This window comes from Roseateles agri, assembly GCF_034043675.1.
Taxonomy (GTDB): Bacteria; Pseudomonadota; Gammaproteobacteria; order Burkholderiales; family Burkholderiaceae_C; genus KK5.
In genome coordinates, this window is sequence record NZ_JAXCLA010000005.1 from 280,202 (window position 1) to 395,544 (window position 115,343).

90 protein-coding genes, 6 tRNA genes and 1 riboswitch (2 of these 97 running past the window's edge) are annotated in these 115,343 nt (G+C 68.2%); of the genes, 46 read left to right on the forward strand and 50 right to left on the reverse strand.

Annotation, left to right across the window (positions count from 1 at the left end):
- From SNE35_RS16820 to coaBC, 3 genes are all read right to left on the reverse strand, one after another.
- A protein-coding gene (locus SNE35_RS16820) for a response regulator (RefSeq protein WP_320424082.1) crosses the window boundary here: on the reverse strand, positions 1-503 show its start. 655 nt of this gene lie to the left of the window's left edge; the window shows 503 of its 1,158 coding nt (coding positions 1-503); the start codon lies at positions 501-503; its stop codon lies off the left edge, out of view.
- A 104-nt stretch (positions 504-607) separates the two neighbouring features.
- Complete coding sequence (dut, locus tag SNE35_RS16825) at positions 608-1,063, reverse strand: dUTP diphosphatase (RefSeq protein WP_320424083.1); 456 nt, start codon at positions 1,061-1,063, stop codon at positions 608-610.
- The gene (coaBC, locus tag SNE35_RS16830; protein WP_320424084.1) at positions 1,060-2,265 is read right to left on the reverse strand and encodes a bifunctional phosphopantothenoylcysteine decarboxylase/phosphopantothenate--cysteine ligase CoaBC; all 1,206 of its coding nucleotides are present in this window, start codon (positions 2,263-2,265) and stop codon (positions 1,060-1,062) included. The genes dut and coaBC overlap by 4 nt, the downstream gene beginning before the upstream one ends.
- 249 nt (positions 2,266-2,514) lie before the next feature.
- Here coaBC and SNE35_RS16835 point away from each other — a divergent pair, with 249 nt between their 5' ends.
- Entirely contained in the window at positions 2,515-5,829 is a 3,315-nt protein-coding gene (locus tag SNE35_RS16835) for a YCF48-related protein (RefSeq protein WP_320424085.1), read from the forward strand.
- Positions 5,830-5,874: 45 nt separating this feature from the next.
- On the opposite strand, the gene trmB is transcribed toward SNE35_RS16835, so the two are convergent.
- From trmB to SNE35_RS16875, 8 genes are read right to left on the reverse strand one after another with little or no spacing between them, the layout of a single operon-like run.
- A complete protein-coding gene (gene trmB, locus SNE35_RS16840) occupies positions 5,875-6,567 on the reverse strand; it encodes a tRNA (guanosine(46)-N7)-methyltransferase TrmB (RefSeq protein ID WP_320424086.1) in 693 nt (230 codons plus the stop codon).
- Positions 6,568-6,571: 4 nt separating this feature from the next.
- Entirely contained in the window at positions 6,572-7,342 is a 771-nt protein-coding gene (gene deoC, locus SNE35_RS16845; protein ID WP_320424087.1) for a deoxyribose-phosphate aldolase, read from the reverse strand.
- The gene (locus SNE35_RS16850; RefSeq protein WP_320424088.1) at positions 7,339-8,184 is read right to left on the reverse strand and encodes a purine-nucleoside phosphorylase; all 846 of its coding nucleotides are present in this window, start codon (positions 8,182-8,184) and stop codon (positions 7,339-7,341) included. The genes deoC and SNE35_RS16850 overlap by 4 nt, the downstream gene beginning before the upstream one ends.
- Positions 8,181-8,624: a cytidine deaminase gene (gene cdd, locus SNE35_RS16855; RefSeq protein WP_320424089.1), complete on the reverse strand. Its 444-nt coding sequence runs from the start codon at positions 8,622-8,624 to the stop codon at positions 8,181-8,183. Before cdd ends, SNE35_RS16850 begins: the two co-directional genes overlap by 4 nt.
- Entirely contained in the window at positions 8,624-9,598 is a 975-nt protein-coding gene (locus tag SNE35_RS16860; RefSeq protein ID WP_320424090.1) for an ABC transporter permease, read from the reverse strand. Before SNE35_RS16860 ends, cdd begins: the two co-directional genes overlap by 1 nt.
- Complete coding sequence (locus tag SNE35_RS16865) at positions 9,591-10,694, reverse strand: ABC transporter permease (RefSeq protein WP_320424091.1); 1,104 nt, start codon at positions 10,692-10,694, stop codon at positions 9,591-9,593. The genes SNE35_RS16860 and SNE35_RS16865 overlap by 8 nt, the downstream gene beginning before the upstream one ends.
- The gene (locus SNE35_RS16870; RefSeq protein ID WP_320424092.1) at positions 10,691-12,232 is read right to left on the reverse strand and encodes an ABC transporter ATP-binding protein; all 1,542 of its coding nucleotides are present in this window, start codon (positions 12,230-12,232) and stop codon (positions 10,691-10,693) included. Before SNE35_RS16870 ends, SNE35_RS16865 begins: the two co-directional genes overlap by 4 nt.
- Positions 12,220-13,209 carry a BMP family lipoprotein gene (locus SNE35_RS16875; RefSeq protein ID WP_320424093.1) on the reverse strand — a complete coding sequence of 330 codons (990 nt, stop codon included), beginning with the start codon at positions 13,207-13,209 and terminating at the stop codon, positions 12,220-12,222. Before SNE35_RS16875 ends, SNE35_RS16870 begins: the two co-directional genes overlap by 13 nt.
- A 150-nt stretch (positions 13,210-13,359) precedes the next feature.
- On the opposite strand from SNE35_RS16875, the gene SNE35_RS16880 reads away from it, so the two are divergent.
- From SNE35_RS16880 to SNE35_RS32100, 7 genes are read left to right on the forward strand one after another with little or no spacing between them, the layout of a single operon-like run.
- The gene (locus tag SNE35_RS16880) at positions 13,360-13,611 is read left to right on the forward strand and encodes a FeoA family protein (RefSeq protein ID WP_320424094.1); all 252 of its coding nucleotides are present in this window, start codon (positions 13,360-13,362) and stop codon (positions 13,609-13,611) included.
- A complete protein-coding gene (feoB, locus tag SNE35_RS16885; RefSeq protein WP_320424095.1) occupies positions 13,608-15,488 on the forward strand; it encodes a ferrous iron transporter B in 1,881 nt (626 codons plus the stop codon). The genes SNE35_RS16880 and feoB overlap by 4 nt, the downstream gene beginning before the upstream one ends.
- 56 nt (positions 15,489-15,544) lie before the next feature.
- The gene (locus SNE35_RS16890; protein ID WP_320424096.1) at positions 15,545-16,549 is read left to right on the forward strand and encodes a sulfurtransferase; all 1,005 of its coding nucleotides are present in this window, start codon (positions 15,545-15,547) and stop codon (positions 16,547-16,549) included.
- Positions 16,550-16,556: 7 nt separating this feature from the next.
- Positions 16,557-17,483, forward strand: a complete 927-nt coding sequence (locus SNE35_RS16895) for a quinoprotein relay system zinc metallohydrolase 2 (protein ID WP_320424097.1) — start codon at positions 16,557-16,559, stop codon at positions 17,481-17,483.
- A 4-nt stretch (positions 17,484-17,487) separates the two neighbouring features.
- Positions 17,488-18,294 (forward strand): quinoprotein dehydrogenase-associated SoxYZ-like carrier, encoded by an 807-nt coding sequence (locus SNE35_RS16900; protein WP_320424098.1) that lies wholly within the window; start codon positions 17,488-17,490, stop codon positions 18,292-18,294.
- 36 nt (positions 18,295-18,330) lie between these two features.
- On the forward strand, positions 18,331-18,834 hold the full coding sequence (locus SNE35_RS16905; RefSeq protein ID WP_320424099.1) for a Dps family protein: 504 nt from the start codon (positions 18,331-18,333) through the stop codon (positions 18,832-18,834).
- Positions 18,835-18,872: 38 nt separating this feature from the next.
- A complete protein-coding gene (locus SNE35_RS32100) occupies positions 18,873-19,754 on the forward strand; it encodes a PEP-CTERM sorting domain-containing protein (protein WP_431312758.1) in 882 nt (293 codons plus the stop codon).
- Positions 19,755-19,799: 45 nt separating this feature from the next.
- Here the strand turns inward: SNE35_RS32100 and SNE35_RS16920 are convergent, their stop codons facing one another.
- Both SNE35_RS16920 and SNE35_RS16925 read right to left on the reverse strand, forming a co-directional pair.
- Complete coding sequence (locus tag SNE35_RS16920; protein WP_320424362.1) at positions 19,800-20,306, reverse strand: DUF1993 domain-containing protein; 507 nt, start codon at positions 20,304-20,306, stop codon at positions 19,800-19,802.
- Positions 20,307-20,311: 5 nt separating this feature from the next.
- Entirely contained in the window at positions 20,312-21,661 is a 1,350-nt protein-coding gene (locus tag SNE35_RS16925) for a DUF6445 family protein (protein WP_320424100.1), read from the reverse strand.
- Between the two features lie 84 nt (positions 21,662-21,745).
- Here SNE35_RS16925 and SNE35_RS16930 point away from each other — a divergent pair, with 84 nt between their 5' ends.
- From SNE35_RS16930 to SNE35_RS16995, 14 genes are all read left to right on the forward strand, one after another.
- A complete protein-coding gene (locus tag SNE35_RS16930) occupies positions 21,746-23,089 on the forward strand; it encodes a hypothetical protein (protein ID WP_320424101.1) in 1,344 nt (447 codons plus the stop codon).
- Between the two features lie 21 nt (positions 23,090-23,110).
- Entirely contained in the window at positions 23,111-26,260 is a 3,150-nt protein-coding gene (locus tag SNE35_RS16935; RefSeq protein WP_320424102.1) for a protein kinase domain-containing protein, read from the forward strand.
- A gap of 219 nt (positions 26,261-26,479) precedes the next feature.
- Complete coding sequence (locus SNE35_RS16940; RefSeq protein WP_320424103.1) at positions 26,480-27,616, forward strand: BMP family ABC transporter substrate-binding protein; 1,137 nt, start codon at positions 26,480-26,482, stop codon at positions 27,614-27,616.
- A gap of 7 nt (positions 27,617-27,623) precedes the next feature.
- Positions 27,624-28,763 carry an ABC transporter permease gene (locus tag SNE35_RS16945; RefSeq protein WP_320424104.1) on the forward strand — a complete coding sequence of 380 codons (1,140 nt, stop codon included), beginning with the start codon at positions 27,624-27,626 and terminating at the stop codon, positions 28,761-28,763.
- 12 nt (positions 28,764-28,775) lie between these two features.
- Positions 28,776-29,696: an ABC transporter permease gene (locus tag SNE35_RS16950; protein ID WP_320424105.1), complete on the forward strand. Its 921-nt coding sequence runs from the start codon at positions 28,776-28,778 to the stop codon at positions 29,694-29,696.
- Between the two features lie 13 nt (positions 29,697-29,709).
- Positions 29,710-30,405, forward strand: a complete 696-nt coding sequence (gene biuH / locus SNE35_RS16955) for a biuret amidohydrolase (protein WP_320424106.1) — start codon at positions 29,710-29,712, stop codon at positions 30,403-30,405.
- 14 nt (positions 30,406-30,419) lie between these two features.
- Positions 30,420-31,391: an ABC transporter substrate-binding protein gene (locus tag SNE35_RS16960; protein ID WP_320424107.1), complete on the forward strand. Its 972-nt coding sequence runs from the start codon at positions 30,420-30,422 to the stop codon at positions 31,389-31,391.
- Positions 31,388-32,152, forward strand: coding sequence for an ABC transporter permease (locus SNE35_RS16965; protein WP_320424108.1), 765 nt, complete (start codon positions 31,388-31,390; stop codon positions 32,150-32,152). The genes SNE35_RS16960 and SNE35_RS16965 overlap by 4 nt, the downstream gene beginning before the upstream one ends.
- Positions 32,149-32,979: an ABC transporter ATP-binding protein gene (locus SNE35_RS16970; protein ID WP_320424109.1), complete on the forward strand. Its 831-nt coding sequence runs from the start codon at positions 32,149-32,151 to the stop codon at positions 32,977-32,979. The genes SNE35_RS16965 and SNE35_RS16970 overlap by 4 nt, the downstream gene beginning before the upstream one ends.
- A 150-nt stretch (positions 32,980-33,129) precedes the next feature.
- The gene (locus SNE35_RS16975; protein ID WP_320424110.1) at positions 33,130-34,674 is read left to right on the forward strand and encodes an ABC transporter ATP-binding protein; all 1,545 of its coding nucleotides are present in this window, start codon (positions 33,130-33,132) and stop codon (positions 34,672-34,674) included.
- Complete coding sequence (locus tag SNE35_RS16980; RefSeq protein WP_320424111.1) at positions 34,671-35,339, forward strand: cysteine hydrolase family protein; 669 nt, start codon at positions 34,671-34,673, stop codon at positions 35,337-35,339. The genes SNE35_RS16975 and SNE35_RS16980 overlap by 4 nt, the downstream gene beginning before the upstream one ends.
- A gap of 90 nt (positions 35,340-35,429) precedes the next feature.
- Complete coding sequence (atzF, locus tag SNE35_RS16985; protein WP_320424112.1) at positions 35,430-37,235, forward strand: allophanate hydrolase; 1,806 nt, start codon at positions 35,430-35,432, stop codon at positions 37,233-37,235.
- Positions 37,232-37,618 carry an oxalurate catabolism protein HpxZ gene (hpxZ, locus tag SNE35_RS16990; protein WP_320424113.1) on the forward strand — a complete coding sequence of 129 codons (387 nt, stop codon included), beginning with the start codon at positions 37,232-37,234 and terminating at the stop codon, positions 37,616-37,618. Before atzF ends, hpxZ begins: the two co-directional genes overlap by 4 nt.
- Before the next feature lie 12 nt (positions 37,619-37,630).
- Positions 37,631-38,326, forward strand: coding sequence for a GntR family transcriptional regulator (locus SNE35_RS16995; protein ID WP_320424114.1), 696 nt, complete (start codon positions 37,631-37,633; stop codon positions 38,324-38,326).
- Positions 38,327-38,397: 71 nt separating this feature from the next.
- On the opposite strand, the gene SNE35_RS17000 is transcribed toward SNE35_RS16995, so the two are convergent.
- The gene (locus tag SNE35_RS17000) at positions 38,398-38,973 is read right to left on the reverse strand and encodes an FxDxF family PEP-CTERM protein (RefSeq protein WP_320424115.1); all 576 of its coding nucleotides are present in this window, start codon (positions 38,971-38,973) and stop codon (positions 38,398-38,400) included.
- Between the two features lie 330 nt (positions 38,974-39,303).
- Here SNE35_RS17000 and SNE35_RS17005 point away from each other — a divergent pair, with 330 nt between their 5' ends.
- Positions 39,304-40,566 (forward strand): M28 family metallopeptidase, encoded by a 1,263-nt coding sequence (locus SNE35_RS17005; RefSeq protein WP_320424116.1) that lies wholly within the window; start codon positions 39,304-39,306, stop codon positions 40,564-40,566.
- A gap of 613 nt (positions 40,567-41,179) precedes the next feature.
- Here SNE35_RS17005 and SNE35_RS17010 read toward each other — a convergent pair.
- The 4 genes from SNE35_RS17010 to SNE35_RS17025 form a co-directional block, all read right to left on the reverse strand.
- Complete coding sequence (locus SNE35_RS17010) at positions 41,180-43,081, reverse strand: M2 family metallopeptidase (RefSeq protein WP_320424117.1); 1,902 nt, start codon at positions 43,079-43,081, stop codon at positions 41,180-41,182.
- Between the two features lie 69 nt (positions 43,082-43,150).
- Positions 43,151-45,217 carry a sensor domain-containing diguanylate cyclase gene (locus tag SNE35_RS17015; RefSeq protein ID WP_320424118.1) on the reverse strand — a complete coding sequence of 689 codons (2,067 nt, stop codon included), beginning with the start codon at positions 45,215-45,217 and terminating at the stop codon, positions 43,151-43,153.
- 78 nt (positions 45,218-45,295) lie between these two features.
- A riboswitch (cyclic di-GMP riboswitch) is annotated at positions 45,296-45,393 on the reverse strand.
- A gap of 146 nt (positions 45,394-45,539) precedes the next feature.
- Complete coding sequence (locus SNE35_RS17020) at positions 45,540-48,890, reverse strand: S41 family peptidase (RefSeq protein ID WP_320424119.1); 3,351 nt, start codon at positions 48,888-48,890, stop codon at positions 45,540-45,542.
- Positions 48,891-48,922: 32 nt separating this feature from the next.
- The gene (locus SNE35_RS17025) at positions 48,923-49,588 is read right to left on the reverse strand and encodes a VTT domain-containing protein (protein WP_320424120.1); all 666 of its coding nucleotides are present in this window, start codon (positions 49,586-49,588) and stop codon (positions 48,923-48,925) included.
- 160 nt (positions 49,589-49,748) lie between these two features.
- Between SNE35_RS17025 and SNE35_RS17030 the strand changes: the two genes are divergently transcribed.
- From SNE35_RS17030 to SNE35_RS17060, 7 genes are all read left to right on the forward strand, one after another.
- Entirely contained in the window at positions 49,749-50,981 is a 1,233-nt protein-coding gene (locus SNE35_RS17030; protein WP_320424122.1) for a cystathionine gamma-synthase family protein, read from the forward strand.
- 7 nt (positions 50,982-50,988) lie between these two features.
- Positions 50,989-52,869, forward strand: coding sequence for a DNA mismatch repair endonuclease MutL (mutL, locus tag SNE35_RS17035; protein WP_320424123.1), 1,881 nt, complete (start codon positions 50,989-50,991; stop codon positions 52,867-52,869).
- 23 nt (positions 52,870-52,892) lie between these two features.
- Positions 52,893-54,257, forward strand: coding sequence for a pseudouridine synthase (locus SNE35_RS17040; protein WP_320424124.1), 1,365 nt, complete (start codon positions 52,893-52,895; stop codon positions 54,255-54,257).
- Complete coding sequence (gene miaA, locus SNE35_RS17045; RefSeq protein WP_320424125.1) at positions 54,224-55,177, forward strand: tRNA (adenosine(37)-N6)-dimethylallyltransferase MiaA; 954 nt, start codon at positions 54,224-54,226, stop codon at positions 55,175-55,177. Before SNE35_RS17040 ends, miaA begins: the two co-directional genes overlap by 34 nt.
- Positions 55,174-55,818 (forward strand): ABC transporter ATP-binding protein, encoded by a 645-nt coding sequence (locus SNE35_RS17050; RefSeq protein ID WP_320424126.1) that lies wholly within the window; start codon positions 55,174-55,176, stop codon positions 55,816-55,818. Before miaA ends, SNE35_RS17050 begins: the two co-directional genes overlap by 4 nt.
- A 76-nt stretch (positions 55,819-55,894) precedes the next feature.
- Positions 55,895-58,459 (forward strand): ABC transporter permease, encoded by a 2,565-nt coding sequence (locus SNE35_RS17055; protein ID WP_320424127.1) that lies wholly within the window; start codon positions 55,895-55,897, stop codon positions 58,457-58,459.
- Positions 58,459-59,514, forward strand: coding sequence for a lipocalin-like domain-containing protein (locus SNE35_RS17060; protein ID WP_320424129.1), 1,056 nt, complete (start codon positions 58,459-58,461; stop codon positions 59,512-59,514). The genes SNE35_RS17055 and SNE35_RS17060 overlap by 1 nt, the downstream gene beginning before the upstream one ends.
- Before the next feature lie 150 nt (positions 59,515-59,664).
- On the opposite strand, the gene SNE35_RS17065 is transcribed toward SNE35_RS17060, so the two are convergent.
- The 4 genes from SNE35_RS17065 to SNE35_RS17080 all read right to left on the reverse strand — a co-directional run bounded on the left by SNE35_RS17065 (position 59,665) and on the right by SNE35_RS17080 (position 64,579).
- Positions 59,665-61,242 carry a DHA2 family efflux MFS transporter permease subunit gene (locus SNE35_RS17065; RefSeq protein WP_320424130.1) on the reverse strand — a complete coding sequence of 526 codons (1,578 nt, stop codon included), beginning with the start codon at positions 61,240-61,242 and terminating at the stop codon, positions 59,665-59,667.
- 28 nt (positions 61,243-61,270) lie between these two features.
- Positions 61,271-62,569, reverse strand: coding sequence for an HlyD family secretion protein (locus tag SNE35_RS17070; RefSeq protein WP_320424131.1), 1,299 nt, complete (start codon positions 62,567-62,569; stop codon positions 61,271-61,273).
- Positions 62,570-62,630: 61 nt separating this feature from the next.
- The gene (locus SNE35_RS17075) at positions 62,631-64,064 is read right to left on the reverse strand and encodes an efflux transporter outer membrane subunit (RefSeq protein ID WP_320424132.1); all 1,434 of its coding nucleotides are present in this window, start codon (positions 64,062-64,064) and stop codon (positions 62,631-62,633) included.
- A 5-nt stretch (positions 64,065-64,069) separates the two neighbouring features.
- Complete coding sequence (locus tag SNE35_RS17080) at positions 64,070-64,579, reverse strand: MarR family winged helix-turn-helix transcriptional regulator (RefSeq protein ID WP_320424133.1); 510 nt, start codon at positions 64,577-64,579, stop codon at positions 64,070-64,072.
- Positions 64,580-64,686: 107 nt separating this feature from the next.
- Here SNE35_RS17080 and SNE35_RS17085 point away from each other — a divergent pair, with 107 nt between their 5' ends.
- Complete coding sequence (locus tag SNE35_RS17085; protein WP_320424134.1) at positions 64,687-66,492, forward strand: ABC transporter transmembrane domain-containing protein; 1,806 nt, start codon at positions 64,687-64,689, stop codon at positions 66,490-66,492.
- A gap of 13 nt (positions 66,493-66,505) precedes the next feature.
- Entirely contained in the window at positions 66,506-67,570 is a 1,065-nt protein-coding gene (locus tag SNE35_RS17090) for a tartrate dehydrogenase (RefSeq protein WP_431312759.1), read from the forward strand.
- Between the two features lie 4 nt (positions 67,571-67,574).
- Here the strand turns inward: SNE35_RS17090 and SNE35_RS17095 are convergent, their stop codons facing one another.
- Positions 67,575-68,480 (reverse strand): LysR family transcriptional regulator, encoded by a 906-nt coding sequence (locus SNE35_RS17095; RefSeq protein WP_320424136.1) that lies wholly within the window; start codon positions 68,478-68,480, stop codon positions 67,575-67,577.
- Positions 68,481-68,609: 129 nt separating this feature from the next.
- Between SNE35_RS17095 and SNE35_RS17100 the strand changes: the two genes are divergently transcribed.
- Genes SNE35_RS17100 through SNE35_RS17110 form a run of 3 tightly spaced genes read left to right on the forward strand, consistent with a single transcriptional unit; the run spans position 68,610 to position 70,737 of the window.
- The gene (locus tag SNE35_RS17100; RefSeq protein WP_320424137.1) at positions 68,610-69,350 is read left to right on the forward strand and encodes an SDR family oxidoreductase; all 741 of its coding nucleotides are present in this window, start codon (positions 68,610-68,612) and stop codon (positions 69,348-69,350) included.
- Between the two features lie 50 nt (positions 69,351-69,400).
- Entirely contained in the window at positions 69,401-70,300 is a 900-nt protein-coding gene (locus SNE35_RS17105) for an SDR family oxidoreductase (protein WP_320424138.1), read from the forward strand.
- Entirely contained in the window at positions 70,297-70,737 is a 441-nt protein-coding gene (locus SNE35_RS17110) for a DoxX family protein (RefSeq protein ID WP_320424139.1), read from the forward strand. Before SNE35_RS17105 ends, SNE35_RS17110 begins: the two co-directional genes overlap by 4 nt.
- Before the next feature lie 46 nt (positions 70,738-70,783).
- On the opposite strand, the gene SNE35_RS17115 is transcribed toward SNE35_RS17110, so the two are convergent.
- The 22 genes from SNE35_RS17115 to SNE35_RS17220 all read right to left on the reverse strand — a co-directional run bounded on the left by SNE35_RS17115 (position 70,784) and on the right by SNE35_RS17220 (position 90,186).
- Positions 70,784-70,860, reverse strand: a tRNA-Asp gene (locus tag SNE35_RS17115).
- 76 nt (positions 70,861-70,936) lie between these two features.
- Positions 70,937-71,012 (reverse strand) — tRNA-Glu (locus SNE35_RS17120).
- Positions 71,013-71,060: 48 nt separating this feature from the next.
- Positions 71,061-71,136: transfer RNA gene (locus SNE35_RS17125), tRNA-Ala, on the reverse strand.
- A gap of 120 nt (positions 71,137-71,256) precedes the next feature.
- Positions 71,257-71,333, reverse strand: a tRNA-Asp gene (locus SNE35_RS17130).
- A gap of 71 nt (positions 71,334-71,404) precedes the next feature.
- Positions 71,405-71,480 (reverse strand) — tRNA-Glu (locus SNE35_RS17135).
- A gap of 84 nt (positions 71,481-71,564) precedes the next feature.
- Positions 71,565-71,640, reverse strand: a tRNA-Ala gene (locus tag SNE35_RS17140).
- 50 nt (positions 71,641-71,690) lie between these two features.
- Positions 71,691-73,082 (reverse strand): glutamate--tRNA ligase, encoded by a 1,392-nt coding sequence (gene gltX / locus SNE35_RS17145; RefSeq protein WP_320424140.1) that lies wholly within the window; start codon positions 73,080-73,082, stop codon positions 71,691-71,693.
- Between the two features lie 19 nt (positions 73,083-73,101).
- On the reverse strand, positions 73,102-74,613 hold the full coding sequence (purF, locus tag SNE35_RS17150) for an amidophosphoribosyltransferase (RefSeq protein ID WP_320424141.1): 1,512 nt from the start codon (positions 74,611-74,613) through the stop codon (positions 73,102-73,104).
- A 42-nt stretch (positions 74,614-74,655) separates the two neighbouring features.
- The gene (locus SNE35_RS17155; protein ID WP_320424143.1) at positions 74,656-75,162 is read right to left on the reverse strand and encodes a CvpA family protein; all 507 of its coding nucleotides are present in this window, start codon (positions 75,160-75,162) and stop codon (positions 74,656-74,658) included.
- 4 nt (positions 75,163-75,166) lie between these two features.
- On the reverse strand, positions 75,167-75,916 hold the full coding sequence (locus tag SNE35_RS17160; protein ID WP_320424144.1) for an SPOR domain-containing protein: 750 nt from the start codon (positions 75,914-75,916) through the stop codon (positions 75,167-75,169).
- A gap of 93 nt (positions 75,917-76,009) precedes the next feature.
- Positions 76,010-77,326 carry a bifunctional tetrahydrofolate synthase/dihydrofolate synthase gene (gene folC / locus SNE35_RS17165; protein WP_320424146.1) on the reverse strand — a complete coding sequence of 439 codons (1,317 nt, stop codon included), beginning with the start codon at positions 77,324-77,326 and terminating at the stop codon, positions 76,010-76,012.
- Positions 77,327-77,387: 61 nt separating this feature from the next.
- Positions 77,388-78,260 (reverse strand): acetyl-CoA carboxylase, carboxyltransferase subunit beta, encoded by an 873-nt coding sequence (gene accD / locus SNE35_RS17170; protein ID WP_320424147.1) that lies wholly within the window; start codon positions 78,258-78,260, stop codon positions 77,388-77,390.
- A gap of 30 nt (positions 78,261-78,290) precedes the next feature.
- Positions 78,291-79,088, reverse strand: a complete 798-nt coding sequence (trpA, locus tag SNE35_RS17175) for a tryptophan synthase subunit alpha (protein WP_320424149.1) — start codon at positions 79,086-79,088, stop codon at positions 78,291-78,293.
- A complete protein-coding gene (trpB, locus tag SNE35_RS17180; protein ID WP_320424150.1) occupies positions 79,085-80,329 on the reverse strand; it encodes a tryptophan synthase subunit beta in 1,245 nt (414 codons plus the stop codon). Before trpB ends, trpA begins: the two co-directional genes overlap by 4 nt.
- Before the next feature lie 9 nt (positions 80,330-80,338).
- Entirely contained in the window at positions 80,339-80,980 is a 642-nt protein-coding gene (locus SNE35_RS17185) for a phosphoribosylanthranilate isomerase (protein ID WP_431312760.1), read from the reverse strand.
- The gene (gene truA / locus SNE35_RS17190) at positions 80,977-81,762 is read right to left on the reverse strand and encodes a tRNA pseudouridine(38-40) synthase TruA (protein ID WP_320424152.1); all 786 of its coding nucleotides are present in this window, start codon (positions 81,760-81,762) and stop codon (positions 80,977-80,979) included. Before truA ends, SNE35_RS17185 begins: the two co-directional genes overlap by 4 nt.
- An 86-nt stretch (positions 81,763-81,848) precedes the next feature.
- Positions 81,849-84,635 (reverse strand): motility hub landmark protein FimV, encoded by a 2,787-nt coding sequence (locus SNE35_RS17195; protein ID WP_320424153.1) that lies wholly within the window; start codon positions 84,633-84,635, stop codon positions 81,849-81,851.
- 254 nt (positions 84,636-84,889) lie between these two features.
- Positions 84,890-86,002 (reverse strand): aspartate-semialdehyde dehydrogenase, encoded by a 1,113-nt coding sequence (gene asd / locus SNE35_RS17200; RefSeq protein ID WP_320424154.1) that lies wholly within the window; start codon positions 86,000-86,002, stop codon positions 84,890-84,892.
- 96 nt (positions 86,003-86,098) lie between these two features.
- Positions 86,099-87,193, reverse strand: a complete 1,095-nt coding sequence (gene leuB, locus SNE35_RS17205) for a 3-isopropylmalate dehydrogenase (RefSeq protein WP_320424155.1) — start codon at positions 87,191-87,193, stop codon at positions 86,099-86,101.
- A 19-nt stretch (positions 87,194-87,212) separates the two neighbouring features.
- Positions 87,213-87,863 carry a 3-isopropylmalate dehydratase small subunit gene (gene leuD, locus SNE35_RS17210; RefSeq protein WP_320424156.1) on the reverse strand — a complete coding sequence of 217 codons (651 nt, stop codon included), beginning with the start codon at positions 87,861-87,863 and terminating at the stop codon, positions 87,213-87,215.
- 2 nt (positions 87,864-87,865) lie between these two features.
- Positions 87,866-89,281: a 3-isopropylmalate dehydratase large subunit gene (gene leuC / locus SNE35_RS17215; RefSeq protein WP_320424157.1), complete on the reverse strand. Its 1,416-nt coding sequence runs from the start codon at positions 89,279-89,281 to the stop codon at positions 87,866-87,868.
- Positions 89,278-90,186, reverse strand: a complete 909-nt coding sequence (locus tag SNE35_RS17220) for a LysR family transcriptional regulator (RefSeq protein ID WP_320424158.1) — start codon at positions 90,184-90,186, stop codon at positions 89,278-89,280. The genes leuC and SNE35_RS17220 overlap by 4 nt, the downstream gene beginning before the upstream one ends.
- A gap of 303 nt (positions 90,187-90,489) precedes the next feature.
- On the opposite strand from SNE35_RS17220, the gene SNE35_RS17225 reads away from it, so the two are divergent.
- From SNE35_RS17225 to SNE35_RS17275, 11 genes are all read left to right on the forward strand, one after another.
- Positions 90,490-91,182, forward strand: a complete 693-nt coding sequence (locus SNE35_RS17225; protein ID WP_320424160.1) for an NF038120 family PEP-CTERM protein — start codon at positions 90,490-90,492, stop codon at positions 91,180-91,182.
- Positions 91,183-91,212: 30 nt separating this feature from the next.
- The gene (locus SNE35_RS17230) at positions 91,213-94,257 is read left to right on the forward strand and encodes a S8 family serine peptidase (RefSeq protein WP_320424161.1); all 3,045 of its coding nucleotides are present in this window, start codon (positions 91,213-91,215) and stop codon (positions 94,255-94,257) included.
- 210 nt (positions 94,258-94,467) lie between these two features.
- Positions 94,468-95,463 (forward strand): LacI family DNA-binding transcriptional regulator, encoded by a 996-nt coding sequence (locus tag SNE35_RS17235; RefSeq protein WP_320424163.1) that lies wholly within the window; start codon positions 94,468-94,470, stop codon positions 95,461-95,463.
- 68 nt (positions 95,464-95,531) lie between these two features.
- Positions 95,532-98,501, forward strand: coding sequence for a TonB-dependent receptor (locus SNE35_RS17240; RefSeq protein WP_320424164.1), 2,970 nt, complete (start codon positions 95,532-95,534; stop codon positions 98,499-98,501).
- Between the two features lie 38 nt (positions 98,502-98,539).
- A complete protein-coding gene (locus SNE35_RS17245; RefSeq protein ID WP_320424165.1) occupies positions 98,540-99,955 on the forward strand; it encodes a glucoamylase family protein in 1,416 nt (471 codons plus the stop codon).
- Positions 99,952-101,202 (forward strand): sugar ABC transporter substrate-binding protein, encoded by a 1,251-nt coding sequence (locus SNE35_RS17250; RefSeq protein WP_320424166.1) that lies wholly within the window; start codon positions 99,952-99,954, stop codon positions 101,200-101,202. The genes SNE35_RS17245 and SNE35_RS17250 overlap by 4 nt, the downstream gene beginning before the upstream one ends.
- Positions 101,199-102,074, forward strand: a complete 876-nt coding sequence (locus tag SNE35_RS17255) for a carbohydrate ABC transporter permease (protein WP_320424167.1) — start codon at positions 101,199-101,201, stop codon at positions 102,072-102,074. The genes SNE35_RS17250 and SNE35_RS17255 overlap by 4 nt, the downstream gene beginning before the upstream one ends.
- Positions 102,071-102,883, forward strand: coding sequence for a carbohydrate ABC transporter permease (locus SNE35_RS17260; protein WP_320424168.1), 813 nt, complete (start codon positions 102,071-102,073; stop codon positions 102,881-102,883). Before SNE35_RS17255 ends, SNE35_RS17260 begins: the two co-directional genes overlap by 4 nt.
- The gene (locus SNE35_RS17265; protein WP_320424169.1) at positions 102,883-105,858 is read left to right on the forward strand and encodes a discoidin domain-containing protein; all 2,976 of its coding nucleotides are present in this window, start codon (positions 102,883-102,885) and stop codon (positions 105,856-105,858) included. The genes SNE35_RS17260 and SNE35_RS17265 overlap by 1 nt, the downstream gene beginning before the upstream one ends.
- Positions 105,859-105,878: 20 nt before the next feature.
- Positions 105,879-106,649 carry a carboxylesterase family protein gene (locus SNE35_RS17270; RefSeq protein WP_320424170.1) on the forward strand — a complete coding sequence of 257 codons (771 nt, stop codon included), beginning with the start codon at positions 105,879-105,881 and terminating at the stop codon, positions 106,647-106,649.
- A gap of 5 nt (positions 106,650-106,654) precedes the next feature.
- Positions 106,655-109,936, forward strand: a complete 3,282-nt coding sequence (locus SNE35_RS17275; protein WP_320424171.1) for a GH36-type glycosyl hydrolase domain-containing protein — start codon at positions 106,655-106,657, stop codon at positions 109,934-109,936.
- Between the two features lie 12 nt (positions 109,937-109,948).
- On the opposite strand, the gene SNE35_RS17280 is transcribed toward SNE35_RS17275, so the two are convergent.
- The 5 genes in view from SNE35_RS17280 to meaB are tightly spaced (at most 23 nt apart) and all read right to left on the reverse strand, a layout consistent with a single transcriptional unit that may run on beyond the window.
- A complete protein-coding gene (locus SNE35_RS17280; RefSeq protein ID WP_320424172.1) occupies positions 109,949-110,713 on the reverse strand; it encodes a substrate-binding periplasmic protein in 765 nt (254 codons plus the stop codon).
- 4 nt (positions 110,714-110,717) lie between these two features.
- Complete coding sequence (locus SNE35_RS17285) at positions 110,718-111,176, reverse strand: VOC family protein (protein WP_320424173.1); 459 nt, start codon at positions 111,174-111,176, stop codon at positions 110,718-110,720.
- Positions 111,173-113,218: an acetyl-CoA carboxylase biotin carboxylase subunit gene (accC, locus tag SNE35_RS17290; RefSeq protein ID WP_320424174.1), complete on the reverse strand. Its 2,046-nt coding sequence runs from the start codon at positions 113,216-113,218 to the stop codon at positions 111,173-111,175. The genes SNE35_RS17285 and accC overlap by 4 nt, the downstream gene beginning before the upstream one ends.
- A gap of 23 nt (positions 113,219-113,241) precedes the next feature.
- The gene (locus SNE35_RS17295; protein ID WP_320424175.1) at positions 113,242-114,774 is read right to left on the reverse strand and encodes an acyl-CoA carboxylase subunit beta; all 1,533 of its coding nucleotides are present in this window, start codon (positions 114,772-114,774) and stop codon (positions 113,242-113,244) included.
- Positions 114,767-115,343, reverse strand: partial view of a methylmalonyl Co-A mutase-associated GTPase MeaB gene (meaB, locus tag SNE35_RS17300; RefSeq protein WP_320424176.1) — the 3' portion only. 419 nt of this gene lie beyond the right edge of the window; only the last 577 of its 996 coding nucleotides appear in the window; its start codon lies off the right edge, out of view — the gene reads right to left on this strand; it ends in the stop codon at positions 114,767-114,769. Before meaB ends, SNE35_RS17295 begins: the two co-directional genes overlap by 8 nt.

Here is a 115,343-nt window from a genome sequence, read left to right on the forward strand (position 1 = left end):
GCCATCGCGAGGATCGTCACGTCCTGGATCGCCGCCAGCTCGCGCGTGCGGCGCGCCACCTCGGCCTCCAGGAAGGCGTTCTGGTCGCGCAGGAAGTCAGCCGCTTCCTTGAGCTTCAGGTGCGTCGCCACGCGCGCCAGCACGATCGGTGGATTGACCGGCTTGGTGATGAAGTCCACCGCGCCCAGTTCCAGGCCGGCCTTCTCGTCCTCGGTGGCGCTCATCGCGGTCAGGAAGATCACCGGAATGTCGCGCGTCAGCGGGTCGGCCTTGAGCCGTGCGCAGACCTCGGTGCCGGCCATGCCGGGCATCATGATGTCGAGGAGGATCAGGTCGGGGCGGTTCCCGGGGTCGCTGGCCAGGCGCAAGGCCTTCTCGCCGCCGTTGGCGATCCGCACGCGGTAGTGGTCCTTCAGCAGGCCCGCCACCAGCGCAAGATTGTCCGGCGTGTCGTCGACAACCAGCACTGTCTGCCGACGCCTGGTCTCCAGGTCCTCAGTCATGCCGCAGCTCCCCCGTTCGTCCAGCGTAACCCAATGGCGGGATGGCAGCAACAAACTTGGGGCTTGACCACAAGCCCCGATGGCAAACTAGAGATCGACGGGGGTCAGTGCTTGCCTGTCGAGCCGAAGCCGCCGGCACCGCGTGCCGAGGCGTCGAACTCCTCGACGCGCCGGAACGCTGCCTGCACCACCGGCACCAGCACCAGTTGCGCGATGCGCTCCATCGGCTGGATCGTGAAGGCCGTCTGGCCGCGATTCCAGCAGCTCACCATCAGTTGGCCCTGGTAGTCGCTGTCGATCAAGCCGACCAGGTTGCCCAGCACGATGCCGTGCTTGTGGCCGAGGCCCGAGCGCGGAAGGATGATCGCGGCCAGGCCCGGGTCGGCGATGTGGATCGCCAGGCCCGTCGGGATCAGCGTGGTCTGGCCGGGCTCCAGCACGATGGCTTCGTCCAGGCAGGCGCGCAGGTCCAGGCCGGCGCTGCCCGGGGTGGCGTAGGCGGGGAGTTGCTCGGCCATGCGGGCATCGAGCACTTTGAGGTCAACGGTCGTGGTCGTCATGGGGTAGCGAGGCGCGTGGCGATCTCCGCGATCAGCTCGCGCGCCAAGGTCAGTTTGTCGTTGCGGGGAAGTTCACGCTCGCCGGCGGCATCCACCAGCAGCAGCGCGTTGTCATCGCGGCCGAAGGTGGCTGCGCCGATATTGCCGACGATCAGGTCCACCTTCTTGCGTTCCAGCTTCTGGCGGGCGTGCCGGGCGAGATCCTGGCTCTCGGCCGCGAAGCCGACGCAGAAGGGCCGCGAGCCCAGCTTCGCGACGCCGGCCAGGATGTCCGGGTTCTCAGTCAGCGCGAAGCTCGGCGGGCCAGCGTCACCCGGCTGCTTCTTGATCTTGTGCTCGGCCAAGGTCGCCGGCCGCCAGTCGGCCACCGCGGCAGTGGCGACGAACACGTCCTGCTGCGCCGCGCGCGGCAGCACCGCGTCGAACATCTGCTGCGCGGTCTGCACGTCGATGCGGCGCACGCCGCGCGGCGTCGGCAGGTGCACCGGGCCGGCCACCAAGGTCACCTCGGCGCCCGCCTCGGCCGCCGCACGCGCGAGCGCGAAGCCCATCTTGCCGCTGGACAGATTGGTCAGGCCGCGCACCGGGTCGATCGGCTCGAAGGTCGGGCCGGCGGTGATCAGGAGCTTTTTGCCGGCCAGGCGCTTGGGCTGGAAGAAGGCGATCAGCTCGTCGCGGATCTCGGCGGCCTCGAGCATGCGGCCGTCGCCGGTCTCGCCGCAGGCCTGGTCGCCGTTGCCGACCGCCAGCACATGCGCGCCGTCGGCCGCGATCTGGCGCAGGTTGCGCTGCGTCGCGGGGTGCGCCCACATCTCGCGGTTCATCGCTGGCGCCACCAGCAGCGGGCAGCGCTCCATCGGCCGCGCCAGCGCGGTGAGGCTCAGCAGGTCGTCGGTGCGCCCCTGCGCCAGCTTGGCGATCAGGTCGGCGCTGGCCGGCGCGATCAGCATCGCATCGGCCTCGCGGCTCATGTTGATGTGAGCCATGTTGTTGAACTCGGCCGCATCCCACTGGCTCGTGCGCACCGGCCGGTTCGACAGCGCCTGCATCGTCACCGGCGTGATGAACTGCGTCGCCGCCTCGCTCATCACCACCTGCACCGTGGCACCATCCTTGATCAGCAGCCGCACCAGCTCCGCGGCCTTGTAGCAGGCGATGCCGCCGGAGAGGCCCAGGAGGATGTGTTTGCCTTGGAGTTGCATAGGACATGACTGTACCTGGGCCTGCGTCCCGACGCGCCGCAGGCTGACTCATACTCGCCTCGTTGTTGGTACTCCCTAAGGGCCGCTAGCGTCTGTGCAGCCGTCGATACGTTGGCTCGGGGAAGCCCCGATGGGATATGCAAGGCCGCCTCCTAGAATCCGCGCGACACAGCAGACAGCCAGCAGCAAGACTTCAAGATGCGAGATGAGCGCGCGCGGGGTCAGTACTGCGGCGCTAAGGGAGTCTCGTTGAAGCACTTGCACTTGCAATGGCAGGCAGCCCTGGCCATTGCCTCTCGTTCTGTAATGGTGGCCATCCTCTGCGCCGCCCTTTCCGCCTGCGGAGGCGGTGGGGGAGGAAGCAGCGCCACGGAGCCAAGTCTGGCGATAGCCTCTCAGCCAGCCGATGTGTCAGTGACGGTAGGCACCACTGCTACTTTTCGCATCGCGCTGACCGGCAGCGGCAACATTCAGTGGCAGACCTTCTCGAACAATACATGGGTCGACATTGGTGGCGCCAACGGGGTCGAACTGAATCTCAACAATCCTTCTGCAGCAGACGACGGCCGTCAGTTCAGGGCCACTATTCGGGCCACTGGAGCAAGCGCGTACAGCCTGACAAGTTCCATCGTGACCTTGAAAGTAAAGAGCACAGACGTCGCGCCGAGCATCACAGCACAACCTGCAGACCTGACGCTCCGCCAAGGACAGTCCGGTAGCATTTCGGTCACCGCTACCGGGACGTCACTTTCGTACGTTTGGCAAGTCAGTCGCGACGGGCTGACGTGGAATCAGTTGCCCGCCGCGATCGACGCAAATCTAGTCTTCAACTTGGCCTCAACGCGAGACAGCGGCCAGATCTTTCGCGTCGTAATTTCCAACGCACTCGGCAGCCAGATCAGCCGCAGCGTGACGTTGAGCGTCTTGCCTGCACTTCAAGCACCCTCTTTCACCTCGAGTCCGGTAGATCAGACCGTGACCACGGCACAGACTGCGGTCTTCACAGCCACCTGCTTCGGTGAACCGCTGCCCAATCTGCAATGGCAATCCAGCATCGATGGGCAGCAATGGATCGACCTTCCTTCAGAAACTCGCGCTACTCTGGTGCTGAACAACGTAGGAATTTCCGACAACGGACGCTACGTGCGCGCGGTAGCCAGCAACTCGGAGGGCACGACAATCAGCTCCGTTGCCCGCCTCGTTGTAAACGAGATTCCGGCAGCCCCCTATTTCCGGTCGGAGCCGGCTGACGCCATCTCTATCCTACCCAACGCCGTCGAGCTCGCCTCGAGCGTCAGTGGAGCGCCTGCACCAAACTATCAATGGCAAGTCAGCTCCGACCAAGGGGCCAGCTTTACCAACATCAACGGCGCGACAGCGGCAACATTGCGACTCGCATCGACATCTGCTGACGACGATGGCAAGCTATTCCGCCTAGTCGCGTCCAATGAACTGGGAACTGTGATCAGCAGAGCGGCCCACCTCTCCGTCCAATCTGTTCCGCAAATCCTGGTCCAACCCGCTGATGCAACGGGTGGCATGTTCAATCTCGCTCTAGGTAGCGAAGCGACAGTCGCTATCAGCGCCAGCGGTGGCAGCCTTCAGTACACCTGGCAGGTCAGTACCGATGGCGGAAGCACCTTTTCGGATTTCATCTCAGGAAACTCGCAACTGAGTTGGTACCCCAAGGAGGAATGCTGGGTCCGCGTACGTGTCAGCAACGCGGCGGGTGTCGTTTATAGCCAAATTGCCCACATCAAGAAAGCGAATTGGAAATTTCTCTCTCCTAGCTTCACGGGCCTGCCATTGTCCGACGTTGCATGGCTGGATGACAACGTGGTGGTGGCGGTGGGACGCGACGATCTCGCGATTCGAAGCACCGACGCCGGATTGACGTGGAATGTTGTCAAGCAATCATTGATCTATGCCGCGGGCCCTGCATTCGTCGTCGCGATTGACGATCACACCTTGATTGGGACCGGTCTCGGTGGTGTATCCCGGAGCACGGATGCGGGCCTGACTTGGTCCTACAAGCCCGTCCCGATGCGCGACCCCAGCAGCACGTTTGTGGGCAGGGCTTCTTTCCGAAACGCATCGATCGGCATGGCCGTGATAGACGGCGGCGGACTACTCCGGACCGTGGACGGCGGGGACAACTGGACCCTAGTGGACTTCCCGCTCGCCAATGGAGAGCGCCTGGTAGATATTGCCCTGCGCGGCCAATTGGGTGTGATGCTCAGTAACCAGCGTGCGTGGCGCAGCACAGATGGCGGAGCGACCTGGACAGCAACCGGAACCAACGCGCTGGGATCAGAAAATGCGCAAGTCACGTTTGTCGACGACTCGACCGTAATGGTGTCGGCCACCCTTGTACAACGCAGCATCGACGGCGGGCAGACTTGGTTCTCTGTCAACCTCGCGCCTGATGCGAGCTCAGACCTGAATCGATCCGCGGTGCACTTCCTTGTCAACGGCCGCGATGGTATTACGCAAGACGGCCGGTACCGAAGCACGGATGGTGGCCAGAGTTGGGTCGATCAGCATGTATCGGCAGTCGTGGCGTATGGCACAAAACTGAGTCCATCGGGCGTCGCCATTGCCGTGGGTTGGCGCGGTGAGATCACGCGCAGCGCGGATCTGGGGTTGAGTTGGACGATACAGGACCGCAGCATTCCTGTCCTCAGAGAGCCTAACTGGCAAGGTGTGGCGTTCACCTCCGATGGTATCGGCCTAATCTCCGGCTTCGCATATAACAGCGGCAATGGCCTGTCGCGAATGGTACGTAGCACTGACGGCGGCAACAGTTGGTTGAGTGTCGACGTCTCGAATCTTCCGAATACCGAACTCCGCAGCATTGCATTTGCCGATAGACAGGTGGCCGTTGTGGTGGGAGCCGGCCTGCTAGCAAGGTCATCTGACAGTGGCCAGCATTGGTCGGCGATTACCAACGTTCCCCTCTGGAGCGATCCGACCGCGATCGCATTTGCGGATTCGAATACAGGTTTTGTTCTATCCGAGCGATGCTTGTGGCGAAGCAATGATGGTGGCATTACTTGGACAGAAGCCCTGGCCTATCCAGTCATCGGGACCAACCCGATAGGCTATTTTGTCAGCCTTGCCGTCCGCGACAAGCTGGCGCTCGTAGCAGGTACCTTGGGCATACTCCGTAGCACGGACGGAGGTTTGACCTGGACTGTTGTGCCCGGTACGCCAGCGGGTTATGTCTCGGCCATTGCCTGGATCGACTCGCATTCCGCCCTGGCAACTATCTCCAATGTGGTCTATCGGAGCAACGATTCCGGCTTGACCTGGACTCGGCTGTTCGAGTTCGAACTTGGAGTTCCTATGCCCAGTAGCATCTCCTTCTCGAGCGACGGCAAGCTTGGATTCATCGCCACCATGATGACAATTTATCGAACATCAGACGGTGGTCTGACCTGGCAGCCCGATTGGAGCGAGCTTTGGTTTGGAGGAGGAGATTTTCGAACCATCACACCCATAACGGCAACCAGCGCCATCGTTGTCGGCGACGGAGGCCTGGTTGCGGTCGGCACAGGCTATTGAACACGAGAGAATGGCTCCTGCCTTGCGGACAGTTGCGGATCGGAGTCAACTCCTCCTGAACACCAAGTCCCAGACCCCGTGGCCCAGCTTGATGCCGCGGTTCTCGAACTTGGTCAGCGGCCGGTAGGCCGGCTTCTCGGCGTAACCCGCGGCGGTGTTCTCCAGCAGCGGCTCGGCGCTCAGCACTTCCAGCATCTGCTGGGCGTAGGGTTCCCAGTCGGTCGCGCAGTGCAGGTAGCCGCCGGGCTTGATGTGCTTCACCAGCTTGGCCACGAACTCGGGCTGGATCAGCCGGCGCTTGTTGTGCTTCTTCTTGTGCCAGGGATCGGGGAAGTAGATGTGGACGCCAGCCAGCGAGTCGGGCGCGATCATCTGCTCCAGCACCTCGACGGCGTCGTGCTGGAAGATGCGGATGTTGCCGATCTGCTGCTCGTCGATCAGCTTCAGGAGCGCGCCGACGCCGGGGCCGTGCACCTCGCAGCCGATGAAGTCGTGGTTCGACAGGGTCTTGGCGATCTGGGCGGTGGCGCCGCCCATGCCGAAACCGATCTCGAAAACAACCGGTGCCTCGCGGCCGAACACGGCGGCAGGGTCGAGCCGTTCGCCGGCCTTGAAGGGCAGCACGAAGCGCGGGCCCAGTTCGGCCAGCGCGCGGATCTGGCCCGTGCCCATGCGGCCGGCGCGGACGACAAAGCTCTTGATGCCGCGGCGCGGTGGTTCTACTTCTTTTTCACTCATGGGATCAATAACTGCCAGGTTCGACGGAGCCGGCGCCACCGCCGAGCACCGCCTCGATATCGTTCAACAGCCCGCTGGCGCCGATCCGCAGGCGGCGCGGGTTCAGCGCGGCCTCACCCAGCCACGCCTCGGCCAGTTGCAGGTATTCGCGCGCATCGGCCACCGTACGGATGCCGCCGGAGGCCTTGAAGCCGGCGTGGCGCATGCCGCTGGCTTCGATCGTCTTGAGCATGACGCCCGCCGCCTGCAGCGTGGCCGACACCGGCGTCTTGCCGGTACTGGTCTTGACGAAGTCGGCGCCGGCGGCCAATGCCATCCGCGTCGCCTCGGCCACCAGCTCGGCCGTCTTCAGCTCGCCGCTCTCGATGATGACCTTCAGCACCAGCGGCCGGCTGGCCTCGCGCACCTCGGACAGGAACTCGGCCACCTCGTCGCGGCGCCCTTCCATCAAGGCGCGATAAGGCAGCACGACGTCGACCTCGTCGCCGCCGCCCAGCGCGATCAGCTCGATGTCGGCGACCGCACGCGTCAGGTCCACCTCGCCCTCAGGGAAGTTGGCGACCGCCGCCACGCGGATGCCGGCCGGCAGCGCCGCCCTCGCCTGCGCGACGAAGCGCGGCCAGACGCAGACGGCGGCGACCGGGCCGTGCGCCGTTTGCGCGCGGCGGCACAGCGCCTCGATGTCGGCAGCGGTGTCGGCGTCGTTCAGGCTCGTCAGGTCCAGGCAGGCCAGGGCCAGCCGGGCGGCGTCATGCAAGGTCCTGTTGTTGTTCACTTCAGCGATTCGAGATCGGCCAGGCTCGCCACCACCGCACCCAGGAAGGACGCAGCGCGCTCGCTGGACGCTGCCGCCTGCTGCAAGGTCAGCGCATGGGTCAGCGCCTCGGCGGAGAGGCCGGCGGCCATATTGGTCATCAGCGCAATGCCCAGCACGCGCAGGCCGGCGTGGCGCGCCAGGATGGTGTCGGGCACCGTGCTCATGCCGACGGCGTCGGCGCCCCAGGCGGCGAACATGCGGATCTCGGCCGGCGTCTCGAATTGCGGGCCCAGCGCCCAGACGTAGACGCCCTCGGTCAGCACCATGTTCTGCGCGCGGGCGACCTGCATCGCCTGGCGGCGGAGTTCGGCGTCATAGGCCGCGCTCATGTCGACGAAGCGCTCGCTGCCGGGCTCGCCCACCAGCGGCGATCGCTGTGGTGCGTTGATGTGGTCGGAGATCAGCATCAGCGCGCCCGGCGGGTTGTGCGCGCGCAGCGAGCCGGAGGCATTCGTCTGCACCAGCGCCTTGACGCCCCAGCGCGCCAGCGTGCGCAGCGCGCCGGCCATGCCGGTGCAGTCGCCGGTCTCGTAGGTGTGGGCGCGGCCGCGCAGCATCACCACCGCTTGCGCGCCGATCGTGCCGACAACGAGCTCGCCGACGTGGCCTTCCACCCGTGGTTGCGGGAAGGCCGGCAGCTCGCTGTAGGCCAGATGCTTGGCGCCCTGCACCTGCGCGACGGCGCCGGCCCAGCCGGAGCCGAGCACCACGGCCACGGCCGGTGCGGTATCGCCGAACTGCGCACGCAGCTTGGCCAGGCTCAGTTCGATCTGCGCTTCGAGGGTCTTGTGGTCGATCATGTTGTTGTCGTCTTGTTGTTCAGGTGCAGGTTCAGATGATCCGGGCCGAAGCTGTGCGGCAGCAGTTCCTCCAGCGTCCATTCGCTGCGGATGCCGCCCGGGTCGCCGGCGATGACGCGCAGGCCGGGGCCGGCGAATTCGCGCAGCTTCTGGCGGCAGCCGCCGCAGGGGGTGATCAGGTCGGGGCCGGGGCCGGTGACCAGCACGGCCACGGCACGCTTGCCGCCGGCCATCACCATCGCACCGAGTGCGATGGCCTCGGCGCACAGACCCTGCGGGTAGGCAGCGTTCTCGATGTTGGCACCGGCGTGGATGCGGCCCTGCTCGTCGAGGATGGCCGCGCCCACGGCATAGCCCGAATAGGGCGAATGCGAGTGCTTGCGGGCCGCCAGCGATGCCTGCAGCAAGGCCTGGTCGGCGGGGTCCATCACCGCACCCATCACCGCTCCTTCACGTAGGGGCGGCCCAGCGCCTTGGGCGCATGCGCCCGGCCGATGAAGCCGGCCAGCAGCACGACGGTCAGCAGATAGGGCAAGGCCTGGATCAGTTGCACCGGTACTTCTCCCCCGCCAAGGGATGCGGGCAGCGAGACGCCCTGCAGGCGGATCGCCACCGCATCGAGAAAGCCGAACAGCAGACAGGCCAGCATCGTCGGCAGCGGCTTCCACTTGCCGAAGATCATCGCTGCCAGCGCGATGTAGCCGCGACCTGCCGTCATGTTCGGGCTGAAGTTGGCATTCTGCGCCAGCACCAGGTAGCTGCCGGCCAGGCCACAGAGAAGCCCGTTGATCAGCAGGGCCGCATAACGCAGCCGGCCGACGGACACGCCGGCCGCATCCACCATCGCCGGGTTCTCGCCAACGGCGCGCAGTCGCAGGCCCGGCCGCGTGCGCTCCAGCAGGAACCAGATGCCGGCCACCGCCGCGAAGGCGACGAAGACCAGGATGTTGTGGCTCAACAGGCCATGGCCCAGCACCGATTGGAGCCAGTGGCCCGCCTCGGGCTCGGCGAAGGCCGGCACCAGGCCCTCCAGGCGCACCGAGGCGTCGACCGGCGGCGTCTGCCCGCCCTGCGCGAACCAGGCGATGCCCAGCACCACGGTGAGGCCCGCGGCCACCATGTTCAGCGCGATGCCGGAGACGACCTGGTCGCCGCGGTGCGTGACGCAGGCGAAGCCATGGATCAACGAGAAGATGCAGGCCACCAGCACACCGGCCGCGAGGCCGATGCCGGCCGAATGGCCGAGGCTGGCAGCACTGCCGCAGGCGAAGGCGGCCGCGAGCATCTTGCCCTCCAGGCCTATGTCGATCACGCCCGAGCGCTCGCTCACGAGGCCCGCCAGCGCGCAGAACAGCAGCGGCGTCGTCACCCGCAGCGTCGAGGCCAGCACAGAGCCGATCAGGATCTCATCCACGTTTCACAGCTCCATACAGCTTCGCGAACATCGGCGCGCTGACCGTTGCCATCGCTCCGGCGAACAGCACGATCAGGCCCTGCGCCGTCACAACCATCTCGCGGCTGAAGCCCGGCATGTCGAAGGACACCTCGACGCCGCCCTGGTACAGCACGCCGAACAGCAACGAGGCCAGCACGATGCCGACCGGATGGTTGCGCCCCATCAACGCGACGGCGATGCCGGTGAAGCCGGCACCGGCCACGAAGTCCAAGGTCAGCTTGCCCTGCACGCCGGAGATCTCGTTGACGCCCACCAGGCCCGCCAGCGCGCCGGACAGGCCCATCGCCACCAGCACCTGCACGCGCGGATTCATGCCCGCGTAGTGCGCCGCCCGGGGCGCGCTGCCGACGGCCCGCAGCGCATAGCCCGCCCGGCTCTTCCACAGGAACCAGTGGACGAAGACGCAGGCGGCCAAGGCCAGCAGGAGGCTCAGGTTCAAGGGGGAAGACGGCAGCTCGACGCCGAACCACTTCAGCGCCAGCTCATGCAGCGCCGGCATCCGCGCCGAATCGGCGAAGGCCGCGCTCTCCACGGCCATGATGCCCTTGGGCCGCAGCCAGTTGACCAGCAGGTAGACGTTCAGCGTGGCGGAGAGGAAGTTGAACATGATCGTCGTGATCACGATGTGGCTGCCGCGCCAGGCCTGCAAGTAGGCCGGCACCGCCGCCCAGGCCATGCCGAACAGCGCTGCGGCCACGACCACCAGCGGCAGCATCAGCCAGGCCGGCAGGTGCGGCCCGAGCCACAGCCCGGCCAGCGCCACGCCGAGGCCACCGAAGGTCGCCTGCCCCTCTCCGCCGATATTGAACAGCCCGCCCTTGGCCGCCACCGCCACGGCCAGGCCGGTGAAGATGAAGGTGGTGGCGTAGTACAGCGTGTAGCCGATGCCGCGCAGGCTGCCTAAAGCGCCGGGCACCAGCACCGACAGCGCCTGCCACGGGCTCTGACCGATCGCCAGCACCACGAGCCCCGTCACGAACAACGCGACGAGCAGGTTCCACAACGGCAAGAGGCCGATGTCGATCCATTTTGGAAGTACCACAGGCTGGCTCATGCGGCCGCTTTCGTTTGTGCTGCCATCAGCAGTCCCAGCGACTTCTCGTCGCATTCCTCGATCGGCAGCTCGCCAGTAACCTGGCCGCCGCACATCACGATCACGCGGTCGGCCAGCGCCAGGATCTCGTCCAGCTCACTGCTGACGAGCAGCACCGCGCAGCCGGCATCGCGCAGCGCACGCAGTTGGCCGTGGATGAACTCGATCGCGCCGATGTCCACGCCGCGCGTCGGCTGGCCCACCAGCAGCACCGCCGGCTGCTGGCCGATCTCGCGCGCCAGGATCAGCTTCTGCTGGTTGCCACCGGAGAACTTGGACGAGCCGAGGTCGACGTTGCGCGGGCGCACGTCGAAGCGCTCCTGCATCGCTGCGGTCTGCTCGCGCATGACCGCATGGTTCATCGTCATGCCACGGCCGTAGGCCGGCTGGTCCTGGTAGCCGAGCGCGGCCGTCTCCCAGGCGGGGAAATCCAGCACCATCGCGCAGTGGTGGCGGTCTTCCGGCACGTGAGCCAGCTTCAGCTCGCGGGCGCGCTTCGGATCGAGCCAAGCGCCGGCGGCGAAGCTTGCCGCACCGAGGGTCAGCGTGCCGCCCTGCGGCACCGTCATGCCGGCCAGCACTTCGAGCAGCTCGCTCTGGCCGTTGCCGGAGACGCCGGCCACGCCGACGATCTCGCCAGCGCGCAGCGAGAGGCTCACGCCGCGCAGCAGCGGCAGCCCGGCGGCGCCGTGGAGGGTCAGGTCTTGCGCGACGAGCCGTTCCTCGCGTGCCTCGGCATGCTCGGTGGCCACGCGGCCGAGCCGCACCTTGCGGCCCACCATCGCCTCGGCCAGGTCTTCCGCGCTGGTCTCGCCGATCGGCGTGGACTGCACGACCTGGCCGGCGCGCATCACCGTCACCGCGTCGCACAGCGCCATCACTTCCTTCAGCTTGTGCGTGATCAGGATGATGGTCGTGCCCATCGCCTTGAGACGGCGCAGCGTCTCGAACAGCTGCGTCGTCTCCTGCGGCGTCAGCACCGCCGTAGGCTCGTCGAGGATCAGGATGCGCGCGCCGCGGTACAGCGCCTTCAGGATCTCCAGCCGCTGCAGCTCGCCCACCGGCAGCTCGCCGGCCAGCGAATCCAGGCGCACCTGCAGGCCGGTGTCGCGCATCAGCGCCTCGAGCTTCTCGCGCACCTGGCGGCCCGCGCCCTTCAGCAGGAAGCCGGGCTCGGCGCCGAGCATCACGTTGTCCAGGCAGGAGAGCGTGTCCACCAGCATGAAGTGCTGGTGGACCATGCCGACGCCTCGGGCGATCGCCTCGTGCGAGTTCGCGATCGCCGCAGGCTGGCCGTCGATCTCGATCGTTCCCGAATCGGCCTGGTAGTAGCCGTAGAGGATCGCCATCAGCGTGCTCTTGCCTGCACCGTTCTCGCCGATCAGGCCATGAACGGTGCCCGGCATCACATCGAGGCTGACCCCGCGATTGGCCTGGACCGCGCCGAAGCGCTTGGAAATGTCGCGCAGCCGGACGGCCGGTGCGGTCAGAACTTGCACGCGTTGTCGGCCATGTAGTCGGCAACCTTGATCTTGCCGGCGACGATCTCGGCCTTCAGCGCATCGGCCTTGGCCTTCACCGCGGGCGTGACCAGCTTGGCGTTGTTCTCGTCCATCGCGTAGTCGACGCCGTTCTCCTTCAGGCCCAGCACGTTGAGGCCGGGCTTCCATTCCTTCATCAGGTTGTAGACGGCCACGTCCACGCGCTTGACCATCGAGGTCAGCATCGTGCCGGGCTGCACGTGGTTCTGGTTGCTGTCCACGCCAATGGCCAGCTTGCCGGCATCCTTGGCCGCCTGGTAGACGCCCATGCCGGTGCCGCCAGCGGCGGCGAAGACCACGTCCACGCCCTTGGCGAACTGCGCACGCGTCAGCTCACCGCCGCGTGTCGGGTCGGCCCAGGCGGAAGAGGTCGTGCCGGTCATGTTGGACGTGACCTCGACCTTGGGGTTCGCCGCCTTGGCGCCCTGCTCATAGCCGCACTGGAACTTGCGGATCAGCGGGATGTCCATGCCGCCGACGAAGCCGACCTTGCCGGTCTTGCTGGTCAGCGCCGCCATCGCGCCGACGAGGTAGCTGCCCTCCTGCTCCTTGAACAGGATCGAGGCGACGTTCGGCTGGTTGACGACCGCGTCGACGATCGCGAAGTGCGCCTTCGGGAATTCCTTGGCCACCTGTTCCAGCGCCGACTGCTGCGAGAAGCCGATCGAGATGATCGGGCTGGCGCCGCGCTCGGCCATGCGGCGGATCGCCTGCACGCGCTGGGTCTCGTTGCTGATCTCGAACTGCAGGTAGTCCTTGCCGGTTTCCTTCTTCCAGCGCTCGGCGCCGTCATAGGCCGACTGGTTGAACGACTTGTCGAACTTGCCGCCCATGTCGAAGATGACGGCGGGCTGGGCCTGGGCGGCCAGCGCGGCGGCGGACAGGGCCGCGGCGGTCAACGCGGAACGAAGGATCGGCAAAGCAATCTGGGTCATGGCGGATGCAGGTTGGGTTAGTCGGGCTCGGGCCCGAAGACGGCGGCCAGGGCGGCGCATTGTAAGAAACCTGGGGCACGCAAGGGTCGTGCCCTCGCACTACAATGATGCGAATAATTCTCGATTGCAAAGCAAGCCTCGTCCTTCGCCATGCTCAGTCCCGTTCCCGCAAGTCTTGCGCAGGCCGCCATCGGCGACGCCCTCTTCGTACGCAGCGTCTCCGCTCCCGAATACGCCCCGGAATGGGCCGAGTGGCTGGAGGAACTGGGCTTCCTCGCCGGCGAGCCGGTCTGCGTGATGGCCAAGGGCCTACCGGGCGCCGACCCGCTGGTCGTGCGGATCGGGCAATCGACCTTCGCGCTGCGTCGCGCCGAAGCGGAGTGCGTGGCGGTTACGAAATGACGGAATCAGTCATCCACCTGCATCCCGCAGGCAAGCTGCTGGCCCTGGTCGGCAACCCGAACTGCGGCAAGACCGCCCTCTTCAACCGGCTCACCGGCTCCAACCAGAAGGTCGCCAACTACGCCGGCGTCACCGTCGAGCGCAAGGAAGGCCGCCTGAAGAGCGCCGCCGGCAAGACGCTGCGCCTGCTGGACCTGCCCGGCACCTACAGCCTGCACCCGCGCAGCCCGGACGAGCGCGTCACCTGCGATGTGCTCGCCGGCCGCGCCCGCGGCGAGAAGAAGCCGGACCTGGTCGTCTGCGTGCTCGATGCGACCAACCTGCGCCGCAACCTGCGCCTGGTGCTGGCCGTCAAGCGCCAGGGCCTGCCGGTCGTGATCGCGCTGAACATGGCCGACCTGGCCGCCAGCCGCGGCCTTTCGATCGACGTCGACGCGCTCTCGCGCGAACTCGGCGTGCCGGTCGTGCGCACGATCGCGACCAAGGGCGAAGGCATCGACGAGCTGAAGGCCCTGCTGGACCGGCCCGAAGTCTGGACCACCCGCGAAGGCGTCGTCACCGCCTCCAGCAGCAGCCAGGAAGCCGACCACGCCACCGTGCGCGACCTGCTGAAGCGCCTGGGCCTCGACCGCCACCTGCCCCACCTGCCCAGCGACCGCGTCGACCGCGTGCTGCTGCACCCGGTGGCGGGGCCGATCATCCTGATGGTCGTGCTGTTCCTGCTGTTCCAGGCGGTGTTCTCCTGGGCCGAGCCGCCGATGGACGCGATCAAGGCCGCCGTCGACTGGCTGGGGCAGACGATCTCGGGCTACCTGCCCGAAGGATTGCTGCGCAGCCTGCTGGTGGACGGCATCATCGCCGGCTGCGGCGCGGTGCTGGTGTTCCTGCCGCAGATCCTGATCCTGTTCTTCTTCATCCTGCTGCTCGAGGAATCCGGCTACCTGCCGCGCGCGGCCTTCCTGCTGGACCGGCTGATGGGCAGCGTGGGCCTCTCGGGCCGCAGCTTCATCCCGCTGCTGTCCAGCTTCGCCTGCGCCATCCCCGGCATCATGGCCACCCGCTCGATCGCCAACCCGCGCGACCGGCTGGTCACCATCATGATCGCGCCGATGATGACCTGCTCCGCCCGGCTGCCGGTCTACGCGCTGCTGATCGGCGCCTTCATCCCGCAGCGCGAGGTCTGGGGCGGGCTGGAGCTGCAGGGCCTGGTGCTGTTCGGCCTGTACCTCGTCGGCATCGTCGGCGCCTTCGCCGTGGCCTGGGTCCTCAAGCGTTTCACCAGCGCGGGCTCGCAGGTTCGGCCGCTGATGATGGAACTGCCGATCTACCACTGGCCCCATGCACGCAGCATCGCGATCGGCCTGTGGCAACGCACCGAGATCTTCGTAAAGCGCGTCGGCGGCGTGATCCTGACGATGACGATCGTGCTGTGGGCGCTGTCCAGCTTCCCGGGTGCCCCTCCGGGTGCCACCGGCGCGCCGATCGAGTACAGCATCGCCGGCTGGATCGGCCGCGGCCTGTCGCACCTGCTGGCGCCGATCGGCTTCAACTGGCAGATCAGCCTGGCCCTGGTGCCCGGCATGGCGGCGCGCGAAGTCGCGATCAGCTCGCTGGGCACCGTCTACGCGCTGTCGGCCGCCGGCGAGGACGCCGCGCAAGCCCTGACCCCGTTGATCGCTTCGAGCTGGAGCCTGCCGACGGCGCTGTCGCTGCTGGCCTGGTACGTGTTCGCGCCGCAGTGCCTGTCCACCCTGGCCGCCGTGCGGCGCGAGACCGGCGGCCTGAAGATGCCGGCGATCATGCTGGCCTACCTGTTCGGCCTGGCCTACCTGGCCTCGTTCATCACCTTCCGCGTCGCCACCTGGCTGCTCGGCTGAGCAGGCGCCCGGCCGGGCTCTTTGGTATCGTCGGTCTCAAAATTGGAGACCGAGCGATGAAGCCCATGTTCCCGGCCCTGCTGCTTGCCCTGGCCACCCTGCCCATCCATGCCGGCGCCACCGGCACCATCGTCGACACCGCCGAGGTGGAAGGCGCGCTCAAGCGCGGCGCGATCGTCTGGGACGTGCGCCCCACCGGCGCCTACCGCCAGGGCCACATCCCCGGCGCCGTCAACATCGACGACGTCACCGCCTCGCTGCGCAACGAGAACACCGAGGACTACCTGCCGCTGCCGCAGATCGAGCGCACGCTGGGCGCCGCCGGCATCGACCCGGCGCGCGAAGTGATCGTCTACGGCCCCAAGGGCAGCCCCAACGTCTACTTCGCGCTGGTGACCTTGCAGTACCTCGGCGGCCAGAGCGCCCGCATCTATCACGGCGGCATCGACGACTGGGCCGCAGCCGGCAAGCCGCTCAGCGCCGAGACCCCGGCGCCGCACCCCGTAACGCTGAAACTCGGCGTCAGGCCCGAACTGCTGGCCGACACGCGCGAGGTGGTCGCCAAGCTGCACGATCCGTCGGTGCAGATCCTCGACGTGCGGACGCCCGCCGAGTTCCGCGGCGAGGACATCCGCGCGATCCGCGGCGGCCACATCCCCGGCGCGATCCCGATCAACTACCTGGAGAACTGGGTCGACCCCGACGCCAGCGCCCGCTTCGAGAAGAAGCAGGTCGCCAACAAGGACGGCATGAACCTGAAGAGCGCGGACGAGTTGCGCGCGCTCTATTCCAAGCTCGATCCGGACAAGGAGACCATCGTCTACTGCCAGAGCGGCGTGCGCGCCTCCGAGACGGCCACGGTGCTGCAGGAGATCGGCTTCAAGAAGGTCAAGGTCTACGACTCCTCCTGGCTCGGCTACGGCAACACGCTGGCCGCGCCGGCCGAGGACGTCAGCTTCGTCAACGTCGGCATGCTGCAGGGCAAGCTCGGCGCGCTGCAGAAGCGGCTCGATGCGATGGAGAAGGAAATGGCGGCGCCGAAGACCGCGACCAAGCCCTGACGCCATCATGATGAAGCGGCTGCTGCCCGGCCTGCTGCTTTTCATCGCCAGCTTCGCGGCCGGCGCCGCGCCGCTGCCGTCGACCCAGATCGCCGCCGGCATCTACCTGCACTCCGGTGTCCAGGAAGACTGGCTGCCTGCCAACAACGGCGACATCGCCAATCTCGTCCTCATCACCGGCACGCGCTGCGCCGCGGTGGTGGACACCGGCGGCAGCCCGGCCGTCGGCCGCGGCTGGCGCGAGGCCGTCGCGCAGCGCACGAAGCTGCCCGTCTGCTACGTGATCCTGACCCACGCCCACGTGGACCACATGCTGGGCAATGCCGCCTTCGCCGGGCCGGACACCCGCTTCGTCGCCAGCGCCCGCTTCGCCGCCGCGCAGACGGCGCGCGAGGACTACATAGAGCACACCGTCGAACGCGATTTCGGCCAGCACCTGGCGGCGGCCGACTTCGTGACGCCCGCCCTCACCGCCACGCCGGACAAGCCGCTGCAGCTGGACCTCGGTGGCCGCACGCTGCGCATCGAAGCCTGGCCCACTGCTCATACCGACAACGACCTCAGCGTCTACGACGAGCAGACGAAGACGCTGATCCTCGGCGACCTGCTGTTCGCCGGCCACCTGCCGGTGCTGGACGGCAAGCTGCGCGGCTGGCTCGCCGTGATGGACACGCTGCACGCGCGCCGCGACGTGGCGCTGGCCGTGCCGGGCCACGGCCCGATCAGCCGCGACTGGCCCGCCGCACTCGATGCGCAGACGCGCTACCTGCAGGCGCTGCAACGCGATGTGCGCGCTGCGATCAAGGCGGGGCTTCCGCTGCAAAAGGCGGTTGACACGGTGCCCTGCGACGGCGCATCGTCCTGGCTTCTGGTGGATCAGTTCCACAAGCGCAACGTCACCGCTGCGTTCGCGGAGCTGGAATGGGAAGACTGAAACCATGATGAAGCTGACCCGACGCGCCATCCTGCTGAGCACCCTGCCGGCCTCGGCCCTCGCCCAGATCAAGACACCCGACGACGCCGACGCCAACGCCGTCTGGGACAAGATCCGCCCCAGCCTGTTCGGCAAACGCCCCATCGCCGCGGCCGATTCGGTGCTGGTGCTGGAAGCACCCGTGCGCGCCGAGGACGCCGCCGTCGTACCGCTGGCGATCCGCACGCAGGTCGAGCAGTCCGCGCAGAAGTACATCGACGCGGTCTACCTGATCATCGACAACAATCCCTCGCCGATCGCCGGCGTCTTCCACTTCACGCCCCGCAGCGGCCGCGCCGACATCGAGACCCGCGTGCGCATCAACGACTACGGCTACGTCCGCGCCGTGGCCGAGATGAACGACGGCAGCCTGCACATGGCCAGCCAGTGGGTCAAGGCTTCCGGCGGCTGCTCGGCGCCGGCCACCAAGGACCCGGCCGAGGCGCAGGCCACGCTCGGCCGCATGAAGTTCCTGCACGCCGGCGCGCTGGTGGACGGCCAGCCCAATCTCGTGCAGCTGATGATCAGCCACCCGAACAACAGCGGCCTCGCAATGGACCAGGCGACGCGCCAGTACGCGCCCTCGCACTACGTGCGCCGCATCAACGTCAGCTACGGCGGCCAGCGCGTGATGGACGCCGATCTCGACATCTCGATCAGCGAGAACCCGAACTTCCGCTTCTACGTCGTGCCGCAGGCCGGCGGCGGCGTGCTGAAGGCCGAGATCGAGGACTCGCACGACAAGCGCTTCGAGGCGACCCAGCGCCTTTGAGCCACACTTGCACTGAATTCACCCCCAAAGGACCTCATGGCCAAGAAGACCCCCGCCCCGAAGACCGCCGGCATCAACATCGGCATCAGCGACAAGGACCGCAGCGCGATCGCCCAGGGCCTGTCCCGGCTGCTTGCCGATACCTACACGCTCTACCTGACGACGCACAACTTCCACTGGAACGTCGTCGGCCCGATGTTCAACTCGCTGCACGCGATGTTCATGGCCCAGTACACCGAGCTGTGGAACGCCGTCGACCCGATCGCCGAGCGCATCCGCTCGCTGGGCCATGCCGCACCGGGCTCCTACGCGCAGTTCGCCTCGCTGAGCTCGCTGAAGGACGCGCCGTCCACCCCGCCGAAGGCGATGGACATGATCCGCATCCTCGTCGAAGGCCACGAGGGCGTGGCCCGCACCGCCCGCGAGCTGTTCCCCGCCGTCGACAAGGCCGACGACCAGCCCACCGCCGACCTGCTGACCCAGCGCCTGGCCATCCACGAGCAGACCGCCTGGATGCTGCGCAGCCTGCTGGAGGAATGAGCCAGGCCTAGGAGTCTGCGCGGCAGAACTACGCGTCTGTGGCCGGCGTCAACGAGTCGAACCGCCAGCTCGTTCCGACCGGGCGATTCGATCGCCGAAACACGCCGGCCAGCATCGGCAAGATCTTCACCGCCCGGCGGTGGAGCCAGACGACAAACGCCACGGTCGTTTCACGTCAACGTCTCTCAACCGTCAGAGGAGCAGTCTTCGTGATCGTCCCAAAGCCAAATCAAGCCGCCGCTGCCACATTGCTCAGCCTGGTCTGCAGCCTTGCGTCCGCAACCATTTACTACAACCCGTTCACGACTGCCAGTTGCTGCCTGGGTACTGCACCCTACGGCTCGACAAGCGTCGGCCAGACCTTCACGACCGCCGCTGGCACCTTGACGGCGTGGTCCTTCTTCGGTGGGAATTCCTTCAATTCCACCCTTCCTGAGCCCATCTCCGGAAACCTCCAGCTGGTCATTGCCGGTTGGGATGGCAGCAAGGCCGTCGGCCCCGCGCTCTACACGAGCCCAACCGTCGCCTACAACTACGACCCGAGCGAAGGACCCAATGTCATCAAGGAGTTTGCCTTCAACGGCATCGACACCAGCCTTGCCGCCGGCACCTACATCGCCTATCTGACGGTGGCGGGCGTGAGCAACCCGACCCAGGCGTTTTCGTTCGGAATTTCCGGCTGGAACGACGGACTGCCAGGCGCCTTGCGCTTCAAGGACTCGAACGGCGTTGATCCGCTGAGCTTGAGCACCCCCTGGAGCATCCTGTCCGCCAACCCGACCCTCAGCATGGCCTACAGCGCCACCATCGAGGCTGCCCCGGTCGCCGAGCCTTCGACCTACGCCATGACGCTGATGGGACTGGGGCTGTTGACTGCGTTCGCACGGCGCAAGAAGTCAATGTTCTACCGCGCGGGCTAGCGCCCGTCGAAGGCGATGCCGCAACGATCTCCACGTCCGTGACTGCTAGGTAGCAGAACCGTAGACGTGGAAACCGTCGAAATGCGCTTTGCCAAGCGCGACTCCCTGCTCACGCAGGATCGCGTAAGCCGTGCTGAGATGGAAGAAGAAGTTCGGCAGCGCGTACTGCAGGAGGAAGGCCGGCGGCGCTAGCTCGACAACGGCCTCTCCGGCGCGACTCTCGATCAGGCGCGAGGCATCAGCCCGCTCGAACTCTTCGCGCGTCAGTGACGCGAGCAAGGCCGCCGCGTGTGCGATGTGCTGGCGCAGGCCGGCGCAGGTCGCGGGGAACTCGCCATACGGTGGCAGCTCTCGGCCCGCCAGCGGGAAGCAGGCGCGCAGCGTGAAATTGGCGGCGATGACGACCTGCGTGGCGAAAGACAGCATGTCGGGCGCCAGCCGCGCCTGCAGCAGCGCTTCGTCATGGGCCTCGGCCGCATCGACAAGGCCGGCCAGGCGTTCGAGGTAGCGCTGGAAAACCGGCACCGAGGCATCGAACAGCGAGACCTTCATCACGGTCACCCGCCTGACGGCCGGCCCTCGAAGTGGAACAGCTGCACCAGCCGGCCGTTCTCCATCCGGTCGCCGAACAGCTCGGTGATCGAGTGGAAGAAATCGCTGCGGAACAGGATCAGCCGATTGAAGCGCATCGGGATCTCGAACAGCGCTTCCCAGGTGGCTTCGCGGCGCTGCAGCCACTCGTCGAAGCTCATCTTGCGGTTGGCCGGCAGGCTGCGCTTCTGGAAGTCGAGGAAGGAGGCGAAACTCTTGGCCTTCAGCTCCTCCAGCGCCGGCCGGCGCTCCCAGCCGCTGGCGCGGTGGCGGTAGAAGCGCGTGCCGCCCTGGCAGTGCTCGGGCAGGCTCAGGTAGAGCACGCCGCCGAAGATGTCCGTCAGGGTCGGATTGTCCACGTGCACGTCGGCACGCGCCGCATCATGGGCCAGGCTCACGCGCAGCGCGCCGTTGTCCAGCGAGTTCCATTTCACGTCGCGACCCAGCGCCTGGGCGATGTGCCGCATCGTCGGCTGGCTGGGCAGCGCCGGCGTCTGCACACCGGGGAAGTTGCCGTCGAAGGCCGTGCCGCCGGCCGCCGCCTGCGCCGCGCACAGGCGCAGGGCCTCATCGCGGAAGGCAAGCGGGTCGGGCAGGAAATCATCGATGACGACCAGGTCTCGCGCGGCGCTGGCCTCGATCAGCGCGGCACCGTCGAGGCTGTCCGCTAGCGATCGAAGCTGCGCTGCGACGGCGGCCGCATCGGGCGCCGGCCCGCTGGCACGGGCCCAGCCGATGTTCAGCCGCGGCGCGATGGCCGGCGACAACGCTCGCGCCCGTTCCGCGCTTGCCAGCGCCTCGTCCAGCGCCCAGCGGCGGTAACGCAGTTGCGCCAGCGTCTCGTGCCAGGCGGCCTGCGTGCCGTCGAGCGCCACGGCGGCTTCCAGGTGCCGCTCGGCCTCGTCGTTAGCACCCAGGCGCAGATGCATGTCGGCCAGCGAGGCACGCAGCCGCCCATCGGCCGGCTGCAGCAGGCAGGCCTGGGCCATCTGCGCCAGCGCTTCGGCGGGCCGGCCCAGTTGCAGCTCGGCGTTCGCCAGGTTGGCGCGGAACTCGGCCGACCCGGGCCGGCGCTCCACCGCACGCCGCACAAAGGCGATGCCCACCTGCCCCTGGCCGAGACCCAGGTAGGCCAGGCCCAGCAGCTGCATCGCGTCCGCATCATCCGGCGCGGCGATCAGCGCCGCCTGGTAGCGGGCGAAGGCGTCCTGCACGCGACCTTGCGCATGCAGCCTGCGGCCTTCGTCCAGCAAGCGCTGCGGGTCGCCGGCGCGGGTGTCGACGGGAGGAGTTCGGGGCCGGTTCTGCTGCTTCACGGGAACGGGACTATAGCGATTGCCGCTGCGCGAAATGGCGAATCGGCGCAACAATGCGCCGGCATCGACAACGGGGGACGCCACATGGCCGAGAAGCTGAGCAAGGAAGTCTGGGTCACCTTCACGAAGAAGAACAAGCTGAGCCTGGACGACGGCGCACTGCTCAAGGCGCTAGAGAAGTTCGACAAGTGCGACGAGAAGCAGCACGAGGCCCGCAGCGCGGCGCTGGAAGGCATCGTCGATCAGGTGAAGAAGCAAGTCGCGCTGCTCGTCAAGGCCAAGAAGGGGCTGGGCGACAAGCTCTTCGGCCAGGCCAAGGACAAGCTCTACGAGCTGCTGGACGAGGCGGAGAAGCTGCAGAAGTCCGAAGCCCACGCGGGGAATGCCGAGGACGAGGAGGCCGACAGCCCGACCCTGCTGACGAGCGCAATGATCCCGCTGGTGCGCACGTTGCAGAAGGGCGAGACCACGATGCCCGCGCTGATCGCCGTCACCTCGAAGAAGACCGCCGTGCTGATCTCGCGCCGCGCGATCTCGCCCGCGCGCCGCAAGCTGCTGGCCGAGTACCTGCAGGAGACCAGCGGCATCAAGTACCTCATGGCTCAGTGCACCGGTGCCTCCGGCCAGCTGGAGTTCCAGCTCGACAGCTCGCCGGGCGGGCTCTCGAAGAGGCTCAAGCAGGCGGTGTTCGACCAGACCGGCCTGCGCACGCGGATCACGCTGCGCTTCGGCGAGGAGAGCGAATCGGACGGCGAGGAAGAAGAAAGCGGCGGCGGCGCCGAAGCGGACGACCCGCTGCTCGCCACCTACATGGCGCGCTTCGAGGCGCTGGACGAACCCTACCGCCAGGCGCTGCGCCGCAACCCCGAGATGGAGGCCAAGCTGCTGGCGCTGCATGGCTTCGCCATCGACAAGGCGGAGGTGCATCAGTTCCAGGCAGCGCTGCAGGCGCTGGACCGGCTGGAGAAGCTGATCAACGAAACCCCGGCCGCCACTGCCGCAGGCGGGGCCAAGCCCGCGTCCTTCGTCGCCTTCACGCAGACCCGCCTGGCCTGGGACCAGACCCGCAAGGCGGTGCAGGCCGACCTGCGCAAGCTGGAGGCCGAGATCCTCGCCCGCTGCAAGGACGAGTCCGACTTCGCCGACATCGAGGTCGGCGCGAAGACGCTCTACGAGATGCTCGACGTGCTCGACGAGCGCCTGATCGACAAGCTCGACGAGGCGCTGAACGCCGCCACGCCGCAGGCCCGCCAGCAGTTGCACCTGCAGGCGCGCGAGATCGTCGACGAATACCTGGAGTTCGTGGAGACCGACGAACTGGTCGCCGACATCGATGCCAACGGCTTCGTCGACACCGCCGTGCGCTCCACGCTGACGGCGCGGCTGCATGACATGGCCGGCCGCCTGGCCTCGAGCTACGCCGCCTGAACCGCCTGAGGAAACACCACCATGCCGCTCACCGCACTGACCGACACGCAGAAGATCTTCCTCGACAACTACATCCGCAAGCATCCGCTGAAGGGCCGCAAGCAGAAGGATCGGGCCACGACCTTCTCCGACCTGCGGCAGAGCGTCATCGACCTGCTGCCCAACGTGCCGGCCACCGGCGACGGTGCGCGCTTCGCCCTCCGGCTGAAGGCCATCGATGCCAAGGCCGATGCCGGTGAATTCAAGATCGCGCGCGATGCGATGGCCAAGCTGCTCGGCGACCTGCGGACCCAGGGGGCCGGCTACTCGGCCGACGCCGACCTGGAGGCCTTGAAGACCATGGCCGCCAGCTTCGCGGCCGACGCGCAGAAAGCCCTCACCCACCACGACGCCTACCGCAACGTGCTGCGCCGGATCCTGCCCAAGTGCCAGGCCATCGACGTCAACGCGCTGCCCACCGGCGTGCGCGGCTCGCCGGGCTGGATCGCCACCGCCACTCCGCTGATCCAGGCCCGTGGCCCCGACATCACCGACATCGAGCAGGGGCTGGTGCAATGCCGGGACGAGCTCCGCCAGGTCGGCAGCTTCCTGAACATGGCCTACGAGAGCGCCGTCGACGGCCTGAACAAGCAGACGGCGCTGGCGGCCGAGATCGTCAAGGGGGACTCCTCCGCGAACACGCGCGATCTTGTCGACGCACAGCTGCGTCGCGCGCGAGTGCCTGCCTTCGCACCGCTGTGCGAGGCCGGCCAGCTCGGCACCTTCCTCAACGTCGATGCATTCAGGGAGCGCGAGGATCGCAACCTGCGCGCCATTGCCGCCCAGCTGCGCGTGCTGAAGGAGCAGGTGGCGGGCCTGACGGCCAACGCGGGCTTCGGCGACGTCGTCGACGAAGGGACCGTCGGCGCGAACGTCAAGGAGCAGGTGCGCCTGCGCGAGCAGCAGCGCAACCCGCGGCTCGCCGGTCTGGTCGGCCGCCGGCAGGCGCCGATCGACCGCATGGCGCAGCAGCGCGCGCTGGTGGCGCGCATGCAGGAGCGGCAGCGCCTGATCGCCCGACGCGACGTCAACTTCGACGCGCTGGAGGCGGAGCAACAGGCCGACCAGCAGGCGCTCGCCGCCCTCGGCGGCCCGCAGCCGGCGGACCTGAGCCAGAAGGTCGCGCCACCCAAGGCCTACAACGTGGCAGGCCTGGCCGCCAGCCTGCCCTCACCCACCGGCGACACGCTGCCCAGCGGCAACCCCGACACCGACTACGCGCCCGACGCCAAGGAACTGGCCCGGCTCGCCGACGCCAGCAGCACGGCGCTGCTGCTGCACATCGCCACCGAAGGCATCACCGATTTCGCCGGCGACGAGTTCTTCGACCTGAGCCTGCAGTCCGCCAAGGAATTTGCCGAAGCCTATTGCGCGGCCAAGGGCTGGACCGGCCCGCGGCTGACCGCGGGGCGCGCCAAGGTGGCGCAGGCAGTCGGCCAGGCGGTCTACGCGCGGGTGCTGAAGTTCAACGCCGAGAAGGTGGCCGACGACGGCCGGCCGATCGGCAGCGCCATCGATCCGAAGAAGGGCGAGGTCCTGATCGACGGCAAGGCCTACAGCCAGCCGAAGGAGCTGGCGCGCGGCGGCTTCGGCGTGGTCTCGCGCTACGAGAGCCTGGACCAGCCCGGCTCCTACGTCGTCGTCAAGAGCACGATCCGCGGCGAGGAGCCGCCGGCCAGCGCCGACGCCGGCGACCTTGCGGCCTACGAGGAAGAGGTCAACGACGGGCGCATGGCGATGAAGCGCGAGATCCAGGCGCACAAGCACCTGATGCGCGCCGCAGCGGCCACCAACGCCGAGGGCAGCGCCAACATCGTCGGCATGAAGGGCGCGATGGCGGCAGAGGACGGCAGCCTGCACATGGTGCTGGAGATCGTCGACGGCGGCGACATGGACGACAACCGCTTCGCGATGATGGTGGCGGCCAACAGCGGCGCCCTGCCCGAGGAGGCGCGCAACGTCCTCAACCAGGCGCGCATCAAGCAGGCGGTGCAGGGCATGAAGTTCATGCGCGACCAGGACCTCGTGCACTTCGACATCAAGGGCGCGAACTTCATGGTGGCCGGCGACGGCACGATCAAGGTCGGCGACTTCGGCTCCGCCGGCATCAGCGCCACCGGCGACGGCCAGGTCGCGGCCAGCAAGGACAACCCCGGCACCCAGGGCTTCGTGCCCGGCCAGGCGGCCGATGGCGACGTCGTCGACAGCAGTTACGACACCTTCGCCCTGGGCAAACTGATGCAGATCGCCCACCTGAACATCACCAACCCGCTGCAGGCCGGCTTCAAGACCGATCTGCCGCCGGAGTTCGAGCAGATCAACGGCGCACTGGCCCGGGTCACGAAGGCGATGACGGCGGCCGATGCCGACGACCGGCCGCAGCTGGAACAGGTGCTGGAGTCGAGCTACCTGAAGAACCTCGACGGCTTCGACCCGCAGGTCATCGACGAACTCTCGCGCACCGCTGTCGACTACTCGAAGGCGCTCAAGCGCGAAGCCGCCACCGTGCGCGCACAGGTGCCGCAGGCCGACCTGAAGCTCTGGGCCGGCAAGAAGGATCCGAACAGCCTCGGCTTCTCCGACCTGGCCGGCCCGATGCAGGTCGTCATCGGCAAGGCCCAGGCCAAGGCGCTGGAATTGCGCAAGCAGCTGGAAGCGCTGGGGCCGGCGCCCGTGGTGCCGCAAGGCGCCATCTCCGGCCAGGCACGGGTGCAGGCGGCGCTCACCAAGCACCAGGCCGAGAAGGCGCGCATCGAGACCGCCATGGCCACCGAGCTGGCGACCGTCAAGGACAAGCAGGCGCTGCTCGCGCTGTTCGGCCAGTCGGACGAAGCCAAGCAACTGGCGCAGCGCATGCGGGACATCTCCAACCAGTTGCTGCGCCCGTCCGGCCCCGATGCGCAGGACCAGGCGCCGCAACTGGGCGAGCGCCAGATCAAGCAGCAGATGGATCACTTCAAACTGCGCCTGGCCAGCATGTCGCCCGCCCTCACCCGAGCCAAGCTCAACCCGCAGTTGGTCCCGGCCGATCTGACGCGGCTGGCCAGCGAGGCCACCACCTTCGCGCGGCGCAACGACTTCGAACGCGCGAACGGCCTGCTGGACCAGTTGCAGCAGATCATCGGCGGCTGACCGCCTGCAGGACCACCGGCGCCTCGCACAGCGCCGGTGCGCCGCCGCGCCCCGGCTTGGCGCAGCACCGATCCCGCAGCCCGCGGCTAGGCACCGCCAGAGTGCCGTTCGGGCCCCTTCCCCACCTCGTTCCCACGTCAATCAGCTGGCACGCCCCATGCTTGTATACAAGTTGAGATACCTGGACACCACAGCGACATCAACCACGAGGAGCGTTCCATGGATGGGGCCAGCAAGACGACGACGAATCGGCGTGAATGGATCATCAGGACGGCGAGCACGCTGGGCGCAACGGGCGCGACAAGCCTGCTGGGCCTGCCCGGCATCGCCAGCGCGCAGAAGCCGCTGACCAGCGGCTTCATCTACGTCGGCGCCCGCGACGACTACGGCTACAACCAGTCGCACGCCGATGCCGCCGCGCTGGTCAAGAAGATGCCGGGCCTGAAGGTCGTCGAGGAAGAGAACGTGCCCGAGACGGTGGCCGTGCAGAAGACGATGCAGGCCATGGTGGCGCAGGACGGCGCGACCCTGTTGTTCCCCACCTCCTTCGGCTACTTCGATCCGCACATCCTGGCGCTCGCGGCCAAGAACCCGAACATCCGCTTCGCCCACTGCGGCGGCCTGTGGACCGAGGGCAAGCACCCGAAGAACGTCGGCAGCTTCTTCGGCTACATCGACGAGTGCCAGTACCTGAACGGCGTCGTCGCCGCCTACAGCACCAAGAGCAAGAAGCTCGGCTTCATCGCCGCCAAGCCGATCCCGCAGGTGCTGCGCAACATCAACGCCTTCGCGATGGGCGCCCGCTCGGTGGACCCGAAGATCACCGTCACCGTGATCTTCACCGGCGACTGGTCGATGCCCGTGAAGGAGGCCGAGGCCACCAACAGCCTGGCCGACCAGGGCGTGGACGTGTTCACGATGCACGTGGACGGGCCGAAGGTCATCGTCGAGACCGCCGCCAAGCGCGGCAAGTTCGTCTGCGGCTACCACGCGAGCCAGGCCAAGCTGGCACCCGCCGCCTACCTCACCGGCGCCGAGTGGAACTGGATCGTGGCCTACAAGCAGTTCATCGACGCCGCGCAGACCGGCAAGCCGCACCCGAACTTCGTCCGCGGCGGCCTGAAGGAAGGCTTCGTCAAGCCCTCGCCCTATGGCAGCAGCGTCGGCGAGGCCGCGCGCAAGAACGCCGATGCGGTCAAGGCCAAGATGATGGCGGGCGGCTTCGACATCTTCGTCGGCGAGCTGAAGGACAACACCGGCAAGGTGGTGATCCCCAAGGGCACGGCGCTGAAGCAGACCGATCCGGTGCTCGAGGGCATGAACTACCTCGTCGAAGGCGTCATCGGCAAGGTCTGACCCCGCCATGAACCGCCCCACCAGCCCCTCAAGCAAGTACGGCGAAGGCTGGTTCTCCGCGATGGAGAACCTGCTGTTGCCCGTCTTCGCGCTCGGCGCCGCGCTGCTGCTGTTCGGCCTGTTCGTCTGGTTCGACGGCAAGGATCCGGTCGAGACCTGGGCGCTGCTGTTCCGCGGTGCCTTCGGCGATGCGTTCTCCTGGCAGAACAGCCTGCAGCGCGCCGCGCCGCTGATGCTCACGGCGCTGGCCGTGGCGCTGCCGGCCAGCGCCGGGTTGACCGTGATCGGCGGCGAAGGCGCGCTGGTGCTCGGTGCGCTGGGCTGTGCGGCGCTGGCGCCGGCCGTGCCGGTCAACCTGTTCGGCATCGTGCTGATCCTGGCCGGTGGCGCAGTACTCGGTGGGCTGTGGGTGGCACTCGCCGCCTGGCTGCGTCAGTGGCGCGGGGTCAACGAGACGATCTCGAGCCTGCTGCTCAGCTACATCGCGATCGCGGTGTTCAAGCATCTGGTCGAGGGCCCGCTGCGCGATCCCGCGAGCCTGAACAAGCCCTCGACGAAGCCGCTGGCGGACGGCCTGCTGATCGGGCCGATGGCAGAGAACTGGCTCGGCGACGTGCACTGGGGCCTGGCCATCGGCATCGCACTGTGCCTGGTCGCGGGCCTGTGGCTCAGCTTCAGCACCTCGGGCTTCGCGGTGCGCGTGGTCGGCGGCAATGTGCGTGCGGCGCGGCTCGTCGGCCTGCCGGCGGACCGGCTGATCCTCATCGCCTGCATGGCCGGCGGCGGCTGCGCGGGCCTGGCCGGCGCAATCGAGGTGGCGGCTGTGCATACCAGCGCCAATGCCTCGGTGATCGCCGGCTTCGGCTACACGGGCATCCTGGTCAGCTTCGTCGCGCGGCACAACCCCTGGGCGATCCCGCCGGTGGCCGTGCTGTTCGGCGGCTTCGCGGCGGCAGGCAGCCTGCTGCAGCGGCGCCTGGGCCTGCCGGACGCCTCGGTGCTGGTGCTGCAGGGCTTTGCCTTCGTGATGATCCTGGCCGCCGAGGCGCTGCGCGGGCGCATGTGGCAGTTGCTGCTGACGCTGCGGCCGCGGCCGCCGGAGACGCCGCCGGCGATCGGGTCGATCCCTTCCTCCACGCCAACCTGAAGGCCTGACCTCATGGACGCTCACGCCTGGATGGACCTTTCACTCGCCGTGGCCGGCGGCGCGATCCGCGTCGGCACGCCCTTCCTGTTCGTCTCGCTGGGCGAATGCCTGACCGAGAAGTCCGGCCGCATCAACCTGGGCCTGGAAGGGGTGCTGGTGTTCTCGGCGATGGCCGGTTTCGCCGGCGCCTACCTGACCGGCTCGCCCTGGCTGGGCGTGGCGCTGGCCGGTGCGAGCGGCGCGCTGCTTGCGCTGCTGCACGGCCTGCTGTGCTCGCTGCCGCGGGTGTCGGACATCGCCACCGGCATCGCGCTGATGCTGCTGGGGTCGGGTCTTGCCTTCTACCTCGGCAAGCCGCTGATCCAGCCGCAGGCGCCGCAGATCCCGTCGATCGCGCTGGGCGGCTGGAGCGGTGACCCGGCGGTGCAGAGCGCGCTGTCGATCAACGCGCTGTTCCCGCTGGGCGTGCTGCTGGCCGGCCTGATGGCCTGGGGATTCAAGAACACGCGCTGGGGCCTGGTGCTGCGCATGGCTGGTGATTCCAGCGACGCGGCGCGCGCCACCGGCTACTCGGTCAACGGCGTGCGCGTCGCGGCCACCACGGCCGGCGGCTTCATCGCGGGCCTGGGTGGCGCCTCGCTGTCGCTGTACTACCCGGGCAGCTGGAACGAGGGCCTGTCCAGCGGCCAGGGCCTGATCGCCGTGGCGCTGGTGATCTTCGCGCGCTGGAGCCCCTGGCGCTGCCTGGGCGCGGCGCTGCTGTTCGGCGGCGCGGGCGCGGTGGGGCCGGCGCTGCAGTCGGTCGGCGTCAGCGGCGGCTACTACCTGTTCAACGCGATGCCCTATGTGCTGACCTTGGTGATCCTAGTCGCCAGTTGCTCGCCGCAGCGCTCGCTGCGCGGCGCCCCGATGGAACTCAATGTGTCCCGATAAGGAGTGATGAGCGATGCCCTTCGTCCAAGCCACCCTGCCCTACGCCTGGCCCTATGACGGTCAGCTCTCGGCCGGCAACACCGCGCTGATCCTGATCGACATGCAGATCGACTTCTGCGGGATCGGCGGCTACGTCGACAAGATGGGCTACGACCTGTCGTACACCCGCGCACCGATCGAGCCGCTGCAGCGCCTGCTGGCCGCCGCCCGCGCGGCCGGCCTGCACGTGATCCACACCCGCGAGGGCCACCGGCCGGACCTGTCCGACCTGCCGGCCAACAAGCGCTGGCGCTCGCGCCAGATCGGCACCAACGGCGTGGGCATCGGCGACGAAGGCCCCTGCGGCCGCATCCTCGTGCGCGGCGAACCCGGCTGGGAGCTGATCCCCGAGCTGGCCCCGTTGCCCGGCGAGCCCGTCATCGACAAGCCCGGCAAGGGCAGCTTCTACGCCACCGACCTGGACCTGCTCCTGCGCACCCGCGGCGTACGCAACCTGATCCTCACCGGCATCACGACCGACGTCTGCGTGCACACGACGATGCGCGACGCCAACGACCGCGGCTACGAGTGCGCGCTGGTCGAGGACTGCACCGGCGCCACCGACCCGGGCAACCATGCCGCGGCGCTGAAGATGATCCAGATGCAGGGCGGCGTGTTCGGCGCCGTCGCATCCTCCGGCCCGCTGATCGCGGCGCTCCAATCCCTCTGAGGAGACCCGAGGCCATGACACCGACCCGTCGCGATGTTCTCCTGGCCGGCGCCGCGCTGGCCGCCTCCGCCGCATCCAAGGTCCGCGCCGCCGAGGAGCCGATCAAGATCGGCTTCTGGCCCGTGGCCTCCGGCCTGCCGCTGTTCGTCGGCGTCGAGCGCGGCATCTTCAGGGAGGCCGGACTCAACGTCGAGGCCACCAAGTTCGCCAGCGCCCAGCAGGTGGCCGAGGCGATGACGGCCGGCCGCATCCAGGGCTCGGCCAACGGCACCGCGTCCGCCGCACTGGCGCTGGCCGAAATCGCGAGCCCCGGCCTCTTCAAGATCATCTGCGCCAACCCGAGCAACCACAAGCTGGTGCTGGACGAGTTCGTCGTCGGCAAGGACAGCCCGATCAAGAAGATCGGCGAGCTGGCGGGCAAGACGGTCGGCAGCGGGCCCGGCATCCAGAACGTGACGCTCGCGAAGATCGTGCTGGAGAAGAACGGCGTGACGAACGCCAAGGTCATCGAGCTGCCGATCGGCCAGCATGTGGCTGCGCTCGCCGCCGGCCAGCTCGACGCCGTCTACACCCTGGAGCCCACCGGCACTGCTGGCCGTCTGAAGGGCCTGACCCGCGTGCTGGAGACAGGCGTGATCGCCAGCTACGCGCTGGGCCACCCGGACGCGCCATGGTTCGGCGGCTCGGCCAGCGTGACGACCGCGTTCATGAAGGAGAAGCCCGAGCAGATGAAGCGTTATGTGGCCGCCTACGCCAAGGCCGTCGACTGGGTGCGCAAGAACCCGGACGAGTCGCGCACGCACCTGGACGGTTTCACCGCCATCGACGAGGCGCTGGCCAAGGAGGTGCCGCTCTCGGGCTTCACGCTCTACAACGAGTTCACGGCCAGCGACATCGACTACTTCCAGAAGTTCTTCGACGTGTTCGCGGAGCGCAAGATCTTCCCGCGCACGCTGGCCGTGAAGCCGCTGCTGTACACGGCATGAAGGCCATGGACGCACGGCGCTTCCTCCCCATCGTCGGCCCGCTGCTGCTGCTGGCCTTCTGGCAGCTCGCACTGTCCGCGCAATGGATCAAGCCGGTGCTGCTGCCGCCGCCGGGCGAGACGCTCGCCTTCATGTGGCAGGAGTTCGCCAGCGGCGCCATCCTGCCCGACCTGCAGGCCACCGTGATGCGCACGCTCAGCGCCTTCGCGATCGCCGTCGTCATCGGCGTGCCGCTGGGCGTGGCGCTCGGATCCAGCGAGGGGGCCTACCGCAGCGTCGAGTTCCTGGTGGACTTCTTCCGCTCGACGCCCAGCTCGGCGCTGATTCCGTTGTTCATGCTGATCTTCGGCATCACCGACATCAACAAGATCGCGATCTCCAGCTTCGGCGCGATGCTGATCGTGCTGTTCAACAGCGCCTACGGCGTGATGCACGCGAAGAAGACGCGGCTGATGGCGGCGCAGATCATGGGCGTGTCGCGCTGGCACCAGTTCAAGGACGTGATGCTGATGGAGAGCCTGGCGCAGACCTTCGTCGGCCTGCGCAGCGCGGTCTCGATGGCGCTGGTGATCGTCATCGTGGCGGAGATGTTCATCGGCTCGGAGACGGGCCTGGGCCACCGCATCATCGATGCGCAGCAGGTCTTCAACGTCAAGTCGATGTACTGCTCGATCCTCGTGACCGGCGCGCTCGGTTACCTGCTCAACCTCGGCTTCCTGCTCATCGAGAAGAAGCTGATCCACTGGAGCGGCAAAGCATGAAGACGACGATCGATGAAAGTGCGCTGCTGAGTGCCGTCGAGAGCGTCAGCGTCGCGCTGCGGCCCGCGCGGCCCGACGCACACGTGACGATCCGCGGTCTCAGCAAGGCCTTCGCCGGCAAGCCGCTGTACAGCGATTTCAACCTCGACCTGCCGCGCGGCAAGATCGTCTCGATCTTCGGGCCCAACGGCTGCGGCAAGTCGACCTTGATGAACATGATTGCCGGCCTGCTCAAGCCCGATGCCGGCGAGATCCTGTTCGACGGCAAGAGCCTGAAGGACACGCGCATCGGCTACGTGTTCCAGAACTACCGCGACGCGCTGTTCCCCTGGATCACCGCCTGGGACAACATCGCCTATCCGCTGCGCCGCGCTCGCATGAAGGACGACGAGGTGAAGGCCCGGGTGGCCGAACTGGCCGCGCTGTTCGAGATCCGCTTCGACCTGCAGCGCTACCCCTACGAGCTGAGCGGCGGCCAGATGCAGACCGTCTGCATCATGCGCGCGCTGGCCACGAGGCCCGAGGTGATGTTCCTCGACGAGCCCTTCTCGGCGCTGGACTTCGAGATGACCCTCTTCATCCGCGACAAGCTGCAGGAGGCGCAGGCCGCCACCGGCGTGACGATGGTGATCGTCTCGCACGACCTGGAGGACGCCGTCTTCCTCGCCGACCGCATCCTGCTGCTGACGCGCCGGCCGACGCGCATCGCCGAGATCGTGCCCTTCGAGCTGCCGCGCCCGCGCTCGGCCGAGAGCACGGCCGATCCCGAGTTCGTGCGCGTGAAGGCGCACACGCTTGAGGTTTTCCGGAGGGAGATGAACGCATGACATGGAGCCCCTCGTCCAAGGATTACCTTGGCCGGTCCCCCGAGGGGACGGCGATGCTCATGGCTTCGAGCCACGAGCACATCGCCAGCGCGGGCCGGCTTGGGGCGGCCCGGCGCTCGGCCCGAAACGCACGATGGGAGGCCTGACACGATGAACGCTCTGACCCTCGACACCTACCAGCTGACCAAGCGTTTCGGCGCCTTCACCGCGCTGGAGGGCGTGTCGCTGAAGGTGCGGCCCGGCACCGTGCATGCGCTGCTGGGCGAGAACGGCGCCGGCAAGAGCACGCTGGTGAAGGCCGTCGTCGGCTACCACCGGCCGACAAGCGGCTCGGTGCTGGTCGACGGGCGCGAGCTGCAGATCGACAGCCCCACCGTCGCACGCGACCTGGGCATCGGCATGGTCTACCAGCACTTCACCGTCGTGCCTGGCATGACGGTGGCCGAGAACCTGCTGCTGGCGCGCGGCCACCTGCCCGCCGTCATCGACTGGAAGTCCGCGCGCCGCGAGCTGGATGCCTTCATGCAGACGACGCCGTTCAAGCTGGACCTGGACGCGACGCCGGTGCAGCTCAGCGCCGGCGAGAAGCAGAAGCTGGAGATCCTGAAGCAGCTGTTCCTGAAGCCGCGGCTGCTGATCCTGGACGAGCCGACCTCGGTGCTGACACCGCAGGAGGCCGACGAGGTGCTGGGCGCGCTGCGCGACCGGGCGCATGCCGGCGACTGCTCGGTGCTGATGATCACGCACAAGTTCCGCGAGGTGGAGGCGCATGCCGACGATGTCTCGGTGCTGCGCCACGGCCGGCTGGTCGAGAGCGGCGCGGTGGCCGAGACGAACTCGGTGCGGCTGGCCCGCGCGATGGTCGGCGAGACGAAGATCGCCGCAGCGCTGGAGCGCAGCCCGCAGGTCGGGCGCGGCGCGGTGCGGCTCGCGATCGACGGGCTGACGGTGCGCGGCGACCGCGGCGAGACCGCCGTCGATGCGCTGAAACTCGAAGTTAGCGCCGGCGAGATCGTCGGCGTCGCCGGCGTCTCGGGCAATGGCCAGCGCGAGCTGATGCAAAGCCTGGTGGGCCAGCGCCGGCGCGAAGGCGGCTCGGTGAAGGTGGCCGGCCGCGAGTTCCACGCAACGCGGCGCGAGAACCGCGAGCTGCGCGTGCGCAGCCTGCCCGAGGAGCCGCTGGCCAACGCCTGCGTGGGCAACCTGAGCGTGGCCGCCAACATGGGCCTGCGCGATTTCGACGTGGCGCCGCAGGCGCTGGCCGGCGCCTGGGTGCGCTGGGGACGCATCGCCCAGCGTGCGCGCGCCTGGATCGCCGAGTACGGCGTGAAGACGCAGGGCGAAGGCGCGCAGATCCGCACGCTGTCCGGCGGCAATGTGCAGCGCGCAGTGCTGGCGCGCGAGCTGGACGGCGAGCCCGAGCTGCTGCTGGTCAGCAACCCGGTGTTCGGCCTGGACTTCGCCGCCGTCGCCGAGATCCACGGCCGGCTGATGGCGGCGCGCAACCGCGGCGCGGCCGTGCTGCTGGTCAGCGAGGACCTGGACGAGCTGCTGAAGCTGGCCGACCGCATCGTCGTCATCAGCGAGGGCCGCATCGTCCACGAGGTCTCGGCGGCCGAGGCCGATCGCCAGGCGCTGGGCGCCTTCATGGGCGGGCACGGCCACGCGCATGCGGTGCACAAGGAGGCGGCATGACCTTGAAGATCGAACAGGCAACACCTTACCCGTACAGCTTCGACGTCGAACACACGGCGCTGGTCATCATCGACATGCAGCGCGATTTCGTCGAGCCCGGCGGCTTCGGCGAGACCCTGGGCAACGACGTGACGATGTTGCAGGCCATCATCCCGGCGGTGGCCGCGATGCTGGCCGGCTGGCGCGCGGTTGGCGGCTTGGTGATCCACACCCGCGAGGCCCACGCGGCCGACCTGCACGACTGCCCGCCCGCCAAACGTCTGCGCGGTGCGCCGGCCCTGCGCATCGGCGACGAAGGGCCGATGGGCCGCATCCTGATCGCCGGCGAGCCGGGCAACCAGATCGTGCCCGCGCTGGCGCCGGTCGACGGCGAATGGGTGATCGACAAGCCCGGCAAGGGCGCCTTCTACGCGACCCGGCTGCATGAGCGGCTGCAGGACGCCGGCATCACGCACCTGGTCTTCATGGGGGTGACGACCGAGGTCTGCGTGCAGACCTCGATGCGCGAGGCGAACGACCGCGGCTACGAGTGCCTGATCGTCGAGGACGGCACGGCCAGCTACTTCCCCGAGTTCAAGGCCGCCACCCTGGCGATGCTGACGGCGCAGGGCGCCATCGTCGGCTGGAGCGCGACGAGCGAGATGTTGTTGAAGGAGATGCAGTAGATGACCGCTGAGCGCAGCGCCGGGCCGCCCCAAGCAAGCTCGCGTCCCCTTGGGGGACCGACCGGCGTACACGCCGGGCGAGGGGCACCCTTGTATACGATTTCGGATTGGCAACGGGCCTATCGCGAGGATGGGGCATCGCCACCTGAGCTGATCGGGCGGCTTGCTGCCTCCTTCGCGCCGGACGACACCGCCTGGCTGCTGCGCTGCGAGCCCGCCTTCATCGAGGCACAGATCGCGCGGCTGGACGGCATCGCCCCGCACGAGCTGCCGCTGTGGGGCGTGCCCTTCGCCGTCAAGGACAACATCGACGTGGACGGCCTCGTCACCACCGCCGCCTGCCCGGCCTTCGCGCACCGCGCCACGCGCAGCGCCACCGTCGTGCGGCGCCTGCAGGCGGCCGGCGCGATCCTCGTCGGCAAGACCAACCTGGACCAGTTCGCCACCGGCCTCGTCGGCACGCGCTCGCCCTACGGCGAGGTGCCGAACAGCTTCGATCCAGCCTATGTTTCGGGCGGCTCCAGCTCGGGCTCGGCCTCGGTCGTGGCGCGCGGCCTCGTGCCCTTCGCGCTGGGCACCGACACGGCCGGCTCGGGCCGCGTGCCGGCCGGCTTCAACAACATCGCCGGCCTGAAGCCCACGCCCGGCAGCGTGCCGATGCATGGCGTGCTGCCGGCCTGCCGGACGCTGGACGTGGTCTCGGTGTTCGCGCTGACGGCATCGGACGCCGGCCTCGTGATGTCGCAGATCGAAGGCGCATCCGGCGAACCCTGCTTCCAGCGGCACCCGCCGCAGCTGCCCTGGCTGGGCACCGAGGGGCGGCCGCTACGCGTCGGCGTGCCGATGGACCCCGGCTGCGACGAGACCATCGGCTATGCCGCCGCCTTCGACGAAGCGCGCGCCCGGCTGGCCAGCCGCGGCGTGCTGCTGGAGCCGATCGACATGGCGCCCTTCGACGCGGTGGCGCGGCTGCTGTACCACGGCCCCTGGGTGGCGGAGCGCTACGCGATCGTCGCGCAGATGATCGAGCGCCAGCCCGAGCAACTGGACCCGACGGTGCGCGAGGTCATCGAGGCGGCCAATGCGTTCTCTGCCGCCGACGCGTTCGCGGCCCGCTACCGGCTGGAGCAGTTGCGCCGACAGATCGCGCCGCTGTGGGAGCGCATCGATTTCATGATGCTGCCCACTGCCACGACCTGCCCGACCCGCGCGGCCGTGCAGGAGCAGCCGATCCAGCGCAACAGCGAGCTGGGCCGCTACACGAATTTCGTCAACCTGCTGGGCCTGTCGGCGCTGGCGCTGCCGGGCAGCATCACGCCGCAAGGCCTGCCCTTCGGCGTGACCTTCGTCGCCCCGCCGGGCGCCGACGCGGCGCTGCTGCGCTGGGGCCTGGAATGGGAGGCCGCGCACGAGGAGCTGCCGCTGGGCGCCCGCCTGCGGCCGCGCCGCGCGCAAGACCTGACCCTGCAGCAGGCGCCCGTGGCGGCGCCGACGATGCAGATCGCCGTCGTCGGCGCGCATCTGTCGGGCATGCCGCTGCATGGCCAGTTGGTCGAGCGTGGCTGCCAGCTGGTCGAGCGCACACGCACGGCGGCCCACTACCGGCTGCATGCGCTTCCCGGCACCGTGCCGCCCAAACCCGGCCTGGCCCGCCTGCCGGACGGCGAAGACGGCAAAGGGGGCCATTCGATCGAGCTGGAGGTCTACGAGATGCCACTTCACGAGGTCGGCCGCTTCCTGGCACTGATCCCGGCGCCGCTGGGCCTGGGCACGGTCGAGCTGGCCGACGGCCGCTGCGTCAAAGGCTTCATCTGCGAGCCGGCCGCCCTCGTCGGCGCCCCCGACATCAGCCGGTACGGCGGCTGGCGTTCCTACATTGCCTCGCTCAAGCCATGACACTCGATGATCCCGCGGTGCTCGCCGAAGTCACCACCCTCTTCCATGCCTACGAGACGGCGCTGATGAGCAACGACGTTGAGGCGCTCACCGGCTTCTTCTGGGATGACGCTCGTTTGACGCGTTATGGCATCGCCGACCGGCAGCTCGGCATCGACGAAATGCGCGCTTTCCGTGCGGCCACGCCGCCGCCCGATTTCACGCGCCGGCTGGAGAACCTGCGCATCAGCGTCTTCGGCCCGGACACCGCCGTGGCGCAGGTCGAGTTCGTGCGCAGCGATACGCCGCTGCGGGGCTTCCAGACACAGACCTGGGTGCGGCTGCCGCAGTGCGGCTGGCGTATCGTCGCGGCGCACGTGAGCATGATCCCCTTCGGTGGCTGACACAATCGCCGCATGAGCGCGCTCCCCCACGACCTGCAAGAGGCCGCCTCACTGGCGGGCCAGGCCTACGCGCAGGTCAAGGCGATGATCTTCGACTTCACCTTGATGCCGGGCGACCGCTTCTCCGAGACCGACATCGCCCAGAAGCTGCAGCTCAGCCGCACGCCGCTGCGCCAGGCGCTGCAAAGGCTGGCGCGCGAGGGTTTCCTGCAGGTGTTCCCGAAGCTGGGCTGGCAGGTCGCGCCGCTGGACTTCGATGTGATCGACGAGCTTTACGACCTGCGCATGCTGATCGAGTGCCACGCTGCCCAACTGCTGGCAGGCCAGGAGTCGCGCAGCGCCGAGCTGCAGGCGCTGGTCGACGCCTGGATGGTGCCCGTGGAGCAGCGGCTGAGCGATCCGGTCGGGGTCGGCACGATGGACGAGAACTTCCATGCCGAACTGGTTGCCGGTGCCGGCAACCGCGAGATGACCCGCGTCCACCAGGGCCTGACCGACCGCATCCGCATCGTGCGCCGGCTGGACTTCACCAAGCCCGCCCGCGTCGCCGCCACCTACGACGAGCACGCGCGCATCCTGCGCGCCATCCTGCGCCGTCGCGCCGATGAAGCGCAGCGCCTGCTGCGCGCCCACATCGAGCAGAGCAAGCTGGAGGTGCGGCACATCACGCTGGAAGCGCTGCACCGCGCGCGGCGCGGCGCTCCATAACAAAAAATCCCCGCGACGCCATCGGCATCGCGGGGATCGTCAACCCTGTCTTTTCCGTGAAAGCCGGTCGCTTACTTCGGCTGGCGACGGCGTGCGGTGAAGCCCACGAGGCCCAGGCCGCCCAGCAGCATGGCGATGGTGGCGGGTTCCGGAACGGCGCTGAGGTTGGTGATGGTCAGCGAGTAGGTGCCGCTGCCTTGGTATTCGGTCAACGCAAAGGTACCCACCTTGAAGACCGGCGCGTCTTCGGAACCCGTGTACAGCTGCGGGCCGTCAGTGGACAGCAGGGTGACGCCGCCGTAGTAGTCGTCGAGCTCCAGGCCCCCGCCGATGGCGTCGTTATAGAAGTAGACGTCAGCCACGCCAAAGTAGGCATCCGGGAAACCGTCGACATCCTGGTAAACAAGACCAGAGCCGATGCCGTAGCCAGCCGGCTCAACGGACGAATCGATCTGCCAGCTGGCGCTGTAGTCACCGGTGACCGTGAATTGGAAGGTGTCGGCGTGCGCCACGACGGCGGTTTGCGCGAGTGCCAGGCAAGCGGCCAATTGAATGAATGTTTTCTTCAGCATCATGGATTTCCTCGGCTCCGGTTGTGTGACGAATTCACAGAAGAAGATTTGTGAAGGCCCGATGTTGTTTGCCACGAGCACTCCTCACAACCCGCCTGATCGAGGGGAAGAGAAAACACCAGTGTGCAATTGGGTTTCCAGGTGCTTGAACCGTTATCGGCTGATTTCAACAACTTCGCACCTGACTTGAGCATGACTAGGTGAATTTCATGGTGGAAACCCCGACAAGACGGCGACAAGCGTTGAAGCGGTCAGCCCTTTCGTACGGCCTGCGCACAAACCGTGTGCCGGCGCACCACGCCGGCGACTGACCTGCTCGCAACACTCCGCTTTCTCGATCGCCCCAGTGTCGATTTTTCGCATCGCTGTCAGACAATCCGCGCGCCTTCCCTCATCCATCCGACCATGCCTAACGCTCAAGTTCGACGTCATCTCGCCCTGCCGATCGCATCGCTGTCGCTGCTCCTGCTCAGCGGCCTGGCCCACGGGCAGACGGCGGCTGACCCCGTCTCCACCCTCGTCGGTCAGCTGCAACTCGACAAGTACAAGGCCACGATCAAGGGCCTGACCCAGTTCGGCGACCGCCGCCAGGGCACCGAGCGCAACAGGAAGGCGCTCGACTGGATTGAGGCGCAGCTCAAGTCCTACGGCTGCACGAACACCGAGCGGATGCAGTACCTGTACACGGAGCCCGAGAAGCGCGCCTACGGCACGCGCAAGCCCGACCCGGCGCGCGCCGGCGGCCCGGCCGGCCAGGGCGGCAGCACGCTGTTCGGCAAGGTGGCACACACCGGCGTCAACACCGATGCCATGGCCCAGCCCGACGAGCGCCTGCGCAAGCTCAACGAGGAACCCACCCCGGTCGGCACCTCGCAGCGCGAGAACGTCTGGTGCACCAAGGTCGGCAAGACCCATCCGGAAGAGATGTACATCGTCTCCGCCCACATGGACGGCATCGGCTGGGGCGAGGCCGCCAACGACGACGGCTCCGGCACCGCGCTGGTGATGGAGCTGGCGCGCATCTTCAGCATGCCCGGCGTCGAGACCGACCGCTCGATCCGCTTCGTGCTCTGGAACAACGAGGAGACCGGCCTCAACGGCGCCGCCGCCTACGTCGAGCAGCGCCGGCTGCTGCAGGGCATCGAAGAGCCCAAGGGCTCGGGCAAGTACCCGGAGCCCAAGTGGCTGGGCATGATCCAGCACGACATGATGATGTTCGACCACGGCATGCCGGTGCCCCAGCTCGACGCCGCCGGCAAGCCGGTGCTGGATGCGAAGGGCCAGCCCGTCTACGTGCTGCCCAAGGAGCAGCGCGCCGAGGCCGACGTCAACATCGAGTTCCAGGCGACGTCCAAGTTCGCGGACGAGGCGCAGAAGCTGGCCTGGCACTTCCGCTCGGCCAACGACAAGTACGCGACGAACTATCCGGCGGCGGTGGGCTTCCACATGACCAACACGGATTCGACGCCGTTCATGGACTGGGTGCCATCGATCTCCTTGCGCGAGAACGAGCGGGGGCAGCAGATCGGTGCGGGGTGGAATCCGCATTGGCATCAGCCGACGGATCTGTATTCGACTTACTCAGACAAGGATTTTTTGTTGGGGTTGAATGCGGCGCAGACGACGTTGTCGGCGGTTGCGTTGCTGGTTGGCGCTGCTGTTAAGTAACTGGATAGCTACCGTTTGTCTTTTGCCACGGTGCCGGGTCTCGCCCCGGCGGGCGAGTTCCTTTCTTGGGCGCCCAAGAAAGGAACCAAAGAAGGCGCCCCTACTGTCTTCGCCCTCCGCTTCGCTGCGGGTGCCCTGCGGTGCTCGCGACTTGGGCCCCGCGCCGAACTCACTCCGCTACGCTTCGTTCAGACATGCGGCGCGAGTCAGTTCACGAGGTTCGCTGCGCTCACGGTCCCAAGCCACTGCGCTCCTCGGCGAAGCCACAAGGGGTCAGCCGAATCGGCTCGCTCCGCATCGCCTTCAGGGGCGCCTCGCCAAGGCGATGCGCAGCGAGCCGTGTCGTGTTCCCCTTCTGCACCGCCGAGAAGCGCAGGGGCCAGAGGCGCGTGCGAAGCACGCTTCAAAAGACTGACTCGCGCCGGCTGTCCGAGCGGAGCGTAGCGCAGCGAGTTCGGGCGCGGCCTCGGGCTCCGAGCATCGCAGGGAACCCGACCAACGGGAGGGCGGCGCAGCAGGGGCGGTTTCTTTGCTTACTTTCTTGGGCGCCCAAGAAAGTGAGTCGCCCGCCGGGGCGAGTCCCGGCACCACGGCGAACGACCAACTCAGCACATCACTGCACAGTCCACCCCGGCACCGACTTGCTCGCAGCATTCTGCTGCTTCAACCAGTCATACAGCGGCTTGAAGTACTCCAGCATCGGCCCCGCATCCAGATGGTCGGTGCCCGTCATCGCCTTCAGCGTCACCTGCGCCGGCTGCGACTGCCCCGCCGCCAGCATGGCCTGCAGCTTGTCTCCCGCCGCCTTGCTGCCGTAGAAGGTGCAACGGTTCAGCGGGCCCTTGTAGCCGCTGGCCTCGCACATCGCCTTGTAGAACTGGAACTGATAGAGCCGCGCCAGGTAATAGCGGGCATACGGCACGTTCCCCGGGATGTGGTACTTCGCACCCGGATCGAAGTCCGCCTCGCTGCGTTCCACCGGCGGCGCCACGCCCTGGTACTGCTCGCGCAGCGCCCACCAGGCCTTGTTGTAGTCGGCGGGTTTCACCTGGCCGGAGAAGACCTGCCAGCGCCACTTGTCGATCAGGAGGCCGAAGGGCAGGAAGGCGACCTTGTCGAGCGCCGTGCGGAGCTGCAGCGGGATGTCGGCTTCGGCGGGCGGGATGGTGTCGATCAGGCCGATGGTCTTCAGGTAGTCGGGCGTGATGGCCAGGGCCACCGAGTCGCCGATCGCCTCATGGAAGCCGTCGTCGGCGCCGTTGCGGAACATGTAGGGCTGGGCCTTGTAGGCCCGCTGGTACATGTTGTGGCCCTCTTCGTGGTGGACGGTGACGAAGTTGTCGGCATCGACGTTGATGCACATCTTCACGCGCAGGTCGTCCTCGTTGTCGAGGTCCCAGGCGCTGGCATGGCAGACGGCGTCACGGTCGCGCGGCTTGACGAACTGCGAGCGCTGCCAGAAGGTCTCGGGCAGCGGCGGCAGGCCCATCGAGGTGTAGAAGCGGTCGCCATAGGCCGCCATCGCCTTGCCCGCGGCCAGCGCGGCGGCGGTGGCCGCATTGCTGCTGGCATCACCCTTGTTCGAGAACGCAAGCGCGGCTTCCGGATGCTGGGCGGCGATCTGCTTCTTCAGCGCGGCTTCCAGATCGATCGTCGGCGCGGCGGCGAGCTTGGGGTCGGTCGGCTGCACCACGTCATACACATTGCCCCACTCCTGCGCCCAGGGGTTGCCGAGCAGGTGGGCCGGGATCATGCCGTCGGCACGCTGCGCCGCGGCGCCGTACTTCTGCACCAGGCGGTTGCGAACGTAGGCGTGCAGTTCCTTGTACAGCGGCTGCAGCTGCTGCCAGGTGGCTTCGAGCTGGGCCGAGAAGGCGGCCGGCGTCATGTCGTAGCCCGAGCGCCAGAGCTCACCGGTGTCCTTGAAACCGAACTCCCGGGCGCCCTGGTTGGACAGCTCCACCAGGCGCGCGTACTTGTCGCGCATCGGCGGGGAGATGCGGTGCCAGCCGGTCCACAGGTCCAGCAGCTCCTGCGGATCGCGCGACTTGGCCATGCGCACCTCGATCTCCTCGATGCCCAGGCAAGTACCGTCCTTCAGGCAGTACTTGCCCTTGCCGTACATGCCGTCCAGCGCCACCGCCGTCTGCGTCAGCTCGGCCACCAGCTTCGGGTCGGTGGGCGTGCCGTTGAGCTTGAGCAGCATGAACTTGCGCGCCAGCGCCGGCGGCAGCTTGAGCTTGTCGAAGCGGCGTGCGGCGATCACCAGCTCGTTGGCCCGCAGGCCCGCACGTTCCTGCACCTTCGAGGAGACGTAAGCCGAGTCCTCGTTGATGTAGGTCTGCTGCAGCCAGCCGGCATGGTTGCCTTCGACGGACAGCTCGCTCAGCTCGGCCTCGGCCTTGTCCATGAAGGCCTGGGCTTCGGCGACGGTGGGCGGCTTGCCGGCGGCCTGCGAATGGCTCGCGCAGGCCAGCACGGCGGCTGCGAACAGCAGCGACGGGATGTGGCGCATTGGGGGTCTCCTCTTGGGAAAGGTCGCGAGGATAGCGCCGCCGTCGGCCCCTGACTCAAGTCATTCAAGTCACCAGACCGTAACCTGCTCGTCCTCGTTCGTCCGCCCTGAGCGCTTGGCCCGGTACATCGCGTGGTCGGCCGCGCGCAGCAGGGTGTCGGCGTCCAGGCCGTCCTCCGGGAAGCGGCTGATGCCGATGCTGCAGCGGGCCATCAGCAGTTCGTCGCGGGCGTGGATCGGCTGCGCCAGGCTGGCGCGCACGCGGTCGATGACGGCCGCCTCCATCACGTCGAGCGTGGTGCCGCGTGCCTCGATCAGCATCACGAACTCGTCGCCACCCAGGCGCGCGACGAGGTCACCATCGCGCATGCAGGCCTTCAGGCGCTGGCCCAGCACCGACAGCAATTCGTCGCCCACGTGGTGGCCGAAGGTGTCGTTGATCTGCTTGAAGCCGTCCATGTCCACGAACAGCAGGCTCATCGGCCGTTCGCGGCCCAGGCGCTGGTCGAGCAGGCGGCGGAAATGCGCGCGGTTGGCCAGGCCCGTCAGCGAGTCGAAGTTGGCCAGGCGATTGAGCTGCTGCTCGTGCAGCACCGCCTCGGTGACGTCGCTGACCACGGCCACGCTGTGCGTGACCTGGCCGGACTCGCCGCGCAGCACCTTGACGACCACATCGCACCACAGCTCGCGGCCGTCGGGGCGCACGTGGTGCAGGCGCGTCAGCGGCAGGCCGCCGCGCGCCACGCTGACGCGCAGCGCACGTGGCACCCCCTCGCGGCCGTCCGGCAAGCGGAACAGGCGGCTGTAGCTCACGCCCAGCAGCGCCTCGGCGGGCCAGCCGCAGATTGCCTCGAAGGCGGGGTTCATGTATTCGATCGCGCCGCGGCTGTCGACGATGCAGATGCCGTTGTCCACCGAATCCAGCGCCAGGCCGCGCAGCCGCAGCGACTGCTCGGCCGCGCGGCGCTCGGTCAGGTCGCGCAGGTGGGCGGTGAAGGCCGGCTCGCCGCCGATCGGCGTGCTCGTCAGCGCCAGCTCGATCGGGAACTCCTCGCCGTTGCGGCGCATCGCACCGATCTCGATGCGGCGGCCCAGCAGCATCGACGGGCCGCCGGCCAGCACGCGCGCAAAGCCCCGTTCGTGCCGCTCGCGCAGCGCCGGCGGGATGATGCATTCCGACAGCGGCCAGCCCAGCACCTGGTCGCGCCGGTAGCCGAAGATCACTTCGGCCGCCGCGTTGAATTCGATCACCCGGCCGAGCCGGTCGATCGTGATGATGCCGTCCAGCGAGGACTCGACGATCGCGCGCTTGTGCGCCTCGCTGGAGATCGCGTCGGCGTTCATCTCCGCGGCCAGCTCGGTCGCGCGGACCAGCATGTCGGCGTCGACCTGGCGCTTGCGCTCCAGGCGCCGCAGGTCCAGCGTCGCCGCGGCCAGCATCGCCAACAACAGCAGGCAGCTACCCACGCCCACCATCAGCGCCAGCCAGATCGGATCTACGCCCAGCGGCGGCGAGACGCACACGCTGCCCTCGACGAAATGGGTGGCGCGCATGCCGCTGTAGTGCATCGCGACGATCGCCAGGCCCATCACCAGTGAGGCCGCGCCGCGCGAGCGCAGCGGCGTGGACGCCGCCGTCGGTTCAGCCCGGGCGCGCAGCGAAATCGACAGCGCCGCGAACGAGGCCGCCACGCCCACCAGCACCGAGACCGCGACCCACACCGGGTCGTAGCTGTAGTCCGGCTGCATGCGCACCGCGGCCATGCCGGTGTAGTGCATCGCGGCAATGCCCAGCCCCATCGCCAGCGCGCAGGCCAGGTGCAGGGCAAGACCCACCCGCGCACGCCGCATCAGCGCCAGCGCAACGGCCGAGGCGCCGATGGCCGGGAGGATCGAAACCAGCGTCACCGCCACGTCGTAGGAAAGATGCACCGGCAGGTGCAGCGCCAGCATGCCGATGAAGTGCATCGCCCAGATGCCGATGCCCATCGCCACTGCGCCGGCGGCCATCCAGCCGCGGGCCAGGCCGCCATCGGGGCGGTTGACCCGGGCCGCGAGCCCCAGCGTCGTGTACGCGGCGAACGAGGCCACCAGGTAGGACAGCAGGACCAGCCAGACGTTGTAGCTTGCAGTCATCGCGGTACTTCGCTCCCGCCCTCGTCTGCGTATAACCGGCTCGCCCATCGCAGCAGGCCACCGGCGCGGGCCGGGGCTACTGGCAGTCCCTCTGTCATGGCCCGCCGCGGAGGCGGCAAGCTTTAGACCGGTGACTTTGCGAACCCGGCTTTCGCGCGGGAGTGCCTTGTTGTTGATGTTGGGATCGAGTCTAGGGGGCGTATCGCTCCGCGTGCCCTTCCTCTTACGGGTTATTACCGGCGCACCGGTCAAGGTGTGATGGATTGCACAAGAGGCGCCCCATGCGGGGCGTCCAGCGCACAAACCGCCTCGACAGGCGGGCTTACTTGCCGACCTGCGTGGGCACCGGCGGCGCCTTCTTCAGCTGGATCGGCTTCCAGTCCTTCAGCTGCGACTGCACCGCTGCGATGGCCGCATCGAGCTGCGTGTCGCGGCCCTCGTTGACAGCCAGCGGATCCAGATCGACCTCGAGGTCCGGCGCCACGCCTTCGTTCTCGACACGCCACTGCCCGTCCGGCGTGAAGAAGCGGAAAAAGGGCACGACCAGCGTGCCGCCGTCGATCAGCGACGGGTTGGCCGAGATGCCGATCAGGCCGCCCCAGGTCCGCTTGCCGACCAAGGGCCCGAGCTTCAGGCGCTTGAACGCGTAGGGCAGGAAGTCGCCGCCGGAGCCGGCGTCCTGGTCGATCAGCATCGCCTTGGGGCCGTAGATCGCGCCGGCCGGCGTGTCCTGCACGAGGCCGTCGCGGTCCTTCCAGCTGGCGAGGTAGGGGCGGCTCAGCACGTCGGTCACATAGTTCGCCGCCTGGCCGCCGCTGTTGCGGCGGTCGTCGACGATCAGGCCGGCCTTGTCCACCTGGGCGAAGAACATGCGGTTGAAGTGCTGGAAGCCCTCGTCCGCCGTGTCGGGCAGGTAGACGTAGGCGATCTTGCCGCCGCTGGCCTTGTCCACGTACTGGCGGTTGTGCTCAATCCAGGCCCAGCGGCGCAGGCCGGCCTCGCTGGCCACCGGCTCCACCGTGATGTCGCGCCGGCCGGCCTTGCCCTCGGCGTCCTGCGCCAGGGTCAGCACCACCTGCTTGCCGACCGTGCCGTCCAGCAGCGTGTAGAGATTGCCGCGCGCGGCATCGAGCTCGCGGCCGTTGACGGCCAGCAGGTATTCGCCCACCTTGGCGGCCTGGCCCGGCAGTGCCAGCGGCGCCTTCAGGAACGGGTTCCAGCGGTCGCCGCCGTAGATGGTCTTCAGCCGGTAGCGGCCATGCTCGACGGCGAAGTCGGCGCCCAGCAGGCCCACCTTGGCGCTCGGTTCCGAGTACACGTCGCCGCCGCCGACGCGGTTGTGGCCCACCTGCAGCTCGCCGATCATCTCCACCAGCAGCTCGTTCAGGTCTTCGCGGCGCTGCACGCCCGCCACCAGCGGCTGGTAGCGCTTGTAGATGCCGGCCCAGTCGAGGCCGTGCAGCTTCGGGTCGTAGAAGTACTCCTTCTCCATGCGCCAGGTCTCGTCGAAGATCTGCTGCCATTCCTGGCGCGGATCGACCAAGGTGCGCAGGCCCGACAGGTCCACCGCCTTGGCGTCCAGCTTGTCCTTGGCCTCGGCCGTTTCCAGCCGGCCGCCGCCGTAGCGCAGCAGCAGCACCTTGCCGTCGGCGCTGAGGCCGTAGTCGCGCAGGCCCGCCTTCAGCGACTTGGCCTTCTTGTCCTCGAAGTCGAAGCGGTACAGCTCGGCCTCGTCGCCGGTGTCGGCATCGGGCGGCTCCTGGCTGATGCCAGGCTGCTGGTGTTCCAGGTAGAACAGCGCGCCATCGGCGGCCACGGCCAGCGAGTCGTAATTGCGCTCGGCCACCGGCAGGCCGACGATACGCTGCTGCAGGCCCGCCTCGTCCACGCGCAGGGCGCGCGGGGGCTTGGCGGCCGTGGCGGGCTTCTCCTGCTTGTCCTTGGCGTCTTCCTTCTTCTTTTCCTCGGTCTTCTGCTCGGTCTTCGTTTCCTCGTCGCCGGCCTTGGGCTGCAGCGGGGACTTGCCGTCGGCGTTCAGCACGGCGACGAAGATGCCGCTGCGCAGCGAGCGCTCCTGCGAAGACATGTCCAGCCCCGCCTGCTGCGTGCCGGAGTTGATCGAGGAGGTGAAGAACAGGTAGTCGCTGTCGTCCTTGGTGGCGAAGACCGGATTGCCGGCCTGGCTCAGGCCATCGCTGACCGCGATGTCGTGGCCGCTCAGCAGGTCCTGCATGCGCACCTGGCCAAAGTAGTTGGCACCGACCGTCGTGTAGGCCAGCCAGCGGCCGTCCGGCGAGAAGGACACGTCGAAGCGGCCGCGCATCTGGCTCGTCGCCACGCGCTTCAGCTCGCCCTTGCCGTCCTTCGCGCCGGGTTCGATCACATAGAGGTTCAGGTGGTTGTCCTGCAGGGCCAGGCGGTGGCCGTCCGGTGCCCAGGCCAGCAGGGTGAAGTAGCCGTCGGCGCCCAGGTCGAAGCGGCGCGCCGGCAGCTTGGCGTCCATGCCGTCCTGGCCGCGGATCACCAGTTGGTGATGCAGTGCGGTGCCGCTGCCGGCGTCGGCGATGTAGGCGACCGTCTGGCCGTCCGGGCTCCACAGCGCGTCCTTCTCGCGGACGCCGGAGCTGGCCGTCAGGTTGCGGGTCGAGCCGTCCTTGACCGGCACGGTGAACACGTCGCCGCGCGCGCTGACCAGCACGCGCTTGCCCGTCGCCGACAGCTCGGCGGAGGTGATCGTGCGGCTCGCGTCCTTCCACTGCGGCCGCGCCTGCGGGGCCGGTGCGCTCGGCTGGATGTCCAGCTCGCGCACGCTGCCGTCGGCCAGTTTCAGCTCCTTCAGCCGCCCGCCCGCTTCATAGACCACCGTACCGCCCTGCACTGCCGCGCTGTGCACGTCCCAGACCTTCTCATGCGTCAGCTGGCGCAGCGCTTTCGTCTTGGTCGAGTAGGCGAACAGGTTGGCCGTGTCGTCGGCCCGGTCGGAGACGAAGATCACCTCGTCCGGACCCGACCAGATCGGGTTGATGTCGTTGGCGTTGACGTGGGGCAGCTTCTCCCAGGTCTTCGTCGCCGGATCGACGATCCAGATGGCCGGCGTCGAGCCTCCCCGATGCTGGCGCCAGCCGGACGCGCCCGAATAGGCCGGCAGGTAGTTCTGGTAGGCGATGCGCTTGCCGTCCGGCGACCACTCGCCGGCGAAGACGACGGCGTCCATCACCTTGGCCTCGGCGCCGCCGGCAAGCGGCACCTCCCACAGCTGGCGGCTGCGGCTGTTCGCCACCTCGCGCGCCGAGCTGAACAGCACGCGCTTGCCATCGGCGCTCCAGCCGTTGACCAGGTCCGCGCCCGGATGCCAGGTGAGGCGGCGCGGCTGCCCGCCGGCCGCCGGGATCACGTAGACGTCGGTATTGCCGTCGAACGCGGCGGAGAACGCGATCCACTGGCCGTCCGGCGAGAAATGCGGCGCCCACTCGGCCGCGGCGGCGCTGGTCAGCGGGCGCGGATTGCGGCCATCGCGGTCACTGACCCAGATGTCGCCGCCGTAGACGAAGGCGATGCGGTCCTTCGACAGGCTCGGCTGGCGCAGCAGCGGCGCCGGTTCAGCGGCCAGCGCGGGGCCGGCAAGCAAGGCGGCGGCCAGGGCCGTGGCGGCCCAGCGGAATCGTTGACTCATGGTGTCCCTTGTAGTGACGTCGAAAGTCGGCGTTATGCGCCGGGGTGTTGTTGCTCGTTTTTCTTCTTGCGGCCGGCCTTCCAGCCGCCGTAGATCGCGATCAGGCCCGGGATGAAGATCGTCGCCCAGATGATGATCTCCAGGTGCTGGCGCACCCAGGGCACGTTGCCGAAGGCGAAGCCCAGGCTCGTCACGCCGACGACCCACAGCAAGCCGCCGCCGACGTCGTACAGCGTGAACTTGGCGCGCGTCATCTGCGCAACGCCGGCCACGAAGGGCGCGAAAGTCCGCACGAAGGGCATGAAGCGCGCGATCACGATGGTGACGCCGCCGTACTTCTCGTAGAACTCGTGCGCCTGCATGAAGGCCTTCTTGTTGAAGAAGCGCGACTGCTCCCACTGGAAGACCTTGGGGCCGAAGAAGCGACCGATCGTGTAGTTGCTCTGGTTGCCGGCGATCGCCGCCACGCACATCAGCGGCACGGCCACCTTGAAGTCCAGCAGGCCGGTGCCGCACATCGCCCCGACGATGAACAGCAGCGAATCGCCCGGCAGGAAGGGCATCACGACGACGCCGGTCTCGATGAAGATGATCAGGAACAGCAGCGCATAGATCCACGCACCGTAGGCCGCAACGAAGGCCTCGAGGTGACGGTCGACGTGGAGAACGAAGTCAATCAGTACGGCGAGGATTTCCATGGCCGCGGATTATGGCGGCGAGAATGCACATGCCCCTCGCCCAGTCGCGCCACGCTGAACGCGGGCACGCCTGGTCGGTCCCCCGAGGGGACAGGGCCGGCTTGGGGCGGCCCGGCGCTCGGCCCCAAACCCGCCGAGCAATACGTAACGGATGACTTCAATGACCGAAAACATCACCACCCGCCTCGTCCACGCCGACCGCCGCAGCAACGTCGAGCACGGCGGCCTGCACAAGCCCATCCACCCCAGCACGCAGTACGGCTTCGAGCGCGTGGAAGACCTGATCGGTGTGTTCCAGGGCACCGTCAAGGGCGGCTTCAACTATGCCCGCCAGGGCACGCCGACGACGGCCGCGCTCGAGGCCAAGCTGACGCAGCTGGAAGGCGGCCGCGGCACCATCGTCTTCTCGTCCGGCATGGCCGCGCTGTGCGCGATCTTCCTGACGCTCCTGAAGGCCGGCGATCACATCGTGTCCAGCCGCTACGTCTTCGGCAACACCAACAGCGTGTTCGGCACCTTGCGTAACCTGGGCATCGAGATCGACATGGTGGACGCCTGCGCGGTCGAGAACGTCGCCGCGGCCATCAAGCCGAACACGCGCATGGTCTTCGTCGAGACCGTCGCCAACCCCGGCACGCAGATCCCCGACATGGCGGCCATCGGCCAGCTCTGCCGCGACAAGGGCCTGCTCTACGTCGTCGACAACACGGTCACCTCGCCAGCGCTGTTCCAGCCGAAGGCGGTGGGCGCGGGGCTCGTGATGAACTCGCTGTCCAAGACGATCAGCGGCCACGGCGGCGCGCTGGGCGGCTCGGTGACGGACACCGGCGAGTTCGACTGGTCCGCCTATCCGAACATCTTCGAGAACTACCGCAAGGGCGATGCCGCGCAGTGGGGCCTGCAGCAGATCCGCAAGAAGGGTCTGCGCGACATGGGCGGCTCGCTCTCCTCCGAGCAGGCCAACCAGATCGCCCTGGGCGCCGAGACGATGAGCCTGCGCGTGCGCCAGACCAGCGAGACGGCGATGGCGCTGGCGCAGTTCCTGGCGGCGCATCCGGCCGTCGCCGCCGTCCACTACCCCGGCCTGGAAACCCATCCGCAGCATGCCAAGGCCAAGCAGTGGTTCCGCGCCGCCTCCTGGCTGCTGTCCTTCGAGCTGAAGGACCCGTCGACGATGAACGCCGTGCTCAACCGGCTGCGCATCCCCGTCAAGGCCACCGGCATGGGCGACACGCGCACGCTGATCATCCCGGTCGCCCCGACGATCTTCTGGGAAGCCGGCGCCGCAGTGCGCGCCGAGATGGGCATCGCCGATGGCCTGGTGCGTGTCTCGATCGGCATCGAGGAAACGGAAGACCTGATCGCGGACTTCGGGCAGGCGCTGGCGGGATAATCCGCAGATGGATTCCTCTTCCGCCAGCGCCAACGTTGAACAACGCCGCGCCATCCGCGAACTCCCCGATGAACTGATCAGCCAGATCGCCGCCGGTGAAGTGGTGGAGCGCCCGGCCTCCGTCGTGCGCGAGCTGGTGGACAACGCGCTGGACGCGGGCGCCACGCAGGTGCAGGTGAAGCTGATGGCCGGGGGCGTGCGGGCGGTCGTCGTCGAGGACGACGGCATGGGCATCCCGGCCGAGGAACTGCCGCTGGCGCTGAAGCGCCATGCGACCAGCAAGATCCGCTCGCTGCACGAGCTGGAGTCGGTGTCGACGATGGGCTTTCGCGGTGAGGCGCTGGCCGCCATCGCCTCGGTCTCGGAAATGGCCGTGGTGAGCCGCAGCGAGGGTGCGGCCCATGCGCACCGGCTCGACGCGCGCTCCGGCGAGCTGAGCCCGGCCGCCCGTGCGCGCGGCACCAGCGTCGAGGTGCGCGAGCTGTTTTTCAGCACGCCGGCCCGGCGCAAGTTCCTGAAGACCGACGCGACCGAGCTGGCCCATTGCCTGGAATCGGTGCGCCGCCATGCGCTGGCGCGGCCGGACGTCGGCTTCTCGGTCTGGCACGAGGGCAAGCTGGTCGAGCAGTGGCGGGCCGCCACGTCCGAGCAGCGGATCAAGGACGTGCTCGGCGAAGACTTCTTCACCGAGAGCCGCACGCTGTTCGCCGAGAACGGCCCGCTGCGCTGCTACGGCCGCGCCGGCCTGCCCGAGGCGGCCCGCAGCCGTGCCGACATGCAGTACGTCTACGTCAACGGCCGCTTCGTGCGCGACAAGCTGATCGCCCACGGCATCCGCTCCGCCTACGAGGACGTGCTGCACGGCCACCGCCAGCCGAGCTACGTGCTGTTCATCGAGATCGCGCCGGACCGGGTCGACGTCAACGTGCACCCCACCAAGATCGAGGTGCGCTTCCGCGATGGCCGCGAGATGCACCAGCGGGTGCGCTATGCGGTGCAGGATGCGCTGGCGCAATCGCGCTCGGCGGAGGCCGTGGCCGTCGCCCAATTGCCGGTCAGCCAGCAGATCGAGGTGCCCGGCGTCCTCACCCGCCCCTCGGCCGGCAACCCGCCCGCCTGGTTCGCCGCCGAGCCGCGGCCGAGCTACGGCAACGGCGCCACCCTGCCCAGCTGGAAGACCAACACGCAGAGTTCGCTGGGCCTGGCCGAGGTGGCGACGCTGTACGGCAAGGACATGCCGGCAAGACCTGCCCCCGCAGCGCCCGAGCCCGCGCTCGCACCCCGCCAGGAACTTCCCGCGCACGACTGGCCGCTGGGCCGTGCGATCGCGCAGATCCAGGGCGTCTACGTGCTGGCCGAGAACGCTCAGGGTCTGATCATCGTGGACATGCATGCGGCGCACGAACGCGTCGTCTACGAGCGGCTGAAGGCCAGCCTGGGCGAGCGGCAGATCGAGTCGCAACCGCTGCTGATCCCGATCACCTTTGCCGCCACGCCGGCCGAGATCGCCACGGCCGAGGCGCAGCACGAGACGCTGATGAAGCTGGGCCTGGACGTGGCGCCGCTGTCGGCCAAGGTGCTGGCCGTGCGCGCGCGTCCGGCCCTGCTGGCCGGCGGTGACGTGATCGAGCTGACGCGCGGCGTGCTGGCCGAGCTGGGCCAGTTCGACGCCAGCCAAGCGATCGAGCGCGCCCAGCACGAGATCCTCGCCACGATGGCCTGCCACGGCGCCGTGCGCGCCAACCGGCAACTGACGCTCGATGAAATGAACGGCCTGCTGCGCGACATGGAGCGCACCGAGCGCGCCGACCAGTGCAACCACGGCCGCCCCACCTGGCGCCAGCTGACGATGCGCGAGCTCGACGCCCTCTTCCTGCGCGGGCGCTGACCCAACGATTCCACGGAGCCATCATGGCCACACTGAAACTGAACAAGAAGCCGGCAGCCGCCGCGAAGAAGGCCGCCCCCGGCGAGGAACGCCGCGCGCCGCTGCGCGGCAAAGGCGTCTCGCGCCCGCGCCAGACGCTGGCCGCCGCGCAGGAGGAACGCGAGCGCAAGCAGGCCGAATTCGAGAAGCGCCGCGCTGCGGAAGCCGATCGTTTCGAGCGTTATGGCCGGCCGACGCCGCGGCCCGCCGGCGATCGCGGCGATGCACGCCGCGACGAACGCCGCGATGGCCCGCCGCGCCAGGGTGGCAGCTTCCAGCGCGCCGACGACAACCGGCCGCGCCGCCCGGCCGACCCGCGCCAGGAGCCACACCGCGATCCGCGGCAGCAGCCTCGCCAGGACGCCCGCCCGGCTCCGCGCCAGGAGTGGGCGCCGGATGCCCGGCCCGCGCCCCGCCAGGACCAGCGCCGCGCCAGCACGCGCCCGCCCGCGCCTGCACCGCAGCGCTCCGGCCCTCCGCAGCAGGCCTATCAGACGCAGCCCTATGCCCGCCGCGCGCAGCAGCAACAGCAGCGTCCGGTGCATGACCACGACGACGATGACGACGACGATTTCGCCGTCCACCACGATGCCCGCGCCGAAGGCGACCGCCTGTCCAAGCGGATGACCGCGCTGGGCATGGCCTCGCGGCGCGAGGCCGACGAATGGATCGGCGCCGGCTGGGTCCGGGTCGACGGCAAGATGGCCGTGCTGGGCCAGCGCGTGGGGCCGGACGTGAAGATCGAGATCGATCCGCTGGCCTTCCGGCAGCAGGCCCAGCAGGTCACCATCCTGCTGCACAAGCCGATCGGTTACGTCTCCGGCCAGGCCGAGGACGGCTACGAGCCGGCTTCGGTGCTGGTCAAGAGCGGCAACCAGTGGAAGGACGATGCCTCGGGCATCAAGTTCCACATCGGCCATGCGCGCGGCCTGGCGCCTGCCGGCCGACTGGACATCGACTCCACCGGCATGCTTGTGCTGACGCAGGACGGCCGGGTCGCCCGAACCCTGATCGGCGAAGACTCGAAGGTCGAGAAGGAATACCTGGTCCGCGTCGAATACGCCGGCGAAGGCGCGCCGATGCAGCGCTTCCCCGCGCAAGACCTGGCCCTGCTCAATCACGGCTTGGTGCTCGACGACGTGCAGTTGAAGCCCGCCAAGGTGAGCTGGATCAACGACGACCAGTTGCGCTTCGTGCTGCGCGAGGGCCGCAAGCGCCAGATCCGGCGCATGTGCGAACTGGTCGGCCTGAAGGTCGTCGGCCTGAAGCGCGTGCGCATCGGCCGCATCAACCTGGGCCACCTGCCCGCCGGCCAATGGCGCTTTCTCGCGCCCTGGGAAAAGTTCTGAACTTCCGTCCCATCTGCATCGCCGGCCCGACCGGCAGCGGCAAGACGGCTGCGGCGCTGGCTGCAGCTGAACTGCTGCCGGTGGAAATCATCAGCGTGGACTCGGCGCTGGTGTACCGCGGCATGGACATCGGCACGGCCAAGCCGAGCAAGGCCGAGCTGGCGGCCGTGCCGCATCACCTGATCGACATCATCGAGCCGACCGAGGCCTACTCGGCAGCGGAGTTCGTGCGCGCCGCGAGGACACTGGCCGACGAGATCCTTGCCCGAGGCAAGCTGCCCCTGCTGGTGGGCGGCACGATGCTTTATTTCAAGGCGCTGTTCGACGGCCTGTCCGACATGCCGCAGGCCGACGAGGCGCTGCGGGCTGAGATCGACGCCCGAGCCGCCGAACAGGGCTGGCCGGCCCTGCATGCCGAGCTGGCAAGACGTGATCCCGTGACCGCCGCCCGCCTGGCGCCGAACGACTCGCAGCGCATCCAGCGCGCGCTGGAGGTCTGCACGCTGGCCGGCCGGCCGATGAGCGAGTTGCACCAGCAGCGCAGCGAGGGTGTGGACTGGCCGCTGCTGTCGCTGGAACCAAACGAACGCGGCTGGCTGCACGAGCGGCTCGCGCTGCGCTTCGAGCAGATGCTGGAGGCCGGCCTGGTCGACGAGGTAAAGGCGCTGCGCGCGCGCGGCGACCTGAGCCTGGAGCTGCCGTCGATGCGCTGCGTCGGCTACCGCCAGGTCTGGGAGGCGCTGGACAGCGGTGATTTCGCCAGCCTCCCCGAGCGCGGCATAGCCGCCACGCGCCAGCTCGCCAAGCGGCAGATCACCTGGTTGCGCAGCATGCCGCAGCGCCAGGTGATCGCCTGCGACGATCCCCAGGCGCAGCCTGCCCTGCTGGCCGCATTGCAGCGGATCCTGTCGACCCCATGATTCTCGAAGCGACGGGGCTCGCCAAGCGCTACGGCGCGACGCCGGTATTCGAGAACGTGGACCTGTCGCTGGCCGCCGGCGAACTGGTGGCGCTGCTGGGTGAATCGGGGGCCGGCAAGTCCACCTTGCTGAACTGCCTGGCCGGGCTGGACGAGCCCGACGCCGGCCGCGTGCGCATCGGCGGCCAGGATCTCACCGCGCTGGACGAAGGCGGACGCGCCCGCCTGCGCCGCGAGAAGCTCGGCTTCGTGTTCCAGGCCTTCCACGTGCTGCCGCACCTCAACGTGGCCGACAACGTCGGGCTGCCCCTGCTGCTGCTGAAGCGGCCGGACGCGGCTCGCGTCGCGCAGATGCTCGATGCGGTCGGGCTGGGGGACCTCGGCGCACGGATGCCGCGCCAGCTCTCCGGCGGCCAGTTGCAGCGCGTGGCCATCGCGCGGGCGCTAGTACACCGGCCGCTGCTGGTGCTGGCCGACGAACCCACCGGCAACCTCGACCCCCGCCACGCGCAACAGGTGCTGGACCTGCTGCTGGCACAGACCCGAGAGCAGGGCTCGGCCTGCCTGCTGGTCACCCACTCCGAACGCGCCGCGGCACGCGCCGATCGCTGCCTTCAGCTCGGCGAGCAGGGATTGAGGTGACCCCCACGCTCACTTCGCTCGCTGCCCCCCGAGGGGGCGGAGGCCTCCCTTGGGGCGGCCCGGCGGGAGTCCTGCGATGAACTTGCAGTGGCTCGCCAAGCTGTCCTGGCCGGCCCTGAAGCACCAGGCCGGCCGGCAATTGCTGGCGCTGCTGGCGATCGCGCTGGGCGTGGCGCTGGGCTATGCAGTGCACCTGCTGAACACCCGCGCGCTGGCCGAGTTCGGCAGCGCGGCCGCCACGCTGAACGGCAAGCCCGATCTCGTGCTGCGCGGTAGCGCGGATGGCCCTCTGCCCGAGCAGGCCTATGCGCAAGCCGCGGCGCTGTCTGGCGTGGCCCTGGCCGCGCCCGTGGTCGAAGGTGTGGCGCAGGCAGTCGACGCGAAGGGCGAGCGCTTCTCGCTGCGTGTGATCGGTTGGGACGCGCTGCAGTCCGGCCCGCTGAGCCCGGAGCTGCTGCCCACACAAGGAGGCAGCCCGCTGGCTCTGCTCGATCCGCAACGCGTCTCGCTGAACGAGGCGGCGCGGCGTCGACTGGCACTGGCCGAGGGGCAAGTCCTGACTCTGCGGGCCTCCGCGGCCGACGACGGCGCGCCGCACAGTCTCGACTTCCGCACCGCCGGAGCCAATGCAGCCCCCGGCGGCCCGCTCGCCGTGCTGGACATCGCCGCCGCCCAGCAACTGCTCGGCAAGCTCGGTCACGTCGACCGGATCGACCTCCGCCTGGAGCCCGGCCTGGCGCCGCAGCGCTGGCTCGCCGGTGCCAAGCTGCCGCCGGGCAGCACCGCCGCCCCGCCGCCGGACGAGAACGCGCGCCTGTCCGACGTGACACGCGCTTACCGCGTCAACCTCGGCGTGCTGTCGCTGATGGCGATGTTCACCGGCAGCTTCCTGGTCTTCGCGGTGATGTCACTGTCGGTCGCGCAGCGCCTGCCGCAGCTCGCGCTGCTGGGTGTGCTGGGCATGACAGCGCGAGAGCGGGCGGCGCTGGTGCTGTCCGAGGGCCTGCTGCTAGGCCTGCTGGGCAGCGCGCTCGGCCTGCTGCTCGGCTGGGGCCTGGCCGGGCTGGGCCTGCGCCTGCTGGGTGCGGACCTGGGCTTGAATGGCGGGGGCTCCGCGCCACCGGCCACGCTGAGCTGGGGCATGGATCAGCTTCCGGCCGCCGCCGTGTTCGCCGCACTGGGCCTGGCGGTGAGCCTCGCCAGCGCGGCATTGCCGGCGCTGGCAGTACGCCGCATGGCCGCCGCGCAGGTGCTGAAGGGCCTGGGCGGCGACCGGCTGCAGGCCCGCATGCCGGCCGCGCTGGGCCCGGCGTTGCTGGTGCTGGGCGTGGCGCTGGCGCTGCTGCCGCCCTGGGCCACCTTGCCCGATGTGCCGCTGGGCGCCTATGCCGGCATGTTGTGCCTGCTGCTCGGTGGCATCGCCTGCGTGCCGGCGCTGCTGAAGCTGGCCGTCGGCACGCTGGCCGCGGTGCACGACTCACCGCTGCTGTTGCTCGCCCGCGAGCGCGCCCGCGATCAGGCAGGCGAGGCGAGCCGCGCGCTGGCCGGCGTGCTGGTGGCGCTGAGCCTGTCGGTGGCGATGCTGGTGATGGTGGGCAGCTTCCGCGACTCGCTGGACCACTGGCTGACGCAGATGCTCCCGGCCGATCTCTACCTGCGCTCCAGCCTGCGGGTCTCGTCGAGCCCCGGTCCCGCACAAGGCGCGCCGCTACCCCCGGCGACGCTCGCGGCGCTGCACGACGCGGCGCCCGACCTCATCAAGCGCATGACGCAGCAGCGCAGCGGCAACATCGTCGTCGACGGCGCGGCCGAGCCGGTGGCGATGCTGGCGCGCGAAGGCATCGACGAGGCGCGGCTGCCCAAGGCTTCCGCGCTCGCGGAAGGCCCGGGCGTGCCGGTCTACGTCAACGAGGCGATGCGCGACGCGCTGTCGCTCAAGCCGGGGCAGGCCCTGACGCTGCGTCTGGCGGCCGACGGCGCGCCGATAGCGGCCCATGTGCGAGCGGTCTGGCGCGACTATGCGCGACAGAGCCCGGCCCTGATGCTGCCGCTGGGCGACTACCGCCGCGCCGGTGGCGACGTGCACGTCACCGAGCTCTACGTCTGGCTGGCCGGCGGACTCACGCCCGCCGACGGCGTCGCGCGGCTGAAGGCCACGCTGCCGCAGCCGCAGGACCTTGAATTCGCGGCCGCCGACGATCTGCGTGGCCTATCGCTGCGCATCTTCGACCGCAGCTTCGCCGTCACCCACTGGCTGCAGGCGGTGGCGCTGGCGATCGGGCTGTTCGGCATCGCGGCCAGCCAGTCGGCCCAGGTGCTGGCGCGGCGCAAGGAGTTCGGCCTGCTGCTGCACCTGGGCTTCACGCGCGGCGGCGTGATGCGGCTGCTCGCGCTGGAGGCCGCCGTGCTCAGCGGCGTCGGCGCGCTCGCGGGGCTGGCGCTGGGCCTGGGCCTTGCCGCCGTGCTGGTCTTCATCGTCAACCCGCAGAGCTTCCACTGGAGCATGGACATGAGCCTGCCGCTGGCGCGGCTCGCCACCCTGCTGGCCGCGATGTTCGGTGCCGGCGTGCTGGCGACCCTGGCGGCCGCGCGCCGCGCGGGTCTCGGCGACGCGGTGCGGGCCGTCAGGGAGGATTGGTGATGCCGATTACGCGACGACGGTTGCTGTCCTGCGCGCTGCTGTCCGCGCTGCCGGCTGCCGTGCGCGCGCAGCCAGGCATGGTGTTCCCGCGAGACTTTGGCTCGCATCCGGGGTCAGGTCTTGAGTGGTGGTACCTGACCGGCATCCTCGACGGCGCCGACGGACGCCCGCGCTACGGCTACCAGCTGACCTTCTTCCGCCTGAAGGGCCCGGCCCCGGCCGATCATCCGAGCCGCTTCGCCGCACGACAGCTGCTGCTGGCCCATGCCGCGCTGAGCGATCTCGCCGGCGGCCGGCTGCTGCACGAGCAGCGCATCGCCCGCAGCGGCTTCGGACTGGCCGAGGCCGGCGAGGCGGATACCGCCGTCCACATCCGCGACTGGTCGCTGCAGCGCCACGACGGCGGCTACGAAGCCCGCTTCAGCAGTCCGAAGTTCGCCCTGTCCCTGCAACTGCGCACGACCCAGCCGCCGCTGCTGCAGGGCGATCGCGGCTGGTCACGCAAGGGCCCGGCGCAGTACAGCCACTACTACAGCGAGCCGCAGTTGAGCACCGGTGCCCGCGTGACGCTCAACGGCCGCGACGAGACACTGCAGGGCCGCTCCTGGCTGGACCACGAATGGAGCGACGAATTCCTCGGCGAACAGGCCGTCGGCTGGGACTGGGCCGGCATCAACCTCGACGACGGCGGCGCCCTGACCGTCTTCCGCCTGCGCCGCGCCGACGGCTCGCAGCTCTGGGCCGGCGGCAGCTGGCGCCGCCCCGACGGCCGCACCGACAACTTCACGCCCGAACAGCTGACGATGACCCCCACACGCCGCTGGCACAGCCCCGCCAGCGGCGCCGACTACCCGCTCGACTGGACGCTGCAGACCCCACTGGGCACCTTGCAACTGCGCGCGCTGATGGACGCCCAGGAAGTCGATGCCCACGCCAGCACCGGCTTCCGCTACTGGGAAGGCGCGGCCGAGCTGCTGGCCGCCGATGGCCGGCGCCTGGGCGCGGGGTATCTGGAGCTGACAGGCTATGCAGGCCGGATGGCGGAAATTCCCTGAAGCGCTTGAAGCGGAGATGCCGAGCGGTACAGGCCACCGCCCGGGCTCATCCGTAGGCTGGAGTGAGCAACGCGAACTCCAACAAGGCGCCAGGCCACCAGACGTTGGAGTTCACTGCGTTCACTCCAACCTACGCAGAGGCTTGCCTCATCAATGTGCGCCACCCGCATCGGCCGGCGCGGCGCCGCCTGCCATCCTCGGCGGCCGCCTCGTGAACCAGATCATCACGATCAGCAGCAGGAACATCGCGGCGGAGCCGTAGAAGATGTCGTCTGCGGCGCGGGTGAAGGCCTGCTGGTCGGTGAGCCGGTTGATCTGGGCCAGGGCCTGGTCGGCGCTGAAGCCGCCCGAGGTCAGCATCGAGGACGTCTCGTTCAGGATCGGGTTGCCCAGGCTCAGCGTCTCGGTCAGGTGGGCATGGTGCAGCGCCGCGCGGTTCTCCCAGATCGTCGTCGAGATCGAGGTGCCCATCGCGCCGGCGGTGATCCGCACGAAGTTCGACAGGCCCGCGGCCGCGGGAATGCGGTGCGGTTCGATGCCCGACAGGGTCAGCGTGGTCAGCGGGATGAAGAAGAAGGCCATCGCGCCGCCTTGCAGCACCGTCGGGATCATGATGGACACGAGGTCGGTGCCGGTCGTGAAGTTCGAGCGCATCCACAGCACGATGGCGAACATCACGAAGGCGAAGCTGGCCATCACGCGCGGGTCCCACTTCGACACGTTCTTGCCGGCGATCGGCGACAGGATGATCGCCAGCACACCCACCGGCGCCAGCGCCAGGCCGGCGTCCGTCGCGGTGTAGCCCATCCACTGCTGCAGCCACAGCGGCAGCAGCACCACGTTGCCGAAGAACAGGCCGTAGGCGATGGACAGCGAGATCGCGCCGAAGAAGAAGTTGCGCCCGCCGAACAGGCGCAGATCCACGACCGGATGCTTGTCCGTCAGTTCCCAGATCACGAAGAACAGGAAACCGACCACGGCCAGTGCCGCCAGCAGCTGGATCGTGCCGCTCGCGAACCAGTCCAGCTCCTTGCCCTTGTCCAGCATCAGCTGCATCGAGCCGACCCACAGCACCAGCAGTGCCAGGCCTACCGAGTCGATCGGCAGTTTCTTCACCGGCGTGTCGCGCTTGCGGTAGATGCTCCAGGTGAAGAAGGCCGCGATGAGCCCCACCGGCACGTTGATGTAGAAGATCCACGGCCAGGAGATGTTGTCGGTGATCCAGCCACCAAGGAGCGGCCCGACCACCGGCGCGACAAGCGTCGTCATCGCCCATAGCGCGAGCGCCATGCCGGCCTTTTCCTTCGGATAGCTGGCCAGCAGCAGCGTCTGCGACAGCGGGATCATCGGCCCCGCGACCAGGCCCTGCAGGACGCGGAACAGCACCAGCGTTTCCAGCGAGTGCGCAAAGCCGCACAGCCACGACGACAGCACGAACAGCAGGATGCTGCCCATGAACAGGCGCACGGCGCCGAAGCGCTGCGTGAGCCAGCCAGTCAGCGGCACGGAGATGGCGTTGGCGACGCCGAAGCTGGTGATGACCCAGGTGCCCTGCACCGGGCTCACGCCCAGGTCGCCGGCGATCGCGGGCAGCGACACGTTCGCGATCGACGAGTCGAGCACGTTCATGAAGGTCGCCAGCGACAGCGCGATCGTGCCCAGCACCAGCGCGGAGCCGGTCAGCGGCGGTGGCGGGACGTAAGGCGCGGCCTTGATGTCCTTGCTCATAACGGATTACCTCAGTGGCACTGCGTGATCAGCCGCGGGCCTTGGCCGGCTTGGCAGCGGCGGCGCGCGCCGACGAACCCAGGTTGGCCTTGATGACCTTGTCGACTTCGGCGTCGGCAGACTTGTCCAGGGTGTCGTAGACGTCGGTCTTTACGGCCGAGGTGCTGGCGGCGGCCTGGGTCAGCATCGCGCCGCTGCGGTCCTGCACGTCGACGCTGACTTCCATCGAGAGGCCGACGCGCAGCGGATGGTCCTTGACCTCCTTCGGGTCCAGCGCGATGCGCACGGGCACGCGCTGCACGACCTTGATCCAGTTGCCGGTGGCGTTCTGCGCCGGCAGCAGCGAGAAGGCCGCACCGGTGCCGGCCGACAGGCCGATCACGTGGCCGGTGTACTCGACCTTGTCGCCGTACACGTCGGCCACCAGCTTGGCGACCTGGCCGATGCGCAGCTTGGCGATCTGGCTTTCCTTGAAGTTGGCATCGACCCAGACGTTCTGCAGGCCGACGACCGTCATCAGCGGCGCACCTGCAGCGACGCGCTGGCCCAGTTGCACGCTGCGGCGGGCGACCCAGCCGTCCACCGGCGCCTGCAGCTCGGTGCGCTGCATCGCCAGGTAGGCCTCGCGCATGCGGGCGGCGGCGCGCTGGACGTTCGGATGGTCGGCCGGGTCGGTGCCTTCGGTCAGCACACGGTTGGAGTTCAGCTGCTCCTGCGCGGTCTGCAGCGCGGACTGCGCGGCGGCCAGCGAGCTCTTGGCGGCGGCGACCTGGGCGACGGCATGGTCGTACTCTTCACGGCCGACGGCACCGCTGGCGACCAGCGGCTGGCGGCGCGCGGCGTCGGACTGCAGGCGGTCCAGATCGGTCTGCATGCGCTTGACGTCGGCTTCGCGGGCGCGGACCTGCGATTCGTAGGTGCCGTTGTTGGTGAAGAGGGTGCGGGTTTCGCGCACGGTCTGCGCGAGCTGGCTGCTGGCCTGCTCCAGCGCGACGCGGGCGTCGACCGGGTCCAGGCTCACCAGCGGCTGGCCGGCCTTGACGAAGTCGGTGTCGTCGGCATGCAGCGCGCGCACGGTGCCGCCGACCAGCGGCGTGATCTGCACGACGTTCGCGTTGACGTAGGCGTTGTCGGTGGTCTCGGTGCGCTTGCCGATCACGTACTCGTAGGCGCCGTAGGCACCCAGCGCGATGACGACGGCCACGGTCAGCAGGGTCAGCGCGGTCTTGCGCTTGTTGCTGGTGCTGGGCGGGGTCGAGACGGGCGTGACGGTGGCCGGCGCGGCGGCAGCGGCGTTGGTGTTCGGCTTGTTGTCGGAGTCGCTCATGATGTGAATGTCTTGTTGCTGCTTGAGGTGTTCGTTCGGAGGTGTGGAGGCAACCGTCCGCTTATTGGGTGTCGGCCTTGGCTTCGACCTTGGTTTCGGTCCAGCCGCCGCCCAGGGCGCGCATCAAGTTGACCTGGCTGTCGAGCTGGAGGCCGCGCAGGTCCAGCGCCTGGCGCTGCTGCTGGAGCACGACGAAGCGGGCGTTGAGCACGGTCAGGCGGTTGATGAGGCCGGCGCTGTAGCGCGATTCGGCAATGCCCAGGGTCGACTCGGCATTGGCGAGCAGTTCCTGCTGCTCGCGCTGCTGGCCTTGCACCGAGCTGAGCGTGCTGAGCTGGTCGCTGGCGTCGCGCACGGCCTCCAGCAGCGCCGCGTTGTAGGCGGCCACGGCGGCATCGGTATCGGCGGCGGCGCCGTGCAGTTGGGCATCCAGCATGCCGTTCTCGAACAGCGGCAGGTGGATCGATGGGCCGATGCCGAACTGGCGGCTGCTGCCATGCATCAGGTTGTCCAGGCCCAGCGAGTTCAGGCCGGCGAAGGCCATCAGGTTGACGTTGGGGTAGTACTGCGCGCGGGCGGAGCCGACCTTCTGCGTCGCAGCCTCGACGCGCCAGCGCGCGGCGACGACATCGGGCCGACGGCCCAGCAGGTCCAGGCCCAGGCGGTCATCGGCGGCGGACAGGGCCAGCGGCGCGGGCAGCTTCGGCGCGAGGCCTGCCAGGGCACCGGCCGGCTGCGTGCTCAGCGCGGCGAGCTGGTGGCGCAGCAGGGCGGCCTGCTCGTCCAGCGCAACGCGCTGGCGGCGCAGGTCGGGCAGCGGCTGCTCGGCGCCGCGCAGCTCGATCCGGTTGTCCAGGCCGGCCGCGACACGCTCGCGCACCAGCACCAGCGTCTGCTCGCGCTCGGCCACCTGGCGGTCGATCAGCTCCTGCTGGGCCAGCACGCGGGCCAGCGACAGATAGGCGCGCGTCACCTGCGTGGACAGCATCAGGCGCGCGGCGGCGACGTCGGCCTCGGCGGCCTGCGTGCTGCCCAAGGCGGCGGCCAGCTCGGCCTTGTTCTTGCCGAAGAAGTCCCAGTCGTAGCTGACACCGACCTGCGCATTCGCCAGCGTCCACCAGTTGCCGCCCAGCGGCGCCGGGTAGATGCCGTTGGCGGACAGGCGCTCGCGCGTGACGTCGGACTCGGCCGAGAAGGTCGGCTTGTCGGCCGCACCCGCGGCTTCGGCGCCCGCGCCGGCCTTGGCAACACGCGCACGGGCGGCGGCCAGGTTGGGCGACTCGCCCAGCGCACGGGTGATCAGCGCATCGAGCTGCGGATCCTTGAACTCGGTCCACCAGTCGGACTTCAGCTCGGCGCTGCGGGCGTCAGCCTGCAGGCCGGCCTGCTCGGCCGTCAGCGGCTTGGCGGGCGGGGCCATCTTCGGGACGATCGCGCAGGCGGACAGCAATGCGGCCAGTGCGATGGTGCTCAGGGTGGGGAGACTTCTTCTCATGGTCTTCAGTCGGCGGAGGATTCTTGTGGGGAGGCGTCGGCGGGCGGACTGTCCGCGCCGCGCAGCCGCTCGCCGGTGGCGAGCATTCGTTGCAGGAAAGAGATCAGCTGGCGCCACTCGTCATGGGTGAAGCCTTCCAGATGGGCGTTGAAGTCATCGGCCAGCACGGCCGTGAGGTCCTGGGTGATGCGCTTGCCCTCTTCCGTCAGGCTCAGCATCACGACGCGGCGATCTTCGCTGGAACGCTCGCGGGCGCACAGCCCCTTCGCCTCGAGCCGGTCCAGCAGGCGGGTCATCGCGCCGGCATCGGTGCCGAGCTGTTCGACCAGCTTGGCCACGGAGCTGGGTCCGTTGACGCTCAGCATCAGCAGCGGGCCCCACTGCGCATGGGTCAGGCCTTCCCGGCAGAGCTGCCGCTCCGCGTAGCCGACCAGCGATTGCTGGAGCCGCTTCAACAGCCAGCCGAGGCTCTCGCTGCGCTCGTAGACGTTGGGCAGGTAGAACTCTTGCAACATGGCGCGAAATTTAGTTGCCTAGGCAAATATTGTCAAGGCAGATATTTGATAACAACTGAATTCCACATCCGTCAAGAATCTTCACGACCGACCTCTACACTGGCCCGATGGCCACCGTCGCACCGTCCTCTTCCACGTCTTCCACGACCAAGACTCCCCCGGCGAATCCGCGCGCACTGAGCGGGCTGGCGCCCTTCCTGCACCCCTACCGCATCCGCATCGCGCTGGCCGTGCTCTTCCTACTGATGGCCGCGCTGACGACGCTGGCCTTCCCGCTGGCGCTGCGCGGGCTGATCGACCAGGGCTTCATCAAGGCCGATCCGGGCGAGCGCGTGATGGCGCTGCGCGACCATTTCCTGGCGCTGTTCGGCGTGGGCGCAGCGCTGGGCGTGTTCTCGGCGGCGCGCTTCTATTCGGTCACCTGGCTGGGCGAGCGGGTGACGGCCGACCTGCGCACGGCCGTCTACGGCCACGTGCTGAAGCAGAGCCCCGAATTCTTCGAGACGACGCAGACCGGCGAGGTGCTGAGCCGCATCACGACGGACACGACGGTGGTGCAGACGGTGGTCGGCTCCAGCCTGTCGATGGGCCTGCGCAACCTGGTGATGGGCATCGGCGCCTGCGTGATGCTGGTCGTCACCAACCCGGTCGTGATGGGCCAGGTGATGGGCATCCTGGTGCTGGTCGTGGCGCCGGCGCTGTTCTTCGGGCGGCGCGTGCGCAAGCTCAGCCGCGCCAGCCAGGACCGCGTGGCGGACACCAGCGCGATTGCCGCCGAGGTGCTGAACGCCGTGCCGGTGGTGCAGAGCTACACCCAGGAAGCGGCCGAGGATGCGCGCTTCCGCCGCGCCAGCGAGAGCGCGTTCGACACCGCGCGCAAGCGCACCCGCGTGCGCTCGCTGCTGGTGGCCTTCATCATCACGGCCACCTTCGGCGCGTTGCTGTGGGGCCTGTACCAGGGCACGCAGGCGGTGCTGGCGGGCAAGATCTCCGCCGGCCACCTGGGGCAGACGGTCGTCTACGTGACCTTGCTGGTCAGCTCGGTGGCCGTGCTGGCGGAGGTTTATGGCGACGTGCTGCGCGCGGCCGGCGCGACCGAGCGGCTGGTGGAGCTGCTGAACGCCCGTTCACCAGTGACCGAATCGGCCACGCCGGTGAGCCTGCCGTCCAGCAGCGGCGGCTCGGGGCTGAGCTTGCAGGACATCCGCTTCAACTACCCGTCGCGCCCGACACAGGCAGCGCTGAGCGACTTCAGCCTGGACGTGAAGCCAGGCGAGACCGTGGCCCTGGTGGGCCCCAGCGGCGCCGGCAAGAGCACGGTGTTCCAGCTGCTGCTGCGCTTCTACGACCCGCAGTCCGGCGTGATCCGCCTGAACGGCGCGCCGACGAACCAGCTGCGCCTGCACGACCTGCGCCACGCGATCGGCCTGGTGCCGCAGGACAGCGTCATCTTCTCGACCAGCGCGATGGAGAACATCCGCTACGGCCGGCCCGACGCGACCGATGCCGAGGTGATGGAAGCCGCCAAGGCCGCCTTTGCCGACGACTTCATCCAGCGCCTGCCCGAGGGCTACGACACCTTCCTGGGCGAGCGCGGCGTGCGCCTGTCCGGCGGCCAGCGCCAGCGCGTCAGCATCGCCCGCGCGATCCTGAAGAACCCGCCGCTGCTGCTGCTCGACGAGGCCACCAGCGCGCTGGATGCGGAGAGCGAGCGCGTCGTCCAGGCCGCGCTGGAAGCGGCGATGCAGCACCGCACGACCCTGGTGATCGCGCACCGCCTGGCCACCGTGCAGCGGGCTGACCGAATCGTGGTGATGGAGCACGGGCGCATCGTCGAGCAGGGCACGCACGCCGAGCTGGTGGCGCGCGGCGGCCTCTACGCGAAGCTGGCGGCCATGCAGTTCGACCTTTGAAGGAGCACGAAGAATGGCGCTGATGAAGATTGCAGTGATCCCTGGCGACGGCATCGGCCGCGAGGTGATGCCCGAGGGCTTGCGCGTGCTGGAAGCGGCCTCGCGCCGCTTCGGGTTCGAGCTGCAGCTCACGCACATCGACTGGGCCAGCTGCGACTGGTACGTCAAGCACGGCCAGATGATGCCGGACGACTGGAAGGCGCAGCTGGAGGGCATGGACGCGATCTACTTCGGCGCCGCCGGCTGGCCGGCCACGGTGCCGGACCACGTGTCGCTGTGGGGCTCGCTCTTGAAGTTCCGCCGCGAGTTCGACCAGTACGTGAACCTGCGGCCCGTGCGCCTGTTCGACGGCGTGCCCTGCCCGCTCGCCGGCCGCAGACCCGGCGACATCGACTACCTCGTCGTGCGCGAGAACACCGAGGGGGAGTACACCAACCTGGGCGGCGTGATGTACGCCGGCACCGAGCGCGAGATCGTCGTGCAGGAGACGGTGATGTCGCGCTTCGGCGCCGACCGCGTGCTGCGCCATGCCTTCGAACTGGCACGCAGCCGCCCGCGCAAACACCTGACCGTGGCGACCAAGAGCAACGGCATCGCGATCAGCATGCCCTGGTGGGACAGCCGCGCCGACGCGGTGGCGCGCGACTATCCGGACGTCACGGTGGACAAACAGCACATCGACATCCTGAGCGCCCGCTTTGTGCTGGAGCCAGGCCGCTTCGACGTGGTCGTGGCGTCCAACCTGTTCGGCGACATCCTGTCGGACCTGGGCCCGGCGACGACCGGCACGATCGGCCTCGCCCCATCCGGCAACCTCAACCCGGATCGCAAGTTCCCCTCGCTGTTCGAGCCGGTGCACGGCTCGGCGCCGGACATCTACGGCCGCAATATCGCCAACCCGGTGGCGATGATCTGGTCCGGTGCGCTGATGCTGGACTTCCTCGGCCAGCGCGCGGCGCACGATGCGATCGTCGAGGCGATCGAGCAGGTGCTGGTCAACGGACCGCGCACGCGCGATCTGGGCGGCAATGCGTCCACGACGGAGATGGGCGAGGCAATCGCCGCCAAGCTGGGTTAGCAGCTCACATCGCTCCGAATTCTTCCTGGTAGATCCGGGTGAGCCAGTCCAGGAAGATCCGCACCCGCGGTGACAGATGCCGGCCCTGCGGATATAGCGCAGAGAGCGGCAGATCGGGGCTGGGCGTGTCGGCCAGCACCTCGATGAGCCGGCCCGTGCGCAGATCGTCCTCGACGTGGAAGCGCGGCACCTGGATCAGGCCGCAACCGCGCAGTGCCGCGGCGACGTAGTTCTCGGCATCGTTCACGGCGATCCAGCCGCCGACGTCCACGCTGCGCTTCTCGCCGGCGATGAGGAATTCGAAGGGGTAATCGCTGCCACCGGCGCTGGCGAAGAAGCGCACGGCCTCGTGTACGCCGAGTTGATCGGGGTGCTGCGGCGTACCGAAGCGGGCCAGGTAGTCCGGGCTTGCACAGACCAGCTGCGGCATGCGGGCCAGCGGCCGCGCCACCAAGGTCGAGTCGCGCGGCGTGCCGGCGCGCACGACGCAGTCGACACCCTCGCGCACGAGGTCGACCAGTCGGTCTCCACTGCTGACGACCACGTCGACTCGCGGATAGCGGCGGCGGAACTCATCGATGCGCGGGAGCACGAAGCGCATCGCATGCGTGCCGTGCATGTCGATGCGCAGCACGCCGTGCGGATTGGCCGCCACATTGCGCAGCGCGGACTCGGCGTCGTCCAGCTCGGCCAGCACATGGACGCAGCGCTCGTAGAAGGCTTTGCCGTCCAGCGTCGGCTGCACATGGCGCGTGGTGCGCTCCAGCAGGCGCGTGGTCAGCCGCGCCTCCAGCGCCTTGATGGCATGGGTGGCCGTGGCACGCGGGATCTCGAGCCCGTCCGCCGCCCGGCTGAAGCTGCCCAGTTCGACGATGCGAACGAAGAGTTGCAGGGTGGCCAAGCGATCCATGGGCGTCCTCCGAGTATTTGCTCCGCCAATTATTGATCTCCATTGAATTCACATGGCGATCTGGCCATCTTTATTGATTCAGACGCAGCACCGACCATCTGGTCCATCGCAACACCTGAAGGAAGAACCATGAACGAACTCTCTCGCACCGCCATCGTGACGGGCGCCTCGCGTGGCATCGGCCAGGCGATCGCGCTGCGCCTGGCCAAGGACGGCTTCGCCGTCGCGGTGAACTACGCCGGCAACGCCGCACAGGCCCAGGAAACGGTGCGCGCCATCGAATCCCAGGGCGGCCGGGCCATGGCCATCCAGGCCGACGTGGCCGACGAACAGGCAGTCGCCCGGCTGTTCGACGAGACGCAGCAGGCCTTCGGCCGCATCGACGCCGTGGTCCACAGCGCGGGCGTGATGCCGCTGGCGCCGATCGCGGCCGACGACGCGCTGACGACCTTCGACAAGGTCATCGCCACCAACCTGCGTGGCAGCTTCCTCGTGATGGCGCAGGCCGCACGGCGGCTGGGGCGCGGCGGGCGGCTGATCGTGCTGTCGTCCAGCGTACTGGCCAAGTCCTTCCCGGGCTACGGCCCCTACATCGCCAGCAAGGCCGGCGTCGAAGGCCTGGTGCACGTGCTCGCCAATGAACTGCGCGGCCGCGACATCACGGTCAATGCCGTCGCGCCCGGGCCGGTGGCGACCGAACTGTTCCTCACGGGCAAGTCGGACGAACTGATCGCGCAGATCGCCAAGCAGGCACCGCTCGAACGCATCGGCCAGCCCGAGGAGATCGCGGCCACGGTGTCCTTCCTCGCCGGCCCAGACGGCGCCTGGGTGAACTCCCAGGTGCTGCGCGCCAACGGCGGCTTCGCCTGAGAAGCAGCGCCCTCCTCCCGCATCCATCCCATTCACGAAAGGAATCGAAGATGAAGCAAGTCATTCTCGTCACCGGCGCATCGAGCGGCTTCGGTCGCCTGATATCGCACGAACTCGCGCACGCGGGCCACACCGTCTACGCCTCCATGCGCGGGCTGAAGGGCAAGAACGCCGGCCAGGTCGCCGAAGTGGCGGCCTACGCGCAGCAGCACGGCGTGGACCTTCGTACGCTGGAACTGGACGTTCAGTCCGAAGCCTCCGTCGATGCGGCCGTCGCCCATGCGATCGCCGAGCACGGACGCCTGGACGTGCTCGTCCACAACGCCGGCCACATGGTCTGGGGTCCCAGCGAAGCCTTCACGCCGGAGCAACTGGCGCAGCAGTACGACGTCAACGTGCTCGGCGCCCATCGTGTGAACCGGGCGGCGCTGCCGCACATGCGCGCCGCCCGCCACGGCCTGCTGGTCTGGATCGGCAGCAGCAGCGCGGCCGGCGGCACCCCGCCGATGCTCGGGCCCTACTTCGCGTCCAAGGCTGGCATGGACGCACTGGCCCTGTGCTACGCGCGTGAGCTGGCGCCGCTGGGCATCGAGACCTCCATCGTCGTGCCTGGCGCCTACACCAAGGGCACCAACCATTTCGCGCACGCCGGCGCGCCCGCCGACACCGCGCGTGCGGCCGAGTACAAGGCCGCCCTGCCCGAGGGTTTCGATGCGCGCATGCTGAAGGCGCTGGCCGATACGGTGCCGGACGACGCCGATCCGCAAGCCGTGGCCCAGGCCGTCGCGCAGATCGTCGACATGCCTTTCGGCCGCCGCCCCTTGCGCACCGTCATCGATCCGGCCTCCGATGGCGCGGCCGTGTCGTACGCGGTGATGGACCGCGTACGCGCGGAGTTCCTGCGCCGCATCGGCTTCGAGGAACTGCTGCATCCGAGCGCCGCCGCATGACGACGAAGGCAAGCGCGGTCGAGCCGGCTGCCTATGCGTTGCTGTGCATCGGCTTCGGCGCCATCCTGTTCACCCACGGGCTGCCCAAGGCGCTGCACGATGCGCATGGCTCCATGGCGGATCCGATGGCTTCGTCGATCCATTTGATCGGCGACGTCATGGGCCTGCCCTTCGCGCCGCAGATCGCCGCGCTCGTGATGCTGCTGGAGACGGTCGGCGCGGTGATGCTTGCCGTGGGCCTGTTCACACGGCTGCTCGCGCTGGCCTTCGTGTTCGAGATGGCCGGCATCGCCTGCGCGCTGGGACCGACCTGGCCCTGGATCGATCGCGGCATCGAGTACCCAATCTTCATGGGCTTGCTGGCCGGCTACATGGTCGTGCGCGGCGCCGGGGACTGGTCCATCGACGGCGGATGGATGAAGCGGCGCGCGAGCTGAAAAAGAAAACGGGTTACAGCATTTCTGCTGCAACCCGTTAATGTGTTGGCGGAGTGGACGGGGCTCGAACCCGCGACCCCCGGCGTGACAGGCCGGTATTCTAACCAACTGAACTACCACTCCAAACGGATCGATATTGTTATCGATTCCATCAAACCAGTTTGACTTCCCATCTTGCGACGAGATCGTCAAATAAATCTGGCGTCCCCTAGGGGATTCGAACCCCTGTAGCCACCGTGAAAGGGTGGTGTCCTAGGCCTCTAGACGAAGGGGACTGGACTTTCCATCGATCACCTGCCCAAACCGCGCGCCACCGAAAATACTGGTGGAGGTAAGCGGGATCGAACCGCTGACCTCTTGCATGCCATGCAAGCGCTCTCCCAGCTGAGCTATACCCCCGCTGTTCTTTTGCGAACTCGTCGGGATACGCGCTGTTCAGGCGATTATCGAAAACTCAAAACAAAGCGACCAATCTCTTGGTCGCCTTTTCGAGACTGCCGAAGCAATCTCAAGAAACCTTGGCGGAGTGGACGGGGCTCGAACCCGCGACCCCCGGCGTGACAGGCCGGTATTCTAACCAACTGAACTACCACTCCGCAGTGGGATAATTTTATTATCGACCGGAATATTATCACATATTCCAACCAATAACCAAGAATTATCAACTTGGCGTCCCCTAGGGGATTCGAACCCCTGTAGCCACCGTGAAAGGGTGGTGTCCTAGGCCTCTAGACGAAGGGGACTAAAACCTTCTTTATTACTGCCGAATACTCAATATCTTTCGATATTTCATATTCTACCTGAACTGCGCGCCACCCTAGAAAAACTGGTGGAGGTAAGCGGGATCGAACCGCTGACCTCTTGCATGCCATGCAAGCGCTCTCCCAGCTGAGCTATACCCCCTTTCGGGATTCCCGCGCCGTTCAAGCAAGACCAAGAGTATAGGCCAGTTTTCAGACGCCGCGCAAGCGCTCGATGACAATTTCTTTGCTGAACAGCTCGAGCACGGCATCGACCGACGGCGTCTGCGCACGACCGCACACGAGCACGCGCACCGGAATCGCCAGTTGCGGCATCTTGATGCCGTGCGCCGTGATCGTTTCCTTGATCGCAGCCTGGATCGCGGCCTTGTTCCATTCGGCCAGCGCGGCGAACTTGTCGGCCAGTGTGGCGAGTGCGGGCTTCACGGCGTCGGTGACCTGCGCAGCCAGGTCTTCGGCGCTCGGTGCCACCGGCGCGAAGTACATGGCGAGCCAGTCGGCGAGGACCACGGTGGTCGCGCAGCGGTCCTTGAACAGCGTGCACATCGGCGTGAGCTTCTGCACCTCGGCGGCGATGCCGCGCTTGGCCAGCTGTGCGCTCACCAGTACCGCCAGCCGCGCGTCATCGGCCTGCTTGATGTACTGGCCGTTGACCCATTCGAGCTTGGCCGGATCCCATTGCGCGGGGCTCTTGTTCAGGTGCGTGCCATCGAACCAGGAGACCAGCTGCTCCCGGGTGAACAGCTCATCGTCGCCGTGGCTCCAGCCCAGGCGCGACAGGTAGTTCAGCATCGCCTCGGGCAGGTAACCGCCATCCTCGTAGGCCGTGACGCTGACGGCACCGCGCCGCTTGCTGAGCTTCTGCCCATCGTCGCCGAGGATCACCGGCATGTGGCCGAAGGCCGGCAGCGGCGCGCCCAGCGCATTGAAGATGTTGATCTGCCAGGGCGTGTTGTTGACGTGCTCGTCGCCGCGGAACACGTGCGTGATGGCCATGTCCCAGTCGTCGACGACGACGGCGAAGTTGTAGGTGGGCACGCCATCCGTGCGCTGGATGATCAGGTCGTCGATCTCGCGGTTGTTGATCGTGATCGTGCCCTTGACGACGTCGTCCCAGCTGACGTCGCCGTCCAGCGGATTCTTGAAGCGCACGACCGGCTTCATGCCTTCAGGAATCGCGGGCAGCGTCTTGCCCGCCTCGGGGCGCCAGGTGCCGTCGTAGCGGCGCTTCTCGCCACGCGACTCCTGCGCGGCCTTCATCGCGTCGAGCTCCTCCGGCGTGCAGTAGCAGCGGTAGGCGCTGCCGGCCGCGATCATCTGGTCGATGACGGCCTGGTAGCGCTCCAGGCGCTGCATCTGGTAGATCGGACCCTCGTCGTAGTCCAGGCCCAGCCACTTCATCGAGGCGAGGATCTGGTCGACCGAGTCCTGCGTGGAGCGGGCCACATCGGTGTCTTCGATGCGCAGCACGAACTGACCGCCGAAGTGACGGGCATAGGCCCAGGAATACAGGGCCGTGCGGGCGGTGCCCAGGTGCAGGAAGCCGGTGGGCGATGGAGCGATGCGGGTGCGGATGACGGTCATGTCGTTCGAGTTCTGGGATTCAAGCTTCGGCGCCGCTCTGCAGGGCGAGACGCGTGCGGGCCGGGCCGTCTTCCTCCTCGCCCTGGCTCTTGCGCTGTTCTTTCATCGTCGCGAAGTCCTCGGCGGACACGTCGCCGGTGATGTAGCTGCCGTCGAAGCAGCTGGCTTCGAAGCCATCCAGCGCGGGCTGCAGCGCGCCGACGACGCGCTTCATGCCGTCCACGTCCTGGTAGATCAGCGCATCGGCGCCGATGTACTCGCGGATCTCTTCCACCGAGCGGTTGTGGGCGATCAGCTCCTCGCTGGTCGGCATGTCGATGCCATAGACGTTCGGGTAGCGCACCGGCGGCGCGGCGGAGGCGAGGTAGACCTTCTTCGCGCCGGCCTCGCGGGCCATCTGCACGATCTCCTTGGAGGTCGTGCCGCGCACGATCGAGTCGTCCACCAGCAGCACGTTGCGGCCCTTGAACTCCAGGCCGATCGCGTTGAGCTTCTGGCGCACCGATTTCTTGCGGGCGCCCTGCCCCGGCATGATGAAGGTGCGGCCGACGTAGCGGTTCTTCACGAAGCCTTCGCGATAGGGCTTGCCGATGCGGTGGGCGAGCTGCATCGCCGACGGGCGGCTCGATTCGGGAATCGGGATCACCACGTCGATCTCGCTCGGCGGCATCGCCGAGATCACTCGCTGCGCCAAGGTCTCGCCCATGTTCAGCCGCGCCTGGTAGACCGAGATGCCGTCCATCACCGAGTCCGGCCGCGCCAGGTAGACGAACTCGAACATGCAGGGGTTCAGCGTCGGGTTGTCGTTGCACTGCTGCGTGTGCAGCTTGCCGGCCATGTCCACGAACAGGGCCTCGCCGGGCGCCACATCGCGCAGGAACTTGTGCGAGGTGCCTTCCAGCGCCACGCTCTCGCTGGCAACCATGTACTCGCCCTCCTCCGCCACGCCGAAGCACAGCGGCCGGATGCCGAAGGGGTCGCGGAAGGCCAGCAGGCCGTGGCCGGCGATCAGGGCGATCACCGCATACGAGCCCTTGATGCGCTTCTGCACGGCGCCGACGGCGCGGAAGATCGCGTCCGGCGTCAGCGGCAGTTCGCGCGCCACGCGCTCCAGCTCATGCGCCAGCACGTTCAGCAGCACCTCGGAATCGCTCTCGGTGTTGATGTGGCGGCGGTCGATGTCGAACAGTTCCTTCTTCAGCGCCTGCGCGTTGGTCAGGTTGCCGTTGTGGACCAGCACCATGCCGAAGGGCGCGTTGACGTAGAAGGGCTGCGCCTCTTCTTCGCTGTAGGCGTTGCCGGCCGTCGGGTAGCGCACCTGGCCCAGGCCGATCGTGCCCGGCAGCGCGCGCATATTGCGGGTGCGGAACACGTCGCGCACCATGCCGCGCGCCTTGTGCATGAAGCACTTGTTGCCCTGCATCGTGACGATGCCGGCCGCATCCTGGCCGCGATGCTGCAAAAGCAGCAGCGCGTCATAGATCAGCTGGTTGACGGGAGAGCGGGAAATCACGCCGGCGATGCCACACATGACGGGGATCCTTGTCTTGAAATACGAAGTGGCTTCGGCGGATCACGCCTCGGCCGGGAGGAGCTTGACCAGGTCATCAGGTAGGACCGGTCGCATCTCATGCAAGAGCTGCTGCAAACGGGGTGCCATCAACGAGGCCTGCCAGGTGTGCGAACCGACCGCCGGCGTCATGCTGACGATGACCACCAGCAGCAGGCACACCAGCACGCCGCGCAGCACACCGAAGCCGGCGCCCAGCAGGCGATCGAAGGCGCTCAGCGGCGAGGCATGGATCAGCGCACGCAGCAGCTTGGCCGCGAGGCCCCAGACGATGATGACCAGCACGAAGGCCAGCACCAGGCCGGCGACATGCAGCAGCGTCGGGCCCATGCGGTCAGCCGGCAGCCAGGCTTCGATCCAGGGCGCCAGGAACGGGCAGGCGAAATAAGCGACGACCCAGCCCATCAGCGACAGCAGCTCGAACACCAGCCCGCGCCACAAGCCCAGCAGCACGGAGGCGGCCAGCAGCAGCAGCAGCGCGATGTCGACCCAGCTGATGGACAGGTCCATGGAACTAGAGCGTCAGGACGGCCGTGGACAAGCCGCCGCCGCGCACCTTGGCGGCCACCTTGGCGGCTTCGTCATGCGTGCCGAAGGGGCCGACACGCACACGGATGCGCTTGCCGTCCGGCGTCTCGACCGCCTGCGTGTAGGTCTTCAGGCCCATCTTCTCGACCTTCATCCGCGCCTCCTGGGCGGCCTTGGCGTCGGCGTAAGCACCCACCTGGACGATGAAGCGGCCCGCGGCCGACGCGGCATCGGCCGCGGGCTTGCTATTGGCGGCGGGCTTGCCTTCGAGCATGGCCTGCACGCGTGCGGACTCGGCCGGGCTGACGGTGGGTTTGGGTTCGACCGGCTTGGGTTTCTCGACGGGCTTTTCGACCGGCTTCGGCGCCACGGCAACCGGCTTGTCGACTGGCTTGTCGGCAGGCTTTTCCACCGGCTTTTCAACCGGTTTCTCGACGACCTTGGGCTCCGGCGCATCCTCGGTGATCACCTCGCGCTGCGGCGCCGGCGCTGGTACCGGGGGCTCGGCCCGGGCCACCGTCGTGCTCGCGGGTGCCGCGGCGGCGGGAACCACCAGCGGCGTGGCGCTTTCCTTGTGCGGAATCTCGATCGGCAGGTCCACCGGGATCGGGCGCGGCTGCGTCTCGAACAGCAGCGGGAAGCCGATCACGCCGAGGCCCACCAGCACTGCCGCACCGATCAGCCGACGACGTGCCTGCAGGCGCAGTTGCTGGACCGCGTCGGCGCGGTCAGCCACCGGCTTGGCGGCTGGGGCGGCGGGCTCTCCGCGTTTGAAAAAGGACAGCAGACCCATGCGCGGCGACGGGGGAGAATCCGTCGAAATGATTGGTTAGTGAGGCTTGGCCGCCGCGGTCGTCGTTGTCACCAACCGCGGCACGCCGTTCTTCAACACACCGCCCACGGTGTAGAAGGATCCGAAGACCAGAATTCTATCAGCGGGGTCCGCCGCGGCCGCGGCTGCGGCCAGGGCGGCGAGCGGGTCGGCGTGGCGGTGAACCTGGACGTCCGGCGGCGTCTTCAGCGCCGTGCGCAGGTACTCGAACTGCTTGGCCAGCGCCTCGGCCGTGGCGGCGCGCGGAATGGCCAGGTCGGTGAAGTGCCAGTGGTCCACCAGCGGCGCCATCTTGCCAAAGATCGCCGCCAGGTCCTTGTCTGCCATCGCGCCGAAGACCGCATGGGTGCGCGGGAAGAAGCCCATCTGGTCGAGGTTCTGCGCCAGCGCGGCCACCGCGTGCGGGTTGTGCGCCACGTCCAGCACCAGTGCAGGTTGGCCGGGCACGACCTGGAAGCGGCCGGGCAGGTCCACCAGCGCGAAGCCGGTACGCACCGCCTGCGCGCTGATCGGCAGCCGCTGGTGCAGCGCCTCGAACACGGCCAGCACGCCCGAGGCGTTCAGCAGCTGATTGACGCCACGCAGCGCCGGGTAGGCCAGGCCGGAGAAGCGCTTGCCGCGGCCGGCCCATTGCCATTGCTGGCGGTCGCCGCTGTAGGTGAAGTCGCGGCCGAGCTGCCGCAGGTCGGCGCCGACCTGGGCCGCATGGGCGGCGATCGAGGCCGGCGGCATCGGATCGCTGACGACCACCGGCCGCCCGGCTCGCATGATGTGCGCCTTCTCGCGGCCGACCGATTCGCGGTCCGGGCCCAGGTATTCGGTGTGATCGAGGTCGATGCTCGTGATGACGGAGCAGTCGGCGTCCACGCAGTTGACGGCGTCGAGCCGGCCGCCCAGGCCCACTTCGAGGATCACCAGGTCCAGCCCCTCGGCCGCCAGGCGGCGCATGATCGCCAGGGTCGTGAATTCGAAGTACGTCAGCTGCACATCGCCACGCGCGGCCTCGACGGCCTCAAAATGCGGCAGCAGCGATTCGGCATCGACCGGCGCGCCGCCCACGCGGCAGCGCTCCTGGAAATGCACCAGGTGCGGCTTGATGTAGAGGCCCACCTTGTAGCCGGCCTGCAGTGCGATCGTCTCCAGCATCGCGCAGGTCGAGCCCTTGCCGTTGGTGCCGGCCACCATCACGACCGGCGTCTCGCCGAAGGAGAGGCCCAGCTTGTCGCGCACGGCCGTGACGCGGGCCAGCGTCATGTCCACGGTCTTGGGATGCAGGCGCTCGCAGTGGGCGAGCCAGTCGTCGAGATTCATCATCGTCAAAACATAACGGCCAGACCCTGCGGGCCTGGCCGTCGAACTACAGGGTGGTCGACTCTCAGGCGACCGCGTCGGCGCTCTGGCGCTGCAGCATCGCGAGCTGGCGGGCGATCGTTTCGCGCAGTTGGCGGCGGTCGGTGATCATGTCCACCGCGCCCTTCTCCAGCAGGAACTCGGCGCGCTGGAAGCCCGGGGGCAACTTCTCGCGCACCGTGTTCTCGATCACGCGCGGGCCGGCGAAGCCGATCAGCGCTTTCGGCTCGGCGATCACGATGTCACCCACGAACGCGAAGCTGGCGGACACGCCGCCCATCGTCGGATCGGTCAGCACGCTGATGTAGGGCAGCTTCGCCTTGGCCAGTCGCGTCAGCGCGGCATTGGTCTTGGCCATCTGCATCAGCGAGAGCAGGCCTTCCTGCATCCGCGCGCCGCCGGTGGCGGTGAAGCAGATGAACGGCGTCTTCTGCTCCAGCGCCGTCTCGACGCCGCGCACGAAGCGCTCGCCGACGACGGAGCCCATCGAGCCGCCCATGAAGTCGAACTCGAAGCAGGCCACGACGACGGGCACGCTCATCACGGCGCCGCCGATGACGACCAGCGCATCGGTCTCGCCGGTGTTCTCCAGCGCTTCCTTCAGCCGGTCAGGGTACTTCTTGCTGTCCTTGAACTTCAGCGCGTCGACCGGCAGCACCTCCTGGCCGATCTCGTAGCGACCTTCGCCGTCGAGGAAGGCATTCAGCCGCGCGCGGGCGCCGATGCGGTGATGGTGGCCGCACTTGGGGCAGACATTGACGTTCTGCTCCAGGTCGGTCTTGTACAGCACCGTTTCGCAGGAGGGGCACTTGATCCACAGACCCTCGGGCACCGTGCGGCGCTCGTTCGGGTCTTGCTGCTGCATCTTGGGCGGCAGGAGTTTTTCGAGCCAACTCATTGCAGATTCCTTTTCGACATAACGGTGAGATCAGGCGTCGAGCGCAGTCCGGATCTCGTGGATGAACTGCGCACCGGTCAACGCGACATTATCGCGCGGCTGAGCCTCCAGCAGTTCCACCAGCCGCGAGCCGATGACGACGCCGTCCGAATGGGCCGCCACCGCGCGCGCCGTCTGAGCATCGCGGATGCCGAAACCCACGCCGACCGGGATCTTCACGTGCTGGCGGATGCGCGGCACCGCCTGCGCCACCGCATCGGTATTCAGGTGGCCGGCGCCGGTCACGCCCTTCAGCGAGACGTAGTAGACGTAGCCGCTGGCCAGCTCGCCGATGCGCTTGATGCGCGACTCGGTGGAGGTCGGCGCCAGCAGGAAGATCAGGTCCAGGCCCGCCTTCTTCAGCGCGGCGGCGAAGTCCTCGCACTCCTCGGGCGGGTAGTCGACGATCAGCACGCCGTCCACGCCGGCCGCCTTCGCGTCCACGGTGAAGCGATCGGTGCCGTAGCGCTCGACCGGGTTGGCATAGCCCATCAGCACGACCGGCGTGGTGTCGTTCTTCGCGCGGAACTGGCGCACGTAGTCGAGCACCTGCGTGAGGCCGATCTTGTGCTTCAGCGCCCGCTCGCCGGCGCGCTGGATCACCGGGCCGTCGGCCATCGGATCGGAGAACGGCACGCCCAGCTCGATCACGTCGGCGCCGGCATCGGCCATCGCCAGCATCAGCTCGACGGTAGCGTCCGGATACGGATCGCCGGCAGTGACGAAGGGGATCAGCGCCTTGCGGCCCTGCTGCTTGAGCTTGTCGAAGGTGGTAGCGATGCGGCTCATTGCGCAGCTCCCTTCACGGTGTGGCCGGCCTGCGAAGGCTGGTCGTACACCTTCGCGCCCGACAGGTCGGCGACCGTGCCGATGTCCTTGTCGCCCCGCCCGGACAAGTTGACGAGCAGGTGCTGGTCGGGCCGCATCGTCGGAGCGACCTTCATCGCATGCGCGACCGCGTGGCTCGATTCCAGCGCCGGGATGATGCCTTCGGTGCGACAGAGCCGGTGGAAAGCCTCCAGCGCCTCCTTGTCGGTGATGCCGACGTACTCGGCGCGGCCGATGTCCTTCAGGTAGGAGTGCTCGGGTCCGACGCCGGGGTAGTCCAGGCCGGCGGAGATCGAATGCGTCTCGATGATCTGGCCATCCGCGTCCTGCAGCAGGTAGGTGCGGTTGCCGTGCAGCACGCCGGGCGAGCCGGCCGTCAGCGTGGCCGCGTGCTTGCCCGACTCGACGCCCTGCCCCGCCGCTTCCACGCCGATCAGGCGCACGTCCTTGTGTTCGATGTACGGGTAGAAGATGCCGATGGCATTCGACCCGCCGCCAACGCAGGCGATCACCGCGTCCGGCTGGCGGCCCGTCATCTCGGGCATCTGCAGCAGGCACTCATCACCGATCACGCGCTGGAAGTCGCGCACCATCATCGGATAGGGGTGCGGGCCGGCCACGGTGCCAATGATGTAGAAGGTCGACTCGATGTTCGTCACCCAGTCGCGCATCGCCTCGTTCAGCGCGTCCTTCAGGGTCTTCGAGCCGGATTCGACAGGCACGACCTGCGCGCCCAGCAGCTTCATCCGGTAGACATTCGGCGACTGGCGCTTCACGTCCTCGCTGCCCATGTAGACGACGCACTCGATGCCGTAGCGCGCGCAGATCGTGGCCGTGGCCACGCCGTGCTGGCCGGCGCCGGTCTCGGCGATCACACGCTTCTTGCCCATGCGCCTGGCGAGCAGGGCCTGGCCGATCGTGTTGTTGACCTTGTGCGCGCCGGTGTGGTTCAGGTCCTCGCGCTTGAGGAAGATCTGCGCCCCACCTAGTTCGCGGCTGAGCCGGTCGGCGTGATAGATCGGGCTCGGGCGGCCAACGAAGTGGGCCAGCTCGTGCTTGAACTCCCTGATGAACTCAGGATCCTTCGAGTAGTGCTCGTAGGCGTCCTTCAGTTCGTCCAGGGCATGGACCAGGGTTTCGGCGACGAAGCTGCCGCCATAGGGACCGAAATGCCCACGGGCATCGGGTTGGGAATACGTCATTTCAAACTCTCAGGCTTGCAGTGCTGCGATCTGCTGATCAGCTTGCCTCACGGCATCGCAGAACTGACGGATCAGGGCGGCGTCCTTGATGCCTTTGGCGGCACCCTCGACGCCGGAACTCACGTCAACGGCCCAGGGCCGGACCGCGAGCATCCCTTCGGCCACATTTCCGGCATGCAACCCACCAGACAAAACGACTGGAGAGGGCACGTTTGCGGGAATGAGCGACCAATCGAAGACCTTTCCGCCACCGCCATAACCTTCGACATGAGCGTCAAGAAGGATGGCCTGCGCGTTCGAGAATTGAGATGCGAAGTCTAGCAAATCGAAGCCCGGCTCCATCCGCGCGGCGCGCAGGTAGGGCCGGCCGAACCAGTTGCAGGCGGCCGGGCGCTCGTCGCCATGGAACTGCATCAGCTGATTCGGGATCGCCTGCAGCGTGCGGCCGATCAGGTCCGCCGAGGCGTTGACGTACAGGCACACCGGCGTAACGAAGGGCGGCAGCCGCCGCGCCAGTTCGGCCGCGCGTTGCGGCGTCACGTGGCGCGCGCTCTTCTCGTACATCACGAAACCGATCGCGTCGGCGCCGGCTTCGATGGCGGCATCGACATCCTCTTCGCGCGTCAACCCACAAATCTTGATCTTCGTCACGGCAACCAATCCATCGAAGGGACCCGCGGCGGAATCCCGTGGCGCGGATCGTAGTACGGGCCCACGAAATAGAGCCCGTCAGGGGCAAAGGTCGGCGCCGCCGCGTCGCGGTCGCGCGCGGCGATCACCTCGGTGATCCACTCGGGCGGCTTGGCGCCGGTGCCGACCGCCAGCAGGCAACCCATGATGTTGCGCACCATGTGGTGCAGGAAGGCCGAGGCGTCGAACTCGAAGCGCCAGTAGGCGCCGCGGCGGTGGATCTCGACGGTGCGGACCGTCTTCACCGGCGAGGCGGCCTGGCACTCGGCCGAGCGGAACGAGGAAAAATCGTGCTCGCCGATCAGGAGCGCCGCGGCGCGGCGCATCGCCTCGCCGTCCAGCGGGCGGAACACCCAGCCGGCCGAGCCGGATTCGATCGCTGGGCGGACCGCCGACTCCAGCAGCAGGTAGGCATAACGCCGCCCTTGAGCGGAGTTGCGGGCATGGAACTGTTCATCTTCAGGGAACACGCACCACTGGATGGCGATATCCGCCGGCAGGTAGCGGTTGGTGCCGCGCACCCACGAGAACAGCTCGCGCTGCACCTCGGTGTCGAAGTGGATCACCTGGTTCAGGCCGTGCACGCCCGTGTCGGTACGGCCGGCGCAGAGCGTGCGGATCGGCGTGTCGGCGAACTGCGAGAGCGCGGCCTCCAGCCGGTCCTGCACCGTGCGGCCGTGCGGCTGGCTCTGCCAGCCGGTATAGCCCTGGCCGCGATACGAAACTCCGAGCGCTACGCGCATGTGTAAACAGACTCCAGGCAAAAGACTTCAAGCAAACAAAAAGGCGCCCGGAAACCCGGGCGCCCCTCGATTATCCGACGCGCGCTTCAGCGCAGGCCGTTGAGCATCGCCTGCGCCTTGGCCTTCAGCTCGCCGTCGGCCTTACCGATCAGTTCCTGCAGGACTTCACGGGCGCCTTCGGTATCGCCGATCTGGCGGAATTCGTCGGCCAGCTCCAGTTGGCGCTGCAGCGGATCGTCGGCCAGGTCGGCGCCTTCGAGGGCGCCAAGGTCGCCCACCTCGCCGAAGTCCAGCGACTCGGGCGGCCGCTCGGTCAGCGCGGTCATCGGGTCGTCGAAGGCATCGGGCACCGGCAGGATCTCGGTCTTCTGCTGCGGCTTTGCCTCGGTCGTGGGCTCAGCGCCGGGAAGGTCGAGGTTGATCGAGCCGATGTCGAAGTCCAGCGCGTTCGGGTCCGCGGGCGTGTGCTGCGACGGGATGGTCCGCGGCACATCGTTGGCGAAGCTGGAGTTGCCCGAACCGAAATCGTCCAGGTCGAACTGCAGATCGGTGCCGCTGGCGGTGTCCTGCGCAGCCGGAGGCGACGCCGGCTCGGACAGGTCGAAGTCCATCGCCATCGGCGCATGCTCGGCGCTGGCCGGCAGGGCCTGCGTGGCATCCATCGCGGTGGGCGGGAACTGGCCCGGCGTCGTGGGAGAGTCGAGGTCCAGATCCAGGTCCAGCCCGAAGCCGCTCGGCGGGCCGGCGTCGCGGCCGCCCGGCGGCAGCGCCAGCGGTTCGGTCGCCATGTGGGCCAGGTGGCCGGTCGGCGTGCTGACCGTCTGCGGCAGCGTGCTGGCGTCCATCGGTTCGGGATGCACGACCGGGCCGGATTCGGGCACCTTCGGCGCCCCGCCCGGCTGGTACAGCGGGTTGTCGGCGTCGATCTGGCGGCCGAGTTCCTGGGCGCGCGCCCAATCGTCGCCGCTGCCATGGGTCTCGGCATACAGCTGGATCGCTAGTTGCTCGAAGCCCTTGGAGTCGCGGCGCTTGGCGTAGACCTCGAGCAGCTTCAGCCGGATCGCCAAGCGCTCGGGGTTGGCGCGCAGCGCTTCCTTGAGGATCTCTTCGGCCTGCAGGTCGCGGCCATAGGCCAGGTAGACGTCAGCCTCGGCCACCGGGTCGACATCGCCGATCGCGTCCAGCTGGCTCAGCGAATAGCTCATCGACGAAGCGCCGTTGCTGGCGCCATCGCGCGTGTCCACGCGGGCGCTGCCGGAGGCCCCAAAGAAGGAATCGGGCTGCAGCCGGCTTTCGTTGAAGCCGGTGTCCGCCTTGCCGGCAGACGGGCGCTTGCGCAGGCGCGTGAGGCCGAAGCCGACGAGGCCGGCCGCCACCAAAGCGGCCAAAGCCAGCATCAGCGGGCTGTCCATCAACTGGTCCAGCATGCTGGACTCCGGCTGCTGCGGCGCAACCGGCGGCGGCGGAGCGGGCCGGCTGGCGGCCGGCTTGGGCGCGACGACGGCGGGGCCGGAAGCTTCGGCGGCAGGCGCCGAGGCGGGAGCTGGAGCGGGCGCCGCGGCAACCACGGTGGGCGCGGAAGCAGGGGCCGGCGCAGGCGCGGCGGCCGGCGGCGGTGCCGGTTCGGCGGCCGGGGCCGATGGCTTCGCCGCGCTCGACAGCTTCTTCAGGTCGTCGACGTTGCGGGTCAGCTCCGCGATGCGGGTCGCGGCGTCCTTCTTCTCGGTTTCCTTCGAGGCCTTGGTCTCGGCGGCCGCGCTGGCGGCCTTGCTGAGCGTCAGCTTGTCCGGCGCAGTGGATGCCGCTGGCTTCTTGTCCTCGACGGCGGCTTGCACCTTGCCCTTGGCCTGACGCTCATTGGCCTCGGCCTGCAAGGTCGGCGCAGCGCCGGCCAGGCGCTGGCGGTAGGCGCTGAAGTCGGCGCTCTGCGCCTGGATGACCTGGCGAGCCTCAGCGCTGGGCAGAGCGCCCAGCGTGTCGCTGGCAGGCACCTGCAGCACGGCACCGGCCTTCAGCCGGTTCATGTTGTCGCCAACAAAGGCATCAGGATTGGCGCGGTACAGACCCACCAGCATCTGGTCCAGCGAGATGCCGGGTGCCTGTGTCTTGCCGGCGATCCGCGACAAGGTATCGCCGGGCTTGACCGTGTATTCGCTGGCGGCCGTGCTGGGCGCAGGGGCAGCAGGTGCCGGCTTGGGCGCCGGACCGCCGACAACGGCGGGCGGCTTCGGCATCGGGGCCGGAGCTTCCGCGCGGACCTCGGGCTTGGGCTCGGTGCGCGGGCGGCTGGCCGGGGGTGCGGAGGGACGAGCCTCGGGCGCCGGTGCGGGTGCCAGTGCGGTGGTCGTGGCCGGCGGCGGTGCGGGCACCGGCTGCGGCGTGGCCGGCGAGATCGCCGGTGCGGTGGCGACGGCCGGCGGGGCCACGATGGGTTTCGGCGAGCTCGGCGGATCGAACAGCAACGTGTACTCGCGCACCAGGCGACCGCTGGACCAGCTCAGCTCCAGGATCACGTCGATGAAGGGTTCCTGCACTGCACGGTCGCTGCTGATGCGCAGCACGTTGCGGCCGCCGACGCTCTGCACCTGGACCTGCGTGCCGGTCAGCACGGCGTTGTAGTCGACGCCGTTGCTGCGATAGAGCTCGGGCGGCGCCACGCGCACCTTCAGCGTGCCGGCTTCCTCGGAACTGAGGCTGGTGAGATCGATCTCGGCCTTGAGGGTCTCGCCCAGCGCGGACTGAACCTGCAGCCGGCCGAGGCCCAGGCCCCAGGCAGGCATGCTGGCGGCGGCCGTTGCCAGGGCCAGTGCCGCTGCAATGTGGTTCAGGGCGAAGCGTCCCTGGGCGTCCGGAGCGCGGTTTTCGTTTTTCAAGGCGTTCCCCAAAGCAACAAGGCGGGCACCGACCGGTGTCCGCCTGTTTTGACAGTTATGTTCTCTGCGATCGCTGTAACCACGATGCTGCCCCTCGGCCCGATGTATCGATCCATCTCACGGATTCGAAATCACAACAGCGGCAAGCATATACGCTCCAACCCTCACGAAAAGCGTGAATTGCGGACGCCTCGCCGCTCAATCACGCCCCGTTACCGGCGTCTGTCGTTCGCCGGCAACGTCTCCGAGTGGCCTTACTGGTCCAGCAGGATGCGCAGCATGCGGCGCAGCGGCTCCGCCGCGCCCCACAGCAACTGGTCACCGATGGTGAACGCGCCGAGGTATTCGGGGCCCATCGCCAGCTTGCGCAGGCGGCCGACCGGGATCGTCATCGTGCCGGTGACGGCGACCGGGGTCAGGTCGCGGATGGTTGCTTCGCGGGTGTTGGGCACCACCTTCACCCACTCGTTGTCGGCCGCGATCATGGCCTCGATGTCGGCCAGCGGCACGTCCTTCTTGAGCTTGAAGGTCAGGGCCTGGCTGTGGCAGCGCATCGCGCCGACACGCACGCAGAAGCCGTCGACGGGAATGGCGCCGGAGCCGAGGATCTTGTTCGTCTCGGCCATGCCCTTCCACTCTTCCTTGGACATGCCGTTGCCCAGGTCCTTGTCGATCCAGGGGATCAGCGAGCCGCCCAGCGGCACGCCGAAATTGGCCGTCTCTTCAGCGGAGAGCGAACGCTGCTTAGCGATGACCTGACGGTCGATCTCGAGGATCGCGCTCTTCGGGTCGTCCAGCAGGCCCTTCACCGCGGCGTTCAGCGTGCCGTACTGCGTCAGCAGTTCGCGCATGTGCTGCGCGCCGCCGCCCGAGGCCGCTTGGTAGGTCTGCGTGCTCATCCATTCGACGAGGCCGGCCTTGTACAGCGCGCCGACGCCCATCAGCATGCAGGAGACGGTGCAGTTGCCGCCGATCCAGTTGCGGCCGCCCTTGGCCAGCGCGTCCTTGACCACCGGCATGTTGACCGGGTCCAGGATGATGACCGCGTCATCGGCCATGCGCAGCGTGGAGGCCGCGTCGATCCAGTGGCCGTTCCAGCCGGCCGCGCGCAGCTTGGGGAAGACTTCGGTCGTGTAGTCACCGCCCTGCGCGGTGATGATGATCTCGCAGCGCTTGAGCTGCTCGATGTCGAAGGCGTTCTGCAGCTTGGTCTCGTTCTTCGTGAACGAGGGTGCGGCGCCGCCGGCATTGCTGGTGCTGAAGAACAGCGGCTCGATCAGATCAAAGTCACGTTCTGCCGCCATGCGGTCCATCAGCACCGAGCCGACCATGCCGCGCCAGCCTACGAGTCCTACCAAAGTCGTCATTTCGCTCTTCCTTTTGCCTACAAAAACAAACCCTTGGGTTCTTCTTGCCCCGGCTCGGTCGCCGGGTTTGTAGGGGCGAGACGAACCGGAGCTGAACTAGCCCTTAATGGTTTTGGTCGTGGTGGTGATGGCGGCAACGACCGCATCACCCATCTCGCGCGTGCCCACCTTCTGGGTGCCCTCGCTCCAGATGTCCGCGGTACGCAGACCCTGGCTCAGCACAGCGCCGACAGCCGCTTCGATACGAGCGGCGGCTTCGGGTTGGCGGAGGGAGAACTTGAGCATCATGGCAGCGGAGAGGATTGTAGCCAGAGGATTCGCCAGACCCTTGCCCGCGATGTCCGGCGCACTGCCGTGGCTGGGCTCGTACAGGCCCTTGTTGTTCTTGTCCAACGAGGCCGAGGGCAGCATGCCGATCGAGCCGGTCAGCATCGCCGCCTCGTCCGAGAGGATGTCGCCGAACATATTGCCGGTCACGACCACGTCGAACTTCTTCGGCGCCCGCACGAGCTGCATCGCGGCGTTGTCCACGTACATGTGATCCAGCTCGACGTCCGGGTACTGCGCGTGGACCTCGGTGACCACGTCCTTCCAGAACTGGAAGGTCTCCAGCACGTTGGCCTTGTCCACCGAGGTGACGCGCTTGTTGCGCAGGCGCGCGGCCTGGAAGGCGACGTGGGCGATGCGCTCGATCTCCGGACGCGAGTAGCGCATCGTGTCGAAGGCCTCCTCGGCGCCGGGGAAGTGGCCGTCCACCGCCGTGCGGCGGCCGCGCGGCTGGCCGAAGTAGATGTCGCCGGTCAGCTCCCGGATGATCAGGATGTCCAGGCCGGCCACCAGTTCCGGCTTCAGGCTGGAGGCATGCGTCAGCTGCGGGTAGCAGATGGCCGGGCGGAAGTTGGCGAACAGGCCCAGGTTCTTGCGCAGGCCGAGGATGGCCTGCTCCGGGCGCAGCGCGCGCTCGAGCTTGTCGTACTTCCAGTCGCCGACGGCGCCGAACAGCACGGCGTCCGATTCGAGCGCGAGCTTCAGCGTCGCCTCGGGCAGCGGATGGCCGGCCGCTTCATAGGCCGCGCCGCCGACCGGCGCCGTTTCCATCTCGAACTTCAGGTCCAGCACGTTCAGGACCTTGATGGCCTCGGCCATGATTTCCGGGCCGATGCCGTCGCCGGGGAGGATTGCGATCTTCATGTTCTGGGTTCCTTGATCCTTACCCGGCCAGGCGGTTGCCCAGCCAGGGCTTGGTGGCAATGCGTTCGGCTTCGAAGGCCTTGATCTTGTCCGCGTGGCGCAAGGTCAGGCCGATGTCGTCGAAGCCGTTGAGCAGGCAGTACTTGCGGAAGGGCTGCACGTCGAAGGGCAGCTCCGTGCCATCGGGCTTGACGATGACCTGGCGCGCCAGATCCACGATCAGTTGGTAGCCCGGGAAGGCGAACACCTCGTCGAACAGGCGCGCCACCTGGGCCTCGGGCAGCTGAATGGGCAGCACGCCGTTCTTGAAGCAGTTGTTGAAGAAGATATCGGCGAAGCTCGGCGCGATGACGGCGCGGAAGCCGTACTGTTCCAGCGCCCAGGGCGCGTGCTCGCGGCTGGAGCCGCAGCCGAAGTTGTCGCGCGCGATCAGCACCGAGGCGCCCTGGTAGCGCGGCTGGTTCAGCACGAAGTCGGGGTTGGGCTTGCGCGAGGCCGGGTCTTGACCCGGCTCGCCGTGGTCCAGATAGCGCCATTCGTCGAACAGGTTGGGGCCGAAGCCGCTGCGCTTGATCGACTTCAGGAACTGCTTGGGGATGATCGCGTCGGTGTCGACGTTGGCGCGATCCATCGGGGCGACGAGACCCTTGTGAACGGTGAACTTGTCCATGATTACGAGATCCTGCGAATGTCGACGAAGTGGCCTTCCATGGCCGCGGCAGCGGCCATCGCGGGGCTCACCAGATGCGTGCGGCCGCCCTGCCCTTGCCGGCCTTCGAAATTGCGGTTGCTGGTGGAAGCGCAGCGCTCGCCCGGCTCGAGCCGGTCGGCGTTCATCGCCAGGCACATCGAGCAGCCCGGCTCGCGCCATTCGAAGCCGGCGCCCTTGAACACCTGGTCCAGGCCCTCGGCCTCGGCCTGCTGCTTGACCAAGCCCGAGCCCGGCACCACCAGCGCCAGCTTGACGTTCTTGGCGATGCGTCCGCCCAAGCGGCGCACGACGGCCGCGGCCTCGCGCATGTCCTCGATGCGGCTGTTCGTGCAGGAGCCGATGAAGACCTTGTCGATCGTGATGTCGCTGATGGGCTTGTTCGGCTCCAGGTTCATGTAGGTCAGCGCACGCTCGATCGCGCCACGCTTGACGCCGTCCTTCTCCTTGTCAGGGTCGGGCACGCGATCGTCGATCGCCAGCACCATCTCCGGCGAGGTGCCCCAGGTGACCTGCGGGCGGATCTGCGACGCGTCCAGCTCGACGACCTTGTCGAAGTGCGCGCCGGCATCCGAGTGCAGCGTCTTCCAGTAAGTCACCGCCTGGTTCCATTCGACGCCGCTGGGCGAGAACGGCCGGCCCTTGCAGTAGGCGATCGTCGTGTCGTCCACCGCGATCAGGCCGGCGCGCGCACCCGCCTCGATCGCCATATTGCAGACCGTCATCCGGCCTTCCATCGACAGCGCGCGGATCGCCGAGCCGCCGAACTCGATCGTGTAGCCGGTGCCGCCGGCCGTGCCGATCTTGCCGATGATGGCCAGCACGATGTCCTTGGCGCCGCAGCCCTTGGGCAGTTGGCCCTCGACCTTGATCAGCAGGTTCTTCGCCTTCTTGGCCAGCAGGGTCTGCGTGGCCAGCACGTGCTCGACCTCCGAGGTGCCGATACCGTGCGCCAGCGCGCCGAAGGCGCCGTGCGTGGAGGTGTGGCTGTCACCGCAGACCACCGTCATGCCCGGCAGGGTCGCGCCCTGCTCCGGGCCGATCACGTGGACGATGCCCTGGCGCTTGTCGTTCATCTTGAACTGCGTGATGCCGACGCGGTCGCAGTTCGCGTCCAGCGTGTCCACCTGCAGCTTGGAGACCGGATCGCTGATGCCCTGGCTGCGGTCGGTCGTGGGCACGTTGTGGTCGGACACGGCGAGGTTCGCCGACAGGCGCCAGACCTTGCGGCCGGCCAGGTCCAGGCCCTCGAAGGCCTGCGGGCTGGTGACCTCATGGACCAGATGGCGGTCGATGTAGAGAACGGTCGTGCCGTCTTCCTCGGTGTGGACGACGTGTTCGTCCCAGAGCTTGTCGTAAAGCGTTCTTGCAACAGTCATGGCTTTTGGCTTTCTGCTGGTTTAGCGGGGCACAGTGCATCGACGAATCGCTGCACCACGGCGGGCAGTCGTTCCTGGCGCAACACGCCCAGGCAGTAATCGCGGGCGGCCCAGGTCTCGTCGAGCCCGACAAGCTGGACCGCGAACACGCGGGAGAAACGTTCGGCCGGACCTTCGGGCAGCACGGCCACGCCGAGCCCGGCTTCGACCAGTTGCGCGATCGCATCGAAGCCGCGCACCTGCAGGCGCGCATTCAGCGTGCGGCCGCGCGCCTGCGCCTGCTCGCGCATCAACTCCTGCGCGGAGGCGCCGGCATGCAGGCCGATCAGGTCGTAGTCGAGCAGGTCCGAGAAGCTCACCTTCTCGCGCTTGGCCAAGGCATGGCCCTTGGGCACCAGCACGGCGAGGCGGCTCTTCGCGTAGTTCCAAGTCTGCAGGCGGTTGTCCAGCAGCGGCGGCGTGAACAGGCCGATGTCGGCACGCCCTTCGGCCACGGCCGCCTGCGCCTCGGCGCTGGTCGTGTCCTCCAGGCTGATGCGGATCTGCGGATGCGCCTGCGAAAAGGCGGCCAGGTCCGGCGGCAGGCATTCGGCGATTGAACCGGTATTGGCGGCGATGCGCAGATGGCCCTTGATGCCGCGTGCGAACTCGACGACCTCGCTCTCCAGCGCATGCAGCGAAGCGTGCAGCGAGCGGATGTGCCGCACCAGGGCGCGACACGCCTCGGTCGGCTCGACGCCGCGGGCGCGCCGCTCGAACAGCTGGACGCCCAGGCGAGCCTCCAGGTCCGACACGCGCTTCGATGCGGCCGCCAGCGCCAGGTGCTCGCGCTCCGCACCACGCGTGATCGAGCGGGTCTGCTCGATCGCGAGGATCAGGTTCAGGGTCGTGAGGTCCAGGCGCATGGCGAAATTATGGCTTCGTGGGGAAGTGTGAATTTACCGCACTTGCCAATCGATCTTTCGCCGTAGACGAAGATTCAAAGCCACTCAAAACGCGCGCATATCGCCCAACCGGGTCGTACTCCGGGTTTGTCTGATCAACATTTCAGCTAGCAGTCAGGGTTTGTATGGCGCACACCTTCACCCCACCTGTGAAGAAATGTAAGCCGTGTGTGAGGGTCTTCGAAGCAGTGCCCGGACCTCGCGCCAACAACACTTGCGGACGTTGCAGTCGGTACCGCCTCTTCTCATAAAACTGGAGTTCTCATGACACAGATTTTTGGGCGGCTCATTCGCGCCGCCGCCATCGCCACGACCTTGGGCATGCCGCTCGCGCACGCGGCGGTGATCGACTTCGAATCCCAGGACCTGACCGGCCTCTACTTCCCCGGCGACTCGTTCAGCCAGGGCGACTTCACCCTGACGACGGCGCAGGGCTTCGGCACCATCGACGTGGCTGCCTCGCTGGGCTCGCTGGCACCGACCGGCAACGCCACGCAGTTCTACTTCAACGGCAACGACGCCACGCTGAGCCTGGCCCGCACCGACGGCAGCCTGTTCAGCCTGAGCGGCTTCTCGGCGGCCTTTGTGCCGCAGGAGCCGGCGGTGGCGCAGACGACCGTGCTGGTGGCAGTCGGCATCAAGGAGGACAACTCGACGGTCTCTGCGTACTGGACCTTCGCCTCCAGCGCCACCAGCCATTTCCCGTTCAGCACCTATGCCAGCGCCGCCGACTTCGCGGCCTTCGGTAGCGTCAAGTCGATCGAGTTCCGCTCCTGCACGCTGATCGGCGGCCTGACCTGCTCGGTGCCGACGATGAACAACGGCCAGTTCGCGATCGACGACATCGTCGTTGCCTCGGCCGTGCCTGAGCCGGCCACGATGCTGTCGATGGCGCTCGGCCTGCTGGGCCTGGGCCTGGTCCGCCGCGCAGGCCGTGCCCGCCGCGACGCCCGCTGATTTCCACCCGAACAAGAACAGGATCTTTCCATGAAGATGACCCGTATCGGATTCGCGGTGGCCATGCTCGCCGCTGCAGCCAGCTCGCACGCCCAACTCTCCAAAGCACCCGTGGTGGCCGCGCCGGTCGCCAGCGGCAGCTCTAGCGTCTACATCGTGCAACTCGCCGAGCCGCCCCTGGCGACCTACACCGGCGGCCAGCGCGGACTGGCCGCCACCAAGGCAGTGAAGGGCGCACGGCTGAACAGCCAGTCCGCGGCCGCGAAGAGCTACGTCGCCTACCTGGACCAGCGCCGCGCCACCGTCCTGGGCCGGCTGGGCGGCCAGGTCCGCACGCTGCATACCTACAGCACCGCCTTCAACGGCTTCGCCGCCGTGCTGACGCCCGCCCAGGCCGCGCAGTTGATGGCCTCGGCCGACGTCGTCTCGGTGACGCCTTCGGAACTGCGCCACCTCGACACCACCCGCACGCCGGACATGCTGGGTGAATCCGCGCCCGGCGGCGTCTGGTCGATGCTCGACGGCATGTCGCGCCAGATCAAGGGCGAGAACATCATCGTCGCCCACCTCGACACCGGCTTCTGGCCAGAAGATCCCAACTTCGGCGACAAGCAGAACGCCGCAGGCAAGCCGGTGGCCTATTACGCCACCGGTACCGACGTCTACGGCCCGCCGCCGGCCAAGTGGTCGGGCATCTGCCAGACCGGCGAAGGCTTCACCGCCAGCATGTGCAACAACAAGGTCATCGGCGCGCGCTTCTACGCCGCCGATTTCCTGGCCTCCGGCGCCGTTCCCGCAGCGCTGGAATACATGTCCCCGCGCGACGGCGACGGCCACGGCTCGCATACCGCCTCGACCTCTTCCGGCAACAGCAACGTCGAGGTCGTCAACAGCTCGGGCGTGACGACCGCCATCATGTCGGGCGTCGCACCGCGGGCACGTCTGGCGATCTACAAGGTCTGCTGGACGGCGACCGTGACGACGCAGACCGGCTGCTACACCGCCGACACGCTGCGCGCGATCGACGATGCGGTGGCCGACGGTGCCGACGTCATCAACTTCTCGGTCAGCGGCACGCAGAACAACTACGTCGACCCGGTCGAGACCGCCTACCTGAACGCGACGGCCGCCGGCGTGTTCGTCGTGGCCGCCGCGGGCAACGACGGCCCCGCGGCCAACACCGTCGCGCACATCGGCCCGTGGCTGACCACGGCTGCCTCCGGCACCGTTGACCGCGCCGCCGGTGGCGGTGACCTGACCCTGGGCAACGGCGCCGCCTACAGCGGCTTCTCCGGGAACTTCTTCGGCGTCACCGGCGGCAGCCTGGTGCTGTCGAGCAATATCCCGGCCGCCGGTCAGACGGTGGCCAACGCCAACACCTGCCTGGCCAACACGCTGGACCCGACCGGCGCCGCGGGCAAGATCGTCGTCTGCGATCGCCAGACCACCAACTCCGCCGCCAACCGGCTGGCCGCCTCCGCCGAGGTCAAGCGCGTTGGCGGCATCGGCATGGTGCTGCTGAACCCCGACACCGCCACGCCGGTCGCCGACGCCCACACGATCCCGTCAGTGCAACTGCCGAGCACCGCACGCAGCGCCGTGCGCGACTACGCGGCCACGGCCGGCGGCACGGGCACGATCGGGCTCAGCTACAACCGCTCCGGCGTCATCGCCCCGGTGATCTCCAGCTTCTCGTCGCGCGGACCCGGCCTCGGCAACCTGAACGTGATGAAGCCCGACATCACCGCGCCGGGCTCGTCGATCGTGGCGGGCGTCCGTGCCTCGCTGACGACCGCGCAGCGCAACCAGGTGGTGGCCGGCACGCTGACGCCGCCCTCCGCCGTCGGCACGCTGTCGGGCACCTCGATGGCCACGCCGCACATCGCCGGCGCGGCGGCCATCCTGCGCCAGCTCTACCCGACCTGGTCGCCCGCCGCGATCAAGTCGGCGCTGATGACCTCCACCACCACGGTCAAGCTGTCCAGCGGCGCCGCCGACCCCGTGCGCTGGAACTACGGCTCCGGCCACCTGAACCCCAACGGCGCCGCGATCCCCAGCCTGGTCTATGACACGGACATCAGCGATTACGGCCGCTTCATCTGCGGCCAGAACCTGGCGCCGCCAGCCAACCTCGGCAAGTGCGACGTGCTCGGCAGCATCAAGCCCTGGAACCTGAACCTGCCGTCGCTGCAGGCCGATGCCGTGGTCATCTCACGTACGCTGACCCGCAAGGTCACGAACACGAGCCCGGCCACGCGCACCTACGTCGCCTCGACCAGCCTGCCCGGCTGGGATGTCAGCGTGACGCCGGCGAGCCTGACCCTGGCGCCCGGCGCCAGCGCCAGCTTCGACACCAAGCTGACGCGCACCACCGCCGACCTCGGCGCCTGGACCTTCGGCAGCCTGGCCTGGAGCGACGGCGTGGTCTCGGTCACCAGCCCGCTGAGCGCCAAGGCCGTCGCCTTCTCCGCGCCGGCCCAGGTGCAGGACGTGCGCACGAACGGCCGCGGATCGGTGGTCTTCACGGCACAGTCCAGCTACACCGGCACGATGAGCCTGTCGACGATCGGCCTGGTGCCGGCGATCGTGACGACCAGCACGATCACGGCGCCCGCCACCCAGTGCTTCGCGTTCACCGTGCCGGCCGGCATGTCCTTCGCCCGCTTCCAGCTGTTCCAGGCGGACACGCAAGGCGCCACGACCGACCTCGACATGGACGTCTTCCGCTCGGCCAACTGCACCGGCACCAATGTCGGCACCAGCGCCGGCGGCTCGTCCGACGAAGTCGTGACGCTGGAAAGCCCGACCGCCGCCAACTACTCGGTGCGCGTGACCGGCTACGCCACGCCGGCCACCGGCGCGACCTACAAGCTGTCGACCTGGATCGTCGGCCCGTCCGCCGACGTGCCGACGCTGAAGGCCGCCGGCCCGACGTCGGTGTTCCCGGGCGGCAGCTCGTCGATCGCCGCCAGCTGGAACGTGCCGACCGGCTCGCGCTATATGGGCCTGGTGAACTTCTTCGACGGCTCCGCCGCGCAGATCGGATCGACCAAGGTGCTGGTGGACAACCGCTAAACGCTAAGCGAACTCCCCCCCCTAGATCGAAGGGCTGCGTGAGCAGCCCTTTTTTCATTTCCGGCCGCGCAGGTGGCAACGCCACCACATCCCCGGGGGCTACCCCCGTTGACAAGACTTAACCAGCTGCCTGACCATGCCGTCATGTAAACGGTTTCAGAAACCGGTTACATTGCCCGCGCAAAACAAGATCAGGAGACAGGACCACTCATGCCCGCCACGATTCGTGACGTTGCCAAGGCCGCCGGCGTGTCGGTCGCCACCGTTTCTCGCGCGCTGAACGACGCCGAGAAGGTGCTGCCCGAGACCCGCGAGCGCGTGCTCGCCGCCGCCGCCGAGCTGCGCTTCGTGCCGTCCAGCGCCGCGCGCAGCCTGTCCACCCGCAGTACGCAGACGATCGGTGCGATGCTGCCCGACCTGCACGGCGAGTACTTCTCCGAACTGATCCGCGGCATCGACCTCGCCGCCCGCGCCCGCGGCCTGCACCTTCTGCTGTCCAGCTCGCATGGCGACGCCGACGAAGCCGCCGCCGCGCTGCGCGCGATGACCGGCCGCGTCGACGGCTTCCTGCTGATGTCCCCGCACGTGGACGAGGACTTCCTGCGCGGCAACCTGCCGGGCGACGTGCCCGTGGTGCTGATGAACACCCGCCTGGCCGGCCGCAGCCACCCGACCTTCCGCGTCGACAACTACGGCGGCGCCCGCCGCATGGTCGAGCACCTGCAGACCAACGGCCGCCAGCACATCGCGATGATCGGCGGCCCCGCCAGCAACCCCGAGGCGCTGGCGCGCCAGCAGGGCTACACGGACGCCGTGCAGGCCTCCGGTGCTCAACCGCTGGTGCTGCCGGGCGACTTCACCGAGGCCGCCGGCTGGCGCGCCGGCCACGAGCTGCTGGCGATGAAGCAACTGCCCGATGCGGTCTTCGCCTGCAACGACATGATGGCCGTGGGCCTGATCGCGGCCCTGCGCGAGAACGGCGTCCACGTCCCGCAGGACATGGCCGTCGCCGGCTTCGACGACATCCCCATCGCCCGCTACCTGAGCCCCTCGCTGACCACGATCCGCGTGCCGGTCGTCGGCCTCGGCACCCTGGCCGTCGAGGCCCTGGTCCAGCAGATCGGCGACAGCCACAGCGAGCCCGTGCTCGACCAGTTGCTGAACGTCGAGCTGATCGTGCGCGATTCCAGCCAGCCCCCGCCCTGATTCATTTCCCTCCCGCAACACCAATGAGCGTCTTACACCAACACAAGCAGCACCAGGAGACAAACGCCATGACCACCCGCTCCCATCCGAAGCCGCGCACGCTCGTGCGGCAACTCTTCGCCGCCGGCCTGCTCGGCGGCCTGCTCGTTGCGGCGCTGCCGCCGGCGCAGGCGCAGTCGTCCAACGCCACTGTTCGCGGCACGATCACCGCCGCTGGCGCGTCCGCACCGGCTGGCACTGAAGTCCTCGCCGTCAACAAGGCGAACGGCAACACCTACCGCACCAAGACACTGGCTGACGGCAGCTACGTGCTGCCGGGCCTGCAGCCGGGCAACTACGAAATCCGCGTCGGCGGCGCCAGCCAGGGCAGCCTCGTCAGCCTGTCGGTCGGCGAGAGCGCGACGCTGGATCTCACCAGCGGCACCGACCAGCTCTCCACCGTCGTCGTCAGCGGCAATGCACAGCGCCAGGGAGCGCGCGACACGCAGGTCAGCACGCTCGTCTCGAACAAGATGATCGAGAACCTGCCCCAAGCCACGCGCAACTTCCTCTCCGCCGTTGACCTGGCACCAGGCGCGCAGTTCGAGACGGCCTCCGACGGCAGCACCCACATCCGCGGCGGCGCGCAGAACCAGGACAGCGTCAACCTCTTCATTGACGGCGTGGGCCGCAAGAACAACATCCTGCGCGGTGGCGTCATCGGCCAGCAGAGTAGCCAAGGTAATCCCTTCCCGCAGGGCGCCATCGGTGAATACCGCGTGCTGACGCAGAACTACAAGGCGGAGTACGACCAGGTCACCTCGCTGGCGGTCACGGCGCTCACCAAGTCGGGCACCAACGAATTCCACGGCGAGGTCTATGCCAACCGCACGGGTTCCAACTGGCAAGCCAAAGATCCGATCGAGAAGAAGAACGAGGCGGCGGGCATTCCGCGCCCATCATTCTCACAGGTAGAGGAAGGTTTCTCGCTGGGCGGTCCCATCATCCAGGACAAGCTGCATTTCTTCCTTGCCTATGACGGCAAATCCATCGATCGCCCAATACAGGTCACAGGCAGAAACTTCGACAAGTTTCCTGGCTCTCCCGGCATCATTCCGCAACTCAAGGACGAGCTCGGCCAGTACACCCGCAAGTTCAAGGAGGACCTGCTGTTCGGCAAGCTCTCCGCCCAGATCAACGACGAGCAGAAGCTCGACGTGAGCTTCACCGTCCGTGACGAGCATGCCAATGACCTGCTCGGCACTGATGGCGTCTCTGCTGCGAGCACCGCGAAGGACACCCGGACCACGGAGTCGCGCCTTGACATCGCGCACGAGTGGTCACGGGGCCCCTGGCTCAACGAAGCCAAGATGGGTTTCGACAACTCGCGATTCAACCCGCACTCCGTCACGGGCCAGACCTTGTTCCGCTACAAGTACTCGCCGCCCACCTCCAACAAGCTCACCGATTCTCAAGACGTGATTTGGGTCGGCGGTTCGCCCGACGAACAAGATCGCAAGCAAGACGAAATCTACTTCAAGGATGACCTCACCTACACCGGTCTCAACGGTCACGTGATCAAGGGCGGTGCCCAGCTCAAGCTGATGAAGTACCGGCTGGGCGGCACGCAGTATGGTTCAGCCGCTGTCGACACCCTGATCAATCCGACCACCGGTCAGCCCTACTACGTCGATGGCGCTTGCACGGGCACCACCATCGACCCCACTGGCTTGAGCAGCGACCAATGCAAGATAACCACTGCCGTCAAGCCGGTCGACGTGAACTTCAATAACAAGCAGTACGGCATCTATCTGCAGGACGATTGGTCGGTCACGCGCAAGCTCGAACTCTCGCTCGGCGCGCGTTGGGACTACGAAGACAACATGCTGAACAACAGCTACGTCACGCCGGCCAGCGTTGTCGCGGCGCTGTTGGGACCGGACACTCGTGGAAGTGTCGCCGGCATTCCGGTGCCAGCCGGGCAGACCTACGCTCAATCGATTGCGAAGGGCGGCGTCGACATCAGCGAGTACATCGCCAACGGTAACGCACGCAAGGCCTACAAGGGCGCATTAGCGCCGCGTCTGGGCTTTTCCTACGACACGACCGATGACCGCAGCACGGTGATCTACGGCGGCTGGGGCCGCAGCTATGACCGCACGATGGCAAATGAAGCCCTGCAAGAGTTGCAGCACAACGCGCAGTTCAACATTGATCCGAAGAGCAGCGACATCTACCTGATCAAGAACAACTACAAGATGCCCTTCGCCGACCAGATCAGCCTTGGCGTGCGCCAAGCCCTGGGCGAATGGAATGCTGACATCGCGGTGACGCAACAGCATGCCAAGAACCAGTTCATCTGGTTCAGCGGCAACCGCGATCCGAACGGCGGATATGGCACTGCAAGCATCATCGACCCGCTGTTCGGCAACCCGGCAGGTCCCGGTCACAACCTGGTCCTTGGCGACACCGTTGGCCAGATCAAGACGACCAGCCTTTTCGTCAAGATCGAGAAGCCCTACACGGTCGCGAGCGGCTGGAGCGCCACGGTCGCCTACACGCACGCCGAGGGCAAGACGACCAACAAGGACTGGGGTGAAGACGACTTCGACTGGACCTACGGCAAGGGCACCCATGGCTGGAACCCGTCCTTGCTGCTGGCGCAGGACCGCCTGGTGGTGGCCGGCTTCACGGACCGCCTGCCCTGGGGCCTGGGGCTGTCCGGCAAATGGACCTTCGACACGGGCAATCCTCACAAGGTCACCGACTGCTCCCAGGGCTTCGACAAGTGCGTCTATCGCAAGGCCGACTCGGGCAACTTCAGCCAGTTCGACCTGGGCATGTCCAAGGACTTCAAGCTCGGCATCGGTGCGTTGCGCCTGCGCGCGGACGTTTTGAACCTGTTCAATCGCGCCAACTGGAACGCCTATGACGACTGGGTCGGCGGACCGGGCAATCCTCAGAACGCCCTCGGCGGGGACAACGCCAACTTCGGCTCAAAGCTCGGAGTCCGCGGCGACATGCGCACCTACAAGCTGACGGCCTCGTACAGTTTCTAAACCCGTAGCCCAGGGCGGCGAGTCGCCGCCCTCCTCCCATGACCGACTTCCTCCTGAACCGCCGCTCGCTGCTGATCGGCGCGGGCAGCGCGCTGCTCGCGGGCTCACGGGCCTTTGCCGACTCCGCCCCGTCCGGAGTCGCACAAGCCGCCTTCCTCGACGAACTCGAGCAGCGCACCTTCAACTATTTCTGGGAAACCACCCCGGCGAACGGCCTGACGCCGGATCGCTGGCCCAGCGAGAGCTTCTGCTCGATCGCGGCGGTTGGCTTTGCGTTGACGGCCTACATCATCGGCGCCGAGCGCGGCTGGGTCAGTCGGGCCTCGGCGCGCGATCGCGTGCTGACCACGCTGAAGTTCTTCCGCGATGCGCCGCAGGGCGAAGGCCGCAGCGGCTTTGCCGGCTACAAGGGCTTCTTCTATCACTTCCTCGATTCGAGGACCGGCACCCGCTTCAAGGACACCGAGCTGTCAACCGTCGACACCGCGCTGCTGATCGCCGGCATGCTGGCCTGCCAGAGCTATTTCGACGCCGCCACGCCGGAAGAGACGAAGCTGCGCGATCTGGTGGACGAGATCTACGGCCGCGTGGACTGGGCCTGGGCGATGGTGCGCAAGCCCTTCATCAGCCACGGCTGGCATCCCGAAACGGGCCACATCAAGTGGGACTGGCGCGCCTATGACGAGGCGCACTTCGTCTACCTGATCGCGCTCGGCTCGCCCACGCGCGCGCTGGGTCGCGACAGCTACGACGCCTGGGCCAGCGGCCTGCCGGAGGCCTGGGGCTCGGAATGGGGCCAGACCTTCGTGCGCTTCCCGCCGCTGTTCGGCCATCAGTTCACGCAGTGCTGGTTCGACCTGCGCGGCATGGCCGACACCTTCATGGCCGGCAAGGGCATCGACTATTTCGAGAACTCGCGCCGCGCCACCCTGGCCCAGCGCACCTACGCCACGGTGAACCCCAACGGCTGGCGCGACTACGGTCCCGACTGCTGGGGCATCACCGCCAGCGACGGCCCGGCCGACGTGACCCGCGTGGTCGACGGCAAGAAGCGCGAGTTCCACTCCTACGCCGGCCGCGGCGTGGGCGGAAACGTGTGGGACGACGGCACGCTGGCGCCCTATGGCGCAGGCTCGTCGATTGTCTTCACGCCCAAGGAATCGATCAGCGCGCTGATGTACATGCGCGAGAAGTTTGGCAATCACCTCTACGGCCGCTACGGCTTCGTCGATTCCTTCAACACCACCTTCCGCCTGGAAGACGTGAAGCTCGACAAGGGCAAGGTCGTGCCCGACCTCGGCTGGTTCGACACCGACCACATCGGCATCGACCAGGGCCCGCTGGTGGCCATGCTCGCCAACCATCGCGACCAGACCGTCTGGCGCGCGACCCGGCGCAACGCCCATATCAAGCGCGCGCTGCTGAAGGCCGGCTTCAAGGGCGGCTGGCTGTGATTCGTCGGCGGACCTTGCTCCAGGCCGCGGCCGCCGCGCCGCTGGCCGCCTGCGCCAGCGGCACGGGCCCGCTGCGCTTCTGGGCCATGGGCCGCGAAGGCGAAGTCGTCACCGAACTGCTGGAAGAGTTCAACCGCGAGCAGCCCGGCATCGAGGTGCAGGTCGAGCAACTGCCCTGGACGGCCGCCCACGAAAAACTGCTGACCGCTTTCGCCGGCAATGCATTGCCCGATATGGCACAGCTCGGCAACACCTGGGTGGCCGAGCTGGGCGCGCTGAACGCGCTGGCGCCGCTTGACGGCTTCGTCGCCACAGAGGGCAGCACCGTTGACCGCGCAGACTATTTCGACGGCATCTGGCGCACCAACGTCATCGACGGCCAGCTGCTGGGCCTGCCCTGGTACGTGGACACACGGTTGCTGTTCTATCGCCGCGACCTGCTGGCCCGCGCCGGCTTCAATCACCCGCCGCGCGACTGGACCGAGTTCCGCACCCAGCTTGCCGCGCTGCAGCGCATCGGCATCGCCCAACCGCTGATCCTGCCGAACAACGAATTCGAGCCGCTGCTGGCCCTGGCGCTGCAGCAGGACGAGCCCTTGCTGAAGGACGCCAACACCCGCGGCAACTTCGATAGCGCCGGCTTCCGCAAGGCGCTGGACTTCTACCTCGGCCTGATCCGCGACGGCTTCGCGCCGGTCGAGTCGGACCAGCAGATCGCCAACGTCTGGCAAGAGTTCGGCAAGGGCCGCTTCGCGTTCTACATCTCCGGGCCCTGGAACATCGGCGAATTCAAGAAACGCATGCCGGCCCATCTGAAAGACGCGTGGAGCACCGCGCCGCTGCCGGGGCCGACCGGGCCGGGCGCATCCACGGCCGGTGGGTCCAGCCTCGTCGTCATGAAGCACTCGCGCCGCCAGGCCGATGCCTTCAAGCTCATCGATTTCCTCAGCCGACCTGCCGTGCAAGCGCGCTTCTACACGCTGACCGGCGACCTGCCGCCGCGCAAGTCCGCCTGGGCAGCGATCGGTGCCGACCAGCGCACCCGCGCCTTCGCCGACCAGCTCGAGCGCGTGCGGCCCGCGCCGCCAGTGCCCGAATGGGAGCGCATCGTCAACGAGATGCAGCTGCGCGCCGCCCATGCCGCGGCGGAAGGCAGCTCGGCCACCCAGGCCGCGCGCGAGATCGACGCCAACGTCGATCGCATCCTCGCCAAGCGCCGCTGGCTGCACGAGAGGGGCCGCGCGTGAATCGCCAGAATCTCTCCGGCCTGGGCTTCGTGCTGCCGGCCCTGACCGTCATCGTGCTGTTCTTCGTGCTGCCGGTCTTCATCGGCCTGGCGCTGAGCCTGACCGACTTCGACCTCTACGCGCTCGTCTCGCTGCAGAACCTGCGCTTCGTGGCCTTTGCCAACTACTGGGAGCTGCTGCAGCAGCCGCTGTTCTGGAAGGCGTTGGGCAACACGGTCTATTTCGTCGCGGTCGGCGTGCCGCTGTCGATCGCGCTGTCCTTGGGCATGGCCCTGCTGCTGCAGTCGCCGCTGGCGCGCTTCAAGCCGCTGTTCCGCACGGCCCTGTTCGCGCCGGTCGTCACCACGCTGGTGGCCGTGGCCGTCATCTGGCGCTACCTGTTCCACACGCGCTATGGCCTGGTGAACGAAGCGTTGCAGACCTTCGGCCTGAACCCGGTCGACTGGCTCGGCGACCCGCACTGGTCGATGCCGACCATCATCCTGTTCGCCGCCTGGAAGAACTTCGGCGGCAACATGATCATCTTCATGGCCGCGCTGCAGGCCATCCCCGCCGACCTCTACGAAGCGGCCGAACTCGACGGTGCGCGCAGCTGGATGAAATTCCGCCACATCACCCTGCCCTCGCTGGCGCCGACCAGCTTCATGGTCGCCATCCTCACCACGGCCGGCTATTTCCAGCTCTTCGCCGAGCCCTATGTGATGACGCAGGGCGGGCCGCTGCAGAGCACCGTCTCGGTCCTCTACCTGATGTACGACCAGGGCTTCAAGTGGTGGAACCTGGGCCAGGCCTCGGCCGTGGCCTTCCTGCTGTTCGGCCTGATCGTGGTGGTGACGCGCGGCCTGATGCGCATGGCGAGGACGGCGTCATGAAGGCCAAGTCCATTGCCGTCAACCTCGCGCTGACAGCCGCCGCGCTGCTGGCCATCGCGCCGCTGCTGTGGATGCTGTCGGTCTCGCTGATGCGCCCGGGCGAGGCCAGCAACTATCCGCCGCCGCTGCTGCCCGCGGAGCCGAGCCTGGCGCGCTACACGGAGCTGCTGAAGTCCGGCGGCTTCGGCCGCGCCTTCCTCACCAGCCTGGGCCTGGCCTGCGCCGTCACGCTGGTGTCCACCCTGCTGAACGCGCTGGCCGGCTACGGCTTCGCCAAGCTGCAGTTCGCCGGCCGCGACAAGCTCTTCGCCCTGCTGCTCGGCGCCCTGGTGATCCCGGGCCAGGTCGGCATGCTGCCGCTGTTCCTGATGCTCAAGGAGATGGGCCTGGTCAACACCTGGGCCGGCGTGCTGGTGCCCTCGATGGCCAGCATCTTCGGCATCTTCCTCGTGCGCCAGTACGCGCTGGGCATGCCCGGCGAGCTGATCGAGGCCGGCCGGCTGGACGGCGCCAGCGAGTGGCGCATCTTCATCTCCATCGTGCTGCCGCTGATGACGCCGGTGCTGGTGACGCTGGCGGTGCTGACCTTCCTGGGCAGCTGGAACGATTTCATGTGGCCGCTGATCGTGCTGACCGATGGCCGGCTCTACACGCTTCCGATCGCGCTGGCCGCGCTGTCGCGCGAACACGTGCAGGACGTTGAGATGATGATGGCCGGCGCGGTGATCACCATCGCGCCGGTGCTGCTGCTCTTCCTGGCATTGCAGCGCTATTACATGCAAGGCCTGTTGATGGGGGGAGTGAAGTGATGGTGCTCATGACGATGCTGCTGGCGGGAGCCGCGGTGAACGTAGACCTGCATCAGCCCTGGCAGGCTGCGGCCTCCGACCAGGTGGAGTCGCGCGTCGAGGCCAAGGCCGACGGCCGCCAATGCCTGCACTACGACTTCAAGGGCGTGTCCGGCTACGCGGTGATGCGCCGCAGCTTGCCGCTAGATTGGCCCGAGGATTTCGAGCTTGCCGCCACCCTGCAGGGCCAGGGCGACGCCAATGCGCTGCAGCTCAAGTTCGCCGACGCCAGCGGCGACAACGTCTGGTGGCTCAACAAACCCGGCTTCGCGCCGCCGGCCCAGCCACGCACCTTGCGCGCGCAGCGCCGCTCGATGGACTTCGCCTGGGGCCCCGCCGAAGACCACACGCTGCGCCACACGCAGACGGTGGAGCTGGTCGTCGCCAGCACCGGCCCCGGTGCGCAGGCGGGCCGCGGCGTCGTCTGCCTCGGTGCGCTGAGTCTCGTGCCGCGCGCACCGCTGACCCAGCCGCCGCAGCGCCCGGTCCTGCAGCAGCAGGGCGCGCAGTTGCTGGTCGACCTCGGCCGCGAGCGCGACTTCAGCGGGCTACTGCTGCGCTGGGCCCAGGCGCCGGCCAAGTTCAGCATCAGCACTTCGATCGACAAGCGCCGTTGGACGCCGCTCGGCGCCGAGACGGCGAGCCACGGCCTCGATGCCCTCTTCCTGCCCGATGCCCACGCTCGCTGGCTGCGCATCACCGGTGAGCCAGGCATGAGCCTGGCCGAGCTGCGCCTGCCCAGCCCCGAGCCCGGCGCCGATGCCGATTGGCCCGACCGCAACGCGATGCTCGCCGACCTGGCCCGCCGCCTGCCCCAGGGCACCCTGCCGCGGGCCTTCAGCGGCCAGCAGAACTACTGGACCCTGGTCGGCGTGGACGGTGGTGCCGAGCATTCCGCGCTGCTGAGCGAAGACGGCGCGCTGGAGCTGGGCCGCGGCGGCCCCAGCCTGGAACCGCAGATCCGCATGACGGACGACAAGGGCAACAGCCGCTGGCTCGACTGGAGCCGTGCCGGCATCGGCCAGTCGCTGGCCAGCGGCGAGTTGCCGCTGCCCAGCGTCCACCTCGTCTGGCCGGGCCTGCAGCTGGACGTCACGGCCGCCGCCGACGGCTCGTCCACCGCGCCGCGCCTGCTGGCCCGCTACACGCTGCGCAACACCGGCAAGACGGCGCTGGCGCTGGACATGCAGTGGCTGCTGCGCCCCTGGCAGGTCAATCCGCCGCAGCAGTTCCTCAACACGCCGGGCGGCTTCAGCCCGATCCGCCAGCTGGCGTGGAACGGACAAGACCTGACCCTGAACGGACAGCCGGCGATCCGCCCGATGTTCAAGCCCGACGCCGTGCGCGCGCTGGCCGGCAGTGTGGACCGCGAGGCGCTGCAGGCGGCCGCACCCTTGACGACCGATCTGCGCGACGCCGACGGCCTCGTCTCCGCCGCCCTCGCCCGCTCGCTGCAGCTCGCCCCCGGCGAATCGCGCGTGCTGGACTTCGCCATGGCGCTCGCGCCGCGCACGAAGCTGGACGGCGCGGCCGGCTTCGACGCCATCGAGCAGGCCTGGCAGCAACGCCTGGGCAGCTTGAAGCTGACCCTGCCGCCCGGCAACGAGGCACTGGCCCGCACGATCAAGACCACCTGGTCGCAGATGCTGCTGTCGCGCGAAGGCGCCGCGTTGCGCCCCGGCACGCGCGCCTACGGCCGCAGCTGGATCCGCGACGGCGCGATGATGGCCGAGGCCCTGCTGCGCGTCGGCGAGACGGCCGCCGCGCGCGACTTCATCGACGGCTTCGAGCCGCAGATCTTCGCCAGCGGCAAGGTGCCCTGCTGCATCGACCGCTTCGGCGCCGACCCGGTGGCCGAGAACGACAGCCACGGCCAGTACCTGTTCGCCGTCGCCGAGGTCTGGCGGTACACGCACGACAAGGCCTGGCTCGCCCGCCACTGGCCACGCGTGCAGAAGGTCGTCGCCTACATGGACAAGCTGCGCGCCAGCACGCTGGGCCCGGACACGCCGCCACAGGCCCGCGGCCTGATGCCACCCTCGATCAGCCACGAAGGCTATTCGGACAAGGCCGCCTACTCGTTCTGGGACGACTTCTGGGCCCTACGCGGCTACAAGGACGCGGTGCAGATCGCCGAGGCGCTGGGCCAGGACGCCGGCCCCTTCGAGCGCTCGCGCGATGCCTTCGCCGGCTCGCTGGCTGCCGCCGTGCGCAACACCGCCGCCGTGTTCAAGCTCGACACCCTTTCCGGCGCCGCGGACCGCGGCGACTTCGACCCGACCTCCAGCACGATGGCGCTGGACCCGGCCCAGGCCGCGGACCTGCTGCCGCCCAAGCTGCTGGCCAACACCTTCGTCCGCTACACCGAATCGGCACTGGCCCGCGCCGACGGCACCCGCCCGCAACGCGACTACACGCCCTACGAGCTGCGCACCATCGGCGCGCTGGTCCGACTCGGGCAGGCCGACGACGCGCAGGCCCTGCTCCAGTTCTTCTTCAAGGACCAGCGGCCGGCCGCCTGGCACCAGTGGGCCGAGGTGGTGATGCGCGAGCCGCGCGAGCCAAAGTTCCTCGGCGACATGCCGCACGCCTGGGTCGCCTCCGATTTCCTGCGCTCCGCGCTGGACCTGTTCGCCTACGAGCGCGAAAGCGACGGCGCCCTGGTGCTCGGCGCCGGCATCAGCGCGCCGATGCGCCTGGCCGGCGACGTCGGCATCGCCGGGCTGCGCACCCACGGCGGCCGGCTCGACTGGACGCTGCTGCGCACGCAGACCGGCTGGCGACTGGCGATCGAGCAGCGCCCGGCCGGCACGCCGCTGCGCCTGGCCTGGCCCGATGGCGAATTGCCCCGCGCCCGGCTGAACGGCCAGACGATGAAGTGGGAAGGCCGCGAACTGCCCATCCCCGCCGAGGCCCGCAGCATCGAATTCGATTGAGAGATCAAGGAGGAAGAACAATGACGAACCGCCGCGAGACCCTGGTCGTGCTGGCCGCCGGCGCCATGCTCGGCGCCTGCGCCGCGCCGCCGGCACCGAATGCAGCGAGCCCCGCCCGTCCGCCGCTGCCGGCGGGCCTGCAGCCGGGCCGCCAGATGATGCTGAGGATCGACGGCATGCCGCTGTCGCGCATGTGGGTCTGGCTGCCGGCCGACTACCTGCAGGCCGAGCGCCCGTGGCCCCTGGTCGTGTTCCTGCACGGCTCGGGCGAGCGAGGCACCGAGCTCGACGCCGTGCTGCGCAACGGCCCGCCGATGCATGCCGCCAAGGGCGACCAGGCACCCTACCCCTTCGTGCTGGTGAGCCCGCAACTGCAGGACGATCGCGAATGGGAGCCCGACGAGCTGCACGCGCTGCTCGACGCCTTGAAGACGCGCTTCTACGTCGATCCGCAGCGCTGCCTCGGCACCGGCCTCTCGCTGGGCGGGCATGGCGTCTGGAACTGGGCGACGCGTCACCCGAACGATCTCGCCGGCATCGCCCCCGTCTGCGGCCATGGCGACCCCGCCCGCGTGGCCGCCATGCGCAAGGTGCCCGTGCGCGCCTACCACGGCGACCGCGACGACGTCGTGCCGCTGGCCGACCAGCAAGCCTGCGTCGATGCCCTGCGCGCCGCAGGCGGCACGGTCGAGTTCACCATCTATCCGGGCGTGAACCACGGCTCCTGGATTCCGGCCTACCAGGACCCCGGGCTCGTCCCCTGGCTACTCGCGCAGAAGCGCGCAGGATAAACACGATGGCAGCAGTACACACCCTCTCCAACCGCGCCGGCCTCCGCTTCGAACTCGACGCCGGCCACGGCGCCGCACGCCGCCTGCTGGCCGGCGATGCCCAGCAGCCGCTGATGCTCAACCTCTTCCCCGGCAACGCGATCGAAGGCGGGCCGGCCAATGTCTGGCTGCGCCGCCGCGTGGCCGGCGGCAACTGGCAATCGGTGCCGCTGTTCGGCCCGCGTTCGCCGCTGGGCATCCACACGGCGGACGACGCGCTGGCGCTAACCCTCAGCGGCAGCTGGCAGGGCCTCTCCGTGCTCGCCCAGTGGCGGCTGGCGGAGGACGCGGCCGCCTGGTTCTGGCACGTCCGCATCGAGAACCGCGGCAGCGCCCCCTGCGAAACCAGCCTGATGCTGGTGCAGGACGTCGGCCTCGCCAGCCCGCAGACGATTGCGGTCAACGAGTTCTACGTCAGCCAGTACATCGACTGGCAGCCGCTGGCCGACGACGACCGTGGCTGGCTCTTGGCCGCGCGCCAGAACCAGGCCCAGCGCGGGCTCTATCCCTGGCTGATGCTGGGCTCGCTGGGCCATGCGATCTCCTTCGGGACCGACGCGCTGCAGTTCCACGCCAAGGCGCTGCACGAAGACCGCGAACCGCCCGCGCTGCAGCAGGGCCTGCCCGGCAAGCGGCTCCAGCACGAGCACTCGTTCGGCCTGCTGGAAGACGCGACCTACACCTTGGTGTCCGGTGCCGTCTGGCAGGGCGGCTTCTTCGGCGCGCTGCTGCCGCAGCACGAGGCGGCCAGCGGCGACGCGGACCGCGTGCTCGCCGCCGGCGCGCTTGCACTGCCCGAAGCTGCCGGGCCGGCTGCCGTGACGGGCGCCGCCCACGCCATCGCGCCCGCCGCCCTCGCGTCGCTGGCGATGCTGCCGACCCGCGATCTGCGCGATGACGAGATCGGCGCGCTGTTCGGCTCCGAGCGCCAGCAGACCGAGCACGGCACGGACGGCCGGCTGCTGTCCTTCTTCCAGGCCGAGGCGCGCCACGTCGTGCTGCGCGCCAAGGAACTGCTGGTCGACCGGCCGCACGGCCACGTGCTGCGCGCCGGGCAACACCTGACCCCTGACGAGCGCGCACTGACCAGCACCTGCTGGATGGGCGGCATCTTCCACTCGATGCTGACCCAGGGCCACGTGAAGCTGGGCCGCATGCTGTCCACCCAGCGCGGCATGCTGGGCTTCTACCGCAGCCAGGGTCTGCGCGCCTGGGTGCGTGCCGCCGACGGCGACGCCTGGCAGGTGCTGGGCCTGCCCTCGACCTTCGTGATCGAACCGCAGGGCTGCCACTGGCTCTACGCCCATGCCGGCGGCCTCATCGAGGTCAGCAGCAGCGCCGGCGACACGCCCGAGCGCATGGCGCTGACGCTGCGCGTGCTGGAAGGCGAGGCCCTGCAGTTCACCTTGAGCCTCGATGCCCGCAACGATGACGACGACTCCGGCCCCGGCCTGCCGCTGGGCGCCAGTGCCTGCCCTGGCGGCTGGCGCCTCAGTGCGCCGGCCAGCAGCGAACTCGCCAAGCGCCTGCCCGGCGCAGCGCTGCGACTGGAGGCGACGGCCGAATCCGTCGCGCTGGACGGTCTGTTCGGCCTGCGCTTCGCCGCCACGCGCGAAGCGCACCTGAGCCTGATCGCCGAACAGTCCGCCGCCGACCTCGACGCCAAGCCGCAGATCGGCCTGCCGGCCCTGCCGGCCTTGAGCGGCCCTGCCGAGGCCGCACCGCTGGCGACGATGCTGCCCTGGCTGGCGCAGAACGCCCTCGTCCACTACCTCGCGCCGCGCGGCCTGGAGCAGTACTCCGGCGGCGGCTGGGGCGTGCGCGACGTGTGCCAGGGTCCGCTGGAGATGCTGCTGGCGCTGGGCCGCACGGCGCCCGTGCGCGACCTGCTGGTGCGCGTCTTCAGCGCGCAGAACGCTGATGGCGACTGGCCGCAGTGGTTCATGTTCTTCGCCCGCGACGCCGAGATCCGCGCCGGCGACTCGCACGGCGACATCGTCTTCTGGCCGCTGCTGGGCGTGGCCCGCTACCTGATCGCCAGCGGCGACGCCACGCTGCTGGACGAGCCCCTGCCCTATCACGACGCGCCGGCCGAGCCGCTGCGCGCCCACATGCGGCGCGCGCTGAACCTGATCGCGCGCCGCATGATCCCGGGCCGCGGCCTCGTGGCTTATGGCCATGGCGACTGGAACGACGCGCTGCAGCCGGCCGACCCGGCGCTGCGCGAATCGCTGTGCAGCGCCTGGACCGTCACTCTGCATGCCCAGATGCTGACGACCTTGGCCGAGGCCTACGAGCACCTGGATCTGGCGACGGACGCCGCCGGGCTGCGCGCCCAGGCGGACGAAGTCAAGGCCGCCTTCCAGCGCGAGCTGGTTCGCGACGGCATCGTCACCGGCTATGCGCACTTCCCGCCGGGCGGCGACAGCGCACTGTGGATCCACCCGAGCGCGCCCACCGCCGGCCTGCACTACAGCCTGCTGCCGATGATGCATTCGGTGCTGGAGAACCTGCTGACGCCCGCGCAGGCCGCCGCCCAGGCCGATGCCATCGACCGCCACCTGCAGGGCCCCGACGGCGCACGCCTGTTCGACGCCCCGCTGCCCTATCACGGCGGCCTGATGACGCGCTTCCAGCGCGCCGAGTCGAGCAGTTTCTTCGGCCGCGAGATCGGCATCATGTACATGCATGCCCACCTGCGCTGGGCGCAGATGCTCGCGCACCTGGGCCGTGCCGATGCGTTCTGGCGCGCGCTGAACCTGGCGCATCCGATCCTGATCCGTGACCGCGTGCCGAGCGCCGGGCCGCGCCAGGCCAACTGCTACTACTCCAGCTCGGACGCCGCCTTTGCCGACCGCTACGAGGCCCACGCCGACTACGGCCGCGTGGCCCAGGGCAGCGTGCAGCTCGACGGCGGCTGGCGCGTCTATTCCAGCGGTCCGGGCATCATGCTGTCGCTGGTGATCAACCACCTGCTGGGCCTGCGGCTGGAGCAGGACACGCTGCTGATCGACCCGGTGATGCCGCAGGAGCTGGCCGGCCTGCGCGCCCGCGTGGCGCTGGCGGACTTCACGCTGGAGCTGCACTACCAGCCGGGCCCGCAGGGCGCGGGCGTGACGGAACTGATCGACGCACAGGGCCAGGTCTTGCCGTTCACGCGGCGCGACCATCCGTACCGGCCCGGCGCCGTGGCGATCGCTCGGCCGGCGGCGGGGAGCGTGTTGCAGGTCGAGGTGCGGACGAACTGACCGCCCTGTTGCTCATGGGCGCCAGCGGTCCGTGCTGACCAGGAACTCTTTCTCTACCTGGCGCCTCAAGCGCTCGATGTCACCCTGCTTCTGCATCTGCGCCAGCACGTCGCCCAGGCGCACCGCCAGCGCCGCGTGGCGCTGGTGCAGATAGCCGTAGACATCGACGGTGCCGAGCACGCCGGCTCGGGCGAGCGGCAAGGTGGCGAGTTCGGCATCGACAAGCGCGGACAAGATCGTCAGCTCCTCGTCGATGTAGAGATCGCTGCGGCCCAGCGCCACCATCTTGAGGCCGCGATCGGTCTCGGGCAGGCCGATCAGCCGGTTCACCGGCAGCACACGCGGCAGCTGCGTGGACGTCGTGTAGACGCCGGCCTTGTACGCCACCACGCCCTTGAAGTCCTTCAGGCTGTCCCAGCTCGAGATGGGCGGCAGCTCGCCGCGGCGCCCGACGGCCACGTAGGTGACCTCGAACAGCGGCACCCGCAGGCGCAGGATGTTCTTCGACGAATCGGCGTAGCTCAGCGGCCGGCCGCCCTCGCCGTCAATGCTGCCGCGATCCAGCTCGACGCTGGCGCGCGCGGCCGGGTAGTCGACGAAAGCGATGTCGCGCCCGACCCGCGCGAAAGCCTCGCGGTAGATCAGGCGCTGCCAGCGGCCGAGGAACTGCGTCTCGGGGCGGATCATCGCGAACACCAGCGGGCGCTCTTCGGCGTTCGCCTGTGCCACGGCTGCTGCGCTGCACAGCAGGCCCGCAATGGCGTCGCGCCGGTTCATCACCTCACCCCAGCGCCGCCACCACCTCGGGTGGCGCCTGCACCAGCTCGATCAGCACGCCCTCGCCCGCGATCGGGAATTCGTCATTGCTCTTCGGATGGATGAAGCAGATGTCGAAACCCGCCGCACCCTTGCGGATGCCGCCCGGCGCGAAGCGCACGCCGTTCTCCGTCATCCACTCGACGGCCTTGGTCAGGTCGTCCACCCAGAGGCCCACGTGATTCAGCGGCGTCGCGTGGACCGCCGGCTTCTTCTCGGGATCGAGCGGCTGCATCAGGTCGACCTCGACCTTGTGCGCCCCGCTGCCGATCGCGCAGATGTCCTCGTCCACGTTCTCGCGCTCGGAGACGAAGTTGCCGGTGACCTCCAGGCCCAGCACGTCGACCCAGAGCTTGCGCAGTCGCGTCTTGTCGGGGCCTCCGATGGCGATCTGCTGGATACCAAGGATTCGGTAAGGCTTCATGCGAACCTCAAGATCGGTTGATCGACCGCCAGGCTTTCACCGACCTTCGCATCGATCGCGGCCACGACGCCATCGCGCTCCGCCACCAGGATGTTCTCCATCTTCATCGCCTCGATCACCGCCAGCCGCTCGCCGGCCGTGACCTGCTGGCCGACGGCCACCGCCACCTGGGCCAGCAAGCCCGGCATCGGCGAGAGCAGCATCTTGCTGGTGTCCGGCGGCGCCTTGAAGGGCATGATCGCCAGCAGCTCGGCCGCGCGCGGGCTCAGCACATTGGCGACGACCGAACGGCCGCCGTGCTGGATGCGGTAGGCCAGCGGGTTCTTGGCCGTGCCACGGTCGGCTTGCGCGGTGAAGGGCCTGCCGTTGACGGTTCCGCTCAGCACGATGTCGTTCAGGCGCGAGAGGCAAGTGATCTGGTAGCTCCTGCCGTCGACGTTCACGGTGGCCTCACCCAGCGCGCCGGCGTACTCGGCAATGTGGATCGCATGGCGCCGCGCCTTGCCGCCGCCCTCGTTGACGACGGCCACATAGTCGCTCTCGATCTTCACCTCGTGGCCCGGCAGCTGGCCGCTGATGCCGGCCTCGCGCTCGCGCGCCTTGCGGCGGATGAAGCCGGCCAGCGCGATCAGGAACAGCGGGTCTTCGTGCGGCACGTCCTCGGCCTTGAAGCCGCCAGCGTAGTGCTGGGCGATGAAGCCGGTGTTGAAGTTGCCGCTCTGGAAATCCGGATGCGCCAGCAGCGCGGACTGGAACGGGATGTTGCTGCTGATGCCGCGGATCACGAAGCCGTTCAGCGCCTCGCGCATCTTCGCGATGGCCTCGGCGCGGTCCTTCCCGTGGACGATCAGCTTGGCGATCATCGAGTCGTAGAACATCGGGATCTCGCCGCCTTCGTAGACGCCGGTGTCCACGCGCACGCCATGGCGCTCGGGCTCGCCCTGCACCATCGTCACCGCCGGCGGCTGGTACTTCACCAGGCGGCCGGTGGACGGCAGGAAGTTGCGGAACGGATCCTCGGCATTGATGCGGCACTCGATCGCCCAGCCATCGCGCTTGATGTCTTCCTGCTTGAAGGACAGCGGCTCGCCGGCCGCGACGCGGATCATCTGCTCGACCAGGTCCAGCCCGGTGATGCATTCGGTGACCGGATGCTCCACCTGCAGCCGCGTGTTCATCTCCAGGAAGTAGAAGCCCTGGTCCTTGCCGACGACGAACTCCACCGTGCCGGCGCTCTGGTACTTCACCGCCTTGGCCAGCGCCACCGCCTGTTCGCCCATCGCCTTGCGCGTGGCATCGCTGATGAAGGGCGACGGCGCCTCCTCGATCACCTTCTGGTGGCGACGCTGGATCGAGCACTCGCGCTCGAGCAGGTAGACGACGTTGCCCTGGCTGTCGCCCAGCACCTGGATCTCGATGTGGCGCGGCTCCTCGACGAACTTCTCCATGAAGACGCGGTCGTCGCCGAAGCTGTTGCGCGCCTCGTTGCGGCAGGAGCTGAAGCCCTCGAAGCATTCCTTGTCGTTGAAGGCCACGCGCAGGCCCTTGCCGCCGCCGCCCGCGCTGGCCTTGATCATCACCGGATAGCCGATGCCCTTGGCGATCTCCACCGCCTGCTCCGGCGACTGGATCGGCTCGTTGAAGCCGGGGATCGTGTTGACCCTGGCTTCGCTCGCCAGCTTCTTCGAGGCGATCTTGTCGCCCATCGCAGCGATCGAGTAGTGCTTGGGGCCGATGAAGACGAGCCCCTCTTCCTCCACCCGACGGGCGAAGTCCTCGTTCTCCGACAGGAAGCCGTAGCCGGGGTGGATCGCCTCGGCGCCGGTGCTCTTGGCCGCGGCGATGATCTTGTCGGCGACGAGGTAGGACTCGCGCGAAGGCGCCGGGCCCAGCAGCACGGATTCGTCGGCCAGCTCGACGTGGCGGGCGTCCTTGTCCGCCTCCGAATAGACGGCGACGGTGGCGATGCCCATCTTGCACGCGGTGGCGATCACGCGGCAGGCGATTTCACCGCGGTTGGCGATCAGGATTTTCTTGAACATGTTCTGTATCTCCTAACGCCTGATCAGAGCGGAATGTTGCCGTGCTTGCGCCACGGGTTCTCGAGCTTCTTGTCTTTCAGCATCACCAGCGAGCGGCAGATGCGCTTGCGGGTCTCGTGCGGCTGGATCACGTCGTCGATGAAGCCGCGCGCGCCGGCCACGAAGGGGTTAGCGAAGCGGGCCTTGTATTCGGCCTCGCGGGCGGCCAGCTTGACCGGGTCGTTCTTGTCCTCGCGGAAGATGATCTCCACCGCGCCCTTGGCGCCCATCACGGCGATCTCGGCATTGGGCCAGGCGAAGTTGACGTCGCCGCGCAGGTGCTTGGAGGCCATCACGTCGTAGGCGCCGCCGTAGGCCTTGCGGGTGATCACGGTCACCTTGGGCACCGTGCATTCGGCGTAGGCGTAGAGCAGCTTGGCGCCGTGCTTGATGATGCCGCCGTACTCCTGGGCAGTGCCGGGCATGAAGCCGGGCACGTCCACGAAGGTGATCACGGGGATGTTGAAGGCATCGCAGAAGCGCACGAAGCGCGCGGCCTTGATGCTGCTCTTGATGTCCAGGCAGCCGGCCAGCACCAGCGGCTGGTTGGCGACGATACCGACCGTCTGGCCTTCCATGCGGGCGAAGCCGGTGATGATGTTCTTCGCGTACTCGGGCTGCAGCTCGAAGAAGTCACCGTCGTCGACCGTCTTGAGCAGCAGCTCCTTCATGTCGTAGGGCTTGTTCGGGTTCTCGGGCACCAGCGTGTCCAGCGAGAAGTCGAGCCGCGCGGCCGGGTCACCGCTGGCGCGCGTCGGCGCCTTCTCGCGGTTGTTCAGCGGCAGGTAGTTGAAGAAGCGGCGCAGCATCAGGATGGCCTCGACATCGTTATCGAAGGCCAAGTCCGCCACGCCGCTCTTGGCGCTGTGCGTGGAGGCGCCGCCCAGTTCCTCGGCCGTCACTTCCTCGTGCGTCACCGTCTTCACCACCTCGGGGCCGGTGACGAACATGTACGAGGAGTCCTTCACCATGAAGATGAAGTCGGTCATCGCGGGCGAATAGACCGCACCGCCGGCGCAGGGTCCCATGATCATGCTGATCTGCGGGATCACGCCGGAGGCCATCACATTGCGCTGGAACACATCCGCGTAGCCACCGAGGGAGGCCACGCCTTCCTGGATGCGCGCGCCGCCCGAGTCGTTGAGGCCGATCACCGGGGCGCCGACCTTCATCGCCTGGTCCATCACCTTGCAGATCTTCTCCGCATGCGCCTCGGACAGCGCACCGCCGAACACCGTGAAGTCCTGGCTGTAGCTGAAGGCCAGGCGGCCGTTGATCATGCCGTAGCCGATCACGACGCCGTCGCCGGGGATCTTGTTGTCGGCCATGCCGAAGTCCACGCAGCGGTGCTCGACGAACATGTCCCACTCTTCGAAGGTGCCGTCGTCGAACAGCAGCTCGAGCCGCTCGCGCGCGGTCAGCTTGCCCTTGGCGTGCTGGGCGGCGATGCGCTTCTCGCCGCCGCCGAGACGGGCCTTCGCGCGCATCTCTTCGAGGCGCTGTTGGATGTCATGCATGAGAGGTGTCTCCGGAGGAAAACTTGTTCAACAGCAGGCGGGCTGCCGTGGACGGTGCCAGCGTACCGCCAAGGACCTGCGATGTGATGTCGGCCAGCACCGCGCGCACCGCGGGGGCCTGGGAAAACTGCTGGCGCAGGCCGGCGTGGATGCGGTCCCACATCCAGGCCTGCGCCTGGTGCTGGCGCTTGTGGGCGAGGCGGCCGTTGGCGGTCTCCAGCGCGCGGTACTCGCCGACGGCGTTCCAGAACTGATCCAGTCCCTGCGATTTCAGGGCACTGAGCTGCATCACGCGCGGGTGCCAGGTCTTGCCCTCGTGCGGATCGTGGCCATGGAAGCCGTAGAGCCGCAGCGAGGACGTGATCTGCGCCTGCGCGCGCGTGGCGGCGGCGGCGTCGATGTCGGCCTTGTTGATGACGATCAGGTCGGCCAGCTCCATCACCCCCTTCTTGATCGCCTGCAGGTCGTCGCCGGCATTGGGTAGCTGCAGCAGGCAGTACATGTCCGTCATGCCGGCCACGGCCGTCTCGCTCTGGCCGACGCCGACCGTCTCGACGATGACGACGTCG

Coding starts and splice junctions, on each gene's coding strand:
- dut (WP_320424083.1), bottom strand. CDS start 1,063: ATGACGACCACGACCGTTGACCTCAAAGTGCTCGATGCCCGCATGGCC.
- coaBC (WP_320424084.1), bottom strand. CDS start 2,265: ATGCAACTCCAAGGCAAACACATCCTCCTGGGCCTCTCCGGCGGCATC.
- trmB (WP_320424086.1), bottom strand. CDS start 6,567: ATGAGTGAAAAAGAAGTAGAACCACCGCGCCGCGGCATCAAGAGCTTT.
- SNE35_RS16850 (WP_320424088.1), bottom strand. CDS start 8,184: ATGATCGACCACAAGACCCTCGAAGCGCAGATCGAACTGAGCCTGGCC.
- cdd (WP_320424089.1), bottom strand. CDS start 8,624: ATGGGTGCGGTGATGGACCCCGCCGACCAGGCCTTGCTGCAGGCATCG.
- SNE35_RS16865 (WP_320424091.1), bottom strand. CDS start 10,694: ATGAGCCAGCCTGTGGTACTTCCAAAATGGATCGACATCGGCCTCTTG.
- SNE35_RS16875 (WP_320424093.1), bottom strand. CDS start 13,209: ATGACCCAGATTGCTTTGCCGATCCTTCGTTCCGCGTTGACCGCCGCG.
- SNE35_RS16880 (WP_320424094.1), top strand. CDS start 13,360: ATGCTCAGTCCCGTTCCCGCAAGTCTTGCGCAGGCCGCCATCGGCGAC.
- feoB (WP_320424095.1), top strand. CDS start 13,608: ATGACGGAATCAGTCATCCACCTGCATCCCGCAGGCAAGCTGCTGGCC.
- SNE35_RS16890 (WP_320424096.1), top strand. CDS start 15,545: ATGAAGCCCATGTTCCCGGCCCTGCTGCTTGCCCTGGCCACCCTGCCC.
- SNE35_RS16895 (WP_320424097.1), top strand. CDS start 16,557: ATGATGAAGCGGCTGCTGCCCGGCCTGCTGCTTTTCATCGCCAGCTTC.
- SNE35_RS16900 (WP_320424098.1), top strand. CDS start 17,488: ATGATGAAGCTGACCCGACGCGCCATCCTGCTGAGCACCCTGCCGGCC.
- SNE35_RS16905 (WP_320424099.1), top strand. CDS start 18,331: ATGGCCAAGAAGACCCCCGCCCCGAAGACCGCCGGCATCAACATCGGC.
- SNE35_RS16920 (WP_320424362.1), bottom strand. CDS start 20,306: ATGAAGGTCTCGCTGTTCGATGCCTCGGTGCCGGTTTTCCAGCGCTAC.
- SNE35_RS16930 (WP_320424101.1), top strand. CDS start 21,746: ATGGCCGAGAAGCTGAGCAAGGAAGTCTGGGTCACCTTCACGAAGAAG.
- SNE35_RS16935 (WP_320424102.1), top strand. CDS start 23,111: ATGCCGCTCACCGCACTGACCGACACGCAGAAGATCTTCCTCGACAAC.
- SNE35_RS16940 (WP_320424103.1), top strand. CDS start 26,480: ATGGATGGGGCCAGCAAGACGACGACGAATCGGCGTGAATGGATCATC.
- SNE35_RS16945 (WP_320424104.1), top strand. CDS start 27,624: ATGAACCGCCCCACCAGCCCCTCAAGCAAGTACGGCGAAGGCTGGTTC.
- SNE35_RS16950 (WP_320424105.1), top strand. CDS start 28,776: ATGGACGCTCACGCCTGGATGGACCTTTCACTCGCCGTGGCCGGCGGC.
- biuH (WP_320424106.1), top strand. CDS start 29,710: ATGCCCTTCGTCCAAGCCACCCTGCCCTACGCCTGGCCCTATGACGGT.
- SNE35_RS16960 (WP_320424107.1), top strand. CDS start 30,420: ATGACACCGACCCGTCGCGATGTTCTCCTGGCCGGCGCCGCGCTGGCC.
- SNE35_RS16965 (WP_320424108.1), top strand. CDS start 31,388: ATGAAGGCCATGGACGCACGGCGCTTCCTCCCCATCGTCGGCCCGCTG.
- SNE35_RS16970 (WP_320424109.1), top strand. CDS start 32,149: ATGAAGACGACGATCGATGAAAGTGCGCTGCTGAGTGCCGTCGAGAGC.
- SNE35_RS16975 (WP_320424110.1), top strand. CDS start 33,130: ATGAACGCTCTGACCCTCGACACCTACCAGCTGACCAAGCGTTTCGGC.
- SNE35_RS16980 (WP_320424111.1), top strand. CDS start 34,671: ATGACCTTGAAGATCGAACAGGCAACACCTTACCCGTACAGCTTCGAC.
- hpxZ (WP_320424113.1), top strand. CDS start 37,232: ATGACACTCGATGATCCCGCGGTGCTCGCCGAAGTCACCACCCTCTTC.
- SNE35_RS16995 (WP_320424114.1), top strand. CDS start 37,631: ATGAGCGCGCTCCCCCACGACCTGCAAGAGGCCGCCTCACTGGCGGGC.
- SNE35_RS17005 (WP_320424116.1), top strand. CDS start 39,304: ATGCCTAACGCTCAAGTTCGACGTCATCTCGCCCTGCCGATCGCATCG.
- SNE35_RS17010 (WP_320424117.1), bottom strand. CDS start 43,081: ATGCGCCACATCCCGTCGCTGCTGTTCGCAGCCGCCGTGCTGGCCTGC.
- SNE35_RS17015 (WP_320424118.1), bottom strand. CDS start 45,217: ATGACTGCAAGCTACAACGTCTGGCTGGTCCTGCTGTCCTACCTGGTG.
- SNE35_RS17020 (WP_320424119.1), bottom strand. CDS start 48,890: ATGAGTCAACGATTCCGCTGGGCCGCCACGGCCCTGGCCGCCGCCTTG.
- SNE35_RS17025 (WP_320424120.1), bottom strand. CDS start 49,588: ATGGAAATCCTCGCCGTACTGATTGACTTCGTTCTCCACGTCGACCGT.
- SNE35_RS17030 (WP_320424122.1), top strand. CDS start 49,749: ATGACCGAAAACATCACCACCCGCCTCGTCCACGCCGACCGCCGCAGC.
- mutL (WP_320424123.1), top strand. CDS start 50,989: ATGGATTCCTCTTCCGCCAGCGCCAACGTTGAACAACGCCGCGCCATC.
- SNE35_RS17040 (WP_320424124.1), top strand. CDS start 52,893: ATGGCCACACTGAAACTGAACAAGAAGCCGGCAGCCGCCGCGAAGAAG.
- miaA (WP_320424125.1), top strand. CDS start 54,224: ATGGCGCTTTCTCGCGCCCTGGGAAAAGTTCTGAACTTCCGTCCCATC.
- SNE35_RS17050 (WP_320424126.1), top strand. CDS start 55,174: ATGATTCTCGAAGCGACGGGGCTCGCCAAGCGCTACGGCGCGACGCCG.
- SNE35_RS17055 (WP_320424127.1), top strand. CDS start 55,895: ATGAACTTGCAGTGGCTCGCCAAGCTGTCCTGGCCGGCCCTGAAGCAC.
- SNE35_RS17060 (WP_320424129.1), top strand. CDS start 58,459: ATGCCGATTACGCGACGACGGTTGCTGTCCTGCGCGCTGCTGTCCGCG.
- SNE35_RS17065 (WP_320424130.1), bottom strand. CDS start 61,242: ATGAGCAAGGACATCAAGGCCGCGCCTTACGTCCCGCCACCGCCGCTG.
- SNE35_RS17070 (WP_320424131.1), bottom strand. CDS start 62,569: ATGAGCGACTCCGACAACAAGCCGAACACCAACGCCGCTGCCGCCGCG.
- SNE35_RS17075 (WP_320424132.1), bottom strand. CDS start 64,064: ATGAGAAGAAGTCTCCCCACCCTGAGCACCATCGCACTGGCCGCATTG.
- SNE35_RS17080 (WP_320424133.1), bottom strand. CDS start 64,579: ATGTTGCAAGAGTTCTACCTGCCCAACGTCTACGAGCGCAGCGAGAGC.
- SNE35_RS17085 (WP_320424134.1), top strand. CDS start 64,687: ATGGCCACCGTCGCACCGTCCTCTTCCACGTCTTCCACGACCAAGACT.
- SNE35_RS17090 (WP_431312759.1), top strand. CDS start 66,506: ATGGCGCTGATGAAGATTGCAGTGATCCCTGGCGACGGCATCGGCCGC.
- SNE35_RS17095 (WP_320424136.1), bottom strand. CDS start 68,480: ATGGATCGCTTGGCCACCCTGCAACTCTTCGTTCGCATCGTCGAACTG.
- SNE35_RS17100 (WP_320424137.1), top strand. CDS start 68,610: ATGAACGAACTCTCTCGCACCGCCATCGTGACGGGCGCCTCGCGTGGC.
- SNE35_RS17105 (WP_320424138.1), top strand. CDS start 69,401: ATGAAGCAAGTCATTCTCGTCACCGGCGCATCGAGCGGCTTCGGTCGC.
- SNE35_RS17110 (WP_320424139.1), top strand. CDS start 70,297: ATGACGACGAAGGCAAGCGCGGTCGAGCCGGCTGCCTATGCGTTGCTG.
- gltX (WP_320424140.1), bottom strand. CDS start 73,082: ATGACCGTCATCCGCACCCGCATCGCTCCATCGCCCACCGGCTTCCTG.
- purF (WP_320424141.1), bottom strand. CDS start 74,613: ATGTGTGGCATCGCCGGCGTGATTTCCCGCTCTCCCGTCAACCAGCTG.
- SNE35_RS17155 (WP_320424143.1), bottom strand. CDS start 75,162: ATGGACCTGTCCATCAGCTGGGTCGACATCGCGCTGCTGCTGCTGCTG.
- folC (WP_320424146.1), bottom strand. CDS start 77,326: ATGATGAATCTCGACGACTGGCTCGCCCACTGCGAGCGCCTGCATCCC.
- accD (WP_320424147.1), bottom strand. CDS start 78,260: ATGAGTTGGCTCGAAAAACTCCTGCCGCCCAAGATGCAGCAGCAAGAC.
- trpA (WP_320424149.1), bottom strand. CDS start 79,088: ATGAGCCGCATCGCTACCACCTTCGACAAGCTCAAGCAGCAGGGCCGC.
- trpB (WP_320424150.1), bottom strand. CDS start 80,329: ATGACGTATTCCCAACCCGATGCCCGTGGGCATTTCGGTCCCTATGGC.
- truA (WP_320424152.1), bottom strand. CDS start 81,762: ATGCGCGTAGCGCTCGGAGTTTCGTATCGCGGCCAGGGCTATACCGGC.
- asd (WP_320424154.1), bottom strand. CDS start 86,002: ATGACGACTTTGGTAGGACTCGTAGGCTGGCGCGGCATGGTCGGCTCG.
- leuB (WP_320424155.1), bottom strand. CDS start 87,193: ATGAAGATCGCAATCCTCCCCGGCGACGGCATCGGCCCGGAAATCATG.
- leuD (WP_320424156.1), bottom strand. CDS start 87,863: ATGGACAAGTTCACCGTTCACAAGGGTCTCGTCGCCCCGATGGATCGC.
- leuC (WP_320424157.1), bottom strand. CDS start 89,281: ATGACTGTTGCAAGAACGCTTTACGACAAGCTCTGGGACGAACACGTC.
- SNE35_RS17220 (WP_320424158.1), bottom strand. CDS start 90,186: ATGCGCCTGGACCTCACGACCCTGAACCTGATCCTCGCGATCGAGCAG.
- SNE35_RS17225 (WP_320424160.1), top strand. CDS start 90,490: ATGACACAGATTTTTGGGCGGCTCATTCGCGCCGCCGCCATCGCCACG.
- SNE35_RS17230 (WP_320424161.1), top strand. CDS start 91,213: ATGAAGATGACCCGTATCGGATTCGCGGTGGCCATGCTCGCCGCTGCA.
- SNE35_RS17235 (WP_320424163.1), top strand. CDS start 94,468: ATGCCCGCCACGATTCGTGACGTTGCCAAGGCCGCCGGCGTGTCGGTC.
- SNE35_RS17240 (WP_320424164.1), top strand. CDS start 95,532: ATGACCACCCGCTCCCATCCGAAGCCGCGCACGCTCGTGCGGCAACTC.
- SNE35_RS17245 (WP_320424165.1), top strand. CDS start 98,540: ATGACCGACTTCCTCCTGAACCGCCGCTCGCTGCTGATCGGCGCGGGC.
- SNE35_RS17260 (WP_320424168.1), top strand. CDS start 102,071: ATGAAGGCCAAGTCCATTGCCGTCAACCTCGCGCTGACAGCCGCCGCG.
- SNE35_RS17265 (WP_320424169.1), top strand. CDS start 102,883: ATGGTGCTCATGACGATGCTGCTGGCGGGAGCCGCGGTGAACGTAGAC.
- SNE35_RS17270 (WP_320424170.1), top strand. CDS start 105,879: ATGACGAACCGCCGCGAGACCCTGGTCGTGCTGGCCGCCGGCGCCATG.
- SNE35_RS17275 (WP_320424171.1), top strand. CDS start 106,655: ATGGCAGCAGTACACACCCTCTCCAACCGCGCCGGCCTCCGCTTCGAA.
- SNE35_RS17280 (WP_320424172.1), bottom strand. CDS start 110,713: ATGAACCGGCGCGACGCCATTGCGGGCCTGCTGTGCAGCGCAGCAGCC.
- SNE35_RS17285 (WP_320424173.1), bottom strand. CDS start 111,176: ATGAAGCCTTACCGAATCCTTGGTATCCAGCAGATCGCCATCGGAGGC.
- accC (WP_320424174.1), bottom strand. CDS start 113,218: ATGTTCAAGAAAATCCTGATCGCCAACCGCGGTGAAATCGCCTGCCGC.
- SNE35_RS17295 (WP_320424175.1), bottom strand. CDS start 114,774: ATGCATGACATCCAACAGCGCCTCGAAGAGATGCGCGCGAAGGCCCGT.